Below are 110,859 nucleotides of genomic sequence, written 5' to 3'. Positions count from 1 at the left end.
GCGTGCGATGATGTACGGCCTGCCGTACCCGAGATCTTCGAGCAGGTCGCCGGCGTGATCGGGAAGACCGCTGCGGTGGGCGAACAGGTCGGCCAGGGTGACGTGCCTGCTCACCCACGGGTCCTTGAGCGCGAACTCCGGGTCGTGCTTGACCACGGGGTCGTCCCAGGCGACGGTCTTGCCGCCCACGACCCCCGCGACCACGGTCGAGGCCAGGGGCTTGGAGACCGAGGCGAGCTGGAACACGGTGTCGGGGCCGACGGGCCGAGGGTCGCCCACGCGCCTCACGCCGTACCCCTTCAGGTACAGCGTCCGGTCCTTGTGGACGACGGCGACCGACAGGCCGGGCACGCCGGTCCTGGCCATCGTGGCGCGGATGACCCCGTCGAGGCGGGCGACGGCGCCGTGGATCTGCGCCTGGGTGAGGGAGGGCGGCGCCTGGGCCGGCGGGGCCGCCGACAGCGCGGGCGTGGGCGTGGGCGTGGCGAGGGTCGTCGACGTCGGCACGGCCGGTGGGTCCGGCCGCGTCCCCGCCGCGACGGCTGCGCCGAGCGGCGCGCCGAACTGCCCTGCCGCCGTCACCATGCCCCCGGTGCCGCACGCGGCGATCAGCAACGCACCCGCGCCCGCGGCCGCCCGGCCCGCGCACCTCCGCCTCACCTTTACAGTATTTCCGCATTTCACACGGCTATGTGCGCCCCCCGGACTCCCCAACCGATGACGGCGGCCCAGGACCGCGAGCAGGCGCACGGGCACGCCCACACCGCCGGCGGCCGCCGGCGACTCCCAGGCGCTCGCCCGGCCGAGGGATGACGCGTCCGATCCTCGCCAGCGCAGGCGCCCGTCGACCCGCCAGAGTCGGACTCCGCAGGCATTCGACGCGAAAGGACCCCACCTGTGCACGTGACCCCCGAGCTGAAGGTGATGTACTTCGGCACGCCCGTGGTGCTGATCAGCTCCCTCAACGAGGACGGCACCGCCAACCTCGCGCCGATGTCCTCGGCGTGGTGGCTGGGCCGGTGCTGCATGCTGGGCCTGGGCAACAGCGGGCAGACGACGGCCAACCTGCTGCGGGAGCGCGAATGCGTGCTCAACCTGCCGTCGTCCGCGATGGTCGAGGCGGTCGACAGACTCGCGCTCACGACGGGCGCGCCCGTGGTACATCCCGGCAAGGCACGGCAGGGCTACCGGTACGAGCCGGACAAGTTCGGGCTGGCGGGACTGACCGAACAGCCGTCCGACCTGGTCAAGGCGCCACGGGCGGCCGAGTGCCCCATCCAGCTGGAGTGCACGGTCACCGCGTCGTACCCGTTCGGCGCTCCGACGTCGCACGCCACCGCCTTCGAGGTGGAGGTCGTCCGCGCCCACGTCGACGAGAGCCTGATCATCCCCGGCACGCAGTACGTCGACCCGGTCGGGTGGGATCCGCTCATCATGAAGTTCTGCGAGTTCTTCGGCGGCGCGGAGAACGTCCACCCGTCCAAGCTCGCGAAGGGGTGGAACATGCCACACGACCGTGCGCGGACGGCATGACCTGCGGGGTCGCCCTCAGCCGACACGGGCGGCGGGTGGAGACGCGGTGGGTGGAGGCGCGGCACGCGGTCGTCCGGGGCTCCACCCACCGTGAGTCCTTACAGCGGAATCGCGCCGGTGATGGTCGTGCCCGCGCCGTGAACGTCGTTGACGGTCAACTTCCCGCGCAGCGAGGCGAACCGGGCCACGGGTACGGCGAAGCGCTCGCCCGCCGGCACGGGGAAGCCCTCCCCGTCATGGCTGATGGTCAGTCTGAGCCCGTAGTCGGCTGACGTGACGGCGATCGACAGCCTGTGCGTCCCGCCGTACGTCTCGATCTGGTCGAACACGGTCCTGATGGTGTAGCGGACGACCTCGCCCGCCTCACCTGGGACAGGAGCCCTGGGCAGCGCCCAGATCTCGACCACGACGCCGGTCCGCGCCGACCATTCCTGCGCTAACGTCTCCAGCGTCGATCCCAGAGCGTCGGGCTCGGTCACGTACAGCTGCATAACCATGTGTCCCCCTGTTTCCGTTGCCCGCTCCGAGCGGGCGGCCCCCCGTGCGCGGACGTCCTTGGCGAACGCCCCCGTCTACCCCGAGTCCGGCTTCCTGTCGCGTGACGAGCGACAAGATCGGACGTGCCCCTGACGACCGCGGCGCCTGCCCCGTGTGACCGAACATCCCCTCGTACGGGCCCTGACGCGGGCAGTCATGCGTGTCCCCGATTATGGCGGCTCGGCGCCTGCCGTACGGCGAGATCAGCGGAGACGCCGAGGCGATTTCCGCCTGCCGTGCGGCGGGGGCGCAGCCGGTCCCATCAGCCGTGATGCCCGCCGTCGCCCGTCGCGCCCGCGGCGCCGCCGGCGGCGAACGGAGCGGTCGCTCCGATCAGCTTGCCCTTCGTGCCCAACTGGTTGAAAACGCGCACGGCACTCCCAACTCGATCATTACCGGGCTGTCCCGAACCGCATAATACGGGCCGTAGATTAACAGCGTGATCGGCTCGACCGGACGGTACCGAACAGTTCCGTTCGGGTCAAGATCGGATAGCGTGGGCTCATGCCTACCGGAGCCCGCGAACGACTGCTCGTCACCGCCGACGCTCTCTTCTACGCCGAGGGCGTCAGGGCGGTCGGGGTCGAGCGCATCCTGGGCGACTCAGGGGTCGGGCGGGCCTCGTTCTACCGCCACTTCCCCGGCAAGGAGGACCTGGTCGTGGCGGTGCTGCGGCGGCGCGACCAGGCATGGAGGGCGTGGCTGGCCGAGCGGGTGAACGCCCTGGGCGGCGAGGCGCTGAACGTCTTCGACGCCCTGGCCGAGTGGTTCGCCCGCGCGGACTTCCATGGGTGCGCGTTCATCAACGCCATGGTCGAGGCCACCCCCGGCAGCGCGGCTCATCAGCTCGCCGTCGCGCACAAGGAGCGCGTCACCTCCTATGTCACGGGACTGCTCGCCGAGAGCGGGCACCCGGACGTGGAGCGGCTGGCATGCCAGATCGTCCTGCTGATGGACGGCGCCATGGTCACGGCCATGCACGACCGGACGGCGAGACCCGCGCACCGCGCCCGTGCCGTGGCCGCCGCGCTGCTCGACCGGCCACCCCGCCGCCGCGGTTCGCGCACGCTCGCGTGAACCGGGGGTCCCGCCTCGAGCGGTCAGGACGTCAGGCGGACCGCCACCTCCATGCCCACGGGGACGCCGTCCTCCAGCAGACCGATCTGGCGCAGCCGGGCGAGCGAGACGTTGACCCCTTCGCGCTCCACGGCGGCCAGCAGGGCGAGGACGGCGGGGTGCGCCGCCCCGTCGACGACCGGGACGTCCTGCTCGAACCGCCAGCGGACCACCATCTCCTTGCCCGGCTCGATCGTGCCGCGCCGCACGTCGTCCCAGTCGGAGGGGGGCGGCTCGGCGACCGGCCAGCAGCACACCACCTCCGTCTCGGTCTCGCTGCCCTCCGCCGTCCCGATCGTGGTCCAGAACGCCCCTGTCGGTGCGTTGCCCGCCGCCGACAGCCGTCGCCACAGCCCGGCGAACAGCTCGTTCGCCCGCTCGTCGTCGGCGACCTCGGGTGGAAGGAGCACGCCCGCCCAGTGCTGCCGCTCCGCCTGCCGTACCTCGGCCTGCCACTCCACGGGGCCCGCCAGCAGCTGGTCGAGGACGGCCAGCGCGGCGTCCTGGCGCTCCCGCTCGGCTGCCAGCCTGTCCCTGTGTACGGCCAGCGTCACGGCGGCGGTCTTCGGATCCTGGAGCAGCTTGGCCGCCTCGGCCAGCGGCAGATCGGCCGAGCGGGCCGCCTTGAGCCTCAGCGCGGACTCGAACTGGGTGGCGCTGTAACGGCGGTGCCGCGACCACTCGTCGACAGCGGCGGGCGGCAGCAGGTCCTGCTCGTCGTAGAGGCGGAGCGCCTTCACGCTCAGGCCGGTCAGTTCGGCGAACTCCCCGATGTTCATCACGCGTCCCAGTGTGGGACCTCCCCCAGGGGCAGGTTCCACCCTGAGCCGAGCCCCACCCGGGCCGGCGCCGCGGCCTACGCGCGGGGGAAGGCGGCCCCCGTCCGGCGCGCGTAGGACGCGAAGTCACCCGGCTCGCGGCCGAGCACGCGCTGGACGCCGTCGGAGACGTGGTCGGCGCGCCCCTGGCGGATGTGCTCGAACAGCTCTCCGAGCAGCGCCGTGTACTCGGCGGGATACCCGAGCGCGGCCGCCTCCTCGCGGTACCGCGCCACGCTGAGCGGGGTGTAGCCGATCGCCCTGCCCGCGGCCCGCGCGACCTCGCCGACGGCCTCGCGCCACGTGATCGCCTCGGGGCCCGACAGCTCGTAGATCTGGCCGTCGTGTCCCTGGCCTGTCAGCGCGGCGACGGCCACGTCCGCGACGTCCTCCAGGTCGACGAACGGCTCCTTCCCCTCGCCGGCGGGCAGCCTGACGTCGCCCGCGGCCACGGGCCCCGTCAGCATCGGGTCCTCGCTGAAGTTCTGCATGAACCACGTCGGGCGCAGGATCGTCCACGCCGTGTCCGACTCACGCACCGCCTGCTCGGCGTCGGAGGGGACACCCATCTCCGCCCACACCCGCGCGGACAGCAGGACCAGCCGTTCGACGCCATGGGCGGCGGCCAGCTCGCCGAAGGCCCGCAGCGTCGTCGCGGCGTCGGCCGCCTGCGAGTCGACCACGTAGGCGGCGCGCGCGCCGGACAGGGCGGGCTTCCACGTCGCCTCGTCGGCCCAGTCGAAGCGGGTCTCGCCCGACCTGGACGCCACCCGGGCAGTGTGACCCTGAGCGCGCAGCCCTGCCGCCACCCTGCGGCCCGTCTTGCCCGTGCCGCCGAGAACCAGAATCGGTGAAGTCGTCATGCGTGCCAGTCAACCGCCATCAGATCGGACGGGCGATGGCTGAGACTCCTGGATCGATGTCCGCGCGTCTAGACTGCGCGGCGTGGAAGACGCCCTGTCGAGCCTGCTGCACGAGGTCACGCCCAGAGGGGCGCTGTTCGACCAGTCGATCGTCCGCCCGCCGTGGGCACTGCGTTTCGTGGAGGAGACACCGCTGACCCTGATGGCGATCCTCAGCGGTGAGGCGTGGATCGTGCCCGACGGCGGCGATCCCGTCCTGCTGCGCGCCCGCGACGTCGCCATCGTGAGAGGCCCCGAGCCGTTCACCGTCGCCGACTCCCCCGGAACCGCGCCGCTGGCCGTGATCCACGACGCGGAGCTCTGCACGACGCCCGACGGGCGGACCGTGCTGGACGAGCTGCCGATGTGCGCGGACGACGGCCTCGGCCGCTCCGCCATCGGGCTCAAGGGGACCTACCAGGTACGGGGCAGCGTGTCGGAGCGGGTGCTCTCGGCGCTGCCGCGCGTCGCCCACGTTCCGTCGGCATCCGCTGGCCGCCCCATCCTCGACATGATCGTCAGCGAGATCGGCCGGGACAAGCCGGGTCAGCAGGTGGTCCTCGACCGGCTGCTCGACCTGCTGCTCGTCTCCAGTCTGCGGGAATGGTTCGATCGCCCCGAGGCCTGCGCCCCCTCGTGGTACCGCGCCCACCACGACCCCGTGATCGGCAGGGCGCTGCGGCTCATCCACGACGATCCCGCGCATCCGTGGACGGTGGCGAGCCTGGCCGGCAAGGCGGGCGTCTCGCGGTCGCGGTTCGCCCAGCGCTTCACCGAACTGGTGGGCCGGCCGCCCATGGCGTACCTCACCGACTGGCGTATCTGCCAGGCGGCCGATCTGCTGGCCCGCACCGACGGGACGGTCGACGCCGTCGCCCGCCAGGTCGGCTACTCCAACGCCTACGCGCTCAGCGTCGCCTTCAAGCGGACGCTCGGGGTGCGGCCGAGCGAGCATCGCGCCAGATCCAGGCTGCCCGCCTGAGCCCGCAGGACCGTGCCGGCAGCGGGGCTCAGGGCAGGCGGAGCGGCCCCGGCCTGGTCACTCGGCAGGGGCCGCGTAGACGGCTACGGCATGGGGTGGGCCGTGAAGAAGTCCCACGAGATGCGCGTGGCGTCCGGCCCGAGAGGGTCGCCGAACCTGCTGCACGAGCAGCCGCCCGACCACTTGTGCGCCAGTCCTTCGACGAAGTAGGCCTCGATCACCGACTCGCCGGTGCCGGCCTGGGTGTGGGTGTCGTGGGTGAAGGCGCGCCCGTTCTCCGTGGCCTGTCTGGTGACGTCGGCGATCGCGTCGACGTCGTCGTCGTCCACACCCCCGTCGAGCGCCAGGTCGGCGGTCTGGGCCCACTGGGTGACGGCGTCGCGACCCAGTTGCGGGTTCACGGTCCCGTCGGCGAGGCCGTGGACCAGGAAGACGGGCATCTTGCGGGCGTAGGCGCCCATCGCCTGGTAGGCGTGCAGGCCGCTCTGCTCGGGTGTCGCGTTCTGGTCATGCGGGAAGGGGCCGCCGGCCATGATGCCGATGGCCGCGTACACGTCGGGATAGGTGGCCCCCATGATCGACGACATCGCGGCCCCCGAGGAGGCTCCGATGACGTAGGTCCTGCGGGTGTCGACGGTGTACTGCGAGCGGATCTTCTCGGTGATGCCCGCGATGATCGACGGCTCGCCCTTGCCGCGCACCTGGTTGCCGGCCTGGGCGAAGTTCCAGCAGCTCAGCAGGTTGTTCAGGATGCCCTGCTCGGGATAGACGACGATGAAGCCACGGGCCTCGGCGAGCGCGTTGTACCTGGTGACGTCCTCCATGTCCTTGGCGTTCATGGTGCAGCCGTGCAGGGCGACCAGCAGCGGCATCGGGGTGCCGGGCCGGTAGGAGGACGGCACGTAGCCGCGGTAGTTCCTGAAGCCGGCCGCGTTGGAGTAGCTGCCGGTGAAGCTCGTGCCTGCCGCGTGCGCGGGCGTCGCGACCAGCGTGGTGGCGACGAGCGCGAGGGCGACGGCGATGGCGAAACGTTTCAATCCTGCCTCCATGGGGGTGGTTGGCCGAGGCTTAGGGCAGATCGTGGGCCAGCGGGGTGCCGAAGTCGATGGGCCCACGCAGCCGGCTCCGGCCTTCTCCCTGTGCGGGCGCACAGTCGGCGGATCGCGGTGGTGAGCGGATCGCAGCGGTGAGGTGTGTCGAGAATGGGAGGGCTTCAGTAGGATTCACCGCTTATGGCGTCACCACTGCGGCTGCCCGCGGAGAGCCTGAGGCTCGCCGGCAGACACCTGCTGCCCCTGGCCTTCTTCTACAGCGCGGGACGGCTGGTCCACGACCTGATCCTGCTGGTGGCCGCGTACACGGCCGATGTCGAGGGACCGCGCAAGTACGTCGGGTTCGCCGTGATGAGCCTCGCCGTGCTCGCGACGCTGGCCGCCTACATCGCCATGTTCAGGGTGATCAGGAGGGGCGAGGCGCCCGACCCGTCCGGCACGACGGCCGGGGACGAGGGAGACGACAGGCTCAGGACGGCCATCGCCCACACCCTGCTGCCCTTCCTGGTCTTCTACGGCGCGTGGGGCCTGTTCGCGGAGGACGTGCGCCAGTACAGCGTGCTGGCCCAGGAACTCGGCGGCGTCCAGCAGATCGACAACCTGTCCTTCGACCCGCTGCTGGTCACGGGCGCCATCGCCGCCGTCACGTTCGCCGTGCGCACCCTGCTCGAGAAGTGGTACGAGCGGGGCCGCGGCGCCTTCGCGGGGGTGCTCACCACGGCCTTCGAGTCCATGTGGATGTTCTTCGCGGTCATCAGCCTGGAGGTGTTCGTCTCCGCGAGGATCGAGTGGCTGACCTCCCGCGCGGCGTGGACGGCGGTGAGCGACGCGCTGGGGGCGGTCCTCGGCCCGCTCGCCGACCTCGTGGGCGTGGTGCTGCCCCGTCCTGTGGAGGCGCTGGTGCTCCCGCTGGTCTGGCTCACGATCGCCGCCGTCGTGTACGGCAGGGACATGTCCCGCGAGGAGGAGATCGTCGCGGGCACCCGCGTGGAGCCGACGGCGGGAGCCGTCTGGCGGCGGCTGCCGCGTCAGATCAGGTCGGCCGCCGAGTTCCTGACAGGTGGTCTGCGCGACAAGTACACCCCGATGCTCAACGGCATGCGCTACGTCCTCAGCGCGGGCGCGCGCTTCTACCTGACGTTCTGCCTCTGCTACGTCCTGCTGCTCCTGGCCAGGGAGTGGACCTTCGTGGGCGTCACCAGGCTCGTCGGCCCGCACGAGAGCAACTGGTGGACCATGTGGCACGGGCCTGTCCGGTTCGGTGTGACCGCGCTGTTCGAGGTGGCACGGATCAGCCTGCTGGCCGCCGCCCTGCACCTGCTCGGGCGCAGCCGAGAGGCCGGCCTGGGGAACGACAGGCCCGGGAACGGCGGCTCCCCTGACGGCGGCCCCGCGGCCGGCGGACGTGAGGTCAGGGCGCCAGCCTGAGGGCCTCTTCCACGCCCTCCAGCCGCACCTCGATCCGCATGGGGTCGGCGGCGGCCGCGGGGACCACGAAGGAGGCCTGCCACCGCAGCTCCTTTCCGACCCTCGGCGGCACCGGCTTGTAGTTCCCGTCGAAGCGCGAGCACGTCGGCTCCACGCCGTCGACCGGCGTGACCGAGCTAACGGTCGCGGAGGTCCACACCCGGCCCGACGGGTCGCGGACCGCGGCGGCGCACCCCTTGGCCAGCGTCTTGCCGGCCTCCTGGGACAGCGGCGTCACCCCGATCACCGCGGTCAGCGCCCTGGTGCCCGCCGGGGCGCGCTCCCCTGGGTCGACGGGCTTCAGGCTGATCAGCCGCCACCGCGATCCCGCGTGCTGCGCGGGCCCGCCAGGCGGCGCCTCGACCACGGCGTCCCCCATGGCGGCCCGGTAGCGCTCGAGGTGGGGAAGGGCCTGCACGCCCACCACGCCGGCGACCGCGACCACGAGGCCGAGCGCGTAGCGAAGGTTCCTCACGGCGCGCCCTCCTTGATCGTCACCGTCGGGCCCGCCGCGGCGAGCCGCTCGCGGGTGAGGCCCAGGTCGATCTCCACCGCTGGACCGAGCGCCCCGTTGAGGCGGTGGATGCTGGAGTACCGCGCCTTGCTGATCACCAGCCGCGCCCCCTCCGCCTGCGCGGGCAGGATCTCGAAGGCCAGCGTTCCCGACCGCCAGATGCCCGCCTGCAGCGGCTCACCCTCCAGGCCGAGCACCCGGTCGCTGACCGCGAACTCGGCGCCGTCCGCCGACCTCAGCACGGCCGTTCCCAGCGTGACCTGTTCGGTGGTCGCCGCCGCGCCCGCCCGCACGACCACCCACACGCCGCCGGTGGTCATCGTCTTGCCGCCGAAGGACTTCTCCAGCCGCAGCGTGCGGCCCACCTCCACGCCGTCGACCCTGAAGGTGTACGGCAGGACGCGCACCTCCTCGCCCACCACGCCGCCCGTGGCGATCGGCCGGTAGGTCAGGTCCGCATCAGGGATGAGCCGCTGCGCCCCTCCGATGGCGGCGAGCAGGGCCAGGCCGACCGCCACGGAGGCCGCTCTGTTCATCCGCGCTCGACCCGGGCCTTCAGGATCGCCATCACCTCGCCCTTGAACCACAGGGACACGCCCGAGCTGTAGCCGAGCAGCGACCAGCTCGGCTCCCACGTCTCGTCCCGCATCGTGACCGTGACCTGCCGCGGATCGCCGACGGACGCCGGCAGCACCCACGCGAACCTGACCTTCTCCGCCATGCCGGGGTTGATCTGTCCGCCCTCGCCGTCGTCACGGACGACCGCCTGACGATGGAGGTCGGCGATCGGGTCGACGTGATAGCGGTCGGCGTGCACGTCGAGGTCGAGATACAGCTCGGTCAGGTTCACCGCCCGCGGGCTGACGTTCGTCACGTCCATGTCGAGCACCAGGTAGCGGCCCTTCTGCCCCGTGCCCGACCAGGGCAGCGGGTCCTTCGTGGCGAACCCGACCCTGACCGGTCTGATCGCGACCCTGTGTCCGGTCACGCTCTGCCCGATCCCGATCTGCCGTGGGCCCTCCTTGACGGCGTCCTCGAGACCGCCGAGCGGCCAGGCGATCAGGATCGACGACACGACCACGGCGGCGATGCCGCCGTACCATCGCCACACCCCGCGCCCTTGGGGCGACATGTCCCCATCTGTCCGCACCCGCGGCATGATACCGACGATCGGCCTCCGCGTTCAGGTCTGCCGGCGCTGCCGCATCTCGGCCTCGTGAACGTGCCGCCTGCCGTCGAGCAGCTCGGTGCGTGCCTGGCGTTCGAGCTCCTTGAACGTCCGGTAGTAACCGTCGTCGTACTCCTCGACGATCTGGAAGGTCCAGCGTCCAGGCAGGACCTCGCGCCCCAGCAGCTCGGTGCGGATCCGCCGGGCCATCTCGTCATGGCCCGCCGACGCCAGCAGCTCGACCACGTCGTCGAGGGTCCGGTCGGCGGTCCCCGTGAGCTGATGGAAGGAGTAGAGGTGGCCCCTGGCGCGCTCGGTGGTCTCCAGCGCCTCCGACAGGCGGCCGAGGCCCTCGACGACCGCGTCAGTCGCTCCGTCGGGACGGCGGTGCTCCGGGTCGGGTGTGTACGGCATGCTTGCACGGATACCCGGCCGGGCCGGGAACGATGCCTCAGACCCCGGCCACCGGGCCCTCCACCGCCCTCCTCCGGCCCTCCCCTGCCCGCGGCCTGGAGCCGCCCCTGCTAGCCACGCGCCCGGTCGCCCGCCAGGGCGTCGAGGAAGTTCCGAATCTCCAGGGCGCGGGCGTTCTCGCCGACGGCGGCCGACAACCGGATCGCCTCGGTCAGCACCTCCACCGCCTCCCGCCTCCTGCCGAGCCCGGCCAGCGCCTTGCCCACTCCCTCCTTCCCCATGGCGACGTTGACCCTGTCCCTCCATCCTCCGGCCTTGTCGACGACGGCGCTGAACAGCTCGTACGCCCTCGCGTGGTCTCCCCGCCGCAGCGCGATCTTGGCGAGGCGGATCGCCACCTCGATCTCGACCCGCCCGATCCCGAGGGCGGGGACGCCGGCCAGCAGGTCCTCCGCCGCCTCGTACCGGCCGAGGTCCTCGTAGGCGCCGGACAGGAAGCACAGTGTCAGCGCGAGCGCGGGCGCGTCGCCGCTCTCCCTCACCAGGGCGAGCGCCTCGTCGTAGAGGGCGAGCGACTCCGCCGCCCTTCCCGTCCTGCGCTCGACGGAGGCCAGGTTGACCAGGGCCAGGATCCGCGTGTGACCGCTCAGCCCGGGCAGCGCCTCGGTCAGGAGCGGGCGGGCCTGGTCGTAGCGGCGCTCGATCGTCTCCAGGGCGCCGAGCGAGACGAGCATCGCGTTCTCGCCCCTCCTGTCCGATTTCGTGCGGCAGGCGCGCAACGCCAGCAGCGTCGTGGCCCGCCAGTCGTCGAGGTAGCCGCTGATCTCGTACAGCCGCACACCGGACAGCGCCAGATCCCAGCAGTGCGTGGTCATGCCCAGCTCCGCCGCCCGCGCGACCAGGCCGGTGAGCGTGCGGCGCTCGGCCTCCAGCCAGGCGAGCGGGTCGCCGAGCATCCGCGCGACCGCCTCGGGCTCGGCCCGCCTGCGCGGCGCGTCGCCGTGGAAGGGGATGAACCCGTCGAGGTAGTCGCGGGAGTAGGCCTCGTCGGCCAGGGCGAGGAACGTCTCGAAGGCCCTGCCGAGCACGGCCGCGCGGGCGGGGGCGTCCATGGCGGCGGTGGCGCGTTCGCGGGCGAACAGGCGGATCAGGTCGTGGAAGCGGTAGCGCTCCTGCCCCGAGGGGTCCGCGCCGAGCGGCTGGACGAGCTGGGCGTCGGCCAGCCGTTCGAGCAGGTCGCCCGCCTGCTCGACCTGGACGTCCATGAGGGCGGCCACGATCCAGGGCGCGAAGCCCCCCGGCAGGTCGAGCAGGCCGAGCCGTTCGAAGAGCGTGCGCTCGGGCGCGGGCAGGTGCCGGTAGCCGAGCTCGAAGCCCGCCCGCACGTCGAGGTCTCCCGCGCGCAGCTCGTCGAGGCGGCGGCGCTCCTCCTCCAGCCGGCCGGCCAGGTACTCGGCCGTCCAGCCCGGGCGGGTGGCCAGGCGCGCGCCCGCGATCCGCAGGGCGAGCGGGAGCCCGTCGCACAGCTCCGCCACCCGTGAGAGCGGCCGCTCGGCCGACGGCTCGCGGGAGGCGATGCGGGCGACCAGCGCGGCCGCCTCTCCCTGCGGCAGGACGCCGAGCTGGACCGGCTTGGCGCCCTCCCCTGCCACCAGGCCGTCGAAGCGCCGCCGTCCCGTCACCACGACCCGGCACCGTGCGGTTCCCGGCAGCAGCGGCCTGACCTGCGCCGCGCCTGAGGCGTTGTCCAGGAGGATCAGCATCCGCCTGTCGCGCACCAGGCTGCGGAAGAGCGCCGACCGCTCGTCGAGACCCGAGGGCGGCCTGGTGACGCCGAGCGCGTGGGAGAAGCGTTCGAGCACGTCGGCGGGGTCGAGCGGGTCCGACTGTCCGCGCAGGTCGACATAGAGCTGGCCGTCGGGGTACCGGTGGGCGGCCCGGTGCGCCCAGTGCACGGCCAGTCCTGTCTTGCCCACCCCTCCCGCGCCGCTGATGACCACGAGCGGCGCGTCCCCGTCCATGGCGTCGAGCTCTGCCGCCCTGCCGGTGAAGGCGTAGACGTCCGGCGGCAGCTGCGCGGGCCGTACGGCGGGGACGGGGTCCTCCTCGCGCAGGATCTCCTCGTGCAACTCCCTCAGCCTGCGGCCCGGCTCGATGCCGAGCTCGGCGACCAGCACGTCGCGGCCCTCCTGGTGGACACGCAGGGCGTCGGCGCGCCGCCCCGCCAGCCGCAGGGCTCTCATGAGCAGCTCGCGCAGCCGTTCCCGAAGCGGATGGGCGGCGACGAGGGCGGCCAGGTCGGCGGTGAGCTCGTCGGCGCGGTCGAGGGCGAGCATCGCCTCGGCGCGCTGCTCGGCGGCCAGCAGCCGCAGCTCCTCCAGCCTGGCCACCTCCTCGGTGAGGGCGTCACCCGGCAGGTCGGCGTAGGCGGGACCGCGCCACAGACCCATCGCCTCGCTGAGGAGGCGGGCCACCTCGGCGGGGCCCGAGCCTGCGGCGCGGGCGCACAGCTCCTCGAAGCGGGCGGCGTCGAGCTCGCCGTCGCGGACGATGAGGAGGTATCCGCCGGGTTCGCGGGTGACGCGGTCGCCGCCGAGCGCCTGGCGCAGGTGGTGGACGTGCCAGCGCAGGGTCGCGGGCGTGGGCGGCGCCTCCCCCCACGCGGCGTCGGCCAGCCGGTCGGGCGGGACGGGCCGGTTGGCTCCTGCCAGCAGGACGGCCAGCAGCGTGCGCTGCTTGGCCGAGGTGAGTTCGATCGCCTCCCCGTCACGGCTGACCGACAGCCGCCCTAACACCCCGAAATCCACCCGCCCAACGGTGGCACAACGTCCTCCAGGTGGCCAGGCGCCCGATCAACCGGCGAACTGCCTCCCCTCCTTCGCCCTGCGCACCGCCGACGGCGGCGTGCTCGGTTTCACGACCTTCCAGGTGGCGGTTCACATCCCGCCGAAGAAGGCGGAGCCGGGCCGGTTCAGGGTCGTCGCGAGCTACTCGGGCGTCACCGGAGGCAGCGGCCGGTGAGCACCAGGACGTCACGCGACCCTGATCCGCCGGCCGCCGGGCCGCGTTGGGAGCCGGGCCCGCGCAGCCCGCTCACGGGCCGGTCCCGCGTCGTATCCTTGCTCATGGCAAGAGTCATTCCGGCCGTCGTCACCGGCCTCCTCGCGCTCGCCGCCGCGCCCGCCGTCCAGGCCGCGAAGGCACCCGACGCCTACACCGGCTATGCCGACCTGGCCGCGCACGAGAGCGAGGGCAAGGACTACCGGCGCGTCCAGCGCCTGCCCAAGAAGGCCAGGGTGGCGCACATCGCCATCCACGGCGGCGCGATCGAACCGCCCACCACCCAGCTCGCCGACCACGCCGCGGGCGACAGGCACGCCTTCTACTCCTTCGAGGGACTCAAGTCCTCGAGCAACAGCGCCCTGCACATCACCTCCACCCGCTTCGACGAGCCGAAGGGCCGCCAGGTGGTGGCCGCGGTCGACTACACCGTCTCCTGGCACGCCGCGGCGGGCACCAAGGCGACGACCTACGTCGGCGGCCGGGACAGGAGGCTGGCCAAGAGGGTCGCGACCGCGCTGCGCGCCGCCGGGTTCACCGTCGCCGCGTCGACGCCGAAGGAGCTCAACGGCGACAGCCCCGCCAACATCGCGAACAGGAACCGCAGGGGAATGGGCGTGCAACTGGAGCTGAGCAAGGGGCAGCGCGAGCAGTTCTTCGCCGATGGGAACCTGAGCAGGGCCTGGATCGCCGACCCGGCCCACCGCACCAGGGCCTTCTACCGCTACGTCGCCGCCGTCAACAGCGTCCTTCCCTGACGAGACGCCGAACCCCGGCATCTTTCCGATATCCGCCGCGCCACGCCGCAAGCCTGCCGTACCCTTCCTAGTCACGACACGCATTCTTTCGACTACGCAGAGCGAGGGGATGAGGGTGCGACGGTCCATCAGGGGCAGCAGGGTACGGGCGCAGCCGTACCGCGACCTCGTCTGGCTCGCCTACCTCTCCCTGCCCCGCGCCGCGGGCGAGGAACGGCGGCTCGTGCTCGCGCACCGCATGTCCGCCTCCGCCGTGACCGGCAGGACCAGGATCGAGGAGGTGCGGCTGCGCAAGTCGTTCCTGCGCAGGGTGCTGCGCAAGCGGCTCATGCCGTGGTCGGGCAGGCTGGCGACGGTCGAGGCGGTGCCCGCCGTCACGCGAAGCCGGGACATGGAGTTCACCAGGCGCTTCGACGGCCTCCCCGCGCCCGCCCGGGCCGCGTACGCGCTGCTGCGGCTCGAGGAGCGCCCGCACGACCAGGTCATGGAGATCCTGACGGGCGCCGGGGTCGACGACCCCGCCGCGGCGCTGGCCGCCGTGTCCGACTTCGAGGAGCAGGCGGGCTGGCTGTGGCGGCCCGCGCTCGACCCCACCCTGGTCAGGATCTACGGCCGCCCTCCTGCGGGGCGCCGGCTCAGGGCCGCCGCGGCGGCCGGGCTGTGCCTGCTCGCCCTCGTCGTCGTCCTCCCCCAGCTCGACCTCGAACGGCCGGGCATCGCGGCCGCCCCTTCGGCCTCCAGACCGCGGATCGTGCGGGCCGCCGGCGAGGCGTGGCGCGCGGGCACCAGCCTCGACCTCGGCACGTGGGCGCCGAGGGGTTCCCTCGTCCACGACGAGGAGCTGGTGCGCCGCGCGATCGGCACGTGGGGGGCGAGCAGCGCGCAACTGCTGTTCGCGGGCCAGGTGGACGACGCCCGCGTCGTCCTGCTCAGGCGGCCCTCACAGGTGGCGCGCTACACCGAGACGGCCAACGGCCCCACCGTGGAGATCCTGCCGGAGCCGCGCGTCAGGCCCGACGGTGCCGGCCCGCTCAAGCTGAGCACGACCACCGAGGGCAGCCGCTACCTGCTGCCGCCATGGGTGCGCGAGGTGTCGAAGGCGACGCTGGCGGGCCGTACGCCGCACTGGCACAAGGTCGAGATCAGGGACGGCGTGACCGCTCCCGTACCGCTCGCCGAGCGCGGCGGCTGCTGGCAGGGGCCCGTCCTGCGGCTGAGGGCGCCGGAGATCGCGCACGGCCTGCCGTACACCATGCTCGATTTCGGCCGGCTGTCGCTCGCCAACGCCTCCTACCAGCCGCCCCCGCCCGCGGAGGTCAACCGGTACGGTCCCCACGAGCTCGACGCGCTCCCCGAGGGGTTCAGCGCGTGGAAGCACGTCGGCTGCGCGGTGGAGCGTCCGGAGGGCGAGATCCAGGCGGCGACGGCATGGGAGTTCTGGGCCGGGCAACTGCCCGAGGGGGTGCGCGGGCGCTGGGTCTGCCTGCGCACGACCGACGCGAGCGGCGGCAGCGTGGTGCGGGGTGTCCTGCTCGCCACGGGGCGCGGGCGCACCACCGGCACGCCGACCGCCGCCCGCGCGGGCACCTGGGACTGCAGCAGGCTGCGCACGGACATCGTGGCCGGCGTGTGGTGGAAGGCGCCGTCGGGCAGGCGCTACTACGTGGCCGCCGGCAGCAGGCGGGTCGCCGCCATGGACGTCGGCAGGCACCGCGTCTCGGGACGGCACGTCGCCATCGCCGGATCGGGCATCGCGCGGCCCCGGCTCTCAGCGGTCGACGAGGCCGGTGTGAAGGTGTCCGCGCTGCAGTGAGGTCCTTCGGCAGCCCCGCGGCGGGTCCCTGCGCGGGGGCGGGCCGACTGCCCGGCGCTGGACCAGGGGTCGCCCGCCCACATCTGGGGCCGGGGTCGCCCCTCTCGACGAGCACGTGGGCTGACCTGGACGGACGCGAGTGAAGCGGCGGCGCCAGGGTAGGCGGACACCGCAGAACCCCGTCCTGAGGAGGGTCTCGTGGCCACCCGACGCAAACCCGCCGCCGGTTCACCCGTCCAGCTCGCCGCACGCGTCGTCGGCGCGGTGTTCCTGCTCGTCGGCGTCCTCGGCTTCATCCCCGGGATCACCACGCACTACGGCGACCTGGGGGTCGCCGGCCACCAGTCGGGCGCGATGCTGCTCGGCGTGTTCCAGGTGTCCGTCCTGCACAATGTCGTCCATCTGCTGTTCGGCGTCGCCGGTCTTCTGCTGGCTCGCAGCTGGGCCGGCGCGCGCGGCTACCTCATCGGCGGCGGCCTCGTCTACCTGCTGCTGTGGCTCTACGGGCTCCTCATCGATCAGAACAGCGCCGCCAACGTCGTGCCCGTCAACACCGCGGACAACTGGCTGCACCTCTTCCTCGGCCTCGGCATGATCGCCATGGGCTATCTGCTGTCCCGCGGCCGGGTGGCCGCCCCGCACTAGCGGCGACCCTTCAGCCTGCTACCCCGTGTAGTTTTTGGTGACGTTGGGCGAAAATGCGTTACTCGTGACAACCAGAACCCCGGGTGAGACCGTCGAACCATTGACACCCGCTGCGCATGGGGGCTGGTTTGGTTCCGGGTTACCGCGAAGTACGTCAGCTGGGCTCCGGCCGTACGGGCCGGGTCTTCCTCGCCACCTACCAGTCCACCGGCGCCTACGTGGCGATCAAGTATCTGAACGCCACCCTGCGCAGGGACGCCGAGTTCATGGAGCGGTTCAGGGCGGAGACGCCGGGGCTGGTGGAGATCGACGATCCCAACGTCGTGCGCTTCTACGAGTACGTCGAGACGCCGACCAGGACCGCCGCGGTGATGGAGCTGGTCGACGGGGTGTCGTTGCGGGCCATCCTGACCGAGCACCGCAGGACCAGCCCCGAGGCGGCGCTGGCCGTGCTGAAGGGGACGCTGCTCGGGCTGGCGGCGGCGCATGAGCGGGGCATCGCGCACCGGGACGTGAAGCCGGAGAACGTGCTGGTCCAGGCGGACGGGACGAGCAAGCTCGCCGACTTCGGGCTCGCCGTCCACGTGGAGGAGCCGGGGGTGCCCGCGGGCAGCCCGCCGTACATGGCGCCCGAGCTGTGGACGAGGGGAACGGCAGGCGTGCTCGCCGACCTGTACGCGGCGGCGTGCGTCCTGTTCGAGTGCATCACGGGCCGGCAGCCTTACCGGGCGCCCGATGTGGCGGCGCTGCGCGACAAGCACCTGGTCGAGCCGGTGCCTGTCGAGGTGGTGCCCGACGCGGTGCGCGACCTGCTGCGGCACGGTCTGGCCAAGGATCCCTCGGGCAGGCCGCGCTCGGCCAGGGAGTTCGCGGCCGCGCTGGAGTCCGCGGCCGTCGCCGGCTTCGGAACGGAATGGGAGAAGCGGGGTCGCAGGCACCTCGGCGAGCTGGCGACGCTGCTCGCGCTGCACTACCCGCTGGCCAACCCCGGCTCGCCGCAGGAGACGCCCGCCAGAGGGTCGCTCGTGCGCGAATGGCGGGTGCCCAGGCTGCCGCCGCACCTGTGGATCGCGGGAGGGGCGCTGGTCACGACGCTGCTCGCGCTGCTGATCAGCGGGGGGCGGCTGCCGCCGGGGCCCGGCACCTTCCTCGCGCCTCCCCCCAAGTCGCCCTTCGAACTGGGTGCCACTCCCGTCGACTCGAAGCCGACGGCCAGGAAACCGGCCGCCAAGCCCACGGTGTCGAGGACGAGCGAGGGCAGGAGCGCCACGCCGACGAGCAGGCCGCCCGGCACGGCGGCCACCCCTCCACCGCCGACTCCGCCACCGACCCGACCGCCGGCCTCACAGCCGGGCCGGCCGTCCGTCTCCCCCTCAGGCTCGCCCCCTGCGCCGCCTCCGAGCCCGCCCACGAGCGCACCACCGAGGGCGGGCACGCTGTCGCCCGCCGTCAAGTCGGCGGACATCGTCACATGGAGCGGGTCCGCGGGTGCGGTGAAGGTCGCGACCGACGGCACGGGGCCGGTACGGCTGCGCGTCAGTTACACCCGCAGGGACGGCGACGGGCCCTCCCGTACGGTCCACGAGGACGTCCGGGAGTTGAAGGGCAGGACCGCCTACACGGTGCCGCTGCTGCGGGATCTCGGGGAGGTGGCGTGCGGGAAGCGCGCCCACTTCGGGCTGATCGTGCAGACCGAGCGGGCGGCGGCGAACGGCCCGCAGATCAGCGAGGTCCCTGTGGACGGGCCGCCGTGCGCGTCGTCCCCGACGGGTTCCTCGCCCACGGCCACGTCCCCCACCGCCTCCTCGACGACGGCGGGCGCCACCCCGCCGGCGACCTCCTCCTCCACCACCGCGCCCGCCTCGGTCCCCGATCCGGACGCTCCCGAGCCACGGGTCACCTCCGAGCCGCCGACGTCGCAGGAGGCCGCCCCCGGCGACGACCTCTGGTCAGGAGCCACCACGCCACCGACGTTCGGCGGCTCCTAGGGCCGCGGCGTAGCGGGCGCGGCCTCGACGAGGCCGCGAATGAGCAGGTCGAGGGCTTTCTCGAAGTCTCTCGCGGGGTCGGCGACGACCTCGGGCATGCTCTTGAGCAGCCTGCTGAAGTGCGGCAGGCGAGCCGGGTCGACCTCGCGGACGTAGGCGCCGAACTCGCGCCGCCCCGCGTGCTCATCGGAGTCGCCGGTGAAACCGCCCGTCGACAGCATCAGCGAGCCGAAGACCAGCGCGTTCACCGCTCCCAGCGCCCGCCATACTCCGACGTCGTCGAACCCGGCCTGGTAGAGGGCGCCCACCACGCCGTCGAGCGGCGCGAGCGCCCGTTCCGACGTCGGGTTCGACTGGTCCGTCACCAGAGCCAGCGGTACCACCGGGTGCCGGGCGAGGGCGTGGTACATGTTCCCGGCCACGACCCTGATCTGCTCCGGCCACGGCAGCGAGGGGTCGGGCCGCTCGATCGTGCTGAAGACGCGCTCCGCCAGGCCGTCGAGGATGTCGGCCTTGTTGGAGACGTGGTTGTAGAGCGACATCGCCTCCACGCCCAGGGACTTGGCCAGCCTTCGCATGGACAGCCCTTCGAGCCCCTCTTCCGCCGCCAGCGTCAACGCCGCATCGAGGATCTTCTCCCTGTTCAGGGGCTCGCGCCGGGACATCCATGGGCTCCTTGTGCCGTTGTGCCGATTGACAAAGCTTACACTGTATGTATGTACTTACGGCGTAAGCATACGGCGTAAGTAAGGAGTGGTTCGATGACGGACGTGGTGATCGTGGGCGGCGGGCCGGTCGGCCTGCTGCTGGCGAGCGAGCTGAAGCTGGCCGGCGCGGACCCGCTGGTGCTGGAGTCGGCCACCGGCGAGCAGCGGCGCACGCGGGACCTGGGGCTGCGCGGGATCAACGCACGCAGCATGCACACGCTGGGGCTGCGCGGGCTGACCGGGCCGCTGGTCGAGGCGCAGTGGGCGATGTTCCGCGGGATGGCGGCGCACCGGACGCCCCAGGACGAGCACGACGTCATCGGCTTCATGATGAGCCTGCTCGACAAGGGCGAGAGCGGCGGCCACTTCGCGGGGCTGCCGCTGTTCGGCGAGGTCACCAGGACACCCGAGCGTGTCATGATCAAGCAGCACCTGCTGGAGCGCGTGCTGGCCGACCGCGCCGAGTCGCTGGGCGTGCGCATCCGGTCCGCCTGCCAGGTGACGGACGTCGCCGACGAGGGGCCGTACGCGGTGGTCACGCTGGCCGGAGGAGAGACCCTGCGCGCGAGCTACGTGGTCGGGTGTGACGGCGGGCGCAGCACGGTGCGCAAGCGGGCCGGATTTCCCTTCGAGGGCACACCGGCGACCATGACGGGCCGCACCGCCGTCGCCGAGCTGGCCACGCCCGTCGCCTCGGCCATGCGCGGCCCCGGCGGCCTGCTGAACCTTTCGCTCGTGCCAGGCGAGATCGCCACCATCGAGTTCGACGGCGGCCCCGACGAGCGCCACGCGCCCGTGACGGCCGAGGAACTGCAGGGCAGCATCAGGCGGGTCAGCGGGAACGACGCGGTCGTCACCCGGGTGGAGGCCGGGATCCGCTACAGCGACAACACCCGCCACGCCGACACCTACCGCAGGGGCAGGGTCCTGCTCGCGGGGGACGCCGCGCACGTCCACTCGCCGATCGGCGGCCAGGGACTGAACCTGGGCCTACAGGACGCGGCCAACCTGGGCTGGAAGCTCGGCCTGGTGGCAAGGGGGCTCGCGCAGGAGGAACTGCTCGACACCTACACCGCCGAGCGGCACCCCGTGGCCGCGACGGTGCTGCGCAACACGCGGGCCCAGGTGGCGCTCATGCGGCCAGGCCCCCAGGTGGACGCGCTGCGCGAGGTACTCGGCGAGACGCTGCGCCTCCCCGAGACGCAGCGGCACTTCCTCGACATGGTCAACGGCACGGACATCGACTACGCGCCAGGCTCGGCGCACCCCCTGGTCGGCCGGTTCCTGCCCGACCTGGAGATCAAGGACGCCGGGTACGCCAGGGACCTGCAGGCCGACGGCCGTGGACTGCTGCTCGACCTGGCCGACTCCGCCGAGGTGAGAAGGACGGCCGCCGGGCACGGCGACCGGGTCCGCGTGGTCACGGGGGCCGCGCGGGACGGCGCCGTGGAGGACCTCGCGGCCCTGCTGGTCCGCCCCGACGGGTACGTCGCCTGGACCGGCGCCGAAGGTCTCGCGGACGCGCTGACCACCTGGTTCGGCCCCGCCGTCTGAGGGAGCCTGCACCGGTTCCTCGCCCCGGTCGAGGACGTCCCGCGGGCGCGACCGCGTGCCCTTGTGGGCTAACCAAGCGTGCGCTAGCTTGGCAGACGATGGACACCTACTGGGCCGCCTGCGCGCGCGGCGAGTTGGTCATTCAGCGATGCACGTCCTGCGAGCGGCGGGTCCACCTGCCCGCCCCCGCGTGCCCGTGGTGCGACGGCGACGACCTCGTCTTCGAGCCGGTCTCCGGCGACGGGGTCGTGCACACCTTCACGGTGGTGCACCGCTCGTTCGTGCCCGAGTTCCGCGGGCGGGAGCCGTACGTGCTGGCCTGGGTGGACCTGCCGGAGGGGGCGCGCGCATTCGGCCGAGTGGTGGAGTGCCCGCCGGAGCGGGTGCGCATCGGGATGCCGGTGCGAGTGACGTTCAGCGACGAACTGCCGCAATGGAGGCCCAGGTGAACGTTTTCATCCCCGTCGAGGACGTCGGCAAGGCGGTCGCCTTCTACGGGCTGCCGGTGAAGTTCAGGGACGGCGACAGGTTCGCGCTGCTGGAGGGCGGGATCGGGCTCGCGGGCCCGGCCGAGCAGCTGACCGGCGCGACGGCGTTCTGCCTCAAGGTGGACGACCTGCCGCGTGCCGTACAGGACTTCCTCGAACGAGGCGGCGCGGTGGCGAGAGAGCCCGAGGCGGGCCCGCACGAGACGCGCGCGGTCCTGCGCGACCCCTCAGGAAACCTCTTCGTGCTCTACTCCCCAGGAGGTTCTCGATGACGCCCTACGGCAACTACGCCTACGCGATCCTGACGGCCGGGGCGCTGCGCACGCCCGACAAGGTGGCGCTGACCTACTGCGGCGAGCAGCACCTCACCTACGACCAGCTGAACAGGGCCGTCAACAGGCGCGCGCACGCGCTGCTCGCCGCGGGCGTACTGCCGGGCCAGCGGGTCGCGGCGCTGCTGAACGAGACCTTGACGGTGGCGGAGGTCTACCTCGCGCAGGCCAAGATCGGGGCCATCACGGCGGCGCTCAACCCCTACTGGCCGGTTGAGACGCTGCGGGCGGTCGTGGCCTCGTCGGGCTGCACGGCGTTCGTCCACGACGCCACCGTGGCGGGGATCGTCGAGGAGATCAGGCCCTCCCTGCCCGAGATCACCACCTGGATCAACGCCGAGGAGCTGACCTCGCAGGACGAGGGCGAGCCGCCGCCCGGCGCCGCCTTCGACGACCCGCTGGCGCTCTACTACACCTCGGGCACGACAGGGCTGCCCAAGCCCGTCGTCCACACGCACGCCTCGTCCCTCGCGACCGCGCAGATCTGGCTCGACGTGCCGCGCGCACCCGACTCGGTCTTCGGCACCGGCGCCATCATCTGGGGGATCGGCTTCCCCGCCATCGTCGGCCCTGCGCTCTACACGGGGATGCGGCTGGTGCTGGAGCAGGACTGGGGTCCCGCCAACTTCCTGAAGGTCGTCCCGAGGGAGAGGGTCACCCACGTCTCGCAGATTCCCTCCTTCTACGCGGCGCTGCTCGGCTCTGCCGAGCACGAGCAGGTGGACCTGTCCTCGATCAGCGTCATCATGCTCGGTGGCGAGCCGCTGACCGCGTCGCTGCTGTCGAGGATCAAGCAGCGGTTACCCGGCGCGGGCGTCTACTCCTACTACGGGCAGACGGAGGCCCCCTACACCTGCATGGGCAGGGTCGACGACGGCTCGACGCCGCTCGGCACCTCGGGCCGGGCCCGCACGGGCTGCGCCGTCGCGATCACCGACCCGTCGGGCGCGCGCGTCGTCGACACGGTCGGCGAGATCAACCTCGCGGGACCGCACCGCATGGCGGGCTACGACCTGCTGCCCGACAAGACCGCCGAGGTGCTGCGCGGCGAGTGGTATGTCGGGGGCGACCTCGGCACGCTGTCGGCCGACGGCGTGCTGCAGGTGCTCGGGCGGCGCGAGGACGCCATCCTCAAGGGCGGCGTCTGGACCCAGCCCTCCACCGTCGAGGAGGCGGCCACCGCGCTCGACTCCGTGGCGGAGGCCGGCGCGGTCGGCGTGGGCGACGGCCGGATCCTGCTCGCGGTGGTGCCCATGACCGGGCAGGCGCTCGACTCCTCGAAGATCGCGCTCGCGCTGGCCGACACGCTGCCGCCGCACCAGCGGCCCGACGCGATCGTGGTCGCGGAGTCGCTCCCGCACTTCGCGGACGCCTCCGGCGGGCCCGGCAAGCTGCTGCGGCGCGAGATCAGAGAGATGTACCAGCACCTTGTGGACTGAACACCAGGTCAAGGAGCTGCTCAGGGAAGCCGGCGTCCCGGTGCCGCGCGGGGTCGCCGATCCCGCCCTCGCAGGGACGCTGACCCCTCCGCTGGTGCTCAAGTCCGCGGGCCTGCTGCACAAGACCGACGCGGGAGGGGTACGGCTCGGTCTGACCCACGACACGCTCGGCCCCGCCGTCGCCGAGATGCGCGACCGGCTCGGCGACGGGTTTCTGATCGAGGAGCAGGCCCCCGCGGGCGTCGAGCTGATCGTCGGGCTGGTCCGTGACCCGGGGTTCGGCCCGGTCCTGCTGGCGGGGCTCGGCGGGGTGTGGACCGAGGCGTTGCGCGACACCGCGCTCCGCCTGTGCCCGATCTCCGAGACCGACGCGCGGCGCATGCTGGCGTCGCTGCGCGGCTCCCCCCTCCTGTACGGCCACCGCGGCACGCCGCCCGTCGACCTCGACGCGGTCGTGAAGCTCCTGCTGACGATCGGCGGGCACGGCGGGCTGTGGGAACGGCTGGAGCTCGGCGAGTTCGAGCTCAACCCGGTGATCGCGAGTCCCTCGGGCGTGGTCGCAGTGGACGCCCGCTATCTCCCCTCGCCCTCCTCGCCGCATGTCCCGCCCCCCGCGCACGACTTCACCACCCTCTTCGAGCCGCGCAGGGTGGCCGTGGTGGGCGCGTCCACGAGCAGGCCGAACTTCGGGAACATGTTCCTGGAGTTCTACCTGGCGGCGGGCGCGGAGGTGGTCGCGGTCCATCCCACGGCCGCGTCCGTTGGCGGGGTGCCGGCGGTGCCTTCGCTCGCCGCCGCCGACGTGGACTACGCGCTGGTGGCCGTGCCCGCCTCACGCTGCGCCGAGGTGGTACGGCAGGCGCGCGGCGTGCCGTACACGCAGGTCATGAGCGGCGGCTTCGGCGAGGCGGGGCACCCGGACCTGGAGGCGGCGCTGGCCGGCGCGGCCCGCGAGGCAGGGACACGGCTGCTCGGCCCCAACTGCATGGGCGTCTACTGTCCCAGGGGCAGGCAGACGTTCGTCGGCGGCGGGCTCGGGCCGCCGGGCACCGTCGCGCTGATCTCCCAGAGCGGCGGGCTGGCCGGGGAGGTGATCAAGGTGGGCGAGCGGCGGGGGCTGGCGTTCAGCAGGGTCGCCACCCTGGGGAACGCGGCCGACGTGACGCCCGCCGAGCTGCTGCGCTGGCTGTCGGCCGACCCGGCGACCTCGGTGGTCGGACTGTACCTGGAGGATCCGCGCGACGGTCTCGCGCTGTTCTCGGCGCTGGCGGGATGCTCGTTGCCGGTCGTCATGCTGGTGGGCGGGCGCAGCGGCCAGGGCCGCAGGGCGGCGGCCTCGCACACCGGGGGGATGGTGAGCGACTCCAGGATCTGGCAGGCCCTCGCCGACCAGACCGGCGCCACCCTCGTCACCACCCAGGACGCCCTGATCGGCACCCTGTCCTACTTCCAGTCCCACGCTCCCCGCCGCCCCCCGCCCGCCCCGCCCCACCCCGGCCACCGCTCCGCTTCCGGCCGCTCCAGCGATCCAGGCGCGGGGGCCGGCCGCCACTCCGGCTCTGATCCAGGGGAGAGCCCCGGGCCGAGGGCCGAGCGTGCTGGGGTGCTGGTGGTCGGGCCCAGCGGAGGCGCGGGCGTGCTCGCCGCCGACGCGTTCGACGACGCGGGTCTCACCCTCGACCCCCTCCCCGACGACGTGCTCGACGACCTCAAGGCCATCGGCCTGGGCGTGGGGAGCTCGTTGGCCAATCCGCTGGAGGTCCCCGTCGGCCCCAGGGTCCGGCCCGACCTCGTCAAGCAGGTGATCGCCACGATCGTCCGCCGCCTGCCGTACCAGGACGTCGTCGCCCACGTGAACGTGCAGAGCTTCTTCACCTACGGCACCAGCGCCGAACCCCTGCGTGACTACGCCCGCCACCTGGGCGAGGTCGAGGGCGTCAGGGTCACGCTCGTCACCAGGAACGGCGAGTTCGCCCCGCCGGCCGTGGAGGACGAGATCAGGGCGATCGCTGCAGAAGCGGGCATACCCGTATATCGATCCATGGAGGCGGCAGCGATCGCCGTCGCCGCCGGTCAACGTTTCTACGGAGGCACCGATGGGACTGCTTGACGGCAAGGTCGCGCTGATCACCGGCGGCGCGCGCGGCATGGGCGAGGCGCACGTGCGGCTGTTCGCGGAGGAGGGCGCGCGGGTCGTCTTCGGTGACGTGCTCGACGACGAGGGCAAGGCCCTGGCAGAGGAGACCGGCGCCGTCTTCGTCCATCACGACGTGACGAGCCCCGCCGAGTGGGAGCGGGCGGTCGGCACCGCCGTCGAGGCACACGGCAGGCTGGACGTCCTCGTCAACAACGCGGGCATCCTGAAGTACGGCCGGATCGGCGACATGCCGCTGGAGGTCTTCGAGCAGGTCGTCGACGTCAACCTGAAGGGCACCTGGCTCGGGGTGAAGTCCGTCATCGAGCCCATGAAGGCGGCCGGACGCGGCTCGATCGTCAACATCTCCTCCATCGAGGGGTTCATCGGCGCGTCGGGTCTGTCCGCCTACGCCGCCTCGAAGTTCGGTGTGCGCGGCGTCACCAAGGCGGCGGCGCGCGAGCTGGCGCGTTTCAAGATCCGCGTCAACTCGGTCCACCCTGGCGCGATCAACACCCCGATGGTCACCGACCCCGACCTGATGGCCGAGGTCGACGGCGAGGCGTTCATGAAGTCGATGGTCATCAAGCGCTTCGCCAAGCCGGTCGAGGTCTCGCACGTGGTGGCGTTCCTGGCCTCGGACCGGTCCAGCTACTGCACGGGAAGCGAGTTCACCGTCGACGGCGGCATGCTGACCGGCGCGGGCTACTAGCCTTCGGCGCCGCAGGCGGCACGTCGCTCGTGGACGGGGACCTCGGCGGGCGAGTCACCGTCCACCCCGGTGAGCCGGGCGGGCCCGCTCGGCGTCCGGGTGGGCCTGGCGACGGTGTCGCGCTCGATCATCGCTCCACCGCCGCCAACAGGCTGCCGCCGTCGGTCCATCCTGGCAGCCGGTAGCCGTCCAGCCGGCGGGTCGCCCCCGTCGCGGGGTCGACGGCCACGACCTTCACGTTCCACCTGTTCCCTGCATCGTGCTCCCCGGTCTTGACGGTCAGCACGCCCGCCCGCCAGGCCAGGCCGTACGCCGAGGGGTCCAGCGACGCCCCACCGGCCAGCCACCGCCCGGTCTCCAGGTCGTATCGGCGCACCCTGCCCTGGTCCAGGGTCACCAGCGTGGTGCCGTCCGCCGACAGCGCGAGGTCGGAGAGCACGATGTCCTGCGGCGGGGTCCAGGAGGCGGCCGTGCCGCCCGGCTTGTGCGCCGACACCTGGAGGGTGCCGTCCCGCAGCGTCCGCCTGGACAGCACCTCGTCGCCGTCCTCGCTGAACCCTGCGAGCTCGCCGCCCACGGGCAGCGGCACGGTACGGCCCGTGCCGACCTCGACGAGCGCGTCGGGAACGTCCTCCGCCCGCCGTCCGCCGGCGCGCCGCTCGGCGTAGTGGTCGATGAGCAGTCGCTCGCCGTCCTCGGAGAGCCACATGGCCTTGACGTGCTCGCCGGAGGGCCCGACGAAGTCCTCACCGCCCGCGAACGAGGCGACGACCACGCGCAGGTCAGTGCTGCGGACGTAGGCGAGGTGCAGGCCGTCCCCGCTGATCGCGACCGGAGCGGCGTCCCACGGGGAGGTCGTGGCCCGCGCGACGGACAGGCTCTTCCGCTTGCCGTCGGCGAACTGCAGCTGCCACGTGCCGGTCGGCATCTCGCCGTCGCGGGCCGGGCGGGCCTCCAGCCACGCGGCTCGAAGAGGTGTCGGGCCCGATGCGAAGCCACCGCTCAGCACCTGCGCCACCAGGACGAACGCGAACGTGCCGTACAAGATCTTCACTTTTGGTTGGACCCGGAAGACTCACCCCCGGTTGACAACGAATCGATAACGGTCACCGACCGTGACGCTTTCGTCCGGGTCAGACGTGCCACATGCGAGGGCCAGGACCAGGCCGGCCGTCGCGGCCACGCCCTGGCCGGACCGGCGCCCGGCACGCGGGGCGAGCCGTCCCCTCGCGTGCCTGACGGTCCGCCCGTCGCGCGGGGCGGGCCGTCAGGCATGGCGTTGACGCCCCGCCGGAGGGATCAGAGGCCGATCCAGGCCGTGGGGGTGATGAACAGGCCCGTGGCCTCCACCAGCGGCTCGCCGTCCGGCAGCGCGATGCGCCCCTCCGCCCACGTCTTGCGGCCCTCGGTGCGGGTGTACTCGGCGGTCGCGACCAGATCCGTCCCGTACGGCACCGGCCTGCGGTAGCGGACGGTCAGCGTGCCCGTCATCCCCGCCGAGCCCGCGGTGGCGACGGCCTGCCCGAGCAGATGGTCGAGGATCATGGCGCTGATGCCGCCGTGGACGCCGTTCGGCGGACCCTCGTGCAGCGGCCTGAACACCACCTCGGCCCGTACCCCTCCGTCGTACACCTCGATGGCCAGGGGGAGCGCGTGCGGGTTGGCGGCGCCTGTGACCGCGTTGCCGAGGTGCCTGAGCGTGCCGTCGGGGGCGATCTCGAACGGCTGCGGGGTCTGGCGGACCGTGGCGCGCAGGCGTTCGGTGACCGCGGTGAGGGTGGCGGTGGCGGCCGTGAGATCCGCCTCGGCGACATCGGTCAGCGCGACCGCGTCCATGAGCTCACGGGTCTGCTGGGCAAGGGCGCAGAGGGCGGCGAGGCGGGATTCCTCGGTTCCTAGTTCGACCGACATGCGGCACACCTTACCGAACCCCGTTCGGTAGATCTTTTCCGGATATGTCGGTTTTCGGGAGAATTTCCTGAAGGGCCGTTGACCTGCGGTTTCAACTCGGTGAATGGCTTTGCCGATACATGGGGAGTGCTTGACCTGCCGGTTCCCAAGGTAGCCTCCAACCTCACGAGCCCCATCGTGCACGGAAGGTCCCTTCATACTTCCATGACCCCAGAGACCAGCAAGCTCATCAAGCTCCTCGAAAGCGAACTCGGCTACTCGGAGGGCGACGGCGCGTACACCAAGTTCGGCGACTGGTACGGCAAGACGGTCGAGTTCGACGCCGACTACAGCGGCGCACCCTGGTGTGACATGTTCCTGTCCTGGGCCGCGCACAAGCTGGGCTACGAGGAGTGGGTCGGGCAGTTCGCCTACACCGTCGCGCACGCGGAGTGGTTCAAGGAGAAGGACGCGTGGGGGACCAAGCCGAAGCCCGGAGCGCTGGTCTTCTATGACTGGAGCGGCTCCAACAAGATCGACAACATCGACCACGTGGGCATCGTCACGAAGGTCGAAGGGGACACGATCTTCACGATCGAGGGCAACATCGACGGCGGCGTCGCCAAGCGCAAGGAACGCGACCAGAGCAAGGTCGTCGGCTACGGCTACCCGGACAAGATCAAGAAGAGGCTCGAGGCCGCCAAGCTGAAGGAGGCCGAGGTCGACGGGTCGCTCCCGCCCGACACCGGGCCCAACGAGGTCGACAGGCTCCAGTTGCCCCCGCAGTCGGAGACGACGGGTGTCACCGCGCTCATCCCCAGGCGCGAGACCTCCCCCGCCCCCTCGGTGTCCGCGGCAGGCGAGCACGCGACCGCGCCCAGGGTCTCGCCATCCGCGTCCGCCCGTTCCGCCGACACGCCCGCGGCGACCGCGGGGCAGACGCGGCCCGGCAAGAAGGGCAAGCACGCCAAGCCCGCCACCGCCGACACAGAGGCGGTCACCCGCGAACCCGTCACCGCGTTCACGGACGCCTCGGCCACCACCCAGGTCCCCAACCTCGGGTCCCCCGCCATCATCGGGCCGGTGCTGCTGGCCGCGCTCGGCCTGCTGGCCGTGGCCCGCACCCGCCAGCTGAGGGTACGGCCGGCCGCCTCCCGCAGGCCCGCCGCCGGCCCGTCCGCCGACCGGCGACTCGACACCAGGCCAGAGTTGCAGCCCGACCGCCGCACCGGCCGCCGCCGCGCCGCCGGGACCCGCCGCCGCGGGACCGGGTCGGTGCCCCCCGTCGAGCCGCTGTTCACCCCGGCGACCACCACGCCCGACGTGTCCCCCGTGGCAGCGGCGACGACCCCCTTTGTCCCATTCGAGACCGCGGAGTCGGCTCCCTTCGCCGCTCCGGGCCTGGCGGCGGCGTCCAGTGTGGCGACCACCGGTTTCGACGCGCTGCCCGGCTCCGCCCGGTCCGACCTCGACGCGGCCGCCGCGCTGGCGGCGGGGCTGGAGACCTCGAACGCGATCCTCGCCGAGTTGGAGTCCTCGGCCACCACGCCGTTCGACGCGTTCGGCACGGCCGCCGACGACATCCTGAGCACGGACCTCAACCTCTTCGGAGGCGGACCCAACCCCTTCAGGAACGACGACGACATCCTGAACACCGACCTCAACCTCTTCGGAAGCGGACCCAACCCCTTCAGGAACGACGACGACATCCTGAACACCGACCTCAACCTCTTCGGAAGCGGACCCAACCCCTTCAGGAACGACAGCCTGGAGAGCGCCCCCGCCTCGGGTACCGGTCACGACGTCCTGGAGGCATGGGAAGGGTCCGCCTTCGCCGCCGCCCACGAGAACAGGTCGCTCGACGGCTACCGGGGCAGGCGCCGCAGCAGGGAGCACCCGGCGGACGAGACCACCACGTTCAGGCCGGACGCCCCGGCCCGCGGCCGCCGCCACCGCGCCTCGGAGACCGTCAGGGCCCACCGCGCGACCTCGACCGGTGCCCCGGCCACGACGTTCTCCCCTGACGCCCCGCTCGGAGGCCGCCGCCACCGGCCGGCGGCCCCGGCCCGCTCGGCCGCCCAACCGGCCCCCGCCCGCTCGATCGTCCCGCACGCCCCGGCGGGTCTCCAGCCGGCCACGAGCCGGGCGGTCATCCAGCCCACGCCCGTCCCCGAGTCGTGGGAGACCCTGTGGGAAGCCGTCGGGAGGGAAACCGCCGAGAGGGAACCTGTCCTCGCCGGCGCGGGCGCCTCCCCCGAGAGGGACACGGCGGGCCGTACCGCCAGAGGCAGGAAGGGCCGCCACCGCGCCTGACCGGCACCGTGGAGGTCAGACCCCGTACGCGGCGGCGAAGGCGGTCAGGCGGTCCACGGCGTCGCGGGTGCGCGTCCACGGGCGGACGATCAGCCGGTCGACGCCCATCGCCGCCCACTCGGCCACCTCCTCCGGTTCCGTCAGCCCGTAGGCGTGCACGGTCACCGAGAAGGGCCGACCGTCGCGCAGCTTCGCCAGGCGCTCCAGCTGCGGCCGGGCCGACTCCAGCGTGTGCGGCATGCTGATCCAGCCGTCGCACAGGGTGGCGGCCCTGCGCAGCGCCGCCGCCGACTCGCCGCCCCCGAGGATGGGAAGCGGGCGCTGGATCGGTTTCGGCTCGAAGGCGACCTCGGGGAAGGTGAAGAACCGGCCGGAGTGTGCCACCGTCTCCTCCGACCACAGGCGGCGGGTCACCTCGATGGCCTCGTCGAGGCGGGGCCCGCGGGTGGCGAAGTCGACTCCTGCGGCGATCCACTCCCCCGGGTACCACCCCGCCCCGACGCCGCAGAGGGCGCGCCCGCCGGAGACGATGTCGAGGGTGGCGAAGGCCCGCGCGGAGACGAAGGGGTGGCGCAGCGCGTAGAGGTGCACCGCCGTACCCAGTCTGATCGTGGACGTGAGCCCCGCGAGCCAGCACAGGTAGGCGGGGGCGTCGAACAGCGGAGTGTGCGGCGTGATGCCGGGCGTGGAGGAGCCCGGATAGCGGGCGAGCGACAGGTCGGTGGCGAAGACGAGGTGCTCGGGCATCCACAGCGATTCGAAGCCGAGCTCGTCGGCCGCGACGGCGACGTCCTTCCACGCGGCGGGGTGGATGAGCCCGAGAGGGACGCCGAACCTCACGCGCCGAACACCGCCTCCGTGACGCGCGCCCTGTGGACGGCGGTGGTGCCGTAGGCGCCGGTGAGCGACCAGGTCCTGGCCAGCCAGAAGCGCAGGTCGAGCTCGTCCGTGTAGCCGATGGCGCCGTGCACCTGGAGCGCGGTGCGGGCGGCGAGCGCCGCGGCCTCACCTGCGGCGACCTTGGCGGCGCTGGCGTCACGGTCGGCGCGGCCCCGCGGCGGTGACCCCTCGCCGTCCACGGTGAGCGCGGCACGGTGGACCAGGGGCGCGGCGAACTCGACGGCGATCGCCACGTCCGCCAGCTGGTGCTTGACCGCCTGGAACGCCCCGATCGGCCGCCCGAACTGGGTCCTGGTCCTGGCGTGGTCGACCGACCTCGCGAGCAACGCCCTGGCCACGCCGACGAGCTGTGCCGACACTCCGACCGTCACCCTTCGCGTGAGCAGGTCGGCGCCCGCGAAGGGCTCGCCCTGGCCCGCCGCTCTCACCGAGAACGGCACGCGCCCAGGGTCGACCCCCGGTGACGGCTCCAGGACCGGGTTCGCCACCACGTACCCCTCCACGTCCACCACCGCCTCTGCCAGGTCGGCGTCCAGCGCCACACCGTCGACGAGGAGGGCGGTGCGCCCCGCGAGCGGCAGGTGCGGCGCGGCGGCCAGGCTCTCCACGACCGGCCCCGGCATGGCCGCCCGGCCCGTCTCCTCGATGGCGGGGATCACGTCGATCAGCGAGAGACCCAGCCCGCCCGCCTCCTCGTCCACCAGAGCGGTGAAGAACCCGAGCTCGGCCAGCTGCTTCCAGCCCGACCCGCGGTCCGAGGGGTGGCAGTGGTCGCGCAGCACCTCCCGTACGGCGGCGCCGAAGGAGAGCTGCTCGTCGGTGAAGGTGAAGTTCATCGGGGCAGCCCCAGGACGCGTTCGGCGATGATGTTGCGCTGGATCTCGTTGGTTCCCGCGTAGATCGGCCCGGCGAGGGAGAACACGTACCCGTCGAACCACGGCGTCGCCGCGGCGCCCTGGCCCAGGAGTTCCATGGCGAGAGTGTGCATGCGCACGTCGAGCTCGGACCAGAAGACCTTGCCCAGGCTCGTGGTCGCGCCGAGCTCGCCCCTGACGGCTCCGAAGGTGTGCAGCCGGTAGGCCTCGGCGTCGATCAGGCACCTGGCCGCCCTGTCCCGCAGCACCGGATCGGCGTCGCGGGCCAGGGACACCAGCCGGTCGGCGGTGGCGAGGAAGCGTCCGGGACTGCGCAGCGTGAGACCGCGCTCGGACGACGTGGTCGCCATCGCGATCTTCCAGCCCTGCCCGACCTCGCCCAGGACCATGTCGTCGGGCACGAAGACCCCGTCGAAGAACAGCTCCGCGAAGCCGTGGGTGCCGTCGAGCTGGGCGATCGGCCTGACGAGCACGGCGTCGAGCGGGAAGAGGAAGTACGTCAGCCCGTGGTGGCGCGAGCCCGAGGTCCTGAACAGGCCGAAGCCGTGGGAGGCGAAGGCGGCGCGGGAGCTCCACGTCTTCTGCCCGTGGAGGAGCCAGCCGCCGTCCACCCTGACCGCTCGCGAGGTGAGCGCCGCCAGGTCGCTGCCCGCCTCAGGCTCCGACCAGGCCTGTGCCCACACGTCCTCCGCTCGCGCCATCCTCGGCAGGAGTCTGGCCTGCTGTTCGGGCGTGCCGAAGGCGAAGAGGGTGGGCGCGAGCAGGAAGATGCCGTTCTGGCTGACCCTGCCGGGGGCGCCGGAGGCCCAGTACTCCTCTTCGAAGATCAGCCACTCGATCAGGGAGGCGGACCGCCCGCCGTACTCCTCGGGCCACGAGACCACCGACAGGCGCGCGCCGGCCAGGTCCGCCTCCCACGCGCGGTGCGCCTCGAAGCCCTCACGCGTGTCCATGGAGGGCAGGCGAGCGGGTAGGTGACCCGCGAGCCAGTCCCTCACTTCCTCGCGGAAGGCCTCCTCGGCGGGGGTGAAGTCGAGATCCACTCACCCAACCTAGCGCACGCTTGGTTACTTGAGAAGGTCGACGAGGCGCTCCGCCAGCGGGGTGGCGCTGGCCGGGTTCTGGCCCGTCACCAGTCGGCCGTCGACCACGACCTGCGGCTGCCAGTCGGGCGCGGGCTCGTGCCTGGCCCCCTTGGCCACCAGGGCGTCGGCCAGCAGGAACGGCACGATCTCGTCCACTCCCGCGGCCTTCTCCTCGGCATTGGTGAAGGCGGCCACGCGCCTGCCCGCCACCAGCGGGGTGCCGTCGGACAGCGTCATGTTCACCAGCGCGGAAGGGCCGTGGCAGACGGCGGCCACCACGCCGCCGCCCTCGTAGACCTCCCTGCCGATACGGGCGACGTCCGCGTCGGCCGGGAAGTCCCACATGGTGCCGTGCCCGCCGGCGAACAGGACCGCGTCGAATGCGCGGCCGTCGAGGTCGGCGAGCCTGCCCGCGTCGCGCAGCTCGTCGGAGGCGAGGAAGGCGGACTGCGCGGCGTCGTCGGGGTCGTACCCGTCCTGCGGCGGCTGCCCGCCGAGGACGCTGGCCACCTTCACCTCGAACCCGGCCTCGCGGAAGGCATGCCACGGATGGGCGGCCTCGGAGACGTAGTAACCGGTCTTTCGCGCCCCACCCAGGTCGTCATGGCTGGTCAGGGCGATCAGAATGCGCTTGCTCATGCCCTCGATGATGCTCCGCCACAGCCATCAGCCACAAATAGCCGAACCCGTCATCAGGCATCATGATGCTGATATGTCGCTTTCACTGGACCTGCTCAGGACCTTCCTCGCCGTGCACCGTACGGGCTCGATCACGGCCGCCGCGCAGACGCTCGGCCTCTCGCAGCCCGCGGTGACGGCGCAGGTCAAAGCGCTGGAGGCGGCACTGGACCGGCCGCTGTTCGACCGGTTGCCCAGAGGGGTCGCGCCGACCGCCGCGGCCGACGAGCTGGCCAGGCGGGTGGCGGGTTCGCTCGACGCGCTGGCCGAGGTGGTGGGCTCCGAGCTGCCCTCCATGCGGAGCGTGCATCTGGGCGGTCCGGCCGAGTTCGTGTGCGTGGAGGTGGTGCCCGTGCTCGCGCCGCTGGTCGCGGAGGGGCTGGTGCTGCGCACCACGTTCGGGCTGACCGACGACCTGCTGGCCGAGCTGGCGGCGGGGCGGCTGGACCTGGTGATCTCCACGGTACGGCCGCGCGTGCGCGGCGTGCAGGCCGAGGCGCTCTACGACGAGGAGTTCGTGCTGGTGGCGGCTCCGGGTGTGCCGACGGACGCGCCGATCATCTCCTACGCGGAGGACCTGCCGATCATCAGGCGGTACTGGCGGACGGTCTTCGGACGCCGGGCGAGCATGACGGCAGGGGCGATCATCCCCGACCTGCGCGGCGTGCTGGCCGCGGTGCGCGCAGGAGCGGGCGTCTCGGTGCTGCCCGCCTACCTGTGCGCCGACGACCTGGCGGCGGGACGGCTGGTCGCGTTGGCGTCGCCGCAGGTCCCGCCGCTCAACACGGGCTATCTCGCGGTCGCCTCCGGCGCCCTGGCCAGGCCCGCGGTGGCCGCGGTGTACCGGCATCTGCTCGAGGAGTTCAGGAGCAGGCTGGCGCCCGCCCGGTGACCCGCCAGCCCGGCGAGCCGGCTCCTCGGTGACCTTCGGGTGACCTAAAAACGGTGACCCGGCGGCTCGGTGACCCGGCTACTCGGTGACCCGGCTACTCGGTGAGCCGGGCGGCGAAGGCGTCGAGCTCGGCGGCGATCTCGGTGGAGATGCCGTGGCGGGGCAGGCGCGAGGCGAGGGCCGTACCGAAGCCGGCCATCCTGACGGTGTCGTCGATGAACGCGTCGAGGTTCTCCGGCCAGGGAAAGGAGGGCTGGCTGATCACGAGCGACGCGCACCCGTGCGCCGCCGACCACAGCCCCAGCGCGAGCGTCTGCGGGTCGCCGCGCAGCACGCCCGCCGCCACGCACGCCGAGACCGCCTCCACCATGTAGCCGAAGCACGCCTCCGCCGCCGAGCCCGAGCCCTGCCGCATCATCAGCACCCGGTACTGCGCGGGGTGGTCGAGCGCGAACCGCACGTAGACCCTGCCGCACCTGCCCAGTGCCCTGAACGGGTCGCCGACGCCGCGCGCGGCATCGCGCATCCGCCGTTCGAGCTCGTCCCATGCGCGCAGGCAGACCGCCTCGATCAGCGCGTCCTTGTCGGCGAAGTGCAGGTAGACCGACGGCGTCGAGACTCCCGTACGGCCGGCGACCGCGCGCAGCGTCAACGCCCCCTCGCGCCCCGTCTCGACCAGGAGCTCCTCGGCCGCCGCGAGGATCTCCTCGCGCAGCCGCACTCCTTCACCAGGATTGGCGCGAACCCGCTTCATCCCTTCAGGTTGACACCGTCAGCTTGACGACGTCAATGTGGCCATATGACGACTTTTAGGGATGCGACCGCTGTTGTCCCGCGCGCGGACGGTGGATTCGACGCCACGCTGGACGAGAAGTGGAGCGTGGGCGACAAGGCACACGGCGGCTACCTCCTGGCCGTCATGGGAAGAGCCGCCATCGAGAGCGCGGGACAGGACCACCCGCACCTGACCGCGGTGAGCGGCTCGTTCATCTCGCCTCCCTCGTTCGGGGCGGTGCGGATCGACGTGGAGACGCTGCGCAGGGGCAAGGCCGTCACCCAGGTTCGCGCTCGCATGTCTGAGAACGACGCTCCGCTGGTCGAGGCGCTGATCACGCTCGGCAGGCTCACCGAGGACGACCCGTGGTGGTCGGGGCTCGAGCCGGTGGAGCTGCCCGACGAGCAGGAGTGCTGGCTGTCGCCCACCGAGCCGCCGGGCGCGGGGATGCGGGTGCCGCTGATGGAGGTCGTCGAGCAGCGGCTCAACCCCGCCCATCTCGCCTTCGCCTTCGGCGAGCCCGCCCGCCAGGGCGTCATCGCCGGCTGGCAACGCCTGGCCGACGGCTCCGACTGGGACCCGCTGTCGCTGCTGGTCGCCATGGACCCGGTGCCGCCGGTCTCCTTCGACCTCGGCGCGCCCGGCTGGGTGCCCACGATCCAGCTGTCGGCCTACATCAGGCGGCTGCCCGCCCCGGGGCCGCTCAGGGTACGGCTGACCGCGTCCGACGTGACGGCCGAGCGGATGGACGAGACCGCCCACGCGTGGGACGCCAAGGGCCGCCTCGTCGCCCAGGCCACCCAGCTCGCCGCCGTCCGCACCCCTGCCCAGCCGTAGATCGCCCGGGTGATCACCCGGGTGATCACACTGCCGCCCGGCCGACGACCGCACGGCACCACGGCAACTCAGCCGTAGATCGCCCGGGTGATCACGCTGCCGCCCGGCAGCTCACCACGGCGGCTCAGCCGTAGATCGCCCGGGTCATCACCACGGCGCAGGTCTCGATGGCCTGCGCCGACTGGTCCTCCGCGAGCACCGCGAACTTCATTCGCACCAGCGCCCGCGCCAGCCCGTCCTCGGGCGGTCCCGCGCAGGCCCGCCCCGCGGCCCTCTCCCGCTCGATCCTGGCCGCCGCCTGCCCGATGTACCCCTCGACCACCCGCGCCCTGAACTCCGCGAACTCCGGATCCTCCGCCAGCAGCGCGGACCGCAGCAGCGCCCCGTGCTCGCCCCACAGCCGGGCACTCACCCCCAGCGCCTCCCGCAACGCCGCGGGGTCGTCGCCCGCCCCGTCCAGCCAGCCCCTGGCCGCCGCCTCCATCTCCCGCGCGATCTCCGTCAGCAGCGCCTCCAGCACCGCGGTCTTGGAGTCGAAGTAGAAGTAGAAGCTCGACCGCGAGATCCCCGCGCCCGCCGCCAGCCTGTCGATCGTGATCTGCCCGGGGGGAACGGTCTTGAGCAGTTCCTTCGCCGTCTCGACGATGGCCTGTTCCCTGCGGTCGCCCTTGGTCATCCCCGTACGCCTCTTCATAAAATCAACACTACGCCGGGAATAGTCGACATGGTGTCGATTATTGTCATGAGCATGAAGACTCTCTACACCGCCATCGCCACCGCCTCCGGCCGTGAGGGCCGGGCCGCCACCAACGACGGCAAGCTGTCCGTCACCCTTGCCCACCCCGTCGAGCTGGGCGGCTCCGGCGAGGGCACCAACCCCGAGCAGCTGTTCGCCACCGGTTACGCGGCCTGCTTCGCCAGCGCCATGCAGAACGTGGCGCGCAGGATGAAGCTGGACGTCTCCGACGCGTCTGTCACCGCGGAGGTCGGCCTCGGGAGCATCGGCGAGGGCAGGTTCGGCCTGGAGGTGACGCTCAGGGTGGAGCTGCCCGACGAGCTCCACGGCGAGGCGGGACAGCGGCTCGTCGAGGCCACCCACCAGGTCTGCCCCTACTCCAACGCCACCCGCGGCAACATTTCCGTCGACCTCGTCATCGAGTGACCCGCGCGCGCCTCGCCGCCCGGCCGGCCGATCCCGCCCCGAAGCCGCTTCGCGGCCGGCCGGGACAGGCGGATCGCTCACCGGCTCGGCCGAGACGAGCAGAGCGGACTTCGGGGCCGCCGGGACAGGCGGACCGCGCACGGCACAGCCGGGACGAGCGGACCGCTCACCGGCTCGGCCGAGACGAGTGAACGGATCGTGGGGTCAGCCGAGATAGGCGGCGCGCACCACGGGGTCGGCCCTGATCGAGGACGGCGGACCCGTCGCGATGACCTTGCCGAGGTCGAGGACGACAAGGTGGTCGCAGGTGTCCATGACGAAGCCCATGTCGTGCTCGACCAGCAGCACCGTGGTGTCGAGCGCGGCGATGACCTCGCGCAGCCGTGCCGTCTGGTCGGCGTCGAGGCCCGAGGTCGGCTCGTCGAGCAGCAGGACGGACGGACGGTCGGCGAGCGCGCGAGCCAGCTCGACCAGCCGTCGCTGGCCCACGGGCAGCGCGGCCGCGTAGGCGTCGCGCAGCGCCGGCAGCCCGCACAGGTCGAGGACCTCCTCGACCCGCTCGCGCCGCGCCGCCTCCAGCCGTCGCCTGCCCGGCAGGCCCGCGAGGTCGGCGAGCACGCCGCCGCCCCCGCCGCGCCACTCCATGGCGGCCAGGACGTTGTCGGCCACGGTGAGGCGGCCGAAGACCTGCGTGCGCTGGAAGGTCCTGCGCAGCCCCGCCCGCGCCCGCCGTACCGCGGAGACGCCGGTCACGTCGGTGCCCGAGACCAGCACGCGCCCGGACTGCGGGCGGCGCAGGCCCGAGACCACGTCGAACAGCGTGGTCTTGCCCGCGCCGTTCGGGCCGATCACGCCGCAGACCTGCCCCTCCGGCACGGCGAACGAGACCTCGGACAGCGCGCGAACCCCGCCGAAGGCCACGCAGACGCCCTCGACGGCCAGCGCGGACGCGGTCATGACGCGACCCTCGGGCCGGCGGCGGTCGGGCGGTCGACGTCCATCCCGATCATCACGACACCTCCGGGCACACTCCCCCACAGACCGCTCGCGTCCACCACGGTCACCATCACGACACCCCCAGGTAGGCGGCGGTGAGCCGGTCGGCGTCCACCTCGGAGCGGGGGCCGGTCCAGGTGACGCGGCCGAGCCGCATGAAGGCCACTCTGTCGGCCACCGCCAGCGCCTCGGTGGCCTTCTCCTCCACCAGCAGCAGCGCCACCCCGCGCCCGCGCAGTTCGGCGAACAGGGCGAAGACCTGCTCCACGACCAGCGGGGCCAGGCCGAGCGACGGCTCGTCGGCGATCAGCACCCGGGGCGGCCTGACGAGGGCCGGCGCGAGCGTGAGCAACTGCTGCTCCCCGCCCGACAGCGCTCCCGCGAGCACGGTACGGCGGGCGGCCAGGTGCGGCATCCGCTCGTAGACCTGGTCGGGCGCGTCCAGCCAGGTCCGCAGGTTCTCCTCGACGGTCAGTCCAGGGAACACGCCGCGCCCCTCGGGGGCCAGGAACACTCCCTCGCGGGCGCGCCTGTGGGCGGGGCTGCCGGTGACGTCGTGGCCGTCGAGCAGCACCCTGCCTGTGGTGACCGGCACGTCCCCGGCCGCGACGGCGCAGGTGGTGGACTTGCCCGCGCCGTTCGCGCCGAGGAGGGCCAGCACCTCGCCCGCCCTGATCGCCACGTCGACGCCGCGCAGGACGGTCACGTCGCCGTAGCCGGCCACGACCCCTTCGAGGCTGAGCACCGGCGCGGGCCCCGGCGACCCCTCCCACCGGACCCCGGCCAGGTCTTCAGGGGAGTCTCCGGAGAGCGCGGCGACGGCCCGTCCTCCTGGCGGCCCCTCCCACCGGGCTCCGGCCGGCTCTTCGGGGGAATCTCCGGAGAGCGAGGCGACGGCCCGCAGGACGGCCGGGTCTCCGGGGACCCCGCCGGGGAGCGGGGCGGGTTCCCGCTGTTCGCCGCCGACCCCGGCCTGCTCGGAGCCGGGCGGCGGAGAGGGGGCGGCGGTCCGGCGATCGCGGTCCGCATAGGGGGGCACGACCGCCCGGGCGGCGCGACGGCGGTGGCGGGCCTCGGCGAGCTGGGCGAGAACCCCGTCGGGATGCTTGGCGAGGATCATCCCGCCGGTGCCGAACAGGATCGCGCCCACGTGCGCCGAGATCTCCCACCCCGCCAGCAGCTCGGGGAAGATCGCCGCGATGAGACCGCCGAGCACCGCCCCGCCGATCCTGCGCACGCCCTGCAGCACCACCACGGCCAGCCACACGAACCCGGCGAACGCCGGAAGGTCCGTCGCCGTGATCGACCCCTTCGACGTCGCGTACAGCACCCCGCCCAGCCCGGCGATCGCCGACGCCAGCGCGAACAGCATGATCTTCGTGCGTGGCCCCGACACTCCGACGGTCGCCGCGGCGGCGGGCGCCGACCTGACGGCCAGGATCGCCCTGCCGGACACCGACCGCTCCAGGTTGCGGACCACGACCCCGGCCAGCCCGATGAGGACGAGCAGGAGCACGACCCGCACGCGTGGATCGGTGGTGTCGGCGAAGCCGAACGAGAGGGCGGGCAGCGGCCAGCCGATGGTCCCGTTGCTGAAGGCGTCGACCTGGAAGAGCACCTGGTCGGCCAGGAGAGCCAGGGCGAGCGTCGCCAGCGTGAGGATCCGTCCGCCGAGCCGTAGCGCCGGAAGCGCCACCAGCACCCCGACGGCCGCGGCCGCCAGCACCCCCAGCAGGATCGCGACGGGGAACGGCCAGCCGGAGGAAAGGGCCCACCCGCACGTCAGCGCGGCCATCGCGGCGAAGGCCGCCTGCGCGAGATTCACCATCCCGCCGATGCCCGTGACCACCACGAACGAGCAGAAGATCAGCGCCAGCACGAGCCCCTGCGCCACCACGCCCACGTAGAAGTCGTCGGCGGGCCTGGTGAACGTCCAGGCCAGCAGCGCCGCCAGCGAGACCAGCCATGGCAGCCTTCGCCGCCAGCCGGGCAGGTCGGCCAGGTAGTCGGGCGGCGGGGTGTCCTGGGCCGCGCTGCCCGCCACCCGCTCCCGCGACCTGTTCAGCAGCACGAGCCCGACGAACAGGAGGATCACGGGTACGGCGGTGCGCAGCCCGGTGATCTCGGCGGCGAAGTCCGCGTAACCGGCGACCAGGTTCTGCACCACGCCGAGGCCGAGCCCCGCGGCGAACGTCCACGGGATCGAGCGCAGCCGCCCGAACACCGAGGCGGTCGCCGAGGCGAACAGCAGCACGGTGAACGCCCCGGAGTCCAGCCCCACCACGGGGACGGCCAGCACTCCCGCCAGGCCCGCCAGGCCCGAGCTGAGCGTCCACGCCAGCGCCGAGGTGGCGTCGGCGTCGATCCCGCGCAGCGTGGCCAGCCCGCGCCGGTCGACGGAGGCCCGCATCCGCAGCCCGTACGGCGTGTGCCGCATGAACAGCCACAGCCCCGCCGCCACCAGCGCGGCGACGCAGAACGTGATGACCTGGTCGGAGTCGAAGGCCATCCCGGCGAGCGAGACCTCGGCGGCGGGATAGGGCCCGACACCGTGCGGAAGGGCGGTGGCGTCGGCGGGCGGCAGGCCGAGCGGCTCGGCCACCAGGTCGGCGACCAGCAGTCCGAGCGCCGGAAGCGCGATCGTCAGCCCGATCGTCGCCACGATCTGCGCGGTCTCGCCCGCGTGGGCCAGGCCCCTGAACATCGCCTTGTGCAGGCCGTACCCGAGCAGCGGGGCGAAGCCGAGGACGGCGAGCAGGGCAGCGGCCCACCCGGGCCAGCCGAGGCCGACGTTGAGCTCGAAGAAGACCAGCGCGGTCAGGAAGCCGACCGCCCCGTGCGCGAAGTTGAACACACCCGTGGCCGCGTAGGAAAGGGTCAGGCCCGACGCCATCACCGCGAAGACGGCGCCGGTGACCAGTCCGCTCAGGACGTAGGCGAGCATCTACTTGAGCGGCACGTTGTCGAAGCACTTCATGCTCCTGGCGACCTGGTAGGCGCCGTTCTGGAGCGTGACCAGCGCGCCGCAGCCGTTGGGCTCGTCGTGGTCCTTGGGGTACTGGATCTTCCCGAAGCCCGCGTTCTCGTAGGTGAACGCCCCGTTGCCGGTGGCGAGGAACTTCTCGCGGGTGAGGTCCTTGCCCGTCTGCTCCAGCATCTTCAGGAAGATGTCGGCCGACCAGTAGCCGATCGCCAGGTGCTGGGTGAGCGTGGCGCCGGGGGCGACCTTCTCCACGTCCTGTTTGAGCTGGGCGATCTCGGGGGCGCTCGACTCGAAGGGTTCGAACATGGGCGCGGCGATCACGCCCTCGAGCGCCTGCGCGGTGGCGGCGTCCTTGAGGATGGCGGCGTCGTAGCTGGTGGCGTCGCTGAGCACGCCCTTGTACCCGGCCTTCTTCAGCGCGGCGTAGAGGCCCACGTTGAACTTGGTGCCCGCGATGATCGACACCACGATGTCGGGTGGCGCGCCCCCGTTCGAGGTCATGATCTTGTCGACGTAGGGCAGCCAGTCGGCGGGCGGAGCGGCGGCGGGCAGCGCCGAGTTGAGCCCGACGAGCTCGAACCCGGCGGCCTGGAAGGACTGGGAGATGGTCTTGCCACCGTACTTGCTGCCGCTCGAGTCGGACGTCTGCACGTAGACGGTCTTGCCGGCGGCGCCGCCGAGCAGGTCGGCCATCTGGTTGCCCCACCAGGTCTGCGAGCCCGCGCCCGCCTTGGGAGCCAGGCAGCCGTTGTAGCCGAAGCCCGTCTTGGTGCCGCACCACTGCGGGCCGGTCGCCCAGCCGAACCACGGCACGCCCTGCTGTTCGAGGAAGACCGCGCCGCCGAAGTTGGGGGCGTGGACGGGGACGAGCGCGAACACCTTGTCCTTCTGGACGAGCTTCTTGGCCGCCGCGTCGCCCTTGGCGGCGTCCTGGGTGTCGTCCTCGGCGCCGAGGAACTCGATCTTCCTGCCGTGCACGCCGCCCGCCGCGTTCGCCCGCTCGAACCTGGCCTTGGCGCCGATCTCCGCGTCCTTGGTCGAGTAGCCGCTCGCGCTGGTCTTGGTGAGCACCCCGCCGACCTTGACCGTCGTGTCCGTCACTCCCGGGGTCTGTCCACCGCCGCCCGGAGCCGCCGTCCCCTGTTGCGCCGCGCACCCCGCGAGCGTCACCACCGCTGCCAGCACCACGAGTTCTCGCCGCAACCCAGCCTCCGCCTTTTCGGCCTAGCGCTCGCTTGGTTTTGCGTCAGCGTAGGTTCGAGCGGAATGGGTGTCAACGCTTCTAAACCAAGCATTTGCTTGCTAGCGTGTGCCGCATGCTGATGCGCGCCGCCGTCCTCACCGGTTTCCACCAGCCGATGGAGATCCGCGAGGTGGAGATCGCCGATCCGGGTCCCGGCGAGGTGCGCGTCCAGATCAAGGCGTCCGGCGTGTGCGGGTCCGACCTCAAGGCGATCGACGGCAAGAGCCCGGTCGTCCGGCAGCCGCCGTTCATCCTGGGCCACGAGAGCGCGGGGATCGTCGAGAGCGTCGGCGAGGGCGTGACGGCGGTCGAACCCGGCGACCATGTGATCATCGCGATGAGCGGCGCGTGCGGGAAGTGCCGGCACTGCGGAGCGGGCCGCTTCCACCTGTGCTCGGGCCCCGCCAGGCTGACCGCGATCATGGGCGGCGCGCCCAGGGTCACCATGGACGGCCAGGAGACGCGCAGGTTCATCGGCATCGGATCCTTCGCCGAGTACGCCGTCGTCCGCGAAGCGATGTGCGTGAAGATCGCGCCCGACGCCCCCTTCGACGCGATGTGCCTGCTCGCCTGCGGTGTCATCACCGGTGTCGGCGCCGTCCTGAACGTCGCGCGCGTCGCCCCTGGCTCCAGCGTCCTGGTCGTCGGCTGCGGCGGCGTCGGCCTCAACGTCGTCCAGGGCGCGGTGCTCGCGGGCGCGACCACGATCATCGCCGCCGACGTCGTCGAGCAGAAGCTCAAACTCGCCGCCCACTTCGGCGCCACCCACACCCTGCTCGCCGGTGACCTCCCCCAGCAGGTCGGCGAGATCGTCCGCGGGGGCGTCGACTACGCCTTCGACGCCACCGGGGTCGCGAGCGTCCTCGGCCAGGCCTTCGCCGCCACCCAGCCGGGCGGCACCACCGTCATGGTCGGCAGCCCCGCCGCGGGGACCCCCCTGACCATCGAGCCTGGGCTGCTGTTCGCCTCTCGCCGTCTCATGGGCACCCAGGGCGGCGACGCGGCGCCCCTGCGCGACCTGCCCATGCTCGCCGCGCAGTACCTCCGCGGCCGGCTCGACCTCGACGGGCTGGTCACCGAACGCCTCCCCCTGGCCGACATCGACCAGGCCGTCACCCACGTCCGCCAGGGCGCCGTCGCCCGCTCCGTCATCGTCTTCTAGCCCGCCGTCCTGTACGGCCGTGCCGCGCCCTACGATGGTGCGATCATTCGCGGCGGCGGGCGGAAGCGGGACGATGACCACACTCGAGCAGGGGCGCGACACCCGCACCAGGATCCTCGCCGCGGCCCGCGCGCTGTTCGCCGAGCGGGGCTACGCCGCGACCTCACTGGCCGACATCGCCGCCGCGGTCGGGCTCACGAAGACGGCGGTCGCCTACCACTTCCACCCCAAGGACACGCTGGCCGCCGAGCTGATCGCGCCCTGCGCCGACGACATGCTCGCCCTGCTGGGGGCGGACTTCGCCGACCGGCGCGCGTTCGTGACGGCCCTGGTGGCGTTCACCGTACGGCACCGCGCGGTGATCAGGCTGGTCATGGAGGACCTGGGCGGCGCCGACGACGCGCCTCCCGGCTCGCCCGGCGAGGCCATCAGGACCTTCCGTGACGAGATCTTCGCCAAACTCGCCGGGCCCGACCCCTCGCGGGAGACGCGGGTGCGCGGATGGGCGGTGCTCGGCGCGCTCCAGTGGGGCGTCGTCCAGACGATGGACCTGCCCGAGGACAGCGTCCTGCCCACACTGACCGCGGCCGCGCTAGCTATCTGACCCCGTGACCGGCGCGTATCCCGCCGCGACGGATTTCTCGCGAATCACCCGGTGGGCGAGCCCTCACCGGAGGTCGGCGTGGGGGTCGGCTCGGGGTCGGTGCCCGCGGGCGGGTCCACGTCGGGCGGCGTGGTCGGCTCCGCCGGGTCGGGGAGGGACTGCCCCGCCACGCCCACTGTGATCACGATCGCCCGTCCCGGCGCCGCACACGTGCCGGGCGCCACGCTCTGCCCGAGCACCGAGTCCACGGCGCCCGCGTCACCCACGATCTGCGCGCGCTGCCGTACGGCGAAGCCCGCGTCTCTCAGCGCCGCCCGCGCCTCGCGCCTGGACATCCCCACCACCGACGGCACCGCCGCACCGTGCCTGGCCACCGTCAGCGACACGGCCTTGCCCGGGGTCACGCGCGTGCCCGCCCCCGGCCTGCTGCCGATCACCTGACCGTCGGGCAGATCGGAGCAACTCGTGCCGATCTTCCCTGTCTTCAGCCCCGCGGCCTTCAGCGCGGAGGCGGCGGCCTCGCGCGACAGGCCCGCCAACGCGGGCACCTCGACGCCGACCGCCGACACCCGCAGGTCGACCCTGGAGCCCCGGGCCAGCCTGGCACCCCGCTCGGGCGTGCTCCCGAGCACCTCGCCCGCCGGCCGTGCCGAGCCGGCCTCGGTCACCGACCCCACGACGAGGCCCGCTCCCTCGATGGCCGCGACCGCCGCGGAACGGTCCATGCCCACGACTCCCGGCACCGCGAGCAGCATCGGCTGGGCGGGGGCCGTGGCGGGGGGCGGGCGCCTGGTCGTCGCCTGCGTGTCCTTCGTCCTGGCCGACGAGCTCTGCCGGAAGGAGGAGGGGGTGGGCGTGGAGGCCACGGCCACCGGCTCGGGCGTGGCCTCGGTGGGGGTGCTGACGCTCTGCAGCGCCGGCACCAGCACCGCGACCAGGACCGCGGCGCTGATCAGGAGCGCGCACGAGACGGCCAGGGAGACTCTGTTGGCCGCGGGACCCACCCACCGGCCGGGGTGCGTCGCCTCCGACGCCCAGCCCGCGGGACCGGGCCACGACGGGTGCCCTTCGCTCGAGCCGGCCGGGGGCTCCTCTTCCTTCCAGGAGAGCGCGGGGTGCCCGGCGGACGCCGCGCCCCGTCCCGATGCGCGGGCCGGTTCCCTCATCCTGGCACCCGAGACTGATCCGGCACCGCGTTGCGCGGGGATGCCGGGCAGCAGGTAGCCGTCGGCGGCTCCCGTCGCCTCCGGCTCGGCCAGCGGGTGGGGGTCCACGCGCAGGATGTGCGGCGGAGGTGAGCGCAGCACCTCCGCCGGCACGCCTTCCCCCGCGCCCAGCAGCGCGAGTAACAGCTCCCTGCTGGTGGGCCTGTTGCGGGGGTCCTTGTCCAGGCAATGCGCGACCAGGTCACCGAGCCGCCCGTCGAGGCGCCCCAGCGCGGGAGGCGCGGTCAGGATGCGGTGGAGCACCGGCGCGACCGAGTCCTGGCCGAACGGCGCGGAGGCGTTGGCGGCGAAGCACGTCGTCGCGCCCCACGAGAACACGTCCACCGCTCCGGTGATCGCCGAGGCGGTGATCTGCTCGGGCGCCATGTAGGCGGGCGTGCCCACCCCTCTGCCGCTGACCGTCGCCGCCGCGTCCAGCGCCTTGGCGAGGCCGAAGTCGATCACGCGCGGCCCGTCGGCGCCTAACAGCACGTTCTGCGGCTTGAAGTCACGGTGCACGATCCCAGCGCGGTGGATGGCGGCCAGCGCGGTGGCGGTGCCGACCGCGAGCCGTTCGAGCGCGCCGCCGCTGCGCGGTCCCTCCAGCGCCACCTCCCTGGCCAGCGAGGGTCCTTCGATGTACTCGCTGACGATGTACGGCCTGCCGTCGTCGAACCCCGCGTCGATCACCTGCGCCGTGCAGAAGCGGGCCACGTGCTTGGCCAGCTCGACCTCGCGCATGAAGGCCGCCGGTTCGTCCCCCACCGGTCCGTGCAACAGCTTGATCGCGAAGGACTCTTCGCCTAACCTGCCGAGGTAGACGATCCCCTGACCGCCCTCCCCCAGTCGCCCGGACAGTTCGTAGTCGCCCAGTCGCTGAGGGTCCCCCGTCTTGAGCGGTTTCGGCACGGGCGCCTCCCCTCGCCGCCCACCGGTTACCTCTCTACTGAAGTCGAGGGATCGCGGCGCGTCAACGGACCGTGACGCCGTTGTGATGTCCTATTTCTGGATACTTCCTGAGTAGCGAGGGGTGTCCTCACCCGCTCTGATCACCTGAAACGTGTAGCCGCTCGCGCCCTCGGCGGCGAGCACCACCCTGCCCGGATGGCATCCCTCGCCTCTGACCTGCGACAGGTCGTAGGTGGCCGAGTCGATTCTGGTCAGCACGCCCTGACAGTGCAGACCCTCGCCCCAGCGCATCGTCCCCTTGCCCGCGTCGTCCGGCAGGCTCAGCCGTATCGGGAAGGTGACCTTAGAGCTAGGGTGATGCGCCGCGCCCGACCATTCGCCGGCGAGGGCGGGCGGCTCGCTCCGCCACGGGCTCGCCACCACCAGGGCTGCCGCCGCCGACAGCGCGGCCGCCGCCGCGATCCACCACAGGCGGGAGAGGCGGCGGGACCCGGCCGGATGCTCGCCGGACACGAGCGTCCCCGCACGCCCCTGACCCCGCACGGACGCCTCCACCCCGGCCTCCACCCCGGCCTCCGCCCCGGCCTCCACCTCGGTCTCCGCCCCCGGCCCCGATCCTGGCGCGCGGTCCCGGCCAGGTGCGGCCTTCTCCCGTGTGCGGTCCTCTCCGGAGACGGCGGCCCGCTGCCGGCGCTCGCCATCGTCGGGGCGGGCGGGGCCCTCGAGCAGGACGGCCAGCGCCTCCTCGGCCGTGGGACGCTCCTCGGGCGACCGGGCCAGGCAGGCCACCACCAGCCCGCGCAACGGCCCCGACAGCTCGCCGAGGTCCGGCGTGCCGTACAGGATCCTGCCGAGCACCGCGGGGTAGGAGTCGGCCGCGAACGCCGCCCTGCCGCTGGAGGCGAACGACATGGTCAGCCCCCACGCGAACAGGTCCACGGGTGTCCCCGCCGGTTCGCCGCCGATCTGCTCGGGCGCGAGGTAGGCGGGCGTGCCGACGGGCCGCGCGCCGACCGTGCTGGTGGAGTCGAGCAGCCGCGCGATCCCGAAGTCGATGACCCGCGGCCCCTCGCGGTCGAGCAGCACGTTCTGCGGCTTGAAGTCGCGGTGCACCACGCCGGCCCGGTGGATGGCCGCCAGCGCGGTCATCGTGCCCACCGCCAGCCGGTCGAGCGACCCGCTTGAGCGCGGCCCCTCCCGCATGACCAGCGCGTGCAGCGAGACGCCCTCGACCAGCTCGCTGACGACGTACGGCCTGCCGTCCGCCACTCCCGCGTCGAGCACGCGCGCGGTGCAGAAGGGCGCGACCCTGCGGATGCTCTCGATCTCCGACAGCAGCCGCCGCTCGGTGCTGTGGCTGCGGGCGTGCAGCCATTTGACCGCGACGCGCTCGCCCTCGGACGACACCGCCTCGTAGACCACGCCCTGGCCGCCCTCCCCGAGACGGGCCATGATCCGGTATCCCTGCAGAGCGTGCGGATCGCCTGGTTGGAGGGGGCTCGACGGCATGCCGACAACTATAGGAAGGCGGCATACCGATCAAGAACCGGCAGGACCTCGTCGGCCGTCCCGCTCGGCAGCGACAGCACGGTCTCCTCGATGCCGAGCGTGGCGTAGTACTCCAGCTTGCCGCCGGTGGGCAGCGTGCCGAACGGGATGACCTTCGCCGTCGCCGACGCCTCCCTCAGCGCGGGCAGCGCGGCTTTGATCCCCTTGCCGCCGATCGGCATCCATCCGTCGGCGTACTCGGCGACGTGCGCGAACAGCCGGGGACCCGCGGCCCCGCCGACGTAGATCGGCGGCCCCGACACCGGCTTGGGCCACGACCATGACGGCTCGACGCCGTCGAAGGCCGCCACCTCCTGGCTCCACAGCGCCTTCATCGCCAGCACGTTGCGCCTGGCCGCCTCCCGCCTGTCCTTGTACGGCACGCCGTGGTTCTCGATCTCCTCCACGTTCCAGCCGAAGCCGACTCCCACGACCACGCGCCCGCCCGACAGGTGGTCCAGCGTGGCGATGGCCTTCGCGGTGACGATGGGCTCGCGCTGGGCGGCCAGCAGGATGCCGGTGCCGAGCGTGATCGTCGAGGTCACGCCGGCCGCCGAGGCGAGGGCCACCAGGGGGTCGAGGGTGCGCCGGTACTCCTCGGCGAGTTGCGGCGTGCCCGTCGGCGGCGGGGTGCGCCGCGAGACGGGGATGTGGGTGTGCTCCGGCAGGTAGAGGGAGGAGAAGCCGCGTTCCTCCGCCGCCCTGGCCAGGTCGGCGACGGGCATCGCCAGGTCGGTGCTGAACATCGTGACGCCAAGCCGCATGACCGCTCCTTAACCAAGCGATTGCTCGGGACCGTTTCTTAGAGTAGCTTGCCGCTCATGGGATTCGCTGCGGTCGCGGGCGTGCGGCTGTTCTACACCGACGACGGCTCAGGCGACACGACGCTGCTGCTCGTCCACGGCTGGGGCGCGGACTCCCACCAGTGGGCACAACACATCCCCTCTCTCGCGCGCAAGCACCGGGTGATCGCGGTGGACCTGCGCGGGCACGGCTACTCCTCGGCCGAGGAGAAGGGCAACAACCCCGTCCGCATGGCCGAGGACCTCGTGGAACTGCTCGACCGGCTCGGAGTCGAGCGGTTCGTGGCCGTCGGCCACTCCATGGGCGGGGTGATCGTCTCGCGGCTCGCCGTCGAGCATCCCTCGCGCGTGGCCGCCGTCGTCGCGGTGGATCCGGGCTACGGGCGTCCCGACGAGGTCGTGGCCATGGCGGTCGCGATGCGGGAGACGCCCGCCGTACAGATCGACGCATGGTGTTACACCCCCGCCTCGCCCGGCTGGCTGCGCGAGTGGCACCGGCGGCGACTGCTGGCGACGCCGCCGCACGTGCTGGCCGAGGCCTACGACGGGCTGTGGTCGGGGGAGGAGGCGATCGGCTCGCGGGGCGCGGCCGAGCCGTACCTGTCGCGGCGCGCGTGCCCCGTGCTCACCTTCTGGACCGACCCCGCACAGGCGGCGTGGGAGACGGACCTGTTCAAGCATCCCGCCTCGCGCACGGTCTGCTGGCAGGGCAGCGGACACCGCCTGCACGAGGAGCGGCCCGCCGAGTTCTTGCTCGTGGTCAACCAATGGCTGAAGGAGATCTCCCGGTGAAGTTCGCCATCTTTCTCAACCCCCAGATTCCCGGCTCGGGGTACGCGGCCGAGGAGAACGCACGGGCCAAGCGGCCGATCGGACGGGACACCGAGTCGTACCAGAGGCTGCTGCACGAGGTGCGGGAGATCGCGGTGCACGCCGACAGGATCGGCTTCGACGCGCTGATGATGACCGAGCACCACTTCCATTCGGAGGGGATGGAGTTCTCGGTCAACCCGTTGATGTTCCTCACCGACCTGGCGGCACGGACCGAGCGGATCCTGCTCGCGCCGCTGGGCCTCGTGCTGCCCGCGTGGGACCCGATCAGGGCGGCGGAGGACGTGGCGCTGCTCGACCAGTTCTCCAAGGGGCGGCTGCGGCTGGGGGTGGCGCGCGGCTACCAGAACCGGTGGATGAACGTGCTCGGCCAGCGCTGGCACGCGGCGGCGGCCAGGTCGGACGGCTCGTCGAGCGACAACCGCAACTTCGACGTCTTCGGCGAAGTCCTCAAGATCATGAAGATGGCCTGGACGCAGGAGACCCTTCGCTACAAGTCCGACATTTTGGACTATCAGGTGCCGTATCCCTTCGAGGGAATCGAGGGGTGGCCCGCCACCGAGTGGACGCGGACGTTCGGCGCGCCCGACGAGCTCGACGACGACGGCAGAGTCCAGGCGGTCAGCGTCTGCCCCAGGCCGTACCAGAACCCGCATCCCGAGCTCTGGCAGCCGTTCACGATCTCCGACCGCTCGGTCATCAGGGCCGCGCAGGAGGACATCATGCCGTGGATGTTCACCCCCAATCCCGACGACCACGCTGCGAAGGCCAAGCTCTACCAGGAGGAGTCGGCCAAGCAGGGCCGCCACTACAAGCTGGGTGAGCACACCGGCATCCTCAAGATCGTCGGAATCGCCGACACGACGGACGAGGCGATCAACACCTACGGCAAGAAGATCCCCAAGGACTTCGCCGCCTTCTTCGGGCCGTTCGGCTACCTGGAGGTGCTGCGCAAGAAGGAGGACGACAAGCACCAGCCCATCTCGCCCGAGAAGGGCGACGTGCAGCGGATGAACGACGTCGAGATGGCGCTGTTCGGCTCACCCGACGACGTCAAGCGCGGCATCCAGCGCATGCTCGACCGCATGCCCGACCTGGAGTGGTTCGGCCTGTACATGCAGGGCCAGCAGGGAGTCCTCCCGCTCGACACCGTCAAGCGCAACCTCGAACTGTTCGCCACCAAGGTCATCCCGGAGTTCCAGTCAACTACCTTCTGATGATTTCGAAGGCTTGCTCTCACGGTCCCATCTGGCGGAAGGGAGGCCGGTAGCGTGCGGGCGATTGACTGCGCCCCAACTCGCGACAGCGCGCTGGGCGATGTTGCGAGCTGCGATGTGATCGGCATGCCCAGCGAGGCCACACCTGGTGCAAAGAAGGCGGCCGCGCACTGGCCGGTTCGCCTTCGAGACGAAGCCGCACTCGGGGCAGGACTGGCTTGTGTAGGACGGATCCACCAGCACAAACGCCATCCCGAGTCGTGCGGCCTTGTATCGCGTGAACGCGATCTGCTGGGCGAACGCCCAGGAGTGCAAGGTGCGCCCAGAGACCTTGAGCAGCCATACATCTCCCCTGCACGTCAGGTCGACCTCGCCAACCCGCAGGCTGTCGAGCGCCCTCAGATCGGCAACCCTCCCCTGATAACCGACACGAACTCTTCCCTGCGGGGTCCACATGGACGCGATGCGAACATCCCTGCGGAAAGAGATCATGCGGGCATCGAACGGCACCGCCCCGTGCGGCCGGAAGAGGTGCGCTCGCTACTTGGACGCGCGCCGGTTGGCACAGGCGGCGACAACTCGGGCGATGGCCTTCACCGCCGCCTGAGCACCCAGCCCCGGGAAGGCCGCCCGCGCCTCGTAGTAGGCCAGACGATGCAACGCGACGGCCTCGAAGGCTCTGTGCGACCAGGCCGGCCGGGAGACAAAGGCGGCAGCCTCGTTGCACAGCGCCATCGCTGCCGCCAGCCGTGCCGCATCCTCGTGCGACGGGTTGAGCCGCAACTGGATGACCGACGGCAGTCCTACAGATTTTGCCGCCGACCTGCGAAAAGCCAATACGATCACCTGCCTTTCACGACCTTCGAACATATTACCGATTGCAGCCATGAGATGGCTGAGAGTTCTCAACATGAGGAGCGATGAATCATGAGGCACAGCCGATGAGGTTCTGGCTCGGCGCCTCCTTCTGCGACACCTCGGAGTTCGTCGAGCTCGCCGTCGCGGCCGAGCGCTGCGGGTTCGACACGTTCACGCTGTCCGACCACCTGTTCTTCGCCGACTTCAGCACGCCGTACCCCTACGGCAGGATGCGGTGGACGGCCGAGACGCACTGGCCCGACGTCTGGGTGACGATCGGCGCGATGGCGGCGGTGACGACGCGGCTGCGCTTCTCCCCCAACGTCTACATCGCGCCCGCGCGAGACCTGATCACCGTGGCCAAGCAGGTGTCGACCGCCGCCGTGCTGTCGGGCGACAGGGTCAGCTTCGGGGTGGGCGTCGGCTGGTGCAAGGAGGAGTTCGTCGCCACGGGACAGGACTTCCACACGCGCGGGCGCAGGCTCGACGAGATGCTCCCCCGCCTGCGCGAACTCTGGTCGGGCGCGCAGGTGGACCTGCCGGGCCTTCCCTCCCTGTCGATGTCGCCGGTGCCTGCCGTACCGATCCCGATCTACGTGGGCGGCGACAGCGAGGCGGCGCTGCGCAGGGCGGCGCGGGCCGGAGACGGCTGGATCGGCAACCGGATCTACACCGAGGAGCAGATCGAGGCCGTCCTCGCCGACCTGCGCCGCTACCTGAAGGAGTACGGCAGGCCGGAGGACGCGCTCGAGATCATCGCCCCGCTGGCCGTGCTCCCCGACGCCGACACCTACCGCCGCTTCGCCGACAAGGGCATCACGGGCACGATGGCCGCCCCTTGGTGGCTGTCGCCTGACGAACCCAAGGTCGACACGATGGAGCGGTTCGCCGAGGAGGTCATCGCCAGGATGTGACGCGCCTGGACTCGCCGGGCCGGAGGCACCCTCCGCCCGGCGAGCCGCGCGGCCTGTGATGCCGGACGCCACCGAACCACGATCGACGGGCCGATAGCCTCGTCCCATGCTGGAAGAAATCACGGCGACCCGCTATGTGACCCCGTTGCGGGAGGGCGGATCGCTACCGGGAGTGGTCGAGGCCGACGACCTCGGCACCTACGTCGTGAAGTTCCGCGGCGCCGGACAGGGGCCCAAGGTCCTCGTCGCCGAGATCATCTGCGCCGAGCTGGCAAGGCGGCTCGGCCTGCGCACGCCCGAGCTCAAGCTCATCGACCTCGACAGGCAGATCGCGCTGCGGGAACCCGACTTCGAGATCCAGGAACTGCTCCAGGCCAGTGAGGGACGCAACATCGCGATCGACTTCCTGCCAGGAGCGCTCGGCTTCGACCCCCTGTCGTGGCAGCCCGACCCCGGCTTCGCAGCCGAGGTCGTGTGGTTCGACGGCCTCATCCACAACGTCGACAGGACGTGGCGCAACCCCAACCTCCTGGTCTGGCACCACGACACCTGGCTCATCGACCACGGCGCCGCGCTGTGGTTCCACTACAGCTGGAAGAACGCCGACCCGCAGCGCGCCTTCGACGCCGGCAGCCACGTCCTGGCCCCCTTCGCCGCCGACGTCCCCAAGACGGGCGAGCGCATGGCCGCGCGGATCACCAGGGAGCTCCTCACCGAGGTCACCGCGCTCGTCCCCGACGAGTGGCTGGAGGAGGAACCGGGGTTCGACTCGGCGCAGGCCGTACGGGACGCCTACGTCGAACACCTGCTGGCCCGCGCCCACGGCCCGCGCGACTGGTTGCAGGCCTCCGCGAAGGCCGAGCAGAAGGGCGGCCCCAGCTCGGTCGGCGCCTTCTGGAAGCAGGGAGACAAGTGATGGAACGCGACGTCTACGAGTACGCCGTCATCCGCGTCATCCCGCAGGTGGAGCGCGGCGAGCAGATCAACGTCGGGATCCTGCTCTACTGCCAGTCCCGCACCTACCTGCGCGCGCGCGTCGAACTCGACGAGATCCGCCTGCGCGCCCTCGACCCCGGCGCCGACCCCTCCGAGGTACGGCAGGCGCTGGCGGGCTACGAGCTGGCGTGCGGCGACTCCGCGGGGGCGATGGTGCGGGAGTCCCTGGGCAGCCGGTTCCGCTGGCTGACCGCCCCGCGCAGCACGGTCGTGCAGACCTCCGCCGTCCACGCGGGCCTGACCACGGACCCCGACGCCGAACTCACCCGCCTCTTCGACCGCCTCGTCCGCCTCTGAAGAACCCGCCACCTGCCAAGCGACCCCGGGCCATCCTCGGGCGCACCCGTGGGTCGTCGGACGCATCCGTGGGTCGTCCGTCGGACGCATCCGTGGGTCGTCCGTCGGACGCATCCGTGGGTCGTCCGTCGGGCGCACCCGTGGGTCGTCGGTGCCCCTGCGGATCGTCGGGCGCACCCGTGGGAGGCCCGGTCGTCGTGGAGCGGCCCCGGGCATCGTCGCGGCCCCGGGCATCGCCGGAGCCCGGCCGCCGGGGCCCCGGGCATCCGAGGTAGCGGCCTCGGGCGCGGGAGCCCGTCGTCGGTGGCCGGTCGGGGCGGCCGCCGACGCGGTGGCGATCCTGCTGGAGATGGCTCTGCTTGAGGCGGCCCTGCTGGAGGTGGCCCTGCTTGAAGTGGCCCTGCTTGAAGTGGCCCTGTTTGAGGCGGCCCTACTGGAAGCGGGCGACGAAGCGGCGCTGCCAGGGTGTCTCCACGGCGCGGGCCGAATAGTGCTCCCTGACGTAGGCGACCGCCTCCCGGTTGGGCACCCCGTCGAGGACGGCGAGGCAGGCCAGCGCGGTACCCGTTCGTCCTTGCCCGCCGCCGCAGGCGACCTCGACCCGCTCGGTCTCGGCACGCGCCCATGCCTCGCGCAGCGCGTCACCGGCGGAGACGCGGTCGGAGGGCAGCCAGAAGTCCGGCCAGCGCAGCCAGCGTGCCTCCCATGCGGTAGGGGGCGGTTCGTGACCCAGCAGGTAGAGCGCGAAGCCGGGCTCCGGCCCTTCCGGGAGGGGACGGCGCAGTCCCCTGCCGCGAACGAGCCTGCCCGAGGGCAGCCGTAGCACGCCGGTCATCGTGGGATCCCAGGTTGAGTTCACCCGGCGAGCGTAGCCCCCGCGCCGTACCCGCGCATGATCGGGAACCGGGCGTCTGCGGGCTCTAGCGGTGTCCCAGGACGTTGATCACGCGCCCGTTGGGGTCGCGGACGAAGAACCTGCGCACGCCCCAGTCCTCGTCCCGCAGCGGGTGCACGATCTCCGCGCCGCTCTTGAGCACCGCCTCGTAGGCCGCGTCCACGTCGTCCACCTCGACGCTCAGGTCGGGGTTGACGGGGGCGGTCCGATCGGCGGTCATGACACTGATCTGCGCCGTGGGCTGGGTGGGCGAGGCGAGGGTGATGATCCAGCCGTGGTTCATCACCTCCTCGAAACCCAGGAGGGTGTAGAAGTCCCTGCTCTCCTGGACGGCCTCGGAGCTGATGTTGGGCACGACACGACGAATGGTCATCGGCGACTCCTTTGCAGGCGAGATCGCATTGATTCTCCTAGAACGTCATCCAGGGGCCTGACCGCCTTCCGCTACCCGAGCCCTATGGCCACCTGCCCCGCCCGGTCGCCATGACCGCCCACCCGGCCCCGCCCGGTCACCGTGACCGCCCCCTCCCGCCACGGTCTTGCGACCACCCGCCCGATTCGGCCCGGTCCGGCCCCGCGAGCATTCCGCCGCCTCGACCCGGTCGCCTGGCTCGCCCCCGGCTCCCGGCGGAGGCGGAGGCGGAGGCGGAGGCGACGAAGGCGGGCCAAGGCGCAGGTGGAGGTGGAGGCGAGGGCAGGAGCGGGTGGAGGCGAGGGGAGGTGGAGGCGAGGGCAGGAACGGGGCGGGTGGGGGCGAGGGCGGGAGCAGGGCGGGCGGGGGGCGAAGGCGAGGGCGGGAGCAGGGCGGGTGGAGGCGGCCCGGCGTCATGTCGAGGGATCTAGGCACCGGAGTCGATACGGCGAGACAGACCGTCGAGAAGCATCTCGAGGCCGAAGCGGAACGCGCCCTCAGGGTCGGTCGCCAGCCCCGTCGCCTCGCCGAGACTCGTCGAGACCCGTTGCGCGACGGGGTAGGAGGTGCCCGCCATCGCGGCACCCAGGGACGGCCCGACGGTCTCCCACCACTGGAGGTCGGTCAGCGAGCTCTCCTCCCTGATCCGCCGGAGCGAGAGCGTCCCGCGCGCGGCGCTGGAGACCAGTCCGAGGATCGCCGTGAGCACCCTGTCCATGTCGAGGTCGCTCAGGCCCACGCCGTCGAGCGCGGCGAGCTCCACCTCGTACTTGCCCGACACGCCCGGTCCCGGAACAGGGCGGCCGGGCGCGACCTCCACCGTCCACGGGTGGGCCATGTGGTGGTCCCAGTTGGCCTGGGCGATCCGCTCGGCCCTGGCACGCCATGGCCCCGCCGGCGGCGAGCTGTGGACCTCGGCGGCGACGGCGTCGAGCATGACCTCGATGAGCTCGGACCGCCCGGCGATGTACGGGTAGAGCGCCATCGCGCTGACGCCGAGGTCACCGGCCACCCTGCGCAGGGTGAGCGCGTCGAGCCCCTCCCTGTCGGCCAGGGCGACCGCCGCGTCCGTGATCCGCCTCAGCGTGAGCCCCGATCGGCTCACCATCTCGGTGGGCTTCCACAGCAGCCCGACCAGCTTGACCGGGTCTCCCGGCCGCTCCGCCCGCTTCGCCATCCTCAACTCCCTTAGTTTACGTTGTACTATACATTGTCCGCCACACGGTTGAGCAGATGGGAGGGTGCAATGGACATGGACACCGGACCGGCGCAACAGGCGCCGATCGTCGCCCGAGGGGTCCGCAAGCGCTTCGCGGGCAACGCGCGCCCCGCGCTGGACGGCGTGGACCTCACGGTGCAGGCAGGCAGGGTCTGCGCGCTGCTCGGCGGCAACGGCGCGGGCAAGACCACGATGGTCAGGATCCTGACCACGCTGACCAGGGCGGACGAGGGCACGGTCCGCGTCGCCGGGTGGGACGTGGTCGGCCAGGCGACGCAGGTGCGCGCGTCGATCGGGCTCGTGGGCCAGTACGCGGCGCTCGACGAGCTCCTGAGCGCAAGGGAGAACCTCGAGCTGTTCGGCAGGCTGGCGGGCCTGAACCGCCACCGCGCCCGCGTCCGCGCGAGCGAGCTGCTCGAGACGGCGGGGCTGACCGAGGTGGGAAGGCGAGCCGTGGGCACGTTCTCCGGTGGGATGCGCCGGCGGCTCGACCTGGCGACGTCCCTCATCACCACGCCGGCGGTCCTGTTCATCGACGAGCCGACCACGGGGCTCGACCCGCAGGCGCGGCACGACCTCTGGGCCTCGGTACGCGTCCTCGCCGACGCGGGCACCACCGTCCTGCTGACCACCCAGTACCTCGAGGAGGCCGACGAGCTGGCCGACGACGTGGTGATCCTCCGGGAGGGCGCGGTCATCGCGCAGGGAACGCAGGAAGACCTCAAGAGCCTCGTGGGCGAGCCGCGCTGGGAGCTGCGCCGGCCGACCCTCGAGGACGTCTACCTCCATCTGCACGCCACCCGACCGGCAGGAGCCCCCGCCTCATGACCACCATCTCCCTTGCGGAACCCACACGAGCGACCGGGCGGACGCGGCTGTGGCGGGAGGCGGCCATCCTCACCGGGCGCACCGTACGGCACTGGCGGGCCAGGCCCGTGACGTTCGCGATCCAGTTGCTGTTCCCCGTGCTCGTCATTCTCATGATGGGCGGCCTGCTCGGCGGCGCGATCGCGGGAAGCTCGGGCGACTACATCCTCTACGTCATCCCCGGCGTCCTCGCGTTCACGATGCTGTTCGGCGTCGAGACGACCATGACCGCGGTCACGACCGACGCGGCGAGGACGGTCACCGACCGGTTCCGCTCGCTGCCCATCTCGCCTGGATCGGTGCTGCTCGGCCGCGTCCTCGCCGACCTGCTGACCTCGGTCGTGGAGCTCGTCGTGGTCACCCTCGCGGGCCTGGCCCTCGGCTGGCGGTGGGAGAACGGGCTCCTGCCCGCTCTCGCGGCGTACGGCCTGCTGCTCTGGCTGCGCTTCGGGCTCCTGTGGTTCGGCGTCTGGGCGGGCCTGACGGCCGGCTCCCCCGAGGCCGTGAGCGCCGCCCAGCTCCTGGCCTGGCCGATCGGGTTCCTGTCGACCGTGTTCGTCAAGCCGTCCACGATGCCGGGCTGGCTCGGCGCGATCGCCGAATGGAACCCGCTCTCGGCGACCGCCACCGCCGTCAGGGAGCTCTTTGCCGGCGTCCACCAGGGAGGGCTGACCTGGGCCGCGGAGCACGCGCTCCTCACCGCGGCTGCCGGTCCGCTGTTGCTCACCCTGGTCTTAGCGCCCCTGGCGATCCTGGCATTCAAGGGCCTGGGCCGATGACCGGCCTCGACCAGGTGATCCGCATCCGCGGCGCGCGTGAGAACTCCCTTCAGAACGTCGACGTCGACATCCCCAAGCGCAAGTTGAGCGTCGTCACCGGGGTTTCGGGCTCGGGCAAGTCGTCCCTGGTCTTCGACACGCTCGCGGCGGAGTCGGGGCGGCAGCTCAACGAGACGTTCTCGGCCTTCGCGCAGGGCCGGCTGCCCAGCTACGGGCAGCCGGACGTCGATCACCTGGAGAACCTGTCCGCGGTGATCATCGTCGACCAGAAGCGTCTCTCGGGCGGCCCGCGCTCCACCGTCGGCACCGCGACCGACATCGGAGCGCGCCTGCGACTGCTGTTCTCCAGACTCGGCGAGCCCTCTGCCGGGTACTCCAACGCCTACAGCTTCAACGACCCGGCGGGCATGTGCCCGAACTGCCAGGGACTGGGCGTGGCCGCCACGGTCGTCGTGACCGAACTCGTCGACGAGGACCGTTCGCTCGCCGAGGGCGCGATCACGTTCCCGCCCTTCGCACCGGGACAGTGGATGTGGAGGGCCTACGCGCGCTCGGGCTTCTTCGACGCCGACAAGAAGATCCGCGACTACACCGCCGAAGAGCGCGACATCCTCCTGCACGCTCCCGCCGGCACCCTGAAGCCGCCCGCGGGCATGGACGCCGCCGGCTCCGCCTACGAGGGTCTGCTCCCCCGGTTCACCCGCGTCTACCTACAGCGCGAGCCTGAGTCGTTCAAGGGCGCCCAGCGGGAGGCGTTCGAGCGCATCGTCGCCAGGCGGCGCTGTCCCGACTGCGCGGGCTCGCGGCTGGCGGAACCAGCACGCGCCAGCCTCATCGACGGGCGCTCCATCGCCGACTGCAACGCGATGCAGGTCGACGACCTTCTCGCGACGATCGACTCCTTCGACCGCCCCGAGGTCGCGCCGCTGGCCGGCGTGCTCCGCGAGCACCTGCGGCGCATGGTCACGCTCGGACTGGGCTACCTGAGTCTCGACCGCGCGACCTCGACGCTCTCGGGCGGCGAGTCGCAGCGTGTCAAGATGGTGCGTCACCTCGGCAGCGCCCTCACCGACATGCTCTACGTCTTCGACGAACCCACGGTCGGCCTGCACCCGCGCGACGTGCACACCCTCGGCGAGATGCTGCTCGCCCTCCGCGACCGTGGCAACACGGTGATCGTGGTCGAGCACGCGCCCGCGGTCATGGCCATCGCCGACCACTGCATCGACATGGGACCCGGCGCGGGAACGTCGGGCGGCCACGTCGTCTTCGAGGGCACCTACGCAGCCCTCCGCCGGGCCGACACCCCTACGGGGGCCGGGCTCAGGGCGGACAGGACCGAGCGGGGAGATCCGCGCCCCATCACCGAGTGGATGCTCATCGAGCACGCCTCCACCCACAATCTCCGCGACGTCACCGTGCGCGTCCCACGCCACGTCATGACCGTGGTGACCGGCGTGGCGGGGTCGGGCAAGAGCAGCCTCATCCTGGGGCACCTGCCCGCCGTCGAGCCCGGCGCGGTCGTCATCGACCAGCGGCCGATCCGCGGCTCGCGCAGGTCCAACGCGGCGACCTTCACCGGCGTGCTGGACTCCGTCCGCCGGATCTTCGCGAAGGCGACCGGTCAGCCCGTCGGCCTGTTCACCCCGAACTCGACCGGCGGCTGCCCCGCCTGTGAGGGGACCGGCCTGATCTACACCGACCTGGCGTTCATGGAGGGCGTCACCACCCGTTGCGAGACCTGCGAGGGCAGGCGCTTCACCCCCGAGGCCCGGCGGCACACGATCGACGGCCGCTCGATCGCCGACGTCTTCGAGATGAGCGTCGACGACGCGCGGGCCTTCTTCACCCAGAAGCCCGTCCTCGAACCCCTCGACCGCCTGGACGACGTGGGTCTCGGGTACCTCACCCTCGGGCAGCCGCTCAGCTCCCTGTCCGGTGGCGAGCGGCAGCGGCTCAAGCTCGCCGCCGAGCTGGCCGCGCCGGGCCGTACGATCATCCTGGACGAGCCCACGACCGGGCTGCACATCGCGGACATCGAGCGGCTCGTCGGCCTCCTCGACCGGCTGGTGAACTCCGGGGCCACGGTGGTCGTCATCGAACACGACCTCGACGTCATCCGCGCCGCCGACTGGATCATCGATCTCGGGCCCGAGGCGGGGCACGACGGCGGCCGCGTCGTCTTCGAAGGCACCCCGCGGCAACTGATCGCCACTTCCAGCACGCACACGGCTCGCCACCTCCGCCACCACCTCGAATCCACCGGCCTGTCATGACCACGACCCACCACCCCCACCACCCCCACCCACCGACCCACCGACCCACCGACCCACCGACCTGTGACGACCACGACCCGCCGCCTCCGCCCGCTGGCCTGTGACGACCACGACCCGCCGCCCTCACCCACCGATCCACCTGCGTCACCCCGCGCACCCGACCACGCGCCGCCGCACCCGCACACCTGCCACCCTCGCGCTCCGGGTTCGCCTGACCGTGAGCCGCCGCCTCGCCGACGGGAGGAGGTGACGCCCCGCCCCATGGGACCGCCTCGCGCGGGCGTCATCGGTGGGCCCCGCATCCGCGCAGGTGGGCGCCCCGCGCAGGTGTGATCAGGGTCACGGGCGGCGGGTGTCAGGGATCGGGCCGCTGCCCGGTTCAGATGGTGACTCAGAAGGAGGAACCATGACACACCGCATCGTGGTGCTGGGAGCCGGCTACGCGGGCCTGGCCGCGGCCAAACGAGCCGCCGGGCGGTTGCGCGGCACCGACGCCCGAGTGACCCTGGTCAACGCGGCCGACAGGTTCGTCGAACGGGTGCGCCTGCACCAGCTCGCCGCCGGGCAGGCTCTGGCCGACCTCCCCCTCGCCACCCTGCTGGAGGGAACGGGCGTCGAGCTCGTCATCGCCAGGGTGACCGGCATCGACCTGCCGACCAGGCGCGTACGGCTCGACGCGGCGCCGTACGAGCTGAGCTACGACACGCTCGTCTACGCGCTCGGCAGCGGCGCGGACCTGGACGGCGTCCCGGGCGTCCGCGAGCACGCCTTCAACGTCGCCACCGCCGATGAGGCGTTGCGCCTGCGGGCAGCACTGACGGGAAGCCCGGCGCCCGCCGGAGACGCGCGACCGCAAGCGGGAAGCCCGGCAGTGACGGTCGCCGGAGACGCGCGACCGCAAGCGGGTGGCCCGGCGGTCGCCGGAGACGCGCGACCGCAAGTGGGAAGCCCGGCAGTGACGTTCGCCGGAGACGCGCGACCGCAAACGGGTGGCCCGGCGGTCGCCGGAGACGCGCGACCGCGAGCGGGGAACCCGGCGGTGGCGTCCGGCGGTGTGGGGCTGCCGCGGGAGGCGAGCCCGGCGCTCGCGCACGGCGGTGACAGGCTGCGGGCGGCGGCGGAGGGCGGACCGACGGTCGTCGTGGTGGGCGGCGGGCTGACGGGGATCGAAGCGGCCGCCGAGCTGGCCGAGACCCACAGGAATCTGAAGGTGGAGCTGGTCACGGGAGACAGGGTGGCCGCGAACCTGTCGGGACGGGCCCGTCTGCATCTGTTCAGGTCCTTCCACCGGCTCGGCGTCAAGGTGCGCGAGCAGGTCGTGATCGGCGAGGTCACCGGCGAGGGGCTGGTCCTCGACGACGGCAGGGGCCTTCCCGCCGACGCCGTGGTGTGGGCGGCGGGCTTCGCGGTGCCCGGGCTGGCCGCGCAGGCGGGACTGGCCACCGACGCGCGCGGGCGGATGATCGTCGACGACACGCTGCGGTCGGTGTCGCACCCTGAGGTGTTCGGCGTGGGGGACGCGGCGGCCGCCGCGGCCGCGGGCGGCCTGGCGCGGATGTCGTGCCAGACCGGGATCCCGATGGGCCTGTCCGCGGGGAACGCGATCGCGGACCTGGTCGCGGGCCGGGATCCGGCGACCGCCAGGATTCGTTACGTCTGGACGAACATCAGCCTGGGCCGCCGAGACGGCGTCACCCAGTTCACGCGGGCCGATGACAGCCCGCTCGGCGACGCCGTCCTCACCGGCAGGGCCTCGGCGCTCTTCAAGGAGTTCATCACCAGGGGCACCGTTCTGACGATGCGCCATCCGGGCCCCTACCTCCCCTTCAGGAGGCCCGGCAGGTGATCGCCCGCCGTACCGGCGCCCAGCGGGCGGCGCGCCGGGGGACGAGCGGGCGGCGTGCCGTACGACGAACGACGGGGCCGGGGCGATCACGCGTCGGCCCGCTCAGAGCCGGACCAGCATCTTGCCCACGTTGCCGCCGCGCATGAGGTCGAGGAAGGCGGCGGGGGCGTGCTCGATGCCGTCGACCACTGTCAGCTCGGTGTGCAGGGAGCCGTCGGCCAGCCATCCCGCCGCCTTGCCGATCCACTCGGGGAACAGGTGGAAGTAGGAGTTGACCAGCATGCCGCGCAACGTTGCGTCCTTGTGCGCGAGCGAGAACAGGTTGGCCGGCCCTGGGATGGGCGCGGTGGCGTTGGCGGCGCTGATCGCGCCCACCATGGCGATCCTGCCGCCGTGGCGCAGGGCGTCGATGGCGGCCACCAGGTGGTCGCCGCCGACGTTGTCGACGTACACGTCGACGCCGTCGGGCGAGGCCTCTGCCAGCCGCGCCGCCAGCGAGCCCTCCCTGTAGTCGATGGCGGCGTCGAAGCCGAACTCCTCCACCACTCTCTTGGCCTTCAACGGCCCGCCGGCCGAGCCGATCACCTTGGCGGCGCCCAGCTTGCGGGCGAGCTGGCCCGCGACGCTGCCGACGGCTCCGGCCGCTGCCGAGACGAAGACGACGTCGCCCTGCCGTACGGGTGCCACCTCGGTCAGCGCCGCATACGCGGTCAGGCCTGTGGTGCCGAGCGCGCCCAGGTAGGCTTCGGCGGGCGCCAGAGCGGTGTCGACCACGGTCGCGGCCGCAGCCTCCACCACCGCGTACTCCCTCCAGCCCGCGAAGTGCGCGACCGTCGCGCCCACGGCGATGCCGGCGGAGCGGGAGGCGACCACCTCGCCCACCGCTGAGCCGTCCATGGGGGCGTCGAGCTCGAAGGGCGGGATGTAGGACTCGACGTCGTCCATCCGCCCGCGCATGTACGGGTCCACCGACATCCAGGTGTTGCGGACCAGGATCTGTCCCTCGGCCAGGTCGGGGACCTCGGTGGCCGCCAGGGAGAAGTTCGAGAGCGCCGGCTCGCCGACGGGGCGGGCGGCCAGGCGGATCTCACGGTTTGCGATCACGGTGTCTCTCCTCGTTCGTGGATGGGCACCACAGTGCGGCAGGGCGCGCACGATCGGCTGGCGGTCCGCTGGGGGTCGGCTGGGGGTCAGGACGGGAACACCCCTCCGGGATCATGCCTTCGCTCTCAGGGGTGGTTTCAGGGACGTCCCTGAAGGCGCTCCCCCGGGCGTGTAGGAGTGTAAGCACCGTGAAGACGAAGAAGACGATCGTGATGGCGGGCCTGCTGGGGCTCGGAGTGCTGCTGACGGGCTGTGGCGTCGCGGGCGCCGAGGAGCGCGACACGGCCTCCTACGAGGTCACCGACAAGGTGGCGGGCGTCAAGATCGAGGGGGACTCGGGTGCCATCGTGGTCACCGAGTCCGACCGTCAGGGCATCCACGTGACGGAGACCCTGACATGGCGGAAGAACAAGCCCAAGCCCACTCACGTGGTGCAGGGCGACACGCTGGTGCTGACCTTCACCTGCCCGCCCTCGGTGGGGCTGGCCAGCTGCGACGTCGGCTACGAGGTCGAGGTGCCGCGGGGGCTGAGGATCAGGGCCGGATCCGACTCCGGCGAGGTGACGCTGCGCGCGCTGTCCGGCGAGGTCGAGGCGGAGAGCGACTCGGGCAGGATCGAGGCCAGGGACCTGACGGCCAAGCGGGTGACGGCCGAGAGCGACTCGGGCGACCTGACGCTCGTGTTCGCCGGGCAGCCCGACAGGGTCAAGACGAGGACGGACTCCGGCCAGACCGAGGTGCGCGTGCCGCAGGGGCCGTACAACATCACGACCGAGACGGACTCGGGGAGCAAGAAGATCGGCGCGAAGGCCGACGCCTCGGCCTCTCGCGTGATCGACATGTCCAGCGACTCGGGCGACCTCGAGGTCACCGCTTCCTAGCTCCCCGCCGTCCTCGCCTCCGGCGCTCCGACGCGGGAGGCGCCGGCTAGCGGAACAGGTGGGCGTTGGCGGCGGCCCACTCGGCGAACGGGCGCGGCGGGCGGCCCGTCACCTGCTCGACCGTCGGCAGAACGGCCGACTCGTCCAGGTTGCCCGCGGCGAAGAAGTCGAAGAACGCGTCGACGTACATCTCCGGCATCGCCGCGCTCATCTGAGCGCGCGCCTCCTCGTCGGACAGGCCGACGAAGGTCAGGTCGCGTCCGAGCGCCTGCCCGAGCATGCGCAGCCGGTCGGCCGGGAGCAGCGACTCGGGCCCCGTGATCGGGTACACCTGGCCCTCGTGCCCGTCGGCGACGAGGGCCGTGGCGGCGACGGCGCCGATGTCGAGCGGGTCGACGGCCGCCACGCGTACGTTGGGGAAGGCGTCCCTGACCACGTCTCCCGCCTTGAGCTGGTCGAGCCAGCGCAGGGTGTTGGCGAAGAAGGTGCGCGGCCGCAGGATCGTCCACGCCACGCCCGAGGCGCGGACCAGTTCCTCAGACTCGATGTGGTAGCGGGAGACGGCGTTGTCACGGTTGCCGGTCTCCGCCGCGCTGGCCGACAGCAGCACCACGCGTGGGACGCCCGCCTTGCGGATCTCGTCCAGCGTCTCTTCCATGCGGTCGTAACCGCTGAGCAGGAACACCCCGCGCACGCCGCCGAGCGCCGCCGCCACCGAAGCGGGGTCGTTGAGGTCGCCCATCGCCAGTTCAGCCGGCAGGTCCGCCTCGCGTCTGACCAGCGCGCGGACCGGCGTTCCCGCCTCGGCGAGCGCCCTGACGACCGCGCCGCCCGCGTTTCCCGTGGCTCCAGTGACAAGGATCATGACGTCCTTTCTACTAGAGACGGACGCTTCTCCTAGAACAGGACGGACATGAAGGTGTCGACCTCGCGGAAACCGACCTTCCGGTAGACGGCCCGCGCGGGGTGGTTGAAGTCGTTGACGTACAGCGAGACCACCGGCGCGAAGCAGGACAGCGCCGCCTCCACCACCGCCGCCATCCCCGCCACCGCGTGGCCGTGACCGCGCAGCGCGGGATCGACCCACACGCCCTGGACCTGGCACGCCTGCGGGGTGACCGCGCCGATCTCGGCCTTGAAGACGACCTTGCCGTCCTCGATGCGGGCGTAGGAACGGCCGATGCGGATCAGCTCGGCGACCCGCGTGCGGTAGAGCGCGCCGCCGTCGCCGCCGTTCGGCGAGACGCCCACCTCCTCGGTGAACATCGCGACGCAGGCGGGCAGCAGGATGTCGAACTCGTCCGGACGTACCCGCCGTACCAGCGGGTCGGCGGGCACCGGCGACTTCTGCGAGGTCGCCATCACCGGCTGCGACCAGCGGATCGCCCTTGCCCGCCCCCAGTACGGCTCGAGCCGCTCCCACAGCAGCTCGACAGCGGTCGCGGGCCCGACGATCGACGAGCACCTGCGCCCCTGCTTGCGCGCGCGGTCGGCGAAGGCATGCACGGCCTCGGGACCGGCGTTGACCGGCACCAGGTTGGCTCCCGCGTAGCAGAGCGAGGTGAGCGCGCCACGCGGCCCGAATCCCCACATCTGCCCGCCCAGGCGCGTCGGGTGCAACCCGACGCTCCTGACCCTGGAGGCGACGAAGACGTTGGCGACAGGATCGGTGTCAAGAAGTGCGAGCACTTCGTCCCTGTCGCTGTCGTCGAGCACGCGCGACGCCGATGTACGCAGCATCACACCGGCCAGCCTACGCGACCTGCCCCCTTTTGACAGGAACCACGCCATCTATCGGGCGCCGAGCAGCTCCGGCATTCGGCGAGGGTCGCGCGGGCCCTCCGACGCGGCCATCCGCGGAGCGGCGACCGGCGGCGGCGTGCCCTCGCAGAGGGTGTCGGCCGGCGGCACCGTCCCGTCATTCAGGTAGCGGACCAGGTGCCGGTCGACGCAGGGGTTGCCGACCAGCGACGTCCCGTGGTTGCCTCCGGGCTCGACGACCATGCGGGCGCTGGGGAAGCGCTGCCGCAGGTTCAACGCTCCCTCGTACGGAGTGGCGGCGTCACGCCGCGACTGGAGCATCAGGATCGGCGGCAGCGACGGATCCGCCTTGACGGTGACCGGGGTGCCCCCCGGCTCGGACCAGAACGCGCACGGCGCGTTGTACCAAGCGTTCGGCCAGGTCAGGAAGGGGGCGACGCGGTGCGAACTGGTCATGTCGGCGTGCCACGTGGACCAGTCGCGTGGCCATGCGGCGTCGCGACACTGCACGCCGAGGTAGACCGCGTAGCTGTTCTCCTGCTCGGCGTCGTTCGCGGCGTGCTGGCGCCAGGCGTCGACCAGGCCCTGCACGTCTCCCCGCTGGACGTAACGCGACCAGACCCCGGCCAGTTGGGGCCAGATCGCGTTGGAGTAGCCGCCGACGGTGAACAGGTCGTCCAGCTCGCTCGGCCCGACCAGGCCGCCCGCCGGCCTGGCGCCCAGCCGCTGGCGCATGGAGGCGTAGGCGAAGGCGGTCTGCTTCGGTGTGCGGCCGAGCCCGTAGACGGCGTTGTTCTTGGCCGTCCAGGCGAGGAAGTCGCGATGGCGGCGCTCGAAGGACCTGTTCTGAGCGAGGTTGGCCTGGTACCAGATGCCGGTGGGGTCGACCGAGCTGTCGAAGACCATGCGCTTGACCCTGCCGGGGAACAGCGTGGCGTACACGGCGCCGAGGTAGGTGCCGTAGGAGTAGCCGAGGTAGCTGATGCGCTGCTCGCCCAGCGCGGCCCTGATGCGGTCGAGGTCGCGGGCGGCGTTCTCGGTGGTCAGGTGCGGCAGCATCCAGGCCCACAGGTTGCCGCAGCGGGCGGCGTACTCCTGGGCCCTGCCGATCAGCACCTGCTCGGCGGCCGGTCCGCTCGGCACCTGGTCGGGGCGCGGCGCGGCGTAGAAGCGGGCCGGGTCCACGCAGCGCAGCGCAGGCTCGCTCTTGCCGACCCCCCGCGGATCGAAACCGATGACGTCGTAGCGGGAGGCCAGCTGCGGAGGCAGCGCCGCGGCGACGTACTTGGCCATCTCCTGCCCCGACGCGCCGGGCCCTCCCGGGTTGACCAGCAGCACGCCGAGGTGGTTGGCGTCGCGGGAGACCGTGCCCTTGATCCTGTTGAGCGCCACCGTGATGTGCTGGCCGTACGGATCGTGGTAGTCGAGCGGCACCCTGACCTCGCCGCACTCGACGCCCGGCTGCTCGGGTGTGTCGGCCACCTGTTCGATGAGCCCCAGGCCGCCGAGCACCTGGTCGGCGACCGAGGGCTGCTTCCCGCACGGCCCCCAGACCACCTCGCCGCCGATCACCCTCGTCTGGGCGTCCGCGGCGCCACCGACTCCGGCGGTCAGCAGCGCCAATACCACACCAATCCCGACAACCCGCTTCACCCGGCTGCACTCCCTCTGCTCCATAGGACGAGCCGATGATGCCGTGAGCGACAGCGGGCACACGCAGCGTATCCGAAATTGATTACCAATCTGTAACGCTCTCCTTGCTCTCCGTACGGTCCGGATCCCTGCCGGGCACGGGGCCATTCCCGCCGTCCGCTCTCCTCGTGCCGGCCAGGGCGATCACGGACAGCGTCGCCACGGCGGCGAGGCAGGCGAGCGCGACGCATGCCGCGTGGAGCGCGACGGTGAAGCTCGGGCCGTCCAGCCGTCCTCCGCTGAGCGCCGCCAGCATCGCGCCGACGCCCGCGAGCACGACGGTCTCCGTCACCAGCCGCGCGGTGTTGAACAGGCCGGCCGCCGCGCCGACCCGTTCCTGCGGCACGCCGGCGATCGCCAGACCGTCCAGCACGCCGTTCGACAGCCCGACGCCGATCCCTACCAGGGCGAACGGTGCCAGCATCCCCAGCGGGGCGCTGCCCGGTCCCACGGTGACCATCAGCAGCGCCCCCACGCCGCTGATCGCCACCGAACCCGCTGCGGTCGCCACGGGTCGCACCCTCGCAAGCGCCGCGCCGGCCGGGGGCAGCACCACGGCGGGCACGGTGAGCATGAGCAGCCACAGTCCCGCCTGCCCTGGTCCCATGCCGACGACGGAGATCAGGTACGACGGCAGGTAGACCACCAGCGGCACCAGGATGCCCATGAGCGCGCCCGCGGCCACGGCGAACGCCACGAAACGCCGGTCGGCCAGCAGGTCGAGCTCGACCATCGGGTCGGCGGAGCGCCGTTCCACGACGACGAACACGAAGCCGAACGCCACAGCCGCCACGAGGGCACCGAGGACGAGCGGGCTGCCGAACCCCAGGGCGGGCCCCTCGTCCAGCGCGAAGATCAACAGCAGCAGCGACGTGGTGAAGAGCACCGCTCCTCGCCAGTCGACGGTACGGCCCTCGCCGCCCCTGAGCCTGGGCAGCGCGCCGACCAGCGACAGGACGACGGCGGAGATCACCGCGGGCACGGCGAACACCGCCCGCCAGCCGAGCCAGTCCACCAGCAGGCCGCCTGCGGTGGGGCCGAAGGCGAGCCCGGCGCCGAGCACCGCGCCGAGCAGGCCGAAGGCGCGGCTCCTCGCCTGGCCGTCGAAGGCGGCGGCCAGTATCGACGAGCCGCCCGTCGTCGCCGCGGCGGCGCCGATGCCGCCGAGGGCGCGCACGACGTTGAGGACGAGGATGTCACCGGCAAGGGCGCCGGCCAGGCTGCTCGCGCAGAACAGCGCGACGCCGCAGGCGAAGACGCGCCGCCGGCCGAGGACGTCCGTCAGCGAGCCCGCGAACACCAGGAAGGCGGCGAAGCAGGCGTTGTAGCCGTTGACCACCCATTGGGTCGCGGCCAGGCTCGCGCCCAGCTCGGCCCTGATCCCCGGCAGCGCGACCGACGCGCCGGTGATCGTCAAGGGGATGGTGAGGAAGGACAGAAGAACGATGAGAAGAGTTTTGCGCACCGCGCGCTCCGCAGGTCGATCATGGAGCCGGGCAGCGGTGATGGCCGCACCGGCGAACTGACATGCTGATGCGGCGGCTCAGGAAAGGGAGGGCGCCGCCGCTAGAGGCGGCGGACTCTGTCCGAGATGGGCACGGTCTATCTCTATCGGTACAGGCGGGCGATCGTCAAAACCCTTTCGGCCGACCCGAACCACGCGCCCGGCCGGCCCGCCCGGCGGATGGGAGCACGCCCCCGACTTCAACGGTCGAGGACCGTGGCGCAGGGGATGCCGGGAGCCCGCCGGGCCGTGCCGGCGTCACGGACTGGCGTTCGCGGGTCCCCTGAGAACCCCACGGGCCGACGCGGGCGGTCGCGGTCCTGCCGAGCCGTGCGACCGGACCGCCCGCGGGGCATGCGGGCGGTCGCCGGTCAAGGTCTCGTGGCCTCTCGCTTCTCGCTAGGGAGATCAGCCGACGGTGACCTGGACGCCGGCGTCCTCGTCGTCGAGATCGACGTCCACGCCCATCTTGTCGGCGATGCGCAGCGCCTCCTCGATCAGCGTCTCGACGATCTGGGACTCGGGGACGGTCTTGATGACCTCGCCCTTCACGAAGATCTGCCCCTTGCCGTTGCCGGAGGCGACCCCGAGGTCCGCCTCGCGCGCCTCGCCAGGCCCGTTGACGACGCAGCCCATGACCGCGACGCGCAGCGGCACCTTCATGCCCTCGAGCCCGGCCTGGACCTGCTCGGCGAGGGTGTAGACGTCGACCTGGGCGCGCCCGCACGACGGGCAGGAGACGATCTCCAGGCCTCGCTCGCGCAGCCCGAGCGACTCCAGGATCTGGGCGCCGACCTTGACCTCCTCGACGGGAGGAGCGGACAGCGAGACGCGGATGGTGTCGCCGATGCCCTCGGCCAGCAGAGCGCCGAACGCCACGGCGGACTTGATCGTGCCCTGGAAGGCGGGGCCCGCCTCGGTGACGCCGAGGTGCAGCGGGTAGTCGCACTGCATGGCGAGCTGCCGGTAGGCGTTGATCATCACGACGGGGTCGTTGTGCTTGACCGAGATCTTGATGTCGCGGAAGTCGTGCTCCTCGAACAGCGAGCACTCCCACAGCGCCGACTCCACCAGCGCCTCGGGCGTGGCCTTGCCGTACTTCTGCAGCAGCCGGGGGTCGAGGGAGCCCGCGTTGACGCCGATGCGGATCGGCACGCCGTGGTCCTTGGCGGCCCGCGCGATCTCGCCCACCTTGTCGTCGAACTTCTTGATGTTGCCGGGGTTGACGCGGACGGCCGCGCAGCCCGCCTCGATGGCGGCGAAGACGTACTTCGGCTGGAAGTGGATGTCGGCGATGACGGGGATCTGCGACTTCTTGGCGATGATCGGCAGAGCGTCGGCGTCGTCCTGCGACGGCACGGCGACGCGGACGATCTGGCAGCCGGAGGCTGTCAGCTCGGCGATCTGCTGCAGCGTCGCGTTGATGTCGGCCGTGACCGTGGTGGTCATCGACTGGACCGAGACCGGCGCGTCGCCTCCTACCGGCACGGTGCCGACCATGATCTGGCGGGAGTGGCGCCGCTCGGCCAGCGGCTTGGGACGGACCGAAGGGATGCCCAGTGCTACGGAAGTCACGTCCCCCAGTCTAGGCAGCGATAGGGACCGTCCGGTTACGTGGTTGAGAACATCCCTTTGGCGGCATGACGCGCCCATGCGTCAGCGGCGAGAACCTCTTCGATCGATTCGGCCGGAGTTGTGACGTGCTGTTCGACGACCTTCGCCACAGTGTCGACGATCCCCAGGAAGGGAAGTCTGCCTTGCTGGAAAGCCTCGACGCACACCTCGTTGGCGGCGTTGTAGACGGCGGGGGCGGTGCCGCCTTCGGTGCCGACGTGCCTGGCGAGCGCGACCGAGGGGAAGGCCTCGTCGTCGAGCGGCTCGAAGGTCCAGGTGTGCGCCCTCGTCCAGTCGACGGCGGAGGCGGCCCCCGCGACGCGTCCTGGGTGGCCCAGCGCGAGCGCGATCGGCAGCCGCATGTCGGGCGGGCTGGCCTGGGCGATCGTGGAGCCGTCGACGAACTCCACCATGGAGTGGATGATCGACTGCGGGTGGACGACGACCTCGATCCTGTCGAAGCCGATGTCGAAGAGCAGGTGCGCCTCGATCACCTCCAGGCCCTTGTTGACCAGGGTGGCCGAGTTGATGGTGATGACGGGCCCCATCGACCAGGTGGGGTGCGCCATCGCCATCTCGGGCGTGACGTCGGCGAGCTCCGAGCGCCTGCGCCCGCGGAACGGACCTCCGCTGGCCGTGACGACGAGCCTGCTGACCATCTCGGGGTCGTAGCCGCTGCCCGGCGGCGCCGCGGCCCACAGGCTCTGCTGCAGCGCCGAGTGCTCGGAGTCGACGGGGATGATCTGCCCTGGCTTGGCCAGCCGCTTCACCAGCGGCCCTCCGATGATCAGCGACTCCTTGTTGGCCAGGGCGAGCGTGCGCCCCGCCTCCAGGGCGGCCAGCGTGGACGTCAGGCCCAGCGCGCCGGTGATCCCGTTGAGCACGATGTCGGACTCCATGGCCGCCACCTCGGCGACCCCTTCGGGCCCGCCGAGAACGGCGACCCCCGGCAGTTCCCGCCTGAGAGCGGGTACGGCCGCCGCGTCGGCGACCGCGACGACCTTGGCGCCCGTGGCGACGGCCTGACTGGCGAGCAGGTCGAGCCGCCCTCCTCCCGCGGCGAGCGCGGTGACGCGGAACCGCCCGGGGTTGCGGTCGATGACGTCGAGGGCCTGGGTGCCGATGGATCCTGTCGATCCGAGCACGGTCACGGAGCGGGAGAGGTCTGAGTCCACGGGCCCATTGTTCCGCATGCGCCGCAACTCCTGTTAACCAGGTGAATTCATGTAAATAAATGTCCGAATAACGCTATATCCGTCTACGCAAATCTTGAGAAATCTGGATATTGGTGCCGCTAACTTCCAACCTCAGTTCCGGTCAATGGAGGTACGCATGCACCGCAGACTCGCTCTGCTTTCCATCCTCACCATCGCCGCCGGCACGGCGACACTGCCGGCGGCGGCGGCACAGGCGGGAGCGGAACCGAAGCCGGTTACCGAGGAGGCCGCCGAGACCAAGACCGAGCAGAAGGCGGTCACGCAGTACTGGACTCCGGAGAAGATGGAGGACGCCCAGCCGCTCAACCCGCCCGCCCCCAAGTCCGGCGCCAAGCTCGGCGCGCCGGGCGAGCCGACCACGGGCGTCCCGTGGGAGGCCCCGCCCACGAGCTCGACCCCCACCGACCCCCAGGCCGCCAAGGCGAGCTCCGGCACCGCCTGGACCGGCGGCGGTGCGATCACCAAGACCGCGGGACGGGTGTTCTTCACCTACCAGGGCCGCAACGCCTCCTGCTCGGGCAACGCGGTGACCAGCGCGAACAAGAGCGTGGTGATGACCGCGGGCCACTGCGTGAAGATGGGCGGCGCCTTCCACACCAACTGGGTGTTCGTGCCCGGCTACGACAAGGGCGCGCGGCCGCACGGCACGTGGGTGGCCACCAAGTTGCTGACCACGCCGCAGTGGGACTCCCGCGAGGACATCAACTACGACGTCGCCGCCGTGGTGGTGGCGCCGCTGCAGGGCAGGACCCTGACGGACGCCGTGGGCGGGCAGGGCGTGGCCTTCAACCAGGGCAGGCGCCAGCAGATGCACTCCTTCGGCTACCCGGCCGCCGCGCCGTACGACGGGTCGAAGCTGGTCTACTGCAGCGGCAAGGCCTTCGACGACTTCCTGATGTCGAAGGACCACGGGCTGACCTGCAACATGACCGGCGGTTCGAGCGGCGGGCCATGGTTCGTGAGCTTCGACGAGAAGACGGGGCTCGGCACGCAGAACTCGGTGAACAGTTTCAAGTACAACTTCGCGCCCAACTGGATGTTCGGCCCGTATTTCGGCACCGAGGCGCAGGCCGTCTACAACGCGGCGCAGAATACGAACGCGCTCTGAGCTGATTTACCGAAAGTAGTCACAAGAACACACCTAGTAGTGCAGACTCGGGGCTCATGACCTCGAGCCTCCCCCTGCTTGCGTCCGCACCTCTCGTCGCAGGCATGATGGGCGCGGCACTCATCGGCGCCACGCCCGTTCACCACGCTCCGAAGCAGGACGTCGCCGCTCCTGCGCGGCCGGCGGACGTCGTCGAGCACGTGGCCGCACGCAGCTCTCACGAGCAGCGCCGCGTGCTCGACTACTGGACACCGCGGCGGATGTCGCAGGCCCTGCCCATCACGCTGCTCGACACCGTGACCAAGGGCGGGCCGGCCAAGGACGGCGGCCTGCTCAGCGGTCTCAGCAGCCGGATGGGCCTGGTCACCGCGCCCGAACTGGCGGGCGCCACGGGCAGGGTCGGCACGCCGCGCAGACAGACGGCCAGACCCGCGGCCACGACCAGCGGCTCCCACTGGATGACGGGCGGAGCGGTCACCCGCACGACGGGGCGGGTGTTCCTGACGATGGACGGCGTCGACTTCGTCTGCTCGGCCAGCACGGTCAAGAGCGCCAACAAGGACGTCGTGGTCACCGCGGGTCACTGCGTCAAGGACGGCAAGGGCGCCTGGGCGGCCAACTGGACGTTCGTGCCGGGCTACGAGGCCGGGGGCGGCAGGCCGTACGGCACCTTCACCGCTCGCCGCATGTTCGTTGCCGGCCCGTGGTCGCGTTCCGGCGACGACAGCTACGACGTCGGCATGGTCGCGCTCAACACCTCGGGCGGCAGGCACGTCGCCGACACGGTCGGCGTCCAGGACATCGCCTTCAACCCCGGCCGCGGCGGGCAGACCTACGGCTTCGGCTTCCCCGCCGACCCTCCGTTCGACGGCGAGCGGCTCATCTATTGCGCGGGCAGGGTCGGCGACGACCCCCACGGCCAGACCCGCGACCAGGGCCTGCGCTGCGACATGACCGCCGGTTCGAGCGGCGGCCCCTGGCTGTCCTCCTTCGACGCGGTGACCGGGCGCGGCACGCTGACATCGGTGAGCAGCTTCAAGTACAGCGACGACCGCGGCACCATGTACGGCCCCTACTTCGGCGACTCCGCCAAGGCCCTGTTCGCCACCGCCGAAAGGGCCTGACCGGACGGCAAGGGAGTGACCAGGACGGACGGCCGGCCGCGTACTCGGACACGTGCCGATCCGGCCGGCGCGCTGTCACAACGCTGAAATACGGGCGCAACACGCGACCGGGACCTCCTGCCGGCCTCTACGCCTCCTCCGGCTATCGTCCGATCCCCCGTTTCGGCCCCTACGCGGAGTGCGCGGAGAGCGTCTGCTTCGAGAAGCACCTCTAGCCGGACGCCTGCTCAAACACCGCCTCCTAGCAGGCATTTCGCAAAATATTTGGCTGAATGACCAGTCAGTGGGTATGGTTCGCAGCATGAGAATCCTGCTTGTGGGAGCCGGCGGCGTCGGCTCCGCCGTCGTGTCCATCGCCGCCCGCCGAGATTTCTTCGAACACATCGTGGTGGCCGACTCCAAACAGAACCGGGCGGCCGAGGCCGTCGCCAAGGTGAACGACCCCAGGTTCAGCGCCGTCGAGCTGGACGCCTCCGACCGGGCCCAGGTCACGGCCGCCCTGCGCGAGCACCGCTGCGACGTGCTGTTCAACGCCGTGGATCCTCGCTTCACCATGTCCCTGTTCGACGCCGCGCTCGAGGCGGGCGCCCACTACCTGGACATGGCCATGTCCCTGTCCAGGCCGCACCCGCGCAGGCCGTACGAGCTGACGGGCGTGAAGCTCGGCGACGAGCAGTTCGCCCGCGACCGCGACTGGCGCGCGAACGGCAGGCTCGCGCTGGTCGGGATGGGTGTGGAGCCGGGGCTGGCGGACGTGTTCGCCAGGTACGCCGCCGACCACCTGTTCGAGACGATCGACGAGGTGGGCATCAGGGACGGCTCCAACCTGGTCGTCGAGGGCTACGACTTCGCGCCGACCTTCTCCATCTGGACCACGATCGAGGAGTGTCTGAACCCTCCCGTGGTGTGGGAGGACGGCGGGTGGCGCACGACCGAACCGTTCAGCGAGCCGGAGGTGTTCGACTTCCCCGAGGGCATCGGCCCCGTGGAGTGCGTGAACGTCGAGCACGAGGAAGTGCTGCTGGTCCCGAGGTGGATCGACGCCAAGAGGGTGACGTTCAAGTACGGCCTGGGCGAGGAGTTCATCGGCGTGCTGAAGACCCTCCGCAAGCTGGGCCTCGACGGCACCGACAAGGTCAGGGTGGGCAAGGAGGAGGTGGCGCCGCGTGACGTGGTCGCCGCCAGGCTGCCCGACCCTGCGACGCTCGGCGACAGGATGCGCGGCAAGACCTGCGCGGGCACGTGGGTGAAGGGCACCGGCAAGGACGGCCTGCCGCGCGAGGTGTACCTGTACCACGTGGTCGACAACGCCTGGTCGATGAAGGAGTACGGCGCGCAGGCCGTGGTGTGGCAGACCGCCATCCACCCCGTGGTCGCGCTGGAGCTCCTGGCGCGCGGCGCGTGGAAGGGCGAGGGCGTGCTGGGCCCCGAGGCGTTCGACGCGGTGCCGTTCCTCGAACTGCTCAACGAGTACGGCTCGCCGTGGGGGATGCGGGAGCAGTCGAGGACGCGGGCGGCCTAGAGACCGGGGAAGGCCACCACACCGGCGGGAAAGATCGGGAACAGCGCCTCCGCGCAGTCGACGCACGCCATCACGCGTGAGTCGTCGGAAAGACGGCCGACGTGCACCCTGGGGCGCGGCCAGCGCTTGTGACAGACGACGCACGCGTCGCCCTCACGTTGCGCCGCGCTCATACCGTCGGCGTCGAAGCTCACCAGGCCGGGCCAGTCCATCACACTCCTCGCGCTAGCCGCTGGGGGTCATACCCGAACCGTTATAGCCCGGTGATCGTTTAGCGCGGTGCCAAGCGACGGTGAAAACTCGGCGATGGCGACACGCAAAAACGGGCATCCAGCGCAAGCCGGATGCCCGATTTTCACGTAGTTATGCGGACAGCGCCTTTTCGAGGATGCCGAGACCCTCTTCGAGTAGGTGCTGGGGCATGACGAGCGGCGGCAGGAAGCGCAGCACGTTGCCGTAGGTCCCCGCCGTCAGCACGAGCAGGCCCTCGGCGTGACACCTGCGGACGATCTCGGCCACGGCCTCGGGGTTGGGCTCCTTGGTACCGGGCTTGACCAGCTCGATCGCGATCATCGCGCCACGCCCGCGGACGTCGCCGATGATGTCGAAGCGCTCCTGCATGGCCTTCAGCCTCGGCAGCATGATCTCGCCGATGCGGCGTGCCTTACCGACCAGATCCTCCGACTCGATCGTCTCCAGGACGCCGAGCGCGGCCTCGCACGCGAGCGGGTTGCCGCCGTAGGTGCCGCCGAGGCCGCCCGCGTGCACCTTGTCGAGCAGGTCGGCGCGGCCGGTGACCGCGGCCAGCGGCAGGCCGCCCGCGATGCCCTTGGCGGTGGCGATGATGTCGGGCACGACACCCTCGTCCTCGCAGGCGAACAGCCGGCCCGTGCGCGCGAAGCCGGTCTGCACCTCATCGGCGATGAAGACGATGCCGTTCTCCCGGCAGAACTCGGCGATGCGCGGCAGGAAGCCCTTGGCGGGCTCGATGAAGCCACCCTCACCGGCGATCGGCTCGATCACGACCGCGGCCACGTTGGTGGCGCCGATCTGCTTGGTGATCGCGTCGATGGCCTGGGCGGCGGCCTCCTCCGCGCAGTTCTCGGGGCCGGTCGGCCAGCGGAACGGGTAGGCGAGCGGCACCCGGTAGACCTCGGGCGCGAACGGACCGAAGCCCTGCTTGTAGGGCATGTTCTTGGCGGTGAGCGTCATCGTCAGCAGCGTGCGCCCGTGGTAGCCGTGGTCGAACACGACGACGGCCTGCCTGCCGGTGGCCAGGCGCGCGACCTTGACCGCGTTCTCGACGGCCTCGGCGCCGCTGTTCACGAGGAACGTGCGCTTCTCGTGGTCGCCGGGCGTGAGGCTGTTGAGCTTCTCGCACACCTCGACGTACGACTCGTAGGGCGTGACCATGAAGCAGGTGTGCGTGAAGTCGGCGACCTGCTTGGTGACCCGCTCGACCACGCGAGGAGCGGCGTTGCCCACGCTGGTCACGGCGATGCCGGAGCCGAAGTCGATCAGGGAGTTGCCGTCGATGTCGACGACGACACCGCCACCGGCCTGGGTCACGAAGACCGGCAGCGTCGTGCCGATGCCTGGCGGTACCGCCGCCTGCTTGCGTGCGAGCAGCTCCCGCGACTTCGGTCCTGGGATCTCGGTGACGAGGCGGCGCTCCTGCGGAAGCGCGGGGCCTCCCTGCTTGTTGCTCATGCTGCGACGGTACGGCGGGCGGCGCCATGTCTCGATGTGTCGTGATGGCACAATGGGCCTAGCTCGCTTTGCCGGAATGGACAAACACTCGATGGCGCCTTCTCTGCAGACAGTGGTGCGCCGCATGCGGCTGCTTCCGCTGGCCGGTTCGCTCGACCGCCCTGTGCGGTGGGTCGCGGTCAGCGAGTTGGAAGATCCGACGCCGTTCCTGGAGGGCGGCGAACTGGTCCTCACCACGGGGATGCGCCTGACGGCCGACTTCGGCCCCTACGTCGGCAGGCTGGTCGAACGTGGGGTGGCGGGGCTCGGCTTCGCCGTGGGGCTGACCCACGAGAAGGTGCCCGAGGAGCTGGTCGAGGCGGCGGCCGCGGCGGGGCTCCCGCTGTTGGAGGTGCCGCGCGAGACGCCGTTCATCGCGATCGGCAAGACGGTCAGCGAGCTGCTGGCGGCCGAGCGGTACGAGGAGCTCAGCCGGGCGTTCGCCGCGCAGGGCAGGCTGACGCGGGCGGCGCTGCGCCCCGAGGGCACACACGCGCTGATCGACAGGCTGGCCAGGGAGGTCGAGGGCTGGGCCGCGCTGCTCGGCGAGTCGGGCGAGGTCGAGCACGCGACGCCCGCCGCCCGCCTCGACACCGTCGTTCCCGTCCTCGACCGGCTGCGCCGCGCGTCAAGGGACGGCCATCCCGCCGAGCGGCCGCTGTCCAGCGTGGCGCTGTCGTCTCCTGGCGAGCACGTGATCGTGCAGCCGATCGGGGGCGTGTCCAGACGCATCCGCGGCTTCTTCGCGGTCGGCGCCCCGCACCCCTTCTCCCCCGTGGCGCACACCGTCATCAACGCCGCAGGCTCCCTGCTCACCCTCGCGCTGGAGCAGGGCAGGACGCTGGTGGCGGCCGAGCGCGGCGTCCGCTCGGCCGTTCTGGCCCTGCTGCTGGCGGGCGAGATCGAGCAGGCGCGCGCGGCGCTGGCCCCGCTGGGCGGGCGGCTGCCCGACGAGCCCTTCACCGTCCTGGCGGCCGACGTCGAGACGCTGGAGCCGCTGGAGCCGCACACGTTCACCAGCGGAGGGATCGCGCTGGTCGGGGAGGTCCCCGCGCCGCTCGACGGCCCCGTCGGGGCGAGCTCGCCGGTGCTGTACGGCGAGCTGGGAAGCGGCATCGACCAGGCGGCCCGCGCGCTGGAGTCGGCGCGCAAGGCGGGCGCGGGGACGGTCAGCTTCGCCGACCTGGCGGGGCAGGGCCTGCTGGCGCTGCTCGACCCCGCGGCGGCGAGCGCGTTCGCCTCCGCGATGCTCGCCCCGCTCCACGAGTACGGCTCGCGGGCCGACCTCATCGAGTCGTTGCGCGCGTATCTGACGGCCAACGGCCACTGGGACGCGGCGGCGCAGCGGCTCGGCGTGCACAGGCACACGCTGCGCTACCGGATGAAGCGCGTGTCGGAGCTGCTCGGCCGTGACCTCGACGACCCGGGGGTGCGCGCCGAACTGTGGATCGCGCTCAACTCTTCGGGGCCAGGTAGCCGCAGATCGTCGCGGTCGTGACGGCCTCGTAGGTGCGGCCGTCGCGCAGGTGACCCGCGCGTTCGAGGCTGATCGCGCCCTGCGCGGCGGCCCACAGCGCGTCGGCGATCTTGCGGGGTTGGGTGGGGACGAGGTATCCGGCCGAGATGCAGTCGGAGATCACCCTGTCGAGGATGTTGAGGGCGGCGCGGGCCAGGGTTCTCGCGCGCTCGCTCGGCTCGAACCCGGGGATCGCCTTCTCGAACATCAGCGTGTAGAAGCCCGGCTCGGCCATGCACGCCTCGCGGTAGGCGGGGCCGAGCGCGGTGAGGTACTCGAAGGGATCCTTCCGCGCGGGCACGCCTTCGAGGAAGCGGCGGAACCGCTCGAAGCCCTCCAGGTAGAGCGCCTCGGCCAGGCCCTCCCTGCTGCCGAACATCGTGTAGATGACCGTCGTCGAGCAGCCCGCCTCGGTGGCGATCCTGCGCATCGACAGACCGTCCGCGCCCTCGGTGGTCAGCAGGGTCGCGGCGACCTCAAGGAGACGGCCGCGGAGCTGATCGTGAGATGTCCTCTCGCCCAGCAGGTAGGCACCCTGAAGCCCCAGCGGCGCAGTGGAGGTCATGGGGCTTGGCCTTTCACGCTCGGAGGAACCGCACCAAGAGGACTTAGCCAGTACGGAGATCGCTCAAACCACTCGACAACCTAAACATCCCGAAATAGCACTACTTCCGTTACACAGTCAGGAAAGAGCCTTTGTTCGTAACGGCCTGACGCCCCCGCGCTGTTGTGCAACGTGGAGAACTTACCCGCCCCGGGTTCTGGCATAGCGTCGGGGTATGGACGTGCGCACCTTCTGGCTCGCTGGAAGCCCCGCCAAGGGGGACACCGAGCTCACCGTTACCAACTCCCACGACGGTCGCGTGGTCGGCACCTACTCGGTGCCCACCGACGCGCAGGTCGAGGAGGCGATCGCCGCGGCGGACGCCGTACAGAAGGAGGCCGCCGCGCTGCCCGTGCACGTGCGTGCCGAGGCGCTGGCCCACGTGGCCAAGCGGCTGGCCGAGCGGGCCGAGGAGATCGCTCAGCTGATCACCGGCGAGAACGGCAAGCCGATCTTCTGGGCGCGCGGCGAGGTCAACCGCGCGATCTCGACCTTCCGCTTCGCCGCCGAGGAGGCCAGGCGCTGGTCGGGCGGGGTGCAGCGGCTCGACACCGAGCCCGCGGCCAAGGGCCGCCTCGGCTACGTCACCCGGCAGCCGCGCGGACCCGTGCTGGCGATCACGCCCTTCAACTTCCCGCTGAACCTCGTGGCGCACAAGGTCGCTCCCGCGATCGCGGTGGGCGCCCCTGTGATCGTCAAGCCCGCCCCCGCCACGCCGCTGTCGTCGCTGGTGCTCGGCGAGATCCTGGCCGAGACGGACCTGCCGGCGGGCATGTTCTCCGTGCTGCCCATCGAGAACGAGCGGGCCGCCGCCCTGGTGCAGGACCCACGCCTGCCCGTGGTGTCCTTCACCGGCTCCGGCCCGGTCGGCTACGCGATCATGGACCAGGTGCCTCGCAAGCACGTGACGCTGGAGCTGGGCGGCAACGCCGCCGCCGTCGTGCTCGCCGACGCCGACCTCGACTGGGCCGCCTCCCGCGTGGCGCTGTTCTCCAACTACCAGGCGGGCCAGAGCTGCATCGCCGTCCAGCGGGTCATCGTCGAGGAGTCGGTGCGCGAGGCCTTCGAGGAGAAGCTGCTCACCGCGGTCTCCGGCCTGGTCACCGGCGACCCCCTTGACGAGAAGACCCAGGTGGGGCCGCTGGTCTCGCTGGCCGCGGCCGAGCGCGTCGCGGCGTGGGTGGACGAGGCCGTGACCTCGGGTGCCCGCGTGCTGGCCGGCGGCACCCGCGACGGCGCCACCATCGCGCCCACGGTCCTCACCGACGTCGCCGAGGACTCGAAGGTCTCCTGCGAGGAGGTCTTCGGGCCCGTCATGATCCTCAAGTCGGTCGCGTCGGTCGACGAGGCGTTCGCCGAGGTCAACTCCTCCAAGTTCGGCCTGCAGGCCGGGGTGTTCACCCGCTCGCTCGACGTGGCCTTCCGGGCCAACCGGGAGCTGGAGGTGGGCGGCGTGATCATCGGTGACGTGCCTTCCTACCGCGCCGACCAGATGCCCTACGGCGGCGTCAAGGAGTCCGGCGTCGGCCGCGAGGGCGTCCACTCGGCGATGGAGGACCTCACCTACGAGAAGGTCATGGTCCTCACAGGCCTGTCGCTCTGATCGGGCCCCGGGCGGGGAGGGCCGACGCCTGTTCCCCGCCCGGGCTCCGGCGCTAGGGCCGCAGAGCCGCCAGCTGCTGCTCGAACGGGACGACCTCGTCGACCTCGCGAGCGACCGGCTGCTCCTTGCCCATCAGCGCGGCCAGCTCGGAGGCCGCGCGCTCGATGCGGTCGGGCAGTCCCTCGGCGCCCCAGTCCTCCGAGGCCGCGTAGACCGCCGTCGGGACGACGATCGCCCGCAGGTAGGCGAACATCGGGCGCAGCGCGTGCTCCAGTGCCAGGGAGTGCCTGGCCGTGCCGCCGGTGGCGGCGATCAGCACCGGCTTGCCCGCGAGGGCGTCGTTCTCGATCACGTCGAAGAACGACTTGAACAGGCCGCTGTACGACGCGGTGAAGATCGGCGTGACGGCGATCAGACCGTCGGCCGAGGTCACCGCGTCGATGGCGCGGCGCAGCTTGGCGCCGGGGAATCCGGTCACCAGGTTGTTGGCGATGTCGACGGCCAGGTCGCGCAGCTCGATGACCTCGATCTCCACCTCCGGCAGCCTGGCGCCGCTCGCCGACGCCAGGCGGTCGGCCAGCAGGCGGGTCGAGGACGGCTGGCTGAGACCGGCCGAGACGACGGCGAGCTTCATGGGTCACACTCCTACGGCAGTGGCCTTGGCCAGCAGCGACTGGTGGGTGGGGGCGTCGGGCACGTTGGCCGGACGGCCGACGGCGAACTCCTTGCGGAGCACGGGCACGACCTCCTCGCCGAGGATGTCGAGCTGTTCGAGCACGGTCTTCAGCGGCAGGCCCGCGTGGTCCATCAGGAACAGCTGGCGCTGGTAGTCGCCGAAGTACTCCCTGAACTTGAGAGTCCGCTCGATGACCTGGTCGGGGCTGCCGACCGTGAGCGGGGTCTCCGCCATGAACTCCTCCAGTGAGGGGCCGTGGCCGTACACGGGGGCGTTGTCGAAGTACGGACGGAACTCGCGGATCGCGTCCTGGGAGTTCTTCCGCATGAACACCTGGCCGCCGAGACCGACGATGGCCTGCTCGGGGAGGCCGTGGCCGTAGTGCGCGTAACGCCTCCTGTACAGGTCGATCAGCCGCTGGTAGTGCTCCTTCGGCCAGAAGATGTTGTTGGCGAAGAACCCGTCGCCGTAGTAGGCGGCCTGCTCGGCGATCTCGGGGCTGCGGATCGAGCCGTGCCAGACGAACGGCGGCACGCCGTCGAGGGGCGCGGGCGTCGAGGTGTAGCCCTGCAGCGGGGTGCGGAAGCGGCCTTCCCAGTCGACGACCGGCTCGCGCCACAGCCGGTGCAGCAGCGCGTAGTTCTCGATGGCCAGCGGGATGCCGTCGCGGATGTCCTTGCCGAACCAGGGGTAGACAGGGCCGGTGTTGCCGCGGCCCATCATGAGGTCGACCCGCCCGTCGGCGAGGTGCTGCAGCATCGCGAAGTCCTCCGCGATCTTCACCGGGTCGTTGGTGGTGATCAGCGTCGTGGACGTCGACAGGACGAGCCGCTCGGTCTTGGCCGCGATGTAGCCGAGCATGGTCGTCGGCGACGAGGCGACGAACGGCGGGTTGTGGTGCTCGCCGGTCGCGAAGACGTCGAGGCCGACCTCTTCGGCCTTGAGCGCGATGGCGACCATCGCCTTGATCCGCTCGGCCTCGGTCGGCGTCGTGCCGGTGGTCGGGTCGGGGGTGACGTCGCTGACCGTGAAGATACCGAACTGCATGGCGATCTCCGCTCCCTACGTTGAAGTTTCAATCGTCAAGAACAGTGACGACCCACAGGATATTCCACGCCATCAAGCACGGTAAAGGGAGGGCAAAAGAGAGGGCGCCCCGGGGTCGGGGGAAACGCCCGGGACGCCCCTGGCGAGCGTTGCCCAGCGGGGGGACGGGCACGCCCGCGGCATGGTCAAGCGGTGGTCGACGCGCCCCCGATCAACTCACCAGTTCACGCCACCGCTCTATCCAGGTGGCATAGTCAGTGCATTCCCCCTTCGGGGGTTTGCAATCCCCCGGTGGGCGTACCGCAAAGGTGACCTTTTCGAGCTTCTGCTCGTCGTCGACGCCGTACGCGTCGCAGATCCGCCTCAGCTCCTTCTTGCAGGCCTTGGGATTGGCGGGCGCGAGCCCCACCCACGCGGCCGCGTCGTGCTGGGTCTTGGACGTAACCGTCCAGCTCAGCCAGCGGTAGGCGCAGTCGAGGCTGGCGGTGTTCGTGCTGAGCATCCACGAGTCGACCCAGCCGGTGGTGGGCACGTCGAGCGCCTTGACATCCTTGCCCGCCTTCCGCAGCAGAAGCCTGAAGTACGGCGTGGCCTGCGCGATGTCGACCTTGCCCGTCGCGAACGCCCGCACCAGTGAGATCGGCTCCTTCCAGTAGAGCCTGTGCTTGTTGCGGCTCAGCAGCTTCACGGCCTCGTCGAGCTGCGCGGTGGTCAACTCGAAGGGGTCGGCCACCTTCCCGGCGAGCGCGGCGTCGGCGACGCCCAGCGGGCTGTCGGGCAACGCCGACCGCTGGCTGTCGTACAGGTCGAGCGCGTCGCGCGGCTTGACCTTGGCGGCGTCGTAGATGATCTCGTTGACGCCCCACAGGTACGGCACGCCGTACACCTTGCCGCCGGTCTTCGTCTGCTCGCGCAGGTGCTCGGTCAGCTCGTCGTACCCGGTGACCTTGGCGGTGTCGATGGGCTGCACCTGGTTCGCGGCGATCAGGCCCGCGGCCACCTCGGGGCCGGCCGAGATCACGTCGTAGGCCCGCTCCCCCACCTTGGCCTGCATCTCCTGCGCCGTCTGCACGACGTCGAGCCTGGCGATGCGGCAGCCGGTCGTGCCCTCGAAGTCGGTCACCCAGTTGGTGCCCGCCCCGCCCGACTCGGCGTAGCCCTTGTAGGTGAGGATCTGCAGGGTGCCGTCGCTCTGCACCGGGCTCGCGCTGGGGGTCGGCGGAGAGGTGGGCGTGGACCGCTGCGACGGTGTCGCGGACGTGGAGGCCGGGCCGGCTGTGGGGGTGACCCGTACCGAGGTGGTGGTCCTGGCCGCGCCGGCACTCGCCGCGCACCCGGTCATCGCCATGCACGCCACGCCGGCGATCGCCATGACAGGTATGCGATGTCTCACGAAGTTCCCCCTTGTCCAGCCTGGAGCTTACCGGTGGCCGAGGACGGGGGCGCGCCTGCCGCGTCAAGGGGCGCGGGCACGCGAACGCCCCACGGGCACAAGGCTCGCGGGGCGTCGGGCGCGCTACTTGTTGGTCGGGAACCCGAGGTTCACGCCGCCGTGCGACGGGTCGAGCCAGCGGGAGGTGACGACCTTGCCGCGGGTGTAGAAGTGCACACCCTCGGCGCCGTGGACGTGGGTGTCGCCGAACAGCGACGCCTTCCATCCGCCGAAGCTGTAGAAGGCCATCGGCACGGGGATCGGCACGTTGATGCCGACCATGCCGACCTCCACCTCGTTCTGGAAGCGCCTGGCGGCGCCGCCGTCGTTGGTGAAGATCGCGGTGCCGTTGCCGTACTCGCCGCCGTTGATCAGCTCAAGGCCCTCCTCGTACGAGGAGACCCGTACCACCGACAGGACGGGGCCGAAGATCTCCTCGGTGTGCACGCGCGAGCCCGCGGGCACGTGGTCGAGGACCGTGGGGCCGAGCCAGAAGCCGGGGGTGTCGGTCGCCTTGCCGCCGCCGAGCACCTGGGCCTCGCGGCCGTCCACCACGAGCTTGGCGCCCTCGGACAGGCCGAGGTCCAGGTAGGAGGCCACCTTGTCGCGGTGCACCTCGGTGACCAGCGGGCCCATCTCGGAACGCTCGTCGTCGCCGGGGCCGATGGTCAGCCTGGAGACCCGCTCGGCGATCTTGTCCACGAGCTCGTCGCCGATCGGGTCGACGGCCAGGACCACCGAGATCGCCATGCAGCGCTCGCCCGCCGAGCCGAAGCCCGCCGAGACGGCCGAGTCGGCGACCAGGTCGAGGTCGGCGTCGGGCAGGACCAGCATGTGGTTCTTCGCGCCGCCGAGCGCCTGCACGCGCTTGCCGTGCGAGGTGCCGGTCTCGTAGACGTAGCGCGCGATCGGGGTGGAGCCGACGAAGGAGACGGCCTTGACGTCCTCGTGCTCCAGGAGGCGGTCGACCGCCACCTTGTCGCCCTGGACGACGTTGAAGACGCCGTCGGGCAGCCCGGCCTCCTGCCACAGCCGCGCCATGAGCAGCGAGGCCGACGGGTCCTTCTCCGACGGCTTGAGGATGAAGGCGTTGCCGCAGGCGATGGCGATGGGGTACATCCACATCGGCACCATGGCGGGGAAGTTGAACGGCGTGATGCCGGCCACCACGCCGATCGGCTGGCGGATCGAGTAGGAGTCGACCCTGGTCGAGACGCCCTCCGAGAAGCCACCCTTGAGCAGGTGCGGGATCCCGCAGGCGAACTCCACGACCTCCAGGCCCCTGGCGACCTCGCCGAGCGCGTCGGAGTGGACCTTGCCGTGCTCGGCGGAGATCAGCGCGGCGAGCTCGTCGGAGTGGGCGTCCATCAGCTCACGGAAGCGGAACAGCACCCGCGCCCGCTTGACCAGCGAGGCGTCACGCCATGCGGGGAAGGCCGCGACCGCGGCGGCGACGGCGGCGTCCACGTCGGCGACCGACGCCATCGCGACCTTGCCGCTGACCTCACCCGTGGCGGGATTGAAGATCTCGGCGGTACGGCTGTCGCCGTCCACGCGAGAGCCGTTGATCCAGTGGTTAACGAACTTCATCGTTGATGGTCTCCAAAGCGTTGACGATGATGCCGAGGCCCTCTGCCGCCTCGTCCATCGTCAGGGTGAGCGGCGGCGCCATGCGGATCGCCGTGCCGTACAGGCCGCCCTTGCCCGCGAGCAGGCCGAGCTTCTTGGACTCCTCCATGAACCGGCCCGCCAGCTCGGAACTGGCCAGCTCCACGGCGAACATCAGGCCCTTGCCGCGGACGGAGGTGACGATCGGCAGCCGCTTCGCGGCCTCGCGCAGCCCGTCGATGATGAGCGCGCCCGTCCTGGCGGCGTTGGCCTGCAGGTCGTGGTCGAGGACGTAGTCGAGGGTGGCGTTGGCGGCGGCCATCGAGATCGGGTTGCCGCCGAAGGTGGCCAGGCCGACCGCGTGCAGATTGTCGAGCAGGTCGCCGCGGGCCACGATGCCGCCGACCGCGAACCCGTTGCCCAGGCCCTTGGCGAACGTCATCATGTCGGGGGTCACGCCGTGGTTCTGGATCCCGAAGAACGCCGAGCCGGTGCGACCCCAGCCGGTCTGCACCTCGTCGGAGATGAACAGGATCCCCTCCTCGTCGAGCACCTCCTTGTAGGCGGCGAACAGGCCGTCGGGGGCCATGGTGAAGCCGCCCACGCCCTGGATCGGCTCGGCGATGAGCGCGGCCACGTCATTGGAGACGCCGGTCGCCAGCACGTGCCGCAGGTCCTCGACGCAGACCTTGATGTAGTCGGCGTCGGACAGGCCCGCGAACTGGGGCAGGTGCCGGTCGGCGCCGTGCAGGAACGTCGCGTTGACCGGCGAGTAGGAGTTGTTCTTCCACGCGCGGTTGGAGGTGACGCCGATCGCGCCGAAGGAGCGGCCGTGGTAGCTCTGCCGCATGGCGAGCACCTGGTCGGACTTGCGCGCGTAGGTGGCCAGCAGCAGGGCCGTCTCGTTCGCCTCGGTGCCCGAGTTGGTGAAGAACACCTTCGCGTCGGGGATGCCGGAGAGCCTGGCGATCTTCTCGGCCAGCTCGATCTGGCCGCGCAGCAGGTAGACGGTGCTGGTGTGCACGACGCCGGTGGCCAACTGGCGCTCGACGGCCTCACGGACCTCGGGCACGTCGTACCCGATCATGTTGGTGAGGATCCCTGCGAAGAAGTCGAGGTAGCTCTTGCCCGAGGCGTCGACGACACGGTTGCCCTTGCCGCTGACGATCTCGATGGGCTCGTTGTAGTAGAGGGCCACCCAGTTGGGGATTACCGCCTTGTGGCGCGCGAGAAGGTCCGACATGCTCCGAGTATCGCGGTTATTCACCGCACATCCCACCTCCAACCTGTCGGCATGACGCGACATCCGCTTACACTCTGCGCAGGAAGAATGTGTCAGGACATAAGGACGTTGAAGGCGACAAGGCCGGGCGCGCGGCCGAAACCCCTTGCGCCGCCGGGGCCGCCGGTGATCGCCCAGGTCAGCCAGGAGCCCCTGGCCCCCTAGGGGATGTCCCGTGCGCCTGGCGATGTACGCCCTTATCGCCCCCTACATCGCGAGAGGCATGGCGAAAGCCCTCCCGCGGCGGACGCCCCCGCAGGGCCGCATCGAGCACCATCGGGTCATCGACGACAGAGGAGACCCGAGATGACCATCACGATCGACCGCCCCGAGGCCCCCGCGGGACCCCCCAAGCTCGACCGCGAGGCGCTCCGCAGGGCGCAGCAGGAGACCCTGGCCACCCCCCGCATGGACTACAGCCTGCTGGCCAAGATGATGTTCAAGCCCGTCGACCTCATGTACGGCAAGCAGGGGTCGTTCACCAAGTTCGCGATGCTGGAGATCATCGCCCGCGTGCCGTACCAGGCGTGGGAGCGGGTGGGCTACTGGGCCGTGCACCGCTACGCGGGCAGGTCCGACCTGGCCAAGAGGGTCTTCGAGCGGATCGTCGAGGCCCGCTCCGACCAGGACAACGAGCAGTGGCACCTGCTGATCATGCAGGATCTGATCGAGCGCCACGGGATGAGACAGAACTGGCTGCTGCACAAGGTGGCGCCGTGGTTCATCTCGTTCTTCTACTACCACGTCTCGTGGGCGTTGTTCCTGTTCAGGCCCGAGGCCAGCTACCGGCTCAACGCGGAGTTCGAGGACCACGCCGAGCACGAGTACATGAGGTTCGTGGCGGAGAACCCCGACCTTGAGTTCATGCCCGACCCCGGGACGTACGCGGACGAGTACGGCCGCTACCGGTCGGTGGCGGACCTGCTGCGGCAGATCGGGCACGACGAGCGGGTGCACAAGCTGGACAGCCTGGAGAACGTCAAGGACCCGCGCTACGCGCCCGCCCGATGACGTTTCACGGGTCCCCGCCCGAGGGTCAGACCTCGGCGGGGACAGGGGAGACGGGGGCGGAGGGGCGCAGGACCAGCAGGGCCAGGCAGGCCGCCGCGAGGCAGGACGCCGCACCGATCCACGCCCCCGTGGCCATCGCCGTGCTGAAGGCATCCCTTCCCGCCGCCGCCACGTCGGGGGCGAGCCGCACCGCCTGGGCGATCGACTCCCTGGCCGCCTCGGGCGCCGACTCGGGCATCGACGAGGTGTACACCCCCGCCAGCACGCTGCCCAGAGCGGCGATGCTGAGGGCCATGCCGACCTGCTGGATGGTGTCGTTCAGCGCGGACCCGACGCCCGCGTGCTCGACCGGCACCGCCCCCATGAGCGTCGCGTAGGCCGCGGGCCCCGCGATCCCGCCGCCCGCGCCCATGATCACGAAGGCGGCGAACAGCGACCAGTAGCCGCCGCTCATGGCCATCACCACGAACGACAGCCCCATGACCAGGATGCCCACGACGATGAGCGTCCTGTTGCTGACCTTCTGACCGAGTCCCGCGCCGACGCCGTTGAAGACCGCCGCCGAGATCGCGTACGGCAGCAGCGCCACTCCGAGCTGCGCCGCGCCGTACTCGAGCACGAACTGCAGGTACTGCGTGAGCATCAGCATCACCGCGCCGGACCCGAACGACATCAGCAGGATCGAGAACGACGACCCGCTGAAGTTGCGGTTCCCGAACAGGCCGAGCGGCAGCATCGGAGCGGCCGTCCTGCGCTCCCACAGCACGAAGCCGGCGAGGGACACCACGGCCACGGCGATCATCACGGGGTTCCAGGTCCGCTCGATGACCACGTAGACGAGCGAGAACAGCCCGACGATCGACAGCACCACGCCGAGCGGGTCGAGCCTGCGGGAGGGCCCGCGCGTCTCGGGCATCAGGACGACGGCGGCGACGATGCCGATCGCCGCGATGGGCGCGTTCAGCAGGAAGACCGAGCCCCACCAGTAGTTCTCGATGATGAGGCCGCCCACGATCGGCCCCGCGATCACGCCGAGCATGGCGACGGCGCTCCACGCGGCCATGGCCTTGCGCCGTTCGTCGTCGTCGAAGGTCGTGATGAGGATGGACAGGGTCGAGGGCATGAGGATCGCGCCACCCACGCCCATGAGCCCTCTGGCCGCGATGAGCTGCCACGGTTCGGCGGCGAGGACGGCGATCAGCGAGGCGCCGCCGAAGATCGCCAGGCCGATGATGAGGAAGCGGCGCCTGCCGTACCGGTCGGAGAGGCTTCCGGCCGTGAGCAGCAGGCCCGCGAAGACGAGCACGTAGGAGTCGAGGATCCACTGGATCTCCGAGGGGCTGGCTCCCAGCTCCTGCATCAGGGTGGGGATCGCCACGTTGAGGACGGTGCTGTCCACGACCAGCGGCAGGAGCGCGAGGCACAGGACGACGAGAGACCACCAGCGTCGCGGGTCTCGTACAGCGTTCGAGTTCACTCGCACACTGTACGACGGGACTCGCACAGTGTGCGAGTCGTTTTATCCTGAAGGCGTGACCAGCAAGCAGTTCACCTCCGTGTGGGTCCGCGAGCCCAGGCAGAGCAAGGCGCAGGGGCACGGGCTCACCCGCGACCAGATCGTGCGCGCCGCGCTCGAACTGCTGGACGCGGAGGGCCTCGAAGCGCTGAGCATGCGCAAGCTCGGCGCCAGGCTCGGCGCGGGCGCCACCAGCCTCTACTGGCACGTCGCCAACAAGGACGAGCTGCTCGAACTCGCCTACGACGAGATCTGGGGCGAGATGCCGGTGCCCGACCCCGACGCGGTGGGCTGGAAGGACACCGCCTCCGCCTACGCGCACGGCATGCGGCGGACGATCCTGAGCCATCCGTGGGCCGCCGGCCTGATCGGCAGGATGCCCGCCATCGGCCCCAACTCGCTGCGCGCGGGCGATCTCCTGCGCAGAGCGCTCATCCTGGCCGGGTTCAGGGGGATGGAGCAGGACTACGCCGGATCGGCGATCACCGCGTTCGTCATCGGCACGACCATTCCCGAGGTCGCGTGGCGCAGCCTGTCGCAGGAGGGCGCCTACGACGCCGCGAGCATGCGGGAGGTCGTGAGGAAGGCCGCGTCCGACTACCCCGACTTCGTGGCCCGCACCGACGACTACGAGGGCAGGGACGAGCGGGTCGTGCGCGAGATGAACTTCGACTTCGGCCTGCTGTGCGTGCTCGACGGCCTGGAGAAGCGGCTCGGCTCCTAGCGTGCAACCCGCGAGAGGGTCGGAGGCATCTTCCGGGGTGTGAAACCGATTCCCTGGGAGACCGATGAGCCTCGATGAGGAGTACACCACCTACGTGACCGGGCGGTCGTCCTGGTTACGGCGGATCGCCTACCTGCTGTGCCAGGACTGGCACCGGGCCGACGACCTGGTCCAGACGGCGATCACGCGGCTGTACGTCAAGTGGCGCAAGGCGCGCGTCGCCGACGATCTCGATGCCTACGTCCGGGTGATCCTGATCCGCGTCTTTCTCGCCGAGCAGCGGACGGCGTGGTTCTCCCGCGTACGGCTGACGGCCGCGCCGCCCGACCCGCCGCCGGGCGGCCACGATCGCGACACCGCCGTGGACCTGAGCAGGGCGCTCGCCGCGGTGCCGCCGCGCCAGCGCGTCACCCTGGTGCTGCGCTTCCACTGCGACCTGAGCGTCGAGCAGACCGCGGTCGCGCTCGGCTGCTCCACGGGGACCGTCAAGAGCCAGACCGCCCGGGGCCTGGCCGCCCTGCGCGCGACGCTCGACGCGCCGTACTCCCCTCTCTCGCACACGGACCTCTCGCACATGGAGGAGCGCTGATGGACACCAGGCACCTGTTCGACACGCTGGCCGCTCAGCGAGCGCCGCTCACGACGGTGGACGTGGGGCGGGCCGTCGCCGATGGACGCGCCATCCGCAGGCGCCGCAGGGCCGCCCTCACGGCGGGCGCGTTGTCGGTGTTGCTGGTCGCCTCGCTGACCTGGTTCGGCATCGCCCAGGCCGGAGGCGGCGGCGAGGTGGCCGTCACCGTGCACGGCGACGCGCTGCCCGCGTCAGGAGTGGGCCCGCTGCGCCACGCCTACTACGACTGGTGCGGGAAGAAGTGGTCTCCCGGCCAGGGCCGCGCCTTCACCGGCAGGGAATGCCTGCAGTGGCGGGTGGTGACACGCGACGGCCGGAACTACCGGATGCCGGAGGCGCTGAGCGTGTACACCGAGCAGACCGAGCAGAACTACATGAACACCGCGGCCCCCCTGGTCATCACCCCCGACGGGCGGCGGGTCGCCTACTACAGCGAGAAGGACGAGCGGTTCGCGGTCCGCGACCTGGCCGACGGCCGGGTCTGGCTGACCCCGCAGAAGGTGGACAGGAAGACGATGGTGAAGCACGGTGGCTTGCTGCGGCTGTCCCCTGACGGCCGTCACCTCGGGCTGAACGGCGTCGGCCTGCCGAACGCGGTCGTGGACGTCGAGACGGGGCACGTGACCGAGATCCCCGAAGGCTGGCAGGTGGTGAGGGTGCCGAGCGGCGGCGACCCGGTGGTCGTGGGAGACGAGAACAACCGGCTCGGACTGCTGTCCGGAGGGCAGGTGCGCGCCTTCAGCGCCCGCGACGCCGGCTTCAACGTCAGCGGGCCGGCGGCCGACGGGCGGACGCTGGCCTACCTGGGCGAGCGCGAGAAGACCGGCCGGGACAACGCGACGGGCGGCTCCCGCCCGGACCGGATCGTCACGATCGACGCCACGACCGGCACGATCACGAAGGAGGTCGCCTTCCGTGACGCGCCCAAGGACTTCTATCCGTGGCGTGTGGGGCACTGGGTCAGTCCCACGGAAGTCGCCGTCTCGGCCGTGCTGCGCGACCAGGCGTGGATGAAGGACAGGACCATCACCCCCACGCTGGGCGAGGCCGTGTACGCGGTCGACGTCGTCACGGGCCGGGTGCGCGAGCTGGGCGTCTATTCCTTCCGCGGCTGGTCGGGCGATGTGGTGACGCCGGGCTTCTGACCTGCTCGCACGAGTTCCCGCTCGCCGTCCCCGATCCTTCGGGTCGTCCCCGCGGCGTCGAGACTCTCCAGCAGCGGGATCGCGACGCGGCGGGAGGTCCCGAGCGCCTGCCTGGCCTGCGCCGTCGTGAACCTGCGGGGCAGCGTGGCGAGCACGGCGACCGCGCGCCCCACGGCGTCAGGAGGCAGGACGACGCCGGGGGCCAGGCGCGTGAGCCGCCCCGCGCTCTCTGCCGCGGCCAGAGCGCGGGCGTCCAGGCCGAGCTCGGTCAGCCTGGCACTGTCGGGAGCGGCGAAGGGCCCGGCCGCCCACGCGGCCTCCAGCGCGCGGACCGCCCGCTCGGTGGCCGGCGGCAGCGCCGGCCCAGGGGGTAGCAGCCGCCCCCGCGCCCTCCGCAACCGCTCGGCTGGAGCGGCGCTGTCGGCGAGCGCGTCCACCAGCGCCCTGTCCGGCAGCCCGAGCGCCTGCCGCGCGGCTTCCAGCGGGAGCCCGGGGTCCAGCGGGTCCTGTACGGCCCGCGCGGCGACGAGCCCGGTCAGCCGCTCCCGCCAGGCCGCCCACGCGTGGGGATCCACCAGCCACTCCCCCACGACGACCGCCCCCTCGGGGGTGGCCGTGGACGGGATGCCCATGGCCGTCAGGTCGGCCCGCGTGGCCAGGCCACGACGGCGCAGCTCGGCCCCGAGGTCGGCGCCGCCGTCCATGCCCGCTAGCGCCGCCGCCCGCAGCGTGGCCGCCTCTCGGCGCCGCAGCCCCGGCGGGCGGACGTCGAGGACGGTCGCGCCCCACAGGTGGCGGCTTCCCGGGTCGCGCAGCAGGGCGCGGTCGCCGATCCGCAGCGGGAGGGCGTGGGCCAGGACGATCCTGGCGCAGTCGTCGCCGAGCCGCCTGACGTTGGCGGGCACGGCGGTCGAGCCGACGTGCCACAGTGCCTGGCGCGGCAGCCGCCGCACCTCCTCACGGGGTGGCGTCAGCCGTACGTCGAGGACGGTCGTGGGCAGCCAGCGGCCGGGCGTGACCAGCACGTCGCCGCGCCGCAGGCCGTCGGCGGCGGCGCCGCGCACGTTGACAGCCACCCGTGCGGGCCCCGCGATCTCGTCGTGGGCCCGCCCGAGGCTGTGCAGCCCGCGCACCTTCAGCGCGGCCCCGCCGGCCTCCAGCGTGTCGCCGGTCGCGACCGTGCCCGCGCCCAGCGTGCCGGTCACGACGGTGCCGCGCCCCGCGACCGTGAACACCCTGTCGATCCACAGCCGCACGTCCGCCTCCGGCTCCGGGCCTGGCAGCCCCGCCGCCAGCTCGGCGAGGGCGGCGCGCAGCTCCGGCAGCCCCGCGCCGGTGCGCGCGCTGACGGCCACCGCCGGCATGCCCTCCAGCGTGGTGCCCTCGGTCCTGGCCCGCGCCTCGGCCAGCGCCGCGCCGGGTTCGGCCAGGTCGGACCTGGTGATCGCGAGCACCCCGTGGCCGATGCCGAGCGCGGTGACGACATCCAGGTGCTCCTGTGACTGCACCCGCCAGCCCTCGTCCGCGGCCACGACGAACAGCACCGCGGGAACCGGGCCCACGCCCGCCAGCATGTTGGTCAGGAAGCGCTCGTGTCCCGGCACGTCGACGAAGGCGAGATCGCCGGTCCAGACGAAGCCGAGGTCGATGGTCAGCCCGCGGCGGCGCTCCTCCTCCCAGCGGTCGGGTTCCATGCCGGTCAGCGCGCGCAACAGCGTCGACTTGCCGTGGTCGACGTGCCCCGCGGTGGCGATCACCCGCATACGGCCACCACCGCGTCGAACAGGACCTGATCGTCGGAAGGGGCCACCGCCCGCAGGTCGAGCAGCAGCCGGCCGCGCTCGACGCGGCCGAGCACGGGCGGCTCGCCCAGCCGCAGCACCGCGGCGAGCGACTCGTCCAGCGCGACCGCGGCGCTGGGCAGCTCGACGCACGGCGCCCCGCCGCCGCCCACACGGGCGACGCTGGCGACGGCCTCTGCCGCCAGCCCCTTGTCGGCCAGCCGTACGGCGAGCGTCCTGGCCCTGGCCAGGAGTTCGACCGGTTCGGCGTGCAGGGCGAGCGTCGTGGGCGGGGGCGGACCCTCGATCGTGGCCTCCAGCGCGGCCAGCGTGAGCTTGTCCACCCGCAGGGCGCGGGCGAGCGGGTGCCTGCGCAGCCGGTCGATCAGGCCGGCGCTGCCCAGCAGCAGGCCGCACTGCGGGCCGCCGAGCAGCTTGTCACCGCTGGCGGTGACCAGGTCAGCGCCGGCGGCGAGCCAGGTGGCGGCGTCGGGCTCGTCGGGCAGCGCCGGGTCGGGGCGCAGAAGGCCCGACCCCGCGTCGGCGACCAGCGGCACACCGAGCCCTGCGAGCTCGCCGACGTCCGGAGTCGCCGCGAAGCCCTCGATGCGATAGTTGGACGGGTGGACCTTCAGCACGAACCCCGTGTCGGGCCCGATCGCCTCGGCGTAGTCGGCGACGCTCGTCCGGTTGGTGGTGCCGACCTCGCGCAGCCGCGCGCCGGTCGAGACGATCAGGTCGGGCAGCCGGAACCCGTCGCCGATCTCGACGAGTTCGCCCCTGCTGACGACGATCTCGCGGCCCTGAGCCAGCGCCGTGGCCGCCAGCACGAGCGCGGCCGCGTTGTTGTTGACCACGTGCACGTCGCCCGCCCCTGGCACCGCGCGGGCGAGTGCCGCCATCGCCGCCCTCCCCCGCCGCCCCCTGCGCCCGGTGGCCAGGTCCAGCTCCACGTCGGTGGTTCCGGCGGCGGCCCGCACCGCCTCGATCGCCGTCGGCGACAGCGGCGCCCTGCCGAGATTGGTGTGCAGGAGCACGCCGGTGGCGTTGACGACCCTGCGCGGACCCGAACCGGTCAGCTCGTCGAGCGCCGACTCCACCACCTGGGCGGGCGTGATGACGCCCTGCCTGACGCGCCGCTGGGCGTCTCCGACGGCGGCTTTCACCCTGCCACGGCCCAGCCGCGCCAGCGCCTCGGCGAGCCGGGGATCGGCGAGCACGGCATCCGTTCGGGGGATGAGTCGGCGCGGATCGGTCATGACGATCAAGATAGATGTCTCTAGAGTCTGATCATGGTGAGATTGACGCAATTCGCCCAGGGCGGTGGCTGTGCGTGCAAGATCCCAGCCGGCGAACTGGAGCAGGTGCTGACCGGGTTCGGGGTGACGCCCACCGATCCGCTCGGCGAGCTGGTGGTGGGCCTGGAGACCGGCGACGACGCCGCCGTCGTCAGGATCGAGGGCGGCACGGCGATCGTGAGCACCGCCGACTTCTTCACACCCGTGGTCGACGACCCCTACGACTGGGGGCGGATCGCGGCGGCCAACGCGCTCTCGGACGTGTACGCGATGGGCGGACGGCCCGTGGTGGCGCTCAACCTGCTGTGCTGGCCCAGGGAGCTCCTGCCGTACGAGCTGGCGAGAGAGGTGCTGCGCGGCGGTGCGGAGGTCGCCGCGCAGGCCGGCTGCCACCTGGCGGGCGGGCACAGCGTCACCGACGTCGAACCCAAGTACGGCATGGCCGTCACCGGGCTGGCCGACCCCGGCCTGCTGATGCGCAACGACGCGGGCAAGGCTGGCTCGCCGCTGTCACTGACCAAGCCGCTGGGGCTGGGCGTGCTCAACAACAGGCACAAGGCCACGGGCGAGGTGTTCGCCGAGGCCGTCGACATCATGACGACGCTCAACGCCGAGGCCTCGAAGGCCGCGCTCGACGCGGGCGTGCGCTGCGCCACCGACGTGACCGGGTTCGGACTGCTGGGACACCTGTTCAAGCTGGCCAGGGCATCGGGGGTGAGCGCGGTCGTCGACGCGGCCGCCGTGCCGCTGCTGGCCGGCGCGCGGGAGGCGGTCCGCGACGGGTACGTGCCCGGCGGATCGCGGCGCAACCTGGAGTGGGTGGCCCCGCACCTCGACAGGGGTTCGGCCACGGAGGAGACGCTGCTGCTGCTGGCCGACGCGCAGACCTCCGGCGGGCTGCTCGTCGCCGGCGAGGTCCCGGGCGCGCCGGTGATCGGCGAATTGGTGGAGGCGGGCGACGCCACGATCATGATCCGCTAGGGTGCCGGGTGGAGGCGACCAGGTGCCTGGTGGCCCTCCCGGTCTTCAAAACCGGTGGCGCCGAGCATCTCGGCGCGGCGGGTTCGATTCCCGTCCGCCTCCGCCAGTACCCCTCTCTCCCGTGGAGCGTCGTGAGCATCGACGATCTGCTGCTGCGTACCCGCGCCGGGCTCACGCGGCTGAGCCCCGCGCAGGCCTGGGCGTTGACGCGCGTGGGCGACGGCCTCATCGCCGACACCCGTCCCGAATGGCAGCGGCGCAGGGACGGCGAGGCCCCGGGCGCCATCGTGATCGAGCGCAACCACCTGGAGTGGCGGCTCGACCCGCGCAGCGCGGCCCGCATCCCCGAAGCCGCCTCCAGCAGCGTGACCTGGATCGTGCTGTGCGACGAGGGCTACTCCTCCAGCCTCGCCGCCGCGACCCTGCGCCAGATCGGCCTGTCCAGGGCGACCGACGTGATCGGCGGCTTCCAGGCGTGGATCTCGTTGGGGCTGCCGGTCAGCCGTCCCGCCGTGCCCGTCAGGCCACGAGGGCCGGGCGAGGGCCCGGTGCCCGCGCGGTGAGCCAGTCCCGCAGGCCGCCACCGACCTCCTGGCGAAAGGCCGAGGAAAGGTCGAGGAAAGCCCTCTGTCCCACGATCAGCGACATGAATGCTGATCAGGTTCGCGAAGACGGACCGGATTGACATCCTCCCCCTCGTCAACGACGGGGATTCCCACGGTCGCCCGTGAGGGTTCCTGTTTCACCGCCGGTTGCCCGCCCGAGAGGATCTCGTTGAGGTCTCACACCAGCTCCGCAGGCGTTTTACCTGTCCGCCAGCCCGGCGGCCAAGATGTTGTTCGCCGCGTTCACGTCCCGGTCATGCAGGACGCCACAGGCGCACCGCCACTCTCGGACGTTCAACGGCATGGACTGCTGGATGGTGCCGCAAGACGAGCACAGCTTGCTGGAGGGGAAGAACCGGTCGATCACGACCAGTTCCCGCCCATACCAGCTCGCCTGGACCAGGAGGGACACGAACCAGCGACCGGCCGCGTCCCTCGACACCGTCACCGTGGACGGCTCGCCACCCTCCGGCAGGGGACGCGACCACACGATGTGGAGGGGCGCGTCCATCTTCGCCAGCCTCAGCGCGCCGTCGCGCCAGCGGAACGCCGACCGGGTGTACTCCGCCGAGGCCCGCGCCTTCTTGCGGGACTTGAACGTCGGATACTGGGCGCGCTTGGCGAAGAAGTTGCCGAACGCCGCCTGCAGGTGACGCAGGGCCTGCTGCAAGGGGACGCTGGACACCCGCGACAGGAGGTCGTACTCGCCGCTGCGCTTCCACGCCGTCAGCGCCGCCGACGACTCCTCGTAGGAGACGCGGCGGCCTTCAAGGGTGTAGGCGCGGGTCCGTTCTTCCAGGGCCTTGTTGTAGACGAGACGGACGCAGCCGAACGTCCGGGCAAGCTCTTCGGCCTGCTCGGCAGTCGGGTAGAAGCGGTACTTGTAGGCCCGCTTCACACTCTGCGCCACGCCGCGCATCCTACCGAACGATCAGCCAGGTATCGCGTGTTTGTTCGATTCCATCGATGCGGCCGGCAAACGCCGTTCCGCCCTGGCCGCGCATCGGCTTTTCCTGTCCTGCTCCGCAGGAGTCCGATTCCTCCCCCGCCTGAAGGCGGGGGTTTCCTCGGAGGTCTTTGATGAACCGCGTATCGGTCGGCGTGCTGGGGGCCGTCGGACTGATGCGTGACGGCGTGGTGCTCACGCCGTCCGCGCCACTGCTTCGGGCGCTGCTCGGCCAGCTGGCCGTATCGGCGGGAACGCCGCTACCGTCGGCCGAGCTCATCAGGGTCGTGTGGCAGGACCAACCGCCGCGTGACCCCAAGGGCGCCCTGCATCTGGCCGCCTGCAGGCTGCGCGCCTGGCTGCGCGGAGCGGGAGAGACCCAGGTACGCGTGGTCACCGGGTCCGACGGCTACCACCTCGATCTCGGCGGAGGACGCACCGATCTGGAGCTGTTCCGCAGCGAGGCGAGCAGGTCCGACGCGACCAGTGAGACGCTGACGGCGGCGCTCGGGCTGTGGCGGGGCCGCCCCTTCGACAACGTGCCCGACCGGCGCTCCGACAGCCGCATGATCGAGGCGCTGCTCGCCGAGCAGGACTCGGTCACCAGACGCTCGGCCAGGGCCGCGCTCGACGAGGGGCAGCCGCATCTGGCGATCAGGCTGGTGGAACGGCTGTGCAGGGCCGACTCGCTGGACGAGGAGGCGCACGCCATCCTCATCGAGGCACTGGTCGCCACGGGGCAGCAGGGGGCCGCCGCCGTGACGTTCGACAGGATCAGACGACGGCTGGCGGTGGAGCTCGGCATCGAGCCCGGCACGCTGTTACGCCAGGCCCACCTGCGCTGCCTCACGGGGAGCGACCCTCCGGACACGGTCCAGGGCAGGGGCGGTGGCGCGGGCGAGCCCGGCCGCCAGACGGACGACGGGAACCACGGGGAACACGGGGAGCCCATGGCCGACGTGCCCACGCGGCTGCTGGGCAGGGAGCGCGACCATGCGGGGCTGGCGGCGCTGGTGCGCAACCGGAGGCTGGTCACCGTGATCGGCCCACCGGGGATCGGCAAGTCACGGCTGTGCGCGGAGCTCGCCGTACGGGAGACGGGGCACTTTTCCGGCGGGGTGCGGGTCGCACGGCCGCACGAATCACTGAGCGCCCCCGAGGGCACGGGGCCCGCGTTGCTCATCGCCGACGACTGCGACGAACGGCTCGGCGAGCTCCGGGCGGATGTCGAGCGGCTGATGGCGTCCAGGCCCGACCTAACGGTCGTGATCACGGCCAGGCGCCCGCTCGGACTGTCGGGAGAGGTCATCTGGAGCCTGGGCCCGCTCGACCTGGACGCGGGCGAGCGGTTGCTGCGGGCCAGGGCCGCCGAGGCCGTACCGGGGCTCGCCTTCGGCGCCGACGACCGGCCATGGGTGCAGCGGCTGTGCGCGCTGGCCGACGGGGTGCCCGCCATCATCGAGAGCCTGGCCTCGCTGATGCGTACCTTCCCTCTGAAGGTCCTGGCCGAGCAGGCCGAGCGCGACCTGGGCGCGCTCATCGACGACGTCAACCCCGCGGCCGCCCGGTTCACCGCGGGCCTCGACCAGGTATGGCAGGGGCTGTCGAGCACCCAGCAGATCATGCTGGTCAGGACCGCCGCCTTCCCCGGCGACTTCGGCCTCCACTGCGCCGTGGCCGAGTGCGCGGAGCCGCCGCTGGAGGTGGGAAGCGTGCCCGGAGTGCTCGCGGCGCTCGTCGACCGCGGCTGCGTGCTGCCGTTCGAGAGCGCCATGGGCCGCCGCTACCGACTGCTGGTCCCCGTGCGGGCGATGGTGCTGCGCCGCTTCCGCCGGCCGAGGATGGGCAGGTTCCCGACCGCCCGCCTGCCCGCCCGCGCCCGCTGAGCCCTCCGAACCGGCGGACGAGGAGGTCGTGGGCGCCTTTCCCGTGGTCGGCGCTCAGCCGCCCGACGCGCGGGTGCGGGCGAGGTCGCCGACGCGGCGCAGCCCGGCCTCGTCCAGCGTGCCACCCACCACGATCAGCCGGTCGTCGGTGGCGGTGGCCACCTGGACACCGCCGGCCAGGCGGGCGACGGTGGCGGGCCCGCCCTGGCCGCCCGGCGACTCCACCTCGCCGACGGCGCCGCACTCCGCGTAGAAGCGCTTGAACCGCTGCACGCCCTCGCCGGGCGCCGTGAGAAGCAGTTCCCACACGACGGTCCCGTCGGCGGCGCGGAAGTCCCGCCTGATCGTCTTCTCGGCGCCGGGGGCGATGGCCGTGACACCGCAGGGAACCCTGTCGGCGGGCAGGTCCGCCCACGCCGCCTCGGCGGTGGCGGTCGCCGTCCACTCGCGGCCGCCGCCGAGCTGTCCCGCCTCAAGCAGCAGGGCCTCCCCGTCCGCGGTCGCCGCGGACGGAGAGGTCGTCGCGTCCGGGAACGTCGTCGCGGGCGCGGAGGTCGTCGCGGACGAGGACGTACCGCAGCCGGTCGCGCACAGCGTGGCGACCGCGGCCGCCACGCCCGCGCGACGCATACGTTCCTTCATGAGGCCCTCCTAGAGGATCGTGACGACCAGGGCGAGCAGGAATCCGGCGGCACAGATCTGCCCCATCCGCGACAGCGAGCACAGCATGTCCCTGTCCCACTGGCGAGGGTCGTCGCTGCGCGACCTGAGGTACGGCATGAGCGCCCTCCCCGCGCCGAACCCGATCCCCGCGAGCAGTCCTGCCCCCAGACCGCCGGCCAGCACGACGACGGCCACCAGCAGATGCGGCAGCGCGGTCGGCGTGTAGGTGCGCACGCCGGTGCCCATCTCGAAGCCGAACTGCAGCGGCCCCTCGAACTCGGCCTTCGGGATCACGTCCTGCGGCACGAGTCTGCGGTTCTGCGGCAGGGACAGCGGCCGTCCGATCAGCTCGAACGACATGATGACGGACACGACGGGCAACAGGGTCCACAGGCGTACCGGCTCCGGCACCACGGAGGCGATCCCTGCCACGGCGCCGACGACGGCGCCTGACACCAGGGCGCCGAGCATCAGCCCGGAATTGAAGATCAAAAGCTTGTCTCGCCAGACCGACGAGGTCAGCAGGTCCGCTGAGTTGAGGCTTCAAACCGACCCCGACAGCGAGAAGCCCGCCGTCACGCCCATCAGGATCCACGCGGGCATGTCGAGCGGGAGCGACCAGACCAGGTGTGCCACCGCCAGGGCGGTGGCACACGCGGCCATCCAGGACGAGGCCCTCATCTCAAGGGTTCGGCCAGGAACAGATGCGCAGCACGGTGCTGCCGTCGCAGGTGGCGACGTACCCGTCGGCGCAGCGGTAGGGGGTGCTGCCGAACTTCCACCGCCACGCGTTCCGCTTCGTCATGCCGTTGCCGCACGCCTTGGTGGCGTAGCTGTTCCAGCAGGTGCCGCTGCCGCGCAGGAACCAGCCGTCACCACCGCAGTGCGACTTCGAGTACGGCGCGCCGACGCAGATCTTGGAGTTGTCGTTGTAGCCGCTGAAGTTGTCGTAGCCGGCGCAGTTCGTGTACTCGTTCCCGACCGCCGCCTCCGCCCTGTTGGCCCGGCTCGGGGGTAGCGCCGAGACGATGTTGAGCGCCAGGGCGCCGCCGAGCACGCCGATGGACTTGAACATGGTCCTGCGGGACGGCCTGGCCTTCCTGACGATGGTGGCGCCGGCGTTCTCGTCGTCGTCGGCGTGCGGTACCTGCGACCAGTACTGGTCCACGTCGATGCTCATCTGCTTCCCCTCTGATCGGCGGCGCTCACGCCGAGCATGGTGTCAAGGTCGTCGTCCGAACCGGCCAGCCTGCGCCATTCCTCGACGCCGCCGGCGGTGTACTTCAGCAGGGTGGGGGTGGCGCCGACGGCGATCCTGCCGAGCAGCTCGGCGTCGATCACCGCCTCGACCGGTGTGCCCGCCACCCATTCGGCGCAGCTCAGGGTGGCCGACAGCAGTACCAGGTGGGCGTCGGGGACCGCGTGCGCGACGCGCGCCAGGTGCAGCGCCCGCTCCTCGCAGTTGCCGCACACGGCCGTGACCACGAGCACGTACGTCGGCCGCCCGTCGGCGTCGCCGAACCGCTCGACCACGCGGGGGGTGGTGTGGTCGACGGTGGCGACGGCGGCCTTGATCGTGGCGTTCTGCAGATCCCTGATCATCCTGAGCATCGCCGACAGCGCGAACAGGGCCAGCACGGTGCCGAGGAAGGCGAGCACCGCGAGGGAGTTGACGATGTTCTGCATCGGCCTAGCCCAGTCCGCAGCTGATGGACTCGACCGCGACGACGAACCTGGGGTCCTCGGGCCGCGCGGCGGTGATGGTGGTGGCGGTGGTGTCGTTGACCACCAGGGCGGAGCGGGAGCGCACGCGCCCCCGCTGGTCGGTCTCGTCGATGCGCCACATCTGGCCGCCGCGCACCCGCCTGCCCTCCGTGCCGGGCATGAAGGAGGTGACCTGGGAGGCCGGCGTGACCTGCACCGAGCACAGCTGGTTGATCGTGTTGACCGCCAGCAGGTTGCCGAACTGATGGCCCGACCCCGGGCGCGGCAGCATCGTCAGCCCGTCGGGGGCGTCGCGCACGTCGAACAGCGAGAGCCGGTCCATGAACGTCTCCAGCGGCACGCCGGTGCCGGGGACGAAGATGCCCACCTCGTGGTAAGGCCCGATCCACAGCATGTTGGTGCCGGAGTTCTCCGGGTCCTCGAGGGAGAGGATCCTGCCGCCGTTCCTCGAGGCCTCGCGGACGACGTAGCGGGACCAGTCGCCGCTCTGCTTGGAGATCGACTCCTCGGACCCGGCGGGCGAGACGTTCACCCGGTATCCGCCGTCGGGGCCGTAGAGCCAGACCGCGTAGGCCCACCGGCCGATGAACGGCTGGGGTTCGCCGTCGACGGTCAGCGTGCGGCCGTCAGGTGTGCGTACGTTCACCTTTCCTGCCTTTCGTCAGGTCGGGCGGCGGTCAGCCGCAGTGTCCCCACGGGCTCAGCGACTGGAAGCGCTGGCCGCCTGGCGCGTCGGAGGCGACACCGCCGAACTGGACGCACTTGCCGCCCGCCTGGACGCGCACCGGGCCCGCGTACGTGGTGAAGTCGCCGCCGTCGCGGTGGATGGTGCTGGACCCCTGCACCTGGATCCGCGCCTCGGTGTAGGTGCGCACGCCCAGGTTGGTGTTCTTCCAGGTGACCACGCAGTTGTAGCCGTTGTTGTTGTAGAGCAGGTAGGAGGTCGCCCAGAGTCGGGGGGTCTTGATCGGGACCGAGTCGATGATCCGGTAGCCCGAACCGCACACGCTCTCCGGCGTGGCGGCCGCGGCGACGGTGCCGCCGGCGGCGGAGCCGGTGTCGGCTCCAGCCGGCGCGGCCTGCAGGAGCAGGACGGCGGCGGCCGCGGGTACCAGGGCACGCGAGAAGCTGCTCATGGGGTTCACGTACTTTCCGTCACGGTGGCCGCATCTCGGCCGTCGCCGTTGACGATCTTCCGGAGCGCCCGGACGGGTCAAGATCCCCGAATCGGACTATCAACGCGTGAGCCGACACGGACAGGCGCAGGAAACCGCGCAGAAAGGAATCGGGGGTTCACTTTTCCTCGACGACCACACGCTGTCCTGGGAATCGGGTGCCGATGAACGAAGAGGGGATGCTCGCCGCGCTCGCCCTGCCCGGTGCCCTCCTGCTGCTCTACGCGGCCGCCCGCAGGCTCGTTCGCGGCCCCAGGCTTGCGGGCGTCCTGCGCGCCCACCGGCTCCTGCCGCCCCGGCTGGTACGTCACGCGCTGTGGATGGAGGCCGCCGAGGCGGCCGCCGGCGCCGTCGCCGGAGTCGCGTGGCTGGCGGGAGCCGCTCCGGTGTTCACGGCGGGGGCCGCCGTGACAGGCGCGCTGCAGGCCGCCTTCGCCGGCTACCTCGCGGTGCTGCTGCGCGAGCGCGGCCGGGTGCCGTGCGGCTGCCTCGACGACCACGCTCTCGCCTCGCCCGCCTCGGTGGGACGGGGGCTGGTGCTGGCCTCGGGCGCCCTCCCCGCGGCGCTCGGCCTGGCCGCGCCACCGGCGGCGCCGGGCGAGCGGGTCGTCCTGCTGGCCGGGAGCGTCCTGGTCGTGTTGATCCTGGTCGTGGCCGCGCAGACCATCGACCTGATGGCGTCAGGACCCCGTGGGAGGCGCACTTAGTCTGGCCCGATATTCGTGGACAAATCATCGACAGCGTGTAAACGGGTGAATGCCCAGAATTACATCCTGATCGGATAAGCTCCACGCGTGCTGCCCACTATTGCCGACGTTCTGGCCCTGGAGACCGTTCGCAGGGGCAACCCCCGCGTGGTCGCCGGCGCGGACCGGCTCGACAGCAGGGTGCGGTGGGTGCACGTCGGCGAGATCGCCGACATCGCGCATCTGTTGCGCGGCGGCGAACTGGTGCTCACCACCGGTGTCGCCCTCCCCGAGGATCCCGAGAAGCTGGCCGCCTACATCGGCGAACTGTCGGCCGTGGGCGCGGCCGGCCTGGTCGTGGAGCTGGGCCGCAGGTTCGTGCGCGAGCTGCCACGCGCGGTGGTCAAGGCGGCCGAGGACCATGGCTTCCCGCTGATCGTGCTGGCCAGGGAGACCCCTTTCGTGCAGATCACCGAATCCGTGCACGCCAGGATCATCGACATCCAGTTGGAGGAACTGCGCGCCTCGGAGCAACTGCACGAGGTCTTCACCGAGCTGTCGGTCGAGGGCGCCTCGCCCGCCGAGGTCCTGGCCCAGGTGGCCAGGCTGTCGGGCCGGCCGGTGCTGCTGGAGAACCTCGCCCACCAGGTGCTCGCCTGCGAGTCGGCGGGCCGCGACGCCGGCGTGCTGCTGGCCGGCTGGGAGACCAGATCGCGCGCGGTCGCGCCGCAGGATCGCACCGCCTACGACCCCGCCGCGGGCTGGCTGGTCACCGTCGTCGGCGCGCGCGGCCAGGACTGGGGCAGGCTGATCCTGCTCTGCGACGCCGCGCCAGGCCCTCGCGAGATGGTGCTGGCCGAGCGCGCCGCCACCACGCTGGCGCTGGGCAGGTTACTGGAGCGCCACCAGGAGTCGCTCGAACGGCAGGCCCACGGCACGATCATCACCGGCATCCTCACCCACGCCTACGCCGATCCCGACGAGGCCGCCGCCCGCGCCCGCGCGGTGGGGGTGCCGCTCACCGGGCGCAAGCTCGTCAGCGTCGTCCTGCGCCTCGTCGAGCCCTTCGACCAGGCCATCGACGGCCAGGCCCAGCTCGGCGAGCTCGCCGAGGCCACCGCCGCCGTATGCCGCGACGCCAAGCTGCCCGCGCTCGTGGGCGCGCTCGACCAGGACCGCGTCGGCGTGCTGCTCCCCCTGCCGCCCCGCACCCTGGTCGAGCCCGCGCTGACCGCGCTCGCCGAGCGGCTGCGCGCGCTGTGGAAGCCGGGCTCCACGTTCGTGCTCGCCGCCGGTTCGGCGGTGGAGTCCATCCGCGACGTGCGGCGCAGCTTCCTCGAAGCCGAGCAGGTCGCCGACGTCGCGGTCCGGCAGCCGGACGGCAGGGCCTACTACCGGCTGCCGGACCTGCGCCTGCGCGGCCTGCTCCACCTGCTGCGCGACGACGCCAGGATCCAGACGTTCGCCGAACGCGAGCTCGGCCCCCTGCTCGCCCACGACGCCCAGCGCGGCGGGGACCTCACCCGCATCCTGCGCATCTACCTGGACGCCGGGCGCAACAAGGCGGTGGCCGCCCAGAAGGCGCACCTGTCGCGCCCCGCCTTCTACGACCGTCTCCGCCGGCTCGAGCGCATCCTCGACACCGACCTGGACGACGTCGAATCCTGCCTCTCGCTCCACGTCGCCCTCATGGCCCTCGAATCCTTCCGCAGGGAGAACCGTTGATCCGCGTCATGCACGTCGCCGACGTCCCGCTCGAGCCCGACCCGCTCGACCCCGCTCAGATCGTCTCGGGCACGCCCGTCACCTCGGTGGCCGAACTGGACGAAGGCCGCGGCATCTGGGAGATCACCCCCGGCGTGGTGACCGACGTGGAACGCGACGAGATCTTCGTCGTGCTGTCGGGCCGGGCGACCATCGCCGTCGAGGGGGGCGAGACCGTCGAGGTCGGCCCAGGTGACGTCTGCCTGCTGCCCGAGGGCGCCAAGACCACCTGGACCGTCCACGAGACGCTGCGCAAGGTCTACCAGGCCCACTGATCGCTAGAAGCCCATCGCCTGCCTGACCTCCTCCAGCGTGCGCACGGCCCGCTCCCTCGCGCGCGCGTTCCCCTCACGCAGCACCTGGCGCGCCTCCGCCAGGTCGACCTCGCTCCTGCGCTTGCGGATCGGGCGCAGGAACTCGTTGACCGCCTCGGTCAGCATGCCCTTGAGGCGCGCGGCTCCGCCGTACCCGATCTCCTCGGCGATCTCCTCGGGGGCGCGGCCGAGGCAGAGCCCGGCCAGCGTCAGGAGGTTGGCGACCTCCGGCCTGCTCTCAGGGTCGTAGGTGATGTGGCGGTCGGCGTCGGTCCGCGCCCCGCGGATCAGCGCGGCGGTCTCGTCCTCGCTCGCCTTCAGCGTGATCGCGTTGCCCCGCGACTTGCTCATCTTGCCGCCGTCCAGGCCGTGCAGCAGCGGCGCGTCGCCCATCATGGCCTCGGGTACGGGGAAGACGGGCCCGTAGCGCTCGTTGAACCGGCGCGCGACCAGCCTGGTGACCTCGACGTGCGGCAGCTGGTCCTTGCCGACGGGGACGAGCGTGCCCTTGCAGAACAGGATGTCGGCCGCCTGGTGCACGGGATAGGTGAACATCAGCCCGCTGACCGCGGACTGCGAGCTGTGCGCGATCTCGTCCTTGACCGTCGGGTTCCGCTGGAGCTCGGCCACGCTGACCAGCGACAGGAACGGCAGCAGCAGCTGGTTCAGCTCGGGGATCGCGCTGTGCTGGAAGATCGTCACCTTGCCTGGGTCGATGCCGACCGCGAGGTAGTCGAGGAGGAGATCGTCGATGTTGGCCTGGATCCTGCCCGGCAGATCCCTGTCGATGATCACCTGATAGTCGGCGACCAGCACGAACATCTGATGGATGTCCTGGAGCCTCACCCTGTTCGCCAGGGTGCCGAAATAGTGGCCGAGATGCAGCGGCCCTGTCGGCCTGTCACCTGTCAGCACCGTGTGGTTCATTCTGGGTCCTTTTCGAGAAATGTCCCCAGACGCCACGAAAGGCCGTCCGAGGACGGCCTTTGCGCATGCGGAGGTCAGTGGCCGTCGATCGGCCGCCACCACATGCTGATAGTCATGGACCCCATTATAGGGCGCAAGCCGTACCGGACCCAGATTCCGTACGGCTTGCGCCCGGCTCTCTGTTACCTGCGGTGATCCTGCGTCGCCTCGGCGTGGAGCGTGTCGTCCGCGCAGATGTACATGTCCCACCGGCGGGGACGCGTCACGAACGCGCCGAGGATGAACCCCAGCACCACGCTCGCGATGATCACAAGGAGGATGTTCAGCCCCATGTCGGCTGCCTCTCGGGATGGAGTGCCGCTCGAATCCTTGATACGCGGCCTACCGAAAGGTAACGCCGAGCGGTAGGCCACCGCAGGGGAATCCCGTCATTGTCGTGTCAATTGGATAACTGTCTTCAACGGGTTCGCGTGTTTCGCCCCCTCCCCGTAGTTGATCTCGCCAGGATGGACCGGCTTGTCATCATCCACGGGGAGTTTTCATGTCACGACGCGCCTTCATCGGCCTGGCCGCGGCCGCCGCCCTCACGGTCACCTCGGCGGTGCCCGTCGTCGCGCAGGAGGTGTCGGCGCCCTTTCCCTCGGCGCGGTTCCCCCTCGGCGAACGGGGCATCCCTGCGAAGACGCAGAAGTCCGTGACCAGCGGCATCGACCTCTACACCGTCTCGACAGGCACGGCCAAGGACGGCTACACGGTCACCGTGCTCATGCCGAGCGGCCGCGACTACGGCATGCGCGAAACCGCCGAGGCCAAGGCCGCGGAGGTGGAGGCCGCCGGCCAGACCGCCAGCGTCCAGAAGGTCATCCGCCCCGCGGCGGCCGACGACCCGGCGGAAGAGATCTACATGGTCCGCGTGGGCCTGTGGCCGTTCAAGGACAAGGCCAAGGCTGAAGAGGCCGCCAAGGCTCTGACCGACGCGGGTGTCAAGGCCCGCGCCGACTACCTCGGCGACGACGGCCTGAAGACGACGGGCCCGTGGGAGATGCAGGTCCTGACCATCGACCCGCGCGGCTTCCGCGGCTCCTACGCCGCCAGCCTCGGCGTCAGCGTCGGCAAGCGCGAGACCACCTCGTCGATGGCCAAGGCGCAGAACGCGATCGCCGCCGTCAACGGCGGCTTCTTCAACATCCACACCTCGCCTGCCCTGCGCGGCGAGCCGCTCGGCATCTCCGTCGTTCGCGGCCGCATGCTCAGCGAGGCCGTGCCCGGCCGCTCCGCCCTCGTCCTCAAGGGACGTACGGCCCGCGTCACCGAGCTCAAGAGCACCGTCGTCGCCGTCTCCCAGGACGGCAACCGGCTTGACGTCAACGGCGTCAACCGCCTCCCCGTCGCCGACGAGCTCGTCCTCTACACCGAGGAGTACGGCGTCAAGACCCCCGCCGACGGCGGCGCCGAAGCCGTCCTCGACGCCACGGGCAAGGTCACCGCGCTGCGGCAGGCGGGCGGCGCCGTACCGGCCGGATCACGGGTCCTGCACGGCTCGGGCACCGCGGGCGAATGGCTGTGGGAGCACGCCTGGGAGAACTGGAACGTCAACATCGACACCAAGGTCATCGACGAGCGCACGGGGCGCAGGGTCGTGCTCACCCCTGACGTCAGCATCATCGGCGGCGGCGTGGGGCTCGTCCGCAACGGCCGCATCAGGGTCACGGCCAAGCGTGACGGCCACGACTCGGTCAACATGATCCTGCGCCGGCACCCGCGCACGCTCGCCGGTGTGACCCGTTCCGGCGGCCTCATCCTCGCCACGGTGGACGGGCGCAAGCCGGGCATCACGGTCGGCGCGAACATGATCGAGGCGGCCCAGCTGATGAAGTGGCTGGGCGCGGTCCAGGCGATCAACCTCGACGGCGGCGGGTCGACCGCGATGGTCGTGGGAGGCAAGGTCGTCAACAAGCCGTCCGACGGCGGTGAGCGCGCCGTCGGCGACGCGCTCCTCATCCTCCCCTGATCATCGTCCCCTGACATCGCCGGCCCCGCGCCTCCGTTCGGGAGGCGCGGGGCCGTCTCGGGCGCGGGGGCGCCCCCCGTGGGGGGATCTCCGGGCGGGGCGCATCTGGCGCAGCGCCCGCCGGTCACGCCTGCCCGGGCCGGACTTTCTAGCGCAGGGCCTTCTTCGTGTCGGCGATGAACGCGCCGACATACGGGTGGGCCGGGTACAGCTTCCGCACCAGGTGGAACTTGTCCAGCGCCGCCTCGTACCGTCCGCTGAAATAGTCCTCCAGGCCCGCGCTGTAGACCCGCGACGTCCGTGACCCGCGCGGCTCCACCGCCGCGGCGGCCAGCCGCTTCTTGATGACGCCGACCGGCAGCACGAAACCGGCGTTCTCGGCGAGCCCGCTGTCCATGGTGGCCGCCGCGACCACCATCCCGATCACCCGGCCGTCCGCGCTGAACACGGGTCCGCCGGAGTTGCCGACGTACATCGGAGCCTGCGCCTGCAGATACGGCACGCCCTTCACGCTGGTCCGCCTGACATTGAAGGCGCCCTCGGTCACCGACGGATACAGCCTCGACAGCTCGTCCAGATCCGGGTTGAGCGACAGGATGCCGGGGAACCCGCTGATGTAGAGATTGTCGCCCACCCTCACGTCGTCGTCGCTGCCCAGGGAGACGGTCGGCAGGCCCCGCGCCCCAGCCATCTTCAGCAGTGCGAAGTCGGCACCGGGCCAGTCGCTTCCCTTCGCGACAAGTTCGAGGTTCCGAACGGAGATCTTGCCCTTACCGTCGTGCATCACGACGGCCAGTTCCTTCTTCAGACCCCGCACGCGCATGGCCTTGAGGTCGAAGGCGGTGAACATCTCCTCGGCCAGCTTCGTCATCCCCTCGTCAGGCTGCGCGACATCGGAGACACCCTTGATGAAGTCCTGCACATCACGCTTGGCGATCTTGGCCAGCGCCTTGGTCGCGAACTCCTGCCGCAGCGCCGCCTTGCTCATGCCGGCACAGTGCGCGGCGGTCACCATGTACCCGTCGGGCGTGATCCACCAGCCGGTGCAGATACCGGCGACCACCTCGCCGTCGTCCTTCCTCAGGGCCTTGCCGGGCACGAGGTACTTGCCGACGTTCTTCGCCGCGGCCCTCAGCACCCACTTGATCTGGCTCTGGTGGTCGGCGGGAATCCGGCCCGCCTTCGCGTGCCGCTCGGCCTTGGCGAACAGGCCCTCGAACGCCTTCGTCGCCACCGGCTCGGGGATCGTCAGCGTGGCCGTGTAAGCCATCATGATCTGCTGGACCGCCGGGTTCGTCTCCGCGGCCAGCCTGGTGCCCACCGCGACGTCCTTCGGTTTGGGCTTGGCGAGTGCGCTCCCCTGCAACGCCGTGACGCCGGCCAACGCTATTCCTACCGCTGCCGCCGCTGCCAATGATCTGCGCATTCGTCTCACCCCTCGGTTGTCCTGGGGCGAGCATGCGGTCGGCCACTGGCGGACGGCTTAAAGCCCGGTTTCGACCGCCTTGCGAGCTGCTTCCGCAGGTCGCAAGGGATGTGGCGCAGGAGGCTCCAGATGCGTGACTTCGAGCCGGACTCGAAACGCCTGGAAAACACCGTCAGAAATGCAGAAAGGCCCCGCCGGGC

Annotated in this window: 106 protein-coding genes, 1 tRNA gene and 1 pseudogene (1 of these 108 only partly in view); 48 read left to right on the top strand and 60 right to left on the bottom strand. The window is 71.7% G+C overall.

The window, feature by feature from the left end; translation table 11 throughout:
* Positions 1-660, bottom strand: the beginning of a protein-coding gene (locus AC3EO4_RS41600) for a serine hydrolase (RefSeq protein ID WP_431901079.1). Its footprint begins 1,029 nt before the window's first position; only the first 660 of its 1,689 coding nucleotides appear in the window; its start codon is at positions 658-660; the stop codon falls past the left edge of the window.
* A gap of 237 nt (positions 661-897) precedes the next feature.
* Here AC3EO4_RS41600 and AC3EO4_RS41595 point away from each other — a divergent pair, with 237 nt between their 5' ends.
* The gene (locus tag AC3EO4_RS41595) at positions 898-1,533 is read left to right on the top strand and encodes a flavin reductase family protein (protein WP_379581783.1); all 636 of its coding nucleotides are present in this window, start codon (positions 898-900) and stop codon (positions 1,531-1,533) included.
* A gap of 98 nt (positions 1,534-1,631) precedes the next feature.
* On the opposite strand, the gene AC3EO4_RS41590 is transcribed toward AC3EO4_RS41595, so the two are convergent.
* Positions 1,632-2,030, bottom strand: a complete 399-nt coding sequence (locus AC3EO4_RS41590) for a sensor histidine kinase (protein WP_431901077.1) — start codon at positions 2,028-2,030, stop codon at positions 1,632-1,634.
* A 544-nt stretch (positions 2,031-2,574) separates the two neighbouring features.
* Between AC3EO4_RS41590 and AC3EO4_RS41585 the strand changes: the two genes are divergently transcribed.
* A complete protein-coding gene (locus AC3EO4_RS41585; RefSeq protein ID WP_379581787.1) occupies positions 2,575-3,147 on the top strand; it encodes a TetR/AcrR family transcriptional regulator in 573 nt (190 codons plus the stop codon).
* A 23-nt stretch (positions 3,148-3,170) separates the two neighbouring features.
* On the opposite strand, the gene AC3EO4_RS41580 is transcribed toward AC3EO4_RS41585, so the two are convergent.
* Positions 3,171-3,965, bottom strand: coding sequence for a MerR family transcriptional regulator (locus AC3EO4_RS41580; RefSeq protein ID WP_431901109.1), 795 nt, complete (start codon positions 3,963-3,965; stop codon positions 3,171-3,173).
* Positions 3,966-4,042: 77 nt separating this feature from the next.
* Positions 4,043-4,867, bottom strand: a complete 825-nt coding sequence (locus AC3EO4_RS41575) for an NAD(P)H-binding protein (protein ID WP_431901075.1) — start codon at positions 4,865-4,867, stop codon at positions 4,043-4,045.
* 82 nt (positions 4,868-4,949) lie between these two features.
* Between AC3EO4_RS41575 and AC3EO4_RS41570 the strand changes: the two genes are divergently transcribed.
* Positions 4,950-5,888 carry an AraC family transcriptional regulator gene (locus AC3EO4_RS41570; RefSeq protein ID WP_431901072.1) on the top strand — a complete coding sequence of 313 codons (939 nt, stop codon included), beginning with the start codon at positions 4,950-4,952 and terminating at the stop codon, positions 5,886-5,888.
* 83 nt (positions 5,889-5,971) lie between these two features.
* Here the strand turns inward: AC3EO4_RS41570 and AC3EO4_RS41565 are convergent, their stop codons facing one another.
* Complete coding sequence (locus AC3EO4_RS41565) at positions 5,972-6,925, bottom strand: extracellular catalytic domain type 1 short-chain-length polyhydroxyalkanoate depolymerase (protein ID WP_379581793.1); 954 nt, start codon at positions 6,923-6,925, stop codon at positions 5,972-5,974.
* Between the two features lie 195 nt (positions 6,926-7,120).
* Between AC3EO4_RS41565 and AC3EO4_RS41560 the strand changes: the two genes are divergently transcribed.
* A complete protein-coding gene (locus tag AC3EO4_RS41560) occupies positions 7,121-8,368 on the top strand; it encodes a hypothetical protein (RefSeq protein WP_431901069.1) in 1,248 nt (415 codons plus the stop codon).
* On the opposite strand, the gene AC3EO4_RS41555 is transcribed toward AC3EO4_RS41560, so the two are convergent.
* The 5 genes from AC3EO4_RS41555 to AC3EO4_RS41535 all read right to left on the bottom strand — a co-directional run bounded on the left by AC3EO4_RS41555 (position 8,352) and on the right by AC3EO4_RS41535 (position 13,310).
* On the bottom strand, positions 8,352-8,882 hold the full coding sequence (locus AC3EO4_RS41555; protein WP_379581797.1) for a hypothetical protein: 531 nt from the start codon (positions 8,880-8,882) through the stop codon (positions 8,352-8,354). The two genes, AC3EO4_RS41560 and AC3EO4_RS41555, sit on opposite strands and share 17 nt — an antisense overlap.
* A complete protein-coding gene (locus tag AC3EO4_RS41550) occupies positions 8,879-9,457 on the bottom strand; it encodes a hypothetical protein (protein WP_379581799.1) in 579 nt (192 codons plus the stop codon). Before AC3EO4_RS41550 ends, AC3EO4_RS41555 begins: the two co-directional genes overlap by 4 nt.
* Positions 9,454-10,071: a hypothetical protein gene (locus tag AC3EO4_RS41545; RefSeq protein ID WP_379581801.1), complete on the bottom strand. Its 618-nt coding sequence runs from the start codon at positions 10,069-10,071 to the stop codon at positions 9,454-9,456. Before AC3EO4_RS41545 ends, AC3EO4_RS41550 begins: the two co-directional genes overlap by 4 nt.
* A gap of 33 nt (positions 10,072-10,104) precedes the next feature.
* Complete coding sequence (locus AC3EO4_RS41540) at positions 10,105-10,503, bottom strand: hypothetical protein (RefSeq protein WP_379581803.1); 399 nt, start codon at positions 10,501-10,503, stop codon at positions 10,105-10,107.
* Positions 10,504-10,613: 110 nt separating this feature from the next.
* Positions 10,614-13,310 carry an AfsR/SARP family transcriptional regulator gene (locus AC3EO4_RS41535; RefSeq protein ID WP_431901066.1) on the bottom strand — a complete coding sequence of 899 codons (2,697 nt, stop codon included), beginning with the start codon at positions 13,308-13,310 and terminating at the stop codon, positions 10,614-10,616.
* A 10-nt stretch (positions 13,311-13,320) separates the two neighbouring features.
* On the opposite strand from AC3EO4_RS41535, the gene AC3EO4_RS41530 reads away from it, so the two are divergent.
* The 5 genes from AC3EO4_RS41530 (at position 13,321) to AC3EO4_RS41510 (ending at position 18,767) form a co-directional block, all read left to right on the top strand.
* A complete protein-coding gene (locus AC3EO4_RS41530; protein ID WP_431901063.1) occupies positions 13,321-13,524 on the top strand; it encodes a hypothetical protein in 204 nt (67 codons plus the stop codon).
* Positions 13,525-13,628: 104 nt separating this feature from the next.
* Positions 13,629-14,321: a poly-gamma-glutamate hydrolase family protein gene (locus AC3EO4_RS41525; protein ID WP_431901061.1), complete on the top strand. Its 693-nt coding sequence runs from the start codon at positions 13,629-13,631 to the stop codon at positions 14,319-14,321.
* A gap of 115 nt (positions 14,322-14,436) precedes the next feature.
* Entirely contained in the window at positions 14,437-16,134 is a 1,698-nt protein-coding gene (locus AC3EO4_RS41520) for a hypothetical protein (protein WP_431901060.1), read from the top strand.
* Positions 16,135-16,332: 198 nt separating this feature from the next.
* Positions 16,333-16,779 carry a DUF4383 domain-containing protein gene (locus tag AC3EO4_RS41515; RefSeq protein WP_431901057.1) on the top strand — a complete coding sequence of 149 codons (447 nt, stop codon included), beginning with the start codon at positions 16,333-16,335 and terminating at the stop codon, positions 16,777-16,779.
* A 128-nt stretch (positions 16,780-16,907) separates the two neighbouring features.
* On the top strand, positions 16,908-18,767 hold the full coding sequence (locus AC3EO4_RS41510) for a serine/threonine-protein kinase (RefSeq protein WP_431901055.1): 1,860 nt from the start codon (positions 16,908-16,910) through the stop codon (positions 18,765-18,767).
* Here AC3EO4_RS41510 and AC3EO4_RS41505 read toward each other — a convergent pair.
* Complete coding sequence (locus tag AC3EO4_RS41505) at positions 18,764-19,432, bottom strand: TetR/AcrR family transcriptional regulator C-terminal domain-containing protein (RefSeq protein WP_431901052.1); 669 nt, start codon at positions 19,430-19,432, stop codon at positions 18,764-18,766. The two genes, AC3EO4_RS41510 and AC3EO4_RS41505, sit on opposite strands and share 4 nt — an antisense overlap.
* Before the next feature lie 96 nt (positions 19,433-19,528).
* Here AC3EO4_RS41505 and AC3EO4_RS41500 point away from each other — a divergent pair, with 96 nt between their 5' ends.
* The 6 genes from AC3EO4_RS41500 (at position 19,529) to AC3EO4_RS41475 (ending at position 26,133) form a co-directional block, all read left to right on the top strand.
* Positions 19,529-21,028: an FAD-dependent monooxygenase gene (locus tag AC3EO4_RS41500; RefSeq protein WP_379581818.1), complete on the top strand. Its 1,500-nt coding sequence runs from the start codon at positions 19,529-19,531 to the stop codon at positions 21,026-21,028.
* 98 nt (positions 21,029-21,126) lie between these two features.
* Positions 21,127-21,477: a Zn-ribbon domain-containing OB-fold protein gene (locus AC3EO4_RS41495; protein ID WP_431901048.1), complete on the top strand. Its 351-nt coding sequence runs from the start codon at positions 21,127-21,129 to the stop codon at positions 21,475-21,477.
* Positions 21,474-21,788, top strand: coding sequence for a VOC family protein (locus AC3EO4_RS41490; RefSeq protein ID WP_379581820.1), 315 nt, complete (start codon positions 21,474-21,476; stop codon positions 21,786-21,788). Before AC3EO4_RS41495 ends, AC3EO4_RS41490 begins: the two co-directional genes overlap by 4 nt.
* Entirely contained in the window at positions 21,785-23,287 is a 1,503-nt protein-coding gene (locus tag AC3EO4_RS41485; protein ID WP_431901046.1) for a class I adenylate-forming enzyme family protein, read from the top strand. Before AC3EO4_RS41490 ends, AC3EO4_RS41485 begins: the two co-directional genes overlap by 4 nt.
* Entirely contained in the window at positions 23,277-25,397 is a 2,121-nt protein-coding gene (locus tag AC3EO4_RS41480; RefSeq protein ID WP_431901043.1) for an acetate--CoA ligase family protein, read from the top strand. Before AC3EO4_RS41485 ends, AC3EO4_RS41480 begins: the two co-directional genes overlap by 11 nt.
* Positions 25,384-26,133 (top strand): glucose 1-dehydrogenase, encoded by a 750-nt coding sequence (locus AC3EO4_RS41475; RefSeq protein ID WP_379581824.1) that lies wholly within the window; start codon positions 25,384-25,386, stop codon positions 26,131-26,133. The genes AC3EO4_RS41480 and AC3EO4_RS41475 overlap by 14 nt, the downstream gene beginning before the upstream one ends.
* Here the strand turns inward: AC3EO4_RS41475 and AC3EO4_RS41470 are convergent.
* The 3 genes from AC3EO4_RS41470 to AC3EO4_RS41460 all read right to left on the bottom strand — a co-directional run bounded on the left by AC3EO4_RS41470 (position 26,130) and on the right by AC3EO4_RS41460 (position 28,044).
* Complete coding sequence (locus AC3EO4_RS41470) at positions 26,130-26,264, bottom strand: hypothetical protein (protein WP_431901040.1); 135 nt, start codon at positions 26,262-26,264, stop codon at positions 26,130-26,132. The two genes, AC3EO4_RS41475 and AC3EO4_RS41470, sit on opposite strands and share 4 nt — an antisense overlap.
* On the bottom strand, positions 26,261-27,178 hold the full coding sequence (locus tag AC3EO4_RS41465; RefSeq protein WP_431901038.1) for a WD40 repeat domain-containing protein: 918 nt from the start codon (positions 27,176-27,178) through the stop codon (positions 26,261-26,263). Before AC3EO4_RS41465 ends, AC3EO4_RS41470 begins: the two co-directional genes overlap by 4 nt.
* A gap of 254 nt (positions 27,179-27,432) precedes the next feature.
* A complete protein-coding gene (locus AC3EO4_RS41460; RefSeq protein WP_431901037.1) occupies positions 27,433-28,044 on the bottom strand; it encodes a PaaI family thioesterase in 612 nt (203 codons plus the stop codon).
* Between the two features lie 204 nt (positions 28,045-28,248).
* Between AC3EO4_RS41460 and AC3EO4_RS41455 the strand changes: the two genes are divergently transcribed.
* Positions 28,249-30,336, top strand: coding sequence for a CHAP domain-containing protein (locus AC3EO4_RS41455; RefSeq protein ID WP_431901034.1), 2,088 nt, complete (start codon positions 28,249-28,251; stop codon positions 30,334-30,336).
* Between the two features lie 15 nt (positions 30,337-30,351).
* On the opposite strand, the gene AC3EO4_RS41450 is transcribed toward AC3EO4_RS41455, so the two are convergent.
* The 4 genes from AC3EO4_RS41450 to AC3EO4_RS41435 are packed head-to-tail and all read right to left on the bottom strand — an operon-like array spanning position 30,352 to position 33,835.
* Positions 30,352-31,176: a TIGR03619 family F420-dependent LLM class oxidoreductase gene (locus tag AC3EO4_RS41450; protein ID WP_431901031.1), complete on the bottom strand. Its 825-nt coding sequence runs from the start codon at positions 31,174-31,176 to the stop codon at positions 30,352-30,354.
* The gene (locus AC3EO4_RS41445; RefSeq protein ID WP_379581834.1) at positions 31,173-32,072 is read right to left on the bottom strand and encodes an acyl-CoA dehydrogenase family protein; all 900 of its coding nucleotides are present in this window, start codon (positions 32,070-32,072) and stop codon (positions 31,173-31,175) included. Before AC3EO4_RS41445 ends, AC3EO4_RS41450 begins: the two co-directional genes overlap by 4 nt.
* A complete protein-coding gene (locus tag AC3EO4_RS41440) occupies positions 32,069-33,154 on the bottom strand; it encodes an acyl-CoA dehydrogenase family protein (RefSeq protein ID WP_431901030.1) in 1,086 nt (361 codons plus the stop codon). Before AC3EO4_RS41440 ends, AC3EO4_RS41445 begins: the two co-directional genes overlap by 4 nt.
* A gap of 24 nt (positions 33,155-33,178) precedes the next feature.
* A complete protein-coding gene (locus AC3EO4_RS41435; RefSeq protein WP_379581838.1) occupies positions 33,179-33,835 on the bottom strand; it encodes a type 1 glutamine amidotransferase domain-containing protein in 657 nt (218 codons plus the stop codon).
* 73 nt (positions 33,836-33,908) lie between these two features.
* On the opposite strand from AC3EO4_RS41435, the gene AC3EO4_RS41430 reads away from it, so the two are divergent.
* Complete coding sequence (locus AC3EO4_RS41430) at positions 33,909-34,766, top strand: LysR family transcriptional regulator (RefSeq protein WP_379581840.1); 858 nt, start codon at positions 33,909-33,911, stop codon at positions 34,764-34,766.
* A 94-nt stretch (positions 34,767-34,860) separates the two neighbouring features.
* On the opposite strand, the gene AC3EO4_RS41425 is transcribed toward AC3EO4_RS41430, so the two are convergent.
* On the bottom strand, positions 34,861-35,520 hold the full coding sequence (locus tag AC3EO4_RS41425; RefSeq protein WP_431901027.1) for a TetR/AcrR family transcriptional regulator: 660 nt from the start codon (positions 35,518-35,520) through the stop codon (positions 34,861-34,863).
* 45 nt (positions 35,521-35,565) lie between these two features.
* Between AC3EO4_RS41425 and AC3EO4_RS41420 the strand changes: the two genes are divergently transcribed.
* Complete coding sequence (locus AC3EO4_RS41420; RefSeq protein ID WP_431901025.1) at positions 35,566-36,378, top strand: thioesterase family protein; 813 nt, start codon at positions 35,566-35,568, stop codon at positions 36,376-36,378.
* A 124-nt stretch (positions 36,379-36,502) separates the two neighbouring features.
* On the opposite strand, the gene AC3EO4_RS41415 is transcribed toward AC3EO4_RS41420, so the two are convergent.
* On the bottom strand, positions 36,503-37,072 hold the full coding sequence (locus AC3EO4_RS41415; RefSeq protein WP_379581846.1) for a TetR/AcrR family transcriptional regulator: 570 nt from the start codon (positions 37,070-37,072) through the stop codon (positions 36,503-36,505).
* 54 nt (positions 37,073-37,126) lie between these two features.
* On the opposite strand from AC3EO4_RS41415, the gene AC3EO4_RS41410 reads away from it, so the two are divergent.
* Positions 37,127-37,540, top strand: coding sequence for an organic hydroperoxide resistance protein (locus tag AC3EO4_RS41410; protein ID WP_379581848.1), 414 nt, complete (start codon positions 37,127-37,129; stop codon positions 37,538-37,540).
* Positions 37,541-37,744: 204 nt separating this feature from the next.
* Here AC3EO4_RS41410 and AC3EO4_RS41405 read toward each other — a convergent pair whose 3' ends face one another.
* The 3 genes from AC3EO4_RS41405 to AC3EO4_RS41395 all read right to left on the bottom strand — a co-directional run bounded on the left by AC3EO4_RS41405 (position 37,745) and on the right by AC3EO4_RS41395 (position 42,722).
* Complete coding sequence (locus tag AC3EO4_RS41405) at positions 37,745-38,497, bottom strand: ABC transporter ATP-binding protein (protein WP_431901022.1); 753 nt, start codon at positions 38,495-38,497, stop codon at positions 37,745-37,747.
* Between the two features lie 109 nt (positions 38,498-38,606).
* Complete coding sequence (locus tag AC3EO4_RS41400; RefSeq protein WP_431901019.1) at positions 38,607-41,480, bottom strand: ABC transporter permease subunit; 2,874 nt, start codon at positions 41,478-41,480, stop codon at positions 38,607-38,609.
* Positions 41,481-42,722: an ABC transporter substrate-binding protein gene (locus tag AC3EO4_RS41395; protein WP_379581854.1), complete on the bottom strand. Its 1,242-nt coding sequence runs from the start codon at positions 42,720-42,722 to the stop codon at positions 41,481-41,483. It lies immediately after the preceding gene.
* Positions 42,723-42,835: 113 nt separating this feature from the next.
* On the opposite strand from AC3EO4_RS41395, the gene AC3EO4_RS41390 reads away from it, so the two are divergent.
* Complete coding sequence (locus tag AC3EO4_RS41390; RefSeq protein WP_379581856.1) at positions 42,836-43,924, top strand: alcohol dehydrogenase catalytic domain-containing protein; 1,089 nt, start codon at positions 42,836-42,838, stop codon at positions 43,922-43,924.
* 73 nt (positions 43,925-43,997) lie between these two features.
* Entirely contained in the window at positions 43,998-44,528 is a 531-nt protein-coding gene (locus tag AC3EO4_RS41385; RefSeq protein WP_379581858.1) for a TetR/AcrR family transcriptional regulator, read from the top strand.
* A gap of 44 nt (positions 44,529-44,572) precedes the next feature.
* On the opposite strand, the gene AC3EO4_RS41380 is transcribed toward AC3EO4_RS41385, so the two are convergent.
* From AC3EO4_RS41380 to AC3EO4_RS41370, 3 genes are all read right to left on the bottom strand, one after another.
* A complete protein-coding gene (locus tag AC3EO4_RS41380) occupies positions 44,573-46,642 on the bottom strand; it encodes a PASTA domain-containing protein (RefSeq protein WP_431901016.1) in 2,070 nt (689 codons plus the stop codon).
* Positions 46,643-46,732: 90 nt separating this feature from the next.
* The gene (locus AC3EO4_RS41375) at positions 46,733-48,151 is read right to left on the bottom strand and encodes a serine/threonine protein kinase (protein WP_431901014.1); all 1,419 of its coding nucleotides are present in this window, start codon (positions 48,149-48,151) and stop codon (positions 46,733-46,735) included.
* An 8-nt stretch (positions 48,152-48,159) separates the two neighbouring features.
* The gene (locus AC3EO4_RS41370) at positions 48,160-48,954 is read right to left on the bottom strand and encodes a TIGR03619 family F420-dependent LLM class oxidoreductase (protein ID WP_431901012.1); all 795 of its coding nucleotides are present in this window, start codon (positions 48,952-48,954) and stop codon (positions 48,160-48,162) included.
* 57 nt (positions 48,955-49,011) lie between these two features.
* On the opposite strand from AC3EO4_RS41370, the gene AC3EO4_RS41365 reads away from it, so the two are divergent.
* Together AC3EO4_RS41365 and AC3EO4_RS41360 are read left to right on the top strand one after the other, a co-directional pair.
* Positions 49,012-49,785, top strand: coding sequence for an alpha/beta fold hydrolase (locus tag AC3EO4_RS41365; RefSeq protein ID WP_431901009.1), 774 nt, complete (start codon positions 49,012-49,014; stop codon positions 49,783-49,785).
* Positions 49,782-51,041 carry an LLM class flavin-dependent oxidoreductase gene (locus AC3EO4_RS41360; protein WP_379581868.1) on the top strand — a complete coding sequence of 420 codons (1,260 nt, stop codon included), beginning with the start codon at positions 49,782-49,784 and terminating at the stop codon, positions 51,039-51,041. Before AC3EO4_RS41365 ends, AC3EO4_RS41360 begins: the two co-directional genes overlap by 4 nt.
* On the opposite strand, the gene AC3EO4_RS41355 is transcribed toward AC3EO4_RS41360, so the two are convergent.
* On the bottom strand, positions 51,027-51,497 hold the full coding sequence (locus tag AC3EO4_RS41355; protein WP_431901107.1) for a zinc ribbon domain-containing protein: 471 nt from the start codon (positions 51,495-51,497) through the stop codon (positions 51,027-51,029). The two genes, AC3EO4_RS41360 and AC3EO4_RS41355, sit on opposite strands and share 15 nt — an antisense overlap.
* Before the next feature lie 84 nt (positions 51,498-51,581).
* Complete coding sequence (locus AC3EO4_RS41350) at positions 51,582-51,911, bottom strand: hypothetical protein (protein ID WP_431901006.1); 330 nt, start codon at positions 51,909-51,911, stop codon at positions 51,582-51,584.
* Between the two features lie 50 nt (positions 51,912-51,961).
* Here AC3EO4_RS41350 and AC3EO4_RS41345 point away from each other — a divergent pair, with 50 nt between their 5' ends.
* The 3 genes from AC3EO4_RS41345 (at position 51,962) to AC3EO4_RS41335 (ending at position 54,106) form a co-directional block, all read left to right on the top strand.
* Positions 51,962-52,813, top strand: a complete 852-nt coding sequence (locus tag AC3EO4_RS41345) for a TIGR03619 family F420-dependent LLM class oxidoreductase (RefSeq protein WP_379581873.1) — start codon at positions 51,962-51,964, stop codon at positions 52,811-52,813.
* A gap of 106 nt (positions 52,814-52,919) precedes the next feature.
* Entirely contained in the window at positions 52,920-53,729 is an 810-nt protein-coding gene (locus tag AC3EO4_RS41340) for a HipA family kinase (RefSeq protein WP_379581874.1), read from the top strand.
* Positions 53,729-54,106, top strand: coding sequence for a DUF3037 domain-containing protein (locus AC3EO4_RS41335; protein WP_379581876.1), 378 nt, complete (start codon positions 53,729-53,731; stop codon positions 54,104-54,106). The genes AC3EO4_RS41340 and AC3EO4_RS41335 overlap by 1 nt, the downstream gene beginning before the upstream one ends.
* 430 nt (positions 54,107-54,536) lie before the next feature.
* Here AC3EO4_RS41335 and AC3EO4_RS41330 read toward each other — a convergent pair whose 3' ends face one another.
* The 3 genes from AC3EO4_RS41330 to AC3EO4_RS41320 all read right to left on the bottom strand — a co-directional run bounded on the left by AC3EO4_RS41330 (position 54,537) and on the right by AC3EO4_RS41320 (position 56,590).
* On the bottom strand, positions 54,537-54,941 hold the full coding sequence (locus tag AC3EO4_RS41330) for a protein-tyrosine phosphatase family protein (RefSeq protein WP_379581986.1): 405 nt from the start codon (positions 54,939-54,941) through the stop codon (positions 54,537-54,539).
* Between the two features lie 85 nt (positions 54,942-55,026).
* Complete coding sequence (locus tag AC3EO4_RS41325; protein WP_379581878.1) at positions 55,027-55,374, bottom strand: VOC family protein; 348 nt, start codon at positions 55,372-55,374, stop codon at positions 55,027-55,029.
* Between the two features lie 466 nt (positions 55,375-55,840).
* Positions 55,841-56,590: a TetR/AcrR family transcriptional regulator gene (locus AC3EO4_RS41320; RefSeq protein WP_379581880.1), complete on the bottom strand. Its 750-nt coding sequence runs from the start codon at positions 56,588-56,590 to the stop codon at positions 55,841-55,843.
* 75 nt (positions 56,591-56,665) lie between these two features.
* Here AC3EO4_RS41320 and AC3EO4_RS41315 point away from each other — a divergent pair, with 75 nt between their 5' ends.
* The 4 genes from AC3EO4_RS41315 to AC3EO4_RS41300 all read left to right on the top strand — a co-directional run bounded on the left by AC3EO4_RS41315 (position 56,666) and on the right by AC3EO4_RS41300 (position 62,400).
* Entirely contained in the window at positions 56,666-57,460 is a 795-nt protein-coding gene (locus AC3EO4_RS41315) for an ABC transporter ATP-binding protein (protein WP_379581882.1), read from the top strand.
* Positions 57,457-58,278, top strand: coding sequence for an ABC transporter permease (locus AC3EO4_RS41310; RefSeq protein WP_431901001.1), 822 nt, complete (start codon positions 57,457-57,459; stop codon positions 58,276-58,278). The genes AC3EO4_RS41315 and AC3EO4_RS41310 overlap by 4 nt, the downstream gene beginning before the upstream one ends.
* Entirely contained in the window at positions 58,275-60,554 is a 2,280-nt protein-coding gene (locus tag AC3EO4_RS41305; protein WP_431900998.1) for an ATP-binding cassette domain-containing protein, read from the top strand. The genes AC3EO4_RS41310 and AC3EO4_RS41305 overlap by 4 nt, the downstream gene beginning before the upstream one ends.
* Before the next feature lie 406 nt (positions 60,555-60,960).
* Positions 60,961-62,400: an NAD(P)/FAD-dependent oxidoreductase gene (locus AC3EO4_RS41300; protein ID WP_431900995.1), complete on the top strand. Its 1,440-nt coding sequence runs from the start codon at positions 60,961-60,963 to the stop codon at positions 62,398-62,400.
* Positions 62,401-62,502: 102 nt separating this feature from the next.
* Here AC3EO4_RS41300 and AC3EO4_RS41295 read toward each other — a convergent pair whose 3' ends face one another.
* A complete protein-coding gene (locus AC3EO4_RS41295; RefSeq protein WP_431900993.1) occupies positions 62,503-63,504 on the bottom strand; it encodes an NADP-dependent oxidoreductase in 1,002 nt (333 codons plus the stop codon).
* Between the two features lie 188 nt (positions 63,505-63,692).
* Here AC3EO4_RS41295 and AC3EO4_RS41290 point away from each other — a divergent pair, with 188 nt between their 5' ends.
* Positions 63,693-64,385 carry a DUF4097 family beta strand repeat-containing protein gene (locus AC3EO4_RS41290; RefSeq protein WP_431900989.1) on the top strand — a complete coding sequence of 231 codons (693 nt, stop codon included), beginning with the start codon at positions 63,693-63,695 and terminating at the stop codon, positions 64,383-64,385.
* A 46-nt stretch (positions 64,386-64,431) separates the two neighbouring features.
* Here AC3EO4_RS41290 and AC3EO4_RS41285 read toward each other — a convergent pair whose 3' ends face one another.
* The 6 genes from AC3EO4_RS41285 to dxr all read right to left on the bottom strand — a co-directional run bounded on the left by AC3EO4_RS41285 (position 64,432) and on the right by dxr (position 72,149).
* Positions 64,432-65,250 carry an NAD(P)H-binding protein gene (locus AC3EO4_RS41285; protein WP_431900988.1) on the bottom strand — a complete coding sequence of 273 codons (819 nt, stop codon included), beginning with the start codon at positions 65,248-65,250 and terminating at the stop codon, positions 64,432-64,434.
* A gap of 32 nt (positions 65,251-65,282) precedes the next feature.
* Positions 65,283-66,125, bottom strand: a complete 843-nt coding sequence (locus tag AC3EO4_RS41280; protein WP_379581988.1) for a GNAT family N-acetyltransferase — start codon at positions 66,123-66,125, stop codon at positions 65,283-65,285.
* 51 nt (positions 66,126-66,176) lie between these two features.
* Positions 66,177-67,799 carry an alpha/beta hydrolase gene (locus AC3EO4_RS41275; protein ID WP_431900987.1) on the bottom strand — a complete coding sequence of 541 codons (1,623 nt, stop codon included), beginning with the start codon at positions 67,797-67,799 and terminating at the stop codon, positions 66,177-66,179.
* Between the two features lie 82 nt (positions 67,800-67,881).
* Complete coding sequence (locus AC3EO4_RS41270) at positions 67,882-69,303, bottom strand: MFS transporter (RefSeq protein WP_431900986.1); 1,422 nt, start codon at positions 69,301-69,303, stop codon at positions 67,882-67,884.
* Positions 69,304-69,750: 447 nt separating this feature from the next.
* Positions 69,751-70,917: a flavodoxin-dependent (E)-4-hydroxy-3-methylbut-2-enyl-diphosphate synthase gene (gene ispG / locus AC3EO4_RS41265; RefSeq protein WP_379581898.1), complete on the bottom strand. Its 1,167-nt coding sequence runs from the start codon at positions 70,915-70,917 to the stop codon at positions 69,751-69,753.
* Between the two features lie 35 nt (positions 70,918-70,952).
* On the bottom strand, positions 70,953-72,149 hold the full coding sequence (dxr, locus tag AC3EO4_RS41260; RefSeq protein ID WP_379581900.1) for a 1-deoxy-D-xylulose-5-phosphate reductoisomerase: 1,197 nt from the start codon (positions 72,147-72,149) through the stop codon (positions 70,953-70,955).
* Positions 72,150-72,288: 139 nt separating this feature from the next.
* On the opposite strand from dxr, the gene AC3EO4_RS41255 reads away from it, so the two are divergent.
* The 3 genes from AC3EO4_RS41255 (at position 72,289) to AC3EO4_RS41245 (ending at position 75,927) form a co-directional block, all read left to right on the top strand.
* Positions 72,289-73,281, top strand: a complete 993-nt coding sequence (locus AC3EO4_RS41255; RefSeq protein WP_431900983.1) for a trypsin-like serine peptidase — start codon at positions 72,289-72,291, stop codon at positions 73,279-73,281.
* Between the two features lie 56 nt (positions 73,282-73,337).
* Complete coding sequence (locus tag AC3EO4_RS41250) at positions 73,338-74,405, top strand: trypsin-like serine peptidase (protein ID WP_379581903.1); 1,068 nt, start codon at positions 73,338-73,340, stop codon at positions 74,403-74,405.
* Between the two features lie 301 nt (positions 74,406-74,706).
* Positions 74,707-75,927, top strand: a complete 1,221-nt coding sequence (locus AC3EO4_RS41245; protein ID WP_379581905.1) for a saccharopine dehydrogenase family protein — start codon at positions 74,707-74,709, stop codon at positions 75,925-75,927.
* Here the strand turns inward: AC3EO4_RS41245 and AC3EO4_RS41240 are convergent.
* Together AC3EO4_RS41240 and gabT are read right to left on the bottom strand one after the other, a co-directional pair.
* Positions 75,924-76,139 carry a hypothetical protein gene (locus AC3EO4_RS41240; RefSeq protein WP_379581907.1) on the bottom strand — a complete coding sequence of 72 codons (216 nt, stop codon included), beginning with the start codon at positions 76,137-76,139 and terminating at the stop codon, positions 75,924-75,926. The genes AC3EO4_RS41245 and AC3EO4_RS41240 overlap by 4 nt on opposite strands.
* Positions 76,140-76,290: 151 nt before the next feature.
* Positions 76,291-77,637 carry a 4-aminobutyrate--2-oxoglutarate transaminase gene (gabT, locus tag AC3EO4_RS41235; protein WP_379581909.1) on the bottom strand — a complete coding sequence of 449 codons (1,347 nt, stop codon included), beginning with the start codon at positions 77,635-77,637 and terminating at the stop codon, positions 76,291-76,293.
* Between the two features lie 124 nt (positions 77,638-77,761).
* Here gabT and AC3EO4_RS41230 point away from each other — a divergent pair, with 124 nt between their 5' ends.
* Positions 77,762-79,174: a PucR family transcriptional regulator gene (locus AC3EO4_RS41230; RefSeq protein ID WP_431900977.1), complete on the top strand. Its 1,413-nt coding sequence runs from the start codon at positions 77,762-77,764 to the stop codon at positions 79,172-79,174.
* Here AC3EO4_RS41230 and AC3EO4_RS41225 read toward each other — a convergent pair.
* On the bottom strand, positions 79,131-79,757 hold the full coding sequence (locus AC3EO4_RS41225) for a TetR/AcrR family transcriptional regulator (protein ID WP_379581914.1): 627 nt from the start codon (positions 79,755-79,757) through the stop codon (positions 79,131-79,133). The two genes, AC3EO4_RS41230 and AC3EO4_RS41225, sit on opposite strands and share 44 nt — an antisense overlap.
* 214 nt (positions 79,758-79,971) lie before the next feature.
* Here AC3EO4_RS41225 and AC3EO4_RS41220 point away from each other — a divergent pair, with 214 nt between their 5' ends.
* On the top strand, positions 79,972-81,399 hold the full coding sequence (locus tag AC3EO4_RS41220; RefSeq protein ID WP_379581916.1) for an aldehyde dehydrogenase family protein: 1,428 nt from the start codon (positions 79,972-79,974) through the stop codon (positions 81,397-81,399).
* A 52-nt stretch (positions 81,400-81,451) separates the two neighbouring features.
* On the opposite strand, the gene AC3EO4_RS41215 is transcribed toward AC3EO4_RS41220, so the two are convergent.
* From AC3EO4_RS41215 to AC3EO4_RS41195, 5 genes are all read right to left on the bottom strand, one after another.
* Positions 81,452-82,033, bottom strand: a complete 582-nt coding sequence (locus AC3EO4_RS41215) for an FMN reductase (protein WP_379581918.1) — start codon at positions 82,031-82,033, stop codon at positions 81,452-81,454.
* Between the two features lie 3 nt (positions 82,034-82,036).
* The gene (locus tag AC3EO4_RS41210) at positions 82,037-83,122 is read right to left on the bottom strand and encodes an LLM class flavin-dependent oxidoreductase (protein WP_431900973.1); all 1,086 of its coding nucleotides are present in this window, start codon (positions 83,120-83,122) and stop codon (positions 82,037-82,039) included.
* Between the two features lie 211 nt (positions 83,123-83,333).
* Positions 83,334-84,515, bottom strand: coding sequence for an extracellular solute-binding protein (locus AC3EO4_RS41205; protein WP_431900972.1), 1,182 nt, complete (start codon positions 84,513-84,515; stop codon positions 83,334-83,336).
* Between the two features lie 123 nt (positions 84,516-84,638).
* Entirely contained in the window at positions 84,639-86,144 is a 1,506-nt protein-coding gene (locus AC3EO4_RS41200) for a CoA-acylating methylmalonate-semialdehyde dehydrogenase (protein ID WP_431900969.1), read from the bottom strand.
* Complete coding sequence (locus AC3EO4_RS41195) at positions 86,131-87,405, bottom strand: aspartate aminotransferase family protein (protein ID WP_379581927.1); 1,275 nt, start codon at positions 87,403-87,405, stop codon at positions 86,131-86,133. The genes AC3EO4_RS41200 and AC3EO4_RS41195 overlap by 14 nt, the downstream gene beginning before the upstream one ends.
* 345 nt (positions 87,406-87,750) lie before the next feature.
* Here AC3EO4_RS41195 and AC3EO4_RS41190 point away from each other — a divergent pair, with 345 nt between their 5' ends.
* Complete coding sequence (locus AC3EO4_RS41190; RefSeq protein WP_379581929.1) at positions 87,751-88,455, top strand: alternative oxidase; 705 nt, start codon at positions 87,751-87,753, stop codon at positions 88,453-88,455.
* A 25-nt stretch (positions 88,456-88,480) separates the two neighbouring features.
* Here AC3EO4_RS41190 and AC3EO4_RS41185 read toward each other — a convergent pair whose 3' ends face one another.
* Positions 88,481-89,932, bottom strand: coding sequence for an MFS transporter (locus AC3EO4_RS41185; RefSeq protein WP_379581931.1), 1,452 nt, complete (start codon positions 89,930-89,932; stop codon positions 88,481-88,483).
* 55 nt (positions 89,933-89,987) lie between these two features.
* Between AC3EO4_RS41185 and AC3EO4_RS41180 the strand changes: the two genes are divergently transcribed.
* From AC3EO4_RS41180 to AC3EO4_RS41170, 3 genes are all read left to right on the top strand, one after another.
* The gene (locus AC3EO4_RS41180; protein WP_379581933.1) at positions 89,988-90,695 is read left to right on the top strand and encodes a TetR/AcrR family transcriptional regulator C-terminal domain-containing protein; all 708 of its coding nucleotides are present in this window, start codon (positions 89,988-89,990) and stop codon (positions 90,693-90,695) included.
* Positions 90,696-90,759: 64 nt separating this feature from the next.
* Positions 90,760-91,284: a SigE family RNA polymerase sigma factor gene (locus tag AC3EO4_RS41175; protein ID WP_379581935.1), complete on the top strand. Its 525-nt coding sequence runs from the start codon at positions 90,760-90,762 to the stop codon at positions 91,282-91,284.
* Complete coding sequence (locus AC3EO4_RS41170) at positions 91,284-92,471, top strand: hypothetical protein (protein WP_379581937.1); 1,188 nt, start codon at positions 91,284-91,286, stop codon at positions 92,469-92,471. Before AC3EO4_RS41175 ends, AC3EO4_RS41170 begins: the two co-directional genes overlap by 1 nt.
* Here the strand turns inward: AC3EO4_RS41170 and AC3EO4_RS41165 are convergent.
* Positions 92,423-94,234: a SelB domain-containing protein gene (locus AC3EO4_RS41165; RefSeq protein ID WP_431900964.1), complete on the bottom strand. Its 1,812-nt coding sequence runs from the start codon at positions 94,232-94,234 to the stop codon at positions 92,423-92,425. The two genes, AC3EO4_RS41170 and AC3EO4_RS41165, sit on opposite strands and share 49 nt — an antisense overlap.
* Positions 94,225-95,511, bottom strand: coding sequence for an L-seryl-tRNA(Sec) selenium transferase (gene selA / locus AC3EO4_RS41160; RefSeq protein WP_431900961.1), 1,287 nt, complete (start codon positions 95,509-95,511; stop codon positions 94,225-94,227). Before selA ends, AC3EO4_RS41165 begins: the two co-directional genes overlap by 10 nt.
* A 33-nt stretch (positions 95,512-95,544) precedes the next feature.
* Here selA and selD point away from each other — a divergent pair, with 33 nt between their 5' ends.
* The 3 genes from selD (at position 95,545) to AC3EO4_RS41145 (ending at position 97,094) form a co-directional block, all read left to right on the top strand.
* The gene (gene selD / locus AC3EO4_RS41155; RefSeq protein WP_379581943.1) at positions 95,545-96,531 is read left to right on the top strand and encodes a selenide, water dikinase SelD; all 987 of its coding nucleotides are present in this window, start codon (positions 95,545-95,547) and stop codon (positions 96,529-96,531) included.
* Between the two features lie 10 nt (positions 96,532-96,541).
* Positions 96,542-96,637, top strand: a tRNA-Sec gene (locus AC3EO4_RS41150).
* Between the two features lie 25 nt (positions 96,638-96,662).
* A complete protein-coding gene (locus AC3EO4_RS41145) occupies positions 96,663-97,094 on the top strand; it encodes a rhodanese-like domain-containing protein (RefSeq protein ID WP_379581945.1) in 432 nt (143 codons plus the stop codon).
* A 75-nt stretch (positions 97,095-97,169) separates the two neighbouring features.
* Here the strand turns inward: AC3EO4_RS41145 and AC3EO4_RS41140 are convergent.
* Positions 97,170-98,055: pseudogene (locus AC3EO4_RS41140) on the bottom strand (RNA-guided endonuclease InsQ/TnpB family protein).
* Positions 98,056-98,216: 161 nt separating this feature from the next.
* On the opposite strand from AC3EO4_RS41140, the gene AC3EO4_RS41135 reads away from it, so the two are divergent.
* Positions 98,217-99,968, top strand: a complete 1,752-nt coding sequence (locus tag AC3EO4_RS41135; RefSeq protein WP_431900960.1) for an AfsR/SARP family transcriptional regulator — start codon at positions 98,217-98,219, stop codon at positions 99,966-99,968.
* A gap of 54 nt (positions 99,969-100,022) precedes the next feature.
* On the opposite strand, the gene AC3EO4_RS41130 is transcribed toward AC3EO4_RS41135, so the two are convergent.
* Genes AC3EO4_RS41130 through AC3EO4_RS41100 form a run of 7 tightly spaced genes read right to left on the bottom strand, consistent with a single transcriptional unit; the run spans position 100,023 to position 103,492 of the window.
* On the bottom strand, positions 100,023-100,610 hold the full coding sequence (locus tag AC3EO4_RS41130) for a hypothetical protein (protein ID WP_431900958.1): 588 nt from the start codon (positions 100,608-100,610) through the stop codon (positions 100,023-100,025).
* 9 nt (positions 100,611-100,619) lie between these two features.
* Positions 100,620-101,123, bottom strand: coding sequence for a hypothetical protein (locus AC3EO4_RS41125; protein WP_379581951.1), 504 nt, complete (start codon positions 101,121-101,123; stop codon positions 100,620-100,622).
* 51 nt (positions 101,124-101,174) lie between these two features.
* Positions 101,175-101,312, bottom strand: a complete 138-nt coding sequence (locus tag AC3EO4_RS41120; protein ID WP_379581953.1) for a hypothetical protein — start codon at positions 101,310-101,312, stop codon at positions 101,175-101,177.
* A 1-nt stretch (position 101,313) separates the two neighbouring features.
* Complete coding sequence (locus AC3EO4_RS41115; protein ID WP_379581955.1) at positions 101,314-101,811, bottom strand: hypothetical protein; 498 nt, start codon at positions 101,809-101,811, stop codon at positions 101,314-101,316.
* Positions 101,808-102,317: a hypothetical protein gene (locus AC3EO4_RS41110; RefSeq protein ID WP_379581957.1), complete on the bottom strand. Its 510-nt coding sequence runs from the start codon at positions 102,315-102,317 to the stop codon at positions 101,808-101,810. The genes AC3EO4_RS41115 and AC3EO4_RS41110 overlap by 4 nt, the downstream gene beginning before the upstream one ends.
* Positions 102,318-102,321: 4 nt before the next feature.
* A complete protein-coding gene (locus tag AC3EO4_RS41105; protein ID WP_379581959.1) occupies positions 102,322-103,002 on the bottom strand; it encodes a hypothetical protein in 681 nt (226 codons plus the stop codon).
* A gap of 31 nt (positions 103,003-103,033) precedes the next feature.
* On the bottom strand, positions 103,034-103,492 hold the full coding sequence (locus AC3EO4_RS41100) for a spore-associated protein A (RefSeq protein ID WP_379581961.1): 459 nt from the start codon (positions 103,490-103,492) through the stop codon (positions 103,034-103,036).
* A 203-nt stretch (positions 103,493-103,695) separates the two neighbouring features.
* Between AC3EO4_RS41100 and AC3EO4_RS41095 the strand changes: the two genes are divergently transcribed.
* The 3 genes from AC3EO4_RS41095 (at position 103,696) to AC3EO4_RS41085 (ending at position 106,256) form a co-directional block, all read left to right on the top strand.
* Positions 103,696-104,238 (top strand): MauE/DoxX family redox-associated membrane protein, encoded by a 543-nt coding sequence (locus AC3EO4_RS41095; protein ID WP_379581963.1) that lies wholly within the window; start codon positions 103,696-103,698, stop codon positions 104,236-104,238.
* 87 nt (positions 104,239-104,325) lie between these two features.
* Positions 104,326-105,942 carry a PucR family transcriptional regulator gene (locus AC3EO4_RS41090; protein ID WP_379581965.1) on the top strand — a complete coding sequence of 539 codons (1,617 nt, stop codon included), beginning with the start codon at positions 104,326-104,328 and terminating at the stop codon, positions 105,940-105,942.
* Positions 105,939-106,256 carry a cupin domain-containing protein gene (locus AC3EO4_RS41085; RefSeq protein ID WP_431900954.1) on the top strand — a complete coding sequence of 106 codons (318 nt, stop codon included), beginning with the start codon at positions 105,939-105,941 and terminating at the stop codon, positions 106,254-106,256. The genes AC3EO4_RS41090 and AC3EO4_RS41085 overlap by 4 nt, the downstream gene beginning before the upstream one ends.
* A 3-nt stretch (positions 106,257-106,259) precedes the next feature.
* Here the strand turns inward: AC3EO4_RS41085 and trpS are convergent, their stop codons facing one another.
* Both trpS and AC3EO4_RS41075 read right to left on the bottom strand, forming a co-directional pair.
* On the bottom strand, positions 106,260-107,222 hold the full coding sequence (trpS, locus tag AC3EO4_RS41080) for a tryptophan--tRNA ligase (protein WP_379581969.1): 963 nt from the start codon (positions 107,220-107,222) through the stop codon (positions 106,260-106,262).
* A gap of 182 nt (positions 107,223-107,404) precedes the next feature.
* Positions 107,405-107,554: a hypothetical protein gene (locus tag AC3EO4_RS41075; protein WP_379581971.1), complete on the bottom strand. Its 150-nt coding sequence runs from the start codon at positions 107,552-107,554 to the stop codon at positions 107,405-107,407.
* 209 nt (positions 107,555-107,763) lie between these two features.
* Here AC3EO4_RS41075 and AC3EO4_RS41070 point away from each other — a divergent pair, with 209 nt between their 5' ends.
* Positions 107,764-109,233, top strand: a complete 1,470-nt coding sequence (locus AC3EO4_RS41070) for a phosphodiester glycosidase family protein (protein WP_379581973.1) — start codon at positions 107,764-107,766, stop codon at positions 109,231-109,233.
* Between the two features lie 148 nt (positions 109,234-109,381).
* Here AC3EO4_RS41070 and AC3EO4_RS41065 read toward each other — a convergent pair whose 3' ends face one another.
* On the bottom strand, positions 109,382-110,617 hold the full coding sequence (locus AC3EO4_RS41065; RefSeq protein ID WP_431900952.1) for a trypsin-like peptidase domain-containing protein: 1,236 nt from the start codon (positions 110,615-110,617) through the stop codon (positions 109,382-109,384).
* Positions 110,618-110,859: the final 242 nt, after the last annotated feature.

This window comes from Nonomuraea sp. bgisy101, from assembly GCF_057708945.1.
The sequence above is the reverse complement of the archived record's forward strand: the minus strand, read 5'-3'. Positions and strand labels throughout refer to the sequence as shown.

Bases quoted from the DNA above. Each gene is read 5' to 3' on its own strand.
- AC3EO4_RS41400 (WP_431901019.1), bottom strand. From the start codon at position 41,480: ATGCTCGCCTACGTCCTGAGCGGACTGGTCACCGGCGCCGTCTTCGCG.
- AC3EO4_RS41580 (WP_431901109.1), bottom strand. From the start codon at position 3,965: ATGAACATCGGGGAGTTCGCCGAACTGACCGGCCTGAGCGTGAAGGCG.
- AC3EO4_RS41325 (WP_379581878.1), bottom strand. From the start codon at position 55,374: ATGACCATTCGTCGTGTCGTGCCCAACATCAGCTCCGAGGCCGTCCAG.
- AC3EO4_RS41305 (WP_431900998.1), top strand. From the start codon at position 58,275: ATGACCGGCCTCGACCAGGTGATCCGCATCCGCGGCGCGCGTGAGAAC.
- AC3EO4_RS41280 (WP_379581988.1), bottom strand. From the start codon at position 66,125: ATGCTGCGTACATCGGCGTCGCGCGTGCTCGACGACAGCGACAGGGAC.
- AC3EO4_RS41375 (WP_431901014.1), bottom strand. From the start codon at position 48,151: ATGCCGTCGAGCCCCCTCCAACCAGGCGATCCGCACGCTCTGCAGGGA.
- AC3EO4_RS41435 (WP_379581838.1), bottom strand. From the start codon at position 33,835: ATGAGCAAGCGCATTCTGATCGCCCTGACCAGCCATGACGACCTGGGT.
- AC3EO4_RS41215 (WP_379581918.1), bottom strand. From the start codon at position 82,033: ATGAAGCTCGCCGTCGTCTCGGCCGGTCTCAGCCAGCCGTCCTCGACC.
- AC3EO4_RS41335 (WP_379581876.1), top strand. From the start codon at position 53,729: ATGGAACGCGACGTCTACGAGTACGCCGTCATCCGCGTCATCCCGCAG.
- AC3EO4_RS41130 (WP_431900958.1), bottom strand. From the start codon at position 100,610: ATGAAGGAACGTATGCGTCGCGCGGGCGTGGCGGCCGCGGTCGCCACG.
- AC3EO4_RS41425 (WP_431901027.1), bottom strand. From the start codon at position 35,520: ATGAAGCGGGTTCGCGCCAATCCTGGTGAAGGAGTGCGGCTGCGCGAG.
- AC3EO4_RS41540 (WP_379581803.1), bottom strand. From the start codon at position 10,503: ATGCCGTACACACCCGACCCGGAGCACCGCCGTCCCGACGGAGCGACT.
- dxr (WP_379581900.1), bottom strand. From the start codon at position 72,149: ATGCGGAACAATGGGCCCGTGGACTCAGACCTCTCCCGCTCCGTGACC.
- AC3EO4_RS41355 (WP_431901107.1), bottom strand. From the start codon at position 51,497: ATGTGGACCCCGCAGGGAAGAGTTCGTGTCGGTTATCAGGGGAGGGTT.
- AC3EO4_RS41495 (WP_431901048.1), top strand. From the start codon at position 21,127: ATGGACACCTACTGGGCCGCCTGCGCGCGCGGCGAGTTGGTCATTCAG.
- AC3EO4_RS41075 (WP_379581971.1), bottom strand. From the start codon at position 107,554: ATGGGGCTGAACATCCTCCTTGTGATCATCGCGAGCGTGGTGCTGGGG.
- AC3EO4_RS41390 (WP_379581856.1), top strand. From the start codon at position 42,836: ATGCTGATGCGCGCCGCCGTCCTCACCGGTTTCCACCAGCCGATGGAG.
- AC3EO4_RS41460 (WP_431901037.1), bottom strand. From the start codon at position 28,044: ATGTCGGTCGAACTAGGAACCGAGGAATCCCGCCTCGCCGCCCTCTGC.
- AC3EO4_RS41230 (WP_431900977.1), top strand. From the start codon at position 77,762: ATGCGGCTGCTTCCGCTGGCCGGTTCGCTCGACCGCCCTGTGCGGTGG.
- AC3EO4_RS41350 (WP_431901006.1), bottom strand. From the start codon at position 51,911: ATGTTCGAAGGTCGTGAAAGGCAGGTGATCGTATTGGCTTTTCGCAGG.
- AC3EO4_RS41370 (WP_431901012.1), bottom strand. From the start codon at position 48,954: ATGCGGCTTGGCGTCACGATGTTCAGCACCGACCTGGCGATGCCCGTC.
- AC3EO4_RS41195 (WP_379581927.1), bottom strand. From the start codon at position 87,405: ATGTCGGACCTTCTCGCGCGCCACAAGGCGGTAATCCCCAACTGGGTG.
- AC3EO4_RS41120 (WP_379581953.1), bottom strand. From the start codon at position 101,312: ATGAGGGCCTCGTCCTGGATGGCCGCGTGTGCCACCGCCCTGGCGGTG.
- AC3EO4_RS41345 (WP_379581873.1), top strand. From the start codon at position 51,962: ATGAATCATGAGGCACAGCCGATGAGGTTCTGGCTCGGCGCCTCCTTC.
- AC3EO4_RS41210 (WP_431900973.1), bottom strand. From the start codon at position 83,122: ATGCAGTTCGGTATCTTCACGGTCAGCGACGTCACCCCCGACCCGACC.
- AC3EO4_RS41430 (WP_379581840.1), top strand. From the start codon at position 33,909: ATGTCGCTTTCACTGGACCTGCTCAGGACCTTCCTCGCCGTGCACCGT.
- AC3EO4_RS41165 (WP_431900964.1), bottom strand. From the start codon at position 94,234: ATGCGGGTGATCGCCACCGCGGGGCACGTCGACCACGGCAAGTCGACG.
- AC3EO4_RS41110 (WP_379581957.1), bottom strand. From the start codon at position 102,317: ATGCAGAACATCGTCAACTCCCTCGCGGTGCTCGCCTTCCTCGGCACC.
- AC3EO4_RS41575 (WP_431901075.1), bottom strand. From the start codon at position 4,867: ATGACGACTTCACCGATTCTGGTTCTCGGCGGCACGGGCAAGACGGGC.
- AC3EO4_RS41170 (WP_379581937.1), top strand. From the start codon at position 91,284: ATGGACACCAGGCACCTGTTCGACACGCTGGCCGCTCAGCGAGCGCCG.
- AC3EO4_RS41590 (WP_431901077.1), bottom strand. From the start codon at position 2,030: ATGGTTATGCAGCTGTACGTGACCGAGCCCGACGCTCTGGGATCGACG.
- AC3EO4_RS41200 (WP_431900969.1), bottom strand. From the start codon at position 86,144: ATGAAGTTCGTTAACCACTGGATCAACGGCTCTCGCGTGGACGGCGAC.
- AC3EO4_RS41240 (WP_379581907.1), bottom strand. From the start codon at position 76,139: ATGGACTGGCCCGGCCTGGTGAGCTTCGACGCCGACGGTATGAGCGCG.
- AC3EO4_RS41455 (WP_431901034.1), top strand. From the start codon at position 28,249: ATGACCCCAGAGACCAGCAAGCTCATCAAGCTCCTCGAAAGCGAACTC.
- AC3EO4_RS41415 (WP_379581846.1), bottom strand. From the start codon at position 37,072: ATGAAGAGGCGTACGGGGATGACCAAGGGCGACCGCAGGGAACAGGCC.
- AC3EO4_RS41330 (WP_379581986.1), bottom strand. From the start codon at position 54,941: ATGACCGGCGTGCTACGGCTGCCCTCGGGCAGGCTCGTTCGCGGCAGG.
- AC3EO4_RS41315 (WP_379581882.1), top strand. From the start codon at position 56,666: ATGGACACCGGACCGGCGCAACAGGCGCCGATCGTCGCCCGAGGGGTC.
- AC3EO4_RS41405 (WP_431901022.1), bottom strand. From the start codon at position 38,497: ATGACCGCGTCCGCGCTGGCCGTCGAGGGCGTCTGCGTGGCCTTCGGC.
- AC3EO4_RS41300 (WP_431900995.1), top strand. From the start codon at position 60,961: ATGACACACCGCATCGTGGTGCTGGGAGCCGGCTACGCGGGCCTGGCC.
- AC3EO4_RS41550 (WP_379581799.1), bottom strand. From the start codon at position 9,457: ATGAACAGAGCGGCCTCCGTGGCGGTCGGCCTGGCCCTGCTCGCCGCC.
- AC3EO4_RS41255 (WP_431900983.1), top strand. From the start codon at position 72,289: ATGCACCGCAGACTCGCTCTGCTTTCCATCCTCACCATCGCCGCCGGC.
- gabT (WP_379581909.1), bottom strand. From the start codon at position 77,637: ATGAGCAACAAGCAGGGAGGCCCCGCGCTTCCGCAGGAGCGCCGCCTC.
- AC3EO4_RS41410 (WP_379581848.1), top strand. From the start codon at position 37,127: ATGAAGACTCTCTACACCGCCATCGCCACCGCCTCCGGCCGTGAGGGC.
- AC3EO4_RS41340 (WP_379581874.1), top strand. From the start codon at position 52,920: ATGCTGGAAGAAATCACGGCGACCCGCTATGTGACCCCGTTGCGGGAG.
- AC3EO4_RS41220 (WP_379581916.1), top strand. From the start codon at position 79,972: ATGGACGTGCGCACCTTCTGGCTCGCTGGAAGCCCCGCCAAGGGGGAC.
- AC3EO4_RS41445 (WP_379581834.1), bottom strand. From the start codon at position 32,072: ATGAACTTCACCTTCACCGACGAGCAGCTCTCCTTCGGCGCCGCCGTA.
- selD (WP_379581943.1), top strand. From the start codon at position 95,545: ATGGTGAGATTGACGCAATTCGCCCAGGGCGGTGGCTGTGCGTGCAAG.
- AC3EO4_RS41500 (WP_379581818.1), top strand. From the start codon at position 19,529: ATGACGGACGTGGTGATCGTGGGCGGCGGGCCGGTCGGCCTGCTGCTG.
- AC3EO4_RS41475 (WP_379581824.1), top strand. From the start codon at position 25,384: ATGGGACTGCTTGACGGCAAGGTCGCGCTGATCACCGGCGGCGCGCGC.
- AC3EO4_RS41485 (WP_431901046.1), top strand. From the start codon at position 21,785: ATGACGCCCTACGGCAACTACGCCTACGCGATCCTGACGGCCGGGGCG.
- AC3EO4_RS41095 (WP_379581963.1), top strand. From the start codon at position 103,696: ATGAACGAAGAGGGGATGCTCGCCGCGCTCGCCCTGCCCGGTGCCCTC.
- AC3EO4_RS41585 (WP_379581787.1), top strand. From the start codon at position 2,575: ATGCCTACCGGAGCCCGCGAACGACTGCTCGTCACCGCCGACGCTCTC.
- AC3EO4_RS41135 (WP_431900960.1), top strand. From the start codon at position 98,217: ATGAACCGCGTATCGGTCGGCGTGCTGGGGGCCGTCGGACTGATGCGT.
- AC3EO4_RS41365 (WP_431901009.1), top strand. From the start codon at position 49,012: ATGGGATTCGCTGCGGTCGCGGGCGTGCGGCTGTTCTACACCGACGAC.
- AC3EO4_RS41250 (WP_379581903.1), top strand. From the start codon at position 73,338: ATGACCTCGAGCCTCCCCCTGCTTGCGTCCGCACCTCTCGTCGCAGGC.
- AC3EO4_RS41525 (WP_431901061.1), top strand. From the start codon at position 13,629: ATGGCAAGAGTCATTCCGGCCGTCGTCACCGGCCTCCTCGCGCTCGCC.
- AC3EO4_RS41175 (WP_379581935.1), top strand. From the start codon at position 90,760: ATGAGCCTCGATGAGGAGTACACCACCTACGTGACCGGGCGGTCGTCC.
- trpS (WP_379581969.1), bottom strand. From the start codon at position 107,222: ATGAACCACACGGTGCTGACAGGTGACAGGCCGACAGGGCCGCTGCAT.
- AC3EO4_RS41070 (WP_379581973.1), top strand. From the start codon at position 107,764: ATGTCACGACGCGCCTTCATCGGCCTGGCCGCGGCCGCCGCCCTCACG.
- AC3EO4_RS41245 (WP_379581905.1), top strand. From the start codon at position 74,707: ATGAGAATCCTGCTTGTGGGAGCCGGCGGCGTCGGCTCCGCCGTCGTG.
- AC3EO4_RS41115 (WP_379581955.1), bottom strand. From the start codon at position 101,811: ATGAGCATCGACGTGGACCAGTACTGGTCGCAGGTACCGCACGCCGAC.
- selA (WP_431900961.1), bottom strand. From the start codon at position 95,511: ATGACCGATCCGCGCCGACTCATCCCCCGAACGGATGCCGTGCTCGCC.
- AC3EO4_RS41470 (WP_431901040.1), bottom strand. From the start codon at position 26,264: ATGATCGAGCGCGACACCGTCGCCAGGCCCACCCGGACGCCGAGCGGG.
- AC3EO4_RS41505 (WP_431901052.1), bottom strand. From the start codon at position 19,432: ATGTCCCGGCGCGAGCCCCTGAACAGGGAGAAGATCCTCGATGCGGCG.
- AC3EO4_RS41190 (WP_379581929.1), top strand. From the start codon at position 87,751: ATGACCATCACGATCGACCGCCCCGAGGCCCCCGCGGGACCCCCCAAG.
- AC3EO4_RS41420 (WP_431901025.1), top strand. From the start codon at position 35,566: ATGACGACTTTTAGGGATGCGACCGCTGTTGTCCCGCGCGCGGACGGT.
- AC3EO4_RS41320 (WP_379581880.1), bottom strand. From the start codon at position 56,590: ATGGCGAAGCGGGCGGAGCGGCCGGGAGACCCGGTCAAGCTGGTCGGG.
- AC3EO4_RS41310 (WP_431901001.1), top strand. From the start codon at position 57,457: ATGACCACCATCTCCCTTGCGGAACCCACACGAGCGACCGGGCGGACG.
- AC3EO4_RS41285 (WP_431900988.1), bottom strand. From the start codon at position 65,250: ATGATCCTTGTCACTGGAGCCACGGGAAACGCGGGCGGCGCGGTCGTC.
- AC3EO4_RS41385 (WP_379581858.1), top strand. From the start codon at position 43,998: ATGACCACACTCGAGCAGGGGCGCGACACCCGCACCAGGATCCTCGCC.
- AC3EO4_RS41100 (WP_379581961.1), bottom strand. From the start codon at position 103,492: ATGAGCAGCTTCTCGCGTGCCCTGGTACCCGCGGCCGCCGCCGTCCTG.
- AC3EO4_RS41225 (WP_379581914.1), bottom strand. From the start codon at position 79,757: ATGACCTCCACTGCGCCGCTGGGGCTTCAGGGTGCCTACCTGCTGGGC.
- AC3EO4_RS41560 (WP_431901069.1), top strand. From the start codon at position 7,121: ATGGCGTCACCACTGCGGCTGCCCGCGGAGAGCCTGAGGCTCGCCGGC.